The sequence below is a fragment of the Campylobacter sp. 19-13652 genome (genome assembly GCF_019702925.1).
GTDB lineage: Bacteria > Campylobacterota > Campylobacteria > Campylobacterales > Campylobacteraceae > Campylobacter_A.
Genome location: NZ_AP024713.1, coordinates 802,398 through 917,740 on the forward strand (window position 1 = coordinate 802,398; position 115,343 = coordinate 917,740).

At 41.6% G+C, this 115,343-nt stretch carries 104 protein-coding genes, 1 other RNA gene and 1 pseudogene (2 of these 106 cut by a window edge); 78 read left to right on the top strand and 28 right to left on the bottom strand.

Features of this window, described 5'->3' with window-relative positions:
* Positions 1-5, top strand: partial view of a 3-methyl-2-oxobutanoate hydroxymethyltransferase gene (gene panB / locus LBC_RS03965; protein ID WP_221254808.1) — the final stretch only. 790 nt of this gene lie to the left of the window's left edge; 5 of the gene's 795 nt are visible here — the last part of the coding sequence; its start codon lies off the left edge, out of view; it ends in the stop codon at positions 3-5.
* Between the two features lie 431 nt (positions 6-436).
* Here panB and LBC_RS03970 read toward each other — a convergent pair whose 3' ends face one another.
* A complete protein-coding gene (locus tag LBC_RS03970; protein WP_221254809.1) occupies positions 437-1,177 on the bottom strand; it encodes a sulfite exporter TauE/SafE family protein in 741 nt (246 codons plus the stop codon).
* A 145-nt stretch (positions 1,178-1,322) separates the two neighbouring features.
* Between LBC_RS03970 and LBC_RS03975 the strand changes: the two genes are divergently transcribed.
* From LBC_RS03975 to LBC_RS03985, 3 genes are all read left to right on the top strand, one after another.
* Positions 1,323-1,922 (top strand): LysE family transporter, encoded by a 600-nt coding sequence (locus LBC_RS03975; protein WP_221254810.1) that lies wholly within the window; start codon positions 1,323-1,325, stop codon positions 1,920-1,922.
* Positions 1,923-2,031: 109 nt separating this feature from the next.
* The gene (locus LBC_RS03980) at positions 2,032-2,739 is read left to right on the top strand and encodes a DUF4198 domain-containing protein (RefSeq protein WP_221254811.1); all 708 of its coding nucleotides are present in this window, start codon (positions 2,032-2,034) and stop codon (positions 2,737-2,739) included.
* Positions 2,740-2,745: 6 nt separating this feature from the next.
* Entirely contained in the window at positions 2,746-3,177 is a 432-nt protein-coding gene (locus LBC_RS03985; RefSeq protein ID WP_221254812.1) for a hypothetical protein, read from the top strand.
* A gap of 264 nt (positions 3,178-3,441) precedes the next feature.
* Here LBC_RS03985 and LBC_RS03990 read toward each other — a convergent pair whose 3' ends face one another.
* The 3 genes from LBC_RS03990 to secA are packed head-to-tail and all read right to left on the bottom strand — an operon-like array spanning position 3,442 to position 7,439.
* Positions 3,442-4,638, bottom strand: a complete 1,197-nt coding sequence (locus tag LBC_RS03990) for an ABC transporter permease (RefSeq protein WP_221254813.1) — start codon at positions 4,636-4,638, stop codon at positions 3,442-3,444.
* On the bottom strand, positions 4,595-4,753 hold the full coding sequence (locus LBC_RS03995; protein WP_221254814.1) for a hypothetical protein: 159 nt from the start codon (positions 4,751-4,753) through the stop codon (positions 4,595-4,597). Before LBC_RS03995 ends, LBC_RS03990 begins: the two co-directional genes overlap by 44 nt.
* 46 nt (positions 4,754-4,799) lie before the next feature.
* Positions 4,800-7,439, bottom strand: a complete 2,640-nt coding sequence (gene secA, locus LBC_RS04000; RefSeq protein ID WP_221254815.1) for a preprotein translocase subunit SecA — start codon at positions 7,437-7,439, stop codon at positions 4,800-4,802.
* 82 nt (positions 7,440-7,521) lie between these two features.
* Between secA and lolA the strand changes: the two genes are divergently transcribed.
* A complete protein-coding gene (lolA, locus tag LBC_RS04005) occupies positions 7,522-8,037 on the top strand; it encodes a LolA-like outer membrane lipoprotein chaperone (protein ID WP_221254816.1) in 516 nt (171 codons plus the stop codon).
* A 15-nt stretch (positions 8,038-8,052) separates the two neighbouring features.
* Here the strand turns inward: lolA and metK are convergent, their stop codons facing one another.
* From metK to LBC_RS04020, 3 genes are all read right to left on the bottom strand, one after another.
* The gene (metK, locus tag LBC_RS04010; protein WP_221254817.1) at positions 8,053-9,255 is read right to left on the bottom strand and encodes a methionine adenosyltransferase; all 1,203 of its coding nucleotides are present in this window, start codon (positions 9,253-9,255) and stop codon (positions 8,053-8,055) included.
* Positions 9,256-9,351: 96 nt separating this feature from the next.
* Positions 9,352-9,715, bottom strand: a transfer-messenger RNA (tmRNA) gene (ssrA, locus tag LBC_RS04015).
* Between the two features lie 33 nt (positions 9,716-9,748).
* Entirely contained in the window at positions 9,749-10,153 is a 405-nt protein-coding gene (locus LBC_RS04020; RefSeq protein WP_221254818.1) for an Hpt domain-containing protein, read from the bottom strand.
* 80 nt (positions 10,154-10,233) lie between these two features.
* On the opposite strand from LBC_RS04020, the gene ruvB reads away from it, so the two are divergent.
* Both ruvB and LBC_RS04030 read left to right on the top strand, forming a co-directional pair.
* The gene (gene ruvB, locus LBC_RS04025; RefSeq protein WP_221254819.1) at positions 10,234-11,241 is read left to right on the top strand and encodes a Holliday junction branch migration DNA helicase RuvB; all 1,008 of its coding nucleotides are present in this window, start codon (positions 10,234-10,236) and stop codon (positions 11,239-11,241) included.
* Positions 11,237-12,271, top strand: a complete 1,035-nt coding sequence (locus LBC_RS04030) for an AI-2E family transporter (protein WP_260173458.1) — start codon at positions 11,237-11,239, stop codon at positions 12,269-12,271. Before ruvB ends, LBC_RS04030 begins: the two co-directional genes overlap by 5 nt.
* Here LBC_RS04030 and LBC_RS04035 read toward each other — a convergent pair.
* Positions 12,268-14,208, bottom strand: coding sequence for a DNA polymerase III subunit gamma/tau (locus tag LBC_RS04035; protein WP_221254820.1), 1,941 nt, complete (start codon positions 14,206-14,208; stop codon positions 12,268-12,270). The genes LBC_RS04030 and LBC_RS04035 overlap by 4 nt on opposite strands.
* 199 nt (positions 14,209-14,407) lie before the next feature.
* Here LBC_RS04035 and pyk point away from each other — a divergent pair, with 199 nt between their 5' ends.
* From pyk to LBC_RS04120, 17 genes are all read left to right on the top strand, one after another.
* The gene (gene pyk / locus LBC_RS04040) at positions 14,408-15,865 is read left to right on the top strand and encodes a pyruvate kinase (RefSeq protein WP_221254821.1); all 1,458 of its coding nucleotides are present in this window, start codon (positions 14,408-14,410) and stop codon (positions 15,863-15,865) included.
* Positions 15,866-15,867: 2 nt separating this feature from the next.
* Entirely contained in the window at positions 15,868-16,077 is a 210-nt protein-coding gene (locus LBC_RS04045) for a hypothetical protein (protein WP_221254822.1), read from the top strand.
* A 90-nt stretch (positions 16,078-16,167) separates the two neighbouring features.
* Positions 16,168-17,406 carry a serine/threonine transporter SstT gene (sstT, locus tag LBC_RS04050; protein WP_221254949.1) on the top strand — a complete coding sequence of 413 codons (1,239 nt, stop codon included), beginning with the start codon at positions 16,168-16,170 and terminating at the stop codon, positions 17,404-17,406.
* Positions 17,403-19,124, top strand: a complete 1,722-nt coding sequence (locus LBC_RS04055; RefSeq protein ID WP_221254823.1) for a M3 family oligoendopeptidase — start codon at positions 17,403-17,405, stop codon at positions 19,122-19,124. Before sstT ends, LBC_RS04055 begins: the two co-directional genes overlap by 4 nt.
* Positions 19,124-19,582: a hypothetical protein gene (locus LBC_RS04060; RefSeq protein WP_221254824.1), complete on the top strand. Its 459-nt coding sequence runs from the start codon at positions 19,124-19,126 to the stop codon at positions 19,580-19,582. Before LBC_RS04055 ends, LBC_RS04060 begins: the two co-directional genes overlap by 1 nt.
* Positions 19,583-19,717: 135 nt before the next feature.
* Positions 19,718-21,778: an ATP-dependent helicase gene (locus tag LBC_RS04065; RefSeq protein WP_221254825.1), complete on the top strand. Its 2,061-nt coding sequence runs from the start codon at positions 19,718-19,720 to the stop codon at positions 21,776-21,778.
* Entirely contained in the window at positions 21,775-22,596 is an 822-nt protein-coding gene (gene truB / locus LBC_RS04070) for a tRNA pseudouridine(55) synthase TruB (RefSeq protein ID WP_221254826.1), read from the top strand. The genes LBC_RS04065 and truB overlap by 4 nt, the downstream gene beginning before the upstream one ends.
* Entirely contained in the window at positions 22,590-22,820 is a 231-nt protein-coding gene (gene csrA, locus LBC_RS04075) for a carbon storage regulator CsrA (protein WP_221254827.1), read from the top strand. Before truB ends, csrA begins: the two co-directional genes overlap by 7 nt.
* Complete coding sequence (locus tag LBC_RS04080; RefSeq protein ID WP_221254828.1) at positions 22,817-23,557, top strand: 4-(cytidine 5'-diphospho)-2-C-methyl-D-erythritol kinase; 741 nt, start codon at positions 22,817-22,819, stop codon at positions 23,555-23,557. Before csrA ends, LBC_RS04080 begins: the two co-directional genes overlap by 4 nt.
* 2 nt (positions 23,558-23,559) lie before the next feature.
* On the top strand, positions 23,560-24,012 hold the full coding sequence (gene smpB, locus LBC_RS04085) for an SsrA-binding protein SmpB (RefSeq protein ID WP_221254829.1): 453 nt from the start codon (positions 23,560-23,562) through the stop codon (positions 24,010-24,012).
* A gap of 10 nt (positions 24,013-24,022) precedes the next feature.
* On the top strand, positions 24,023-24,631 hold the full coding sequence (locus LBC_RS04090; RefSeq protein ID WP_221254830.1) for a TlpA disulfide reductase family protein: 609 nt from the start codon (positions 24,023-24,025) through the stop codon (positions 24,629-24,631).
* A 53-nt stretch (positions 24,632-24,684) separates the two neighbouring features.
* A complete protein-coding gene (gene flgB / locus LBC_RS04095; protein ID WP_409240991.1) occupies positions 24,685-25,113 on the top strand; it encodes a flagellar basal body rod protein FlgB in 429 nt (142 codons plus the stop codon).
* A gap of 9 nt (positions 25,114-25,122) precedes the next feature.
* The gene (flgC, locus tag LBC_RS04100; RefSeq protein ID WP_221254832.1) at positions 25,123-25,617 is read left to right on the top strand and encodes a flagellar basal body rod protein FlgC; all 495 of its coding nucleotides are present in this window, start codon (positions 25,123-25,125) and stop codon (positions 25,615-25,617) included.
* Positions 25,618-25,620: 3 nt separating this feature from the next.
* Entirely contained in the window at positions 25,621-25,917 is a 297-nt protein-coding gene (gene fliE, locus LBC_RS04105; RefSeq protein ID WP_221254833.1) for a flagellar hook-basal body complex protein FliE, read from the top strand.
* 6 nt (positions 25,918-25,923) lie between these two features.
* Positions 25,924-27,687, top strand: a complete 1,764-nt coding sequence (locus LBC_RS04110) for a penicillin-binding protein 2 (protein WP_221254834.1) — start codon at positions 25,924-25,926, stop codon at positions 27,685-27,687.
* Between the two features lie 9 nt (positions 27,688-27,696).
* Positions 27,697-28,698, top strand: coding sequence for an SAM-dependent methyltransferase (locus LBC_RS04115; protein WP_260173441.1), 1,002 nt, complete (start codon positions 27,697-27,699; stop codon positions 28,696-28,698).
* 552 nt (positions 28,699-29,250) lie between these two features.
* Positions 29,251-30,093, top strand: coding sequence for a serine protease (locus LBC_RS04120; protein WP_221254835.1), 843 nt, complete (start codon positions 29,251-29,253; stop codon positions 30,091-30,093).
* 620 nt (positions 30,094-30,713) lie between these two features.
* Here LBC_RS04120 and LBC_RS04125 read toward each other — a convergent pair.
* Together LBC_RS04125 and LBC_RS04130 are read right to left on the bottom strand one after the other, a co-directional pair.
* Entirely contained in the window at positions 30,714-31,235 is a 522-nt protein-coding gene (locus tag LBC_RS04125; RefSeq protein ID WP_221254836.1) for a flagellar basal body-associated FliL family protein, read from the bottom strand.
* On the bottom strand, positions 31,235-32,569 hold the full coding sequence (locus tag LBC_RS04130; protein ID WP_221254837.1) for an ATP-dependent RecD-like DNA helicase: 1,335 nt from the start codon (positions 32,567-32,569) through the stop codon (positions 31,235-31,237). Before LBC_RS04130 ends, LBC_RS04125 begins: the two co-directional genes overlap by 1 nt.
* A 98-nt stretch (positions 32,570-32,667) precedes the next feature.
* Here LBC_RS04130 and LBC_RS04135 point away from each other — a divergent pair, with 98 nt between their 5' ends.
* Positions 32,668-33,936, top strand: coding sequence for an SH3 domain-containing C40 family peptidase (locus LBC_RS04135; protein WP_221254838.1), 1,269 nt, complete (start codon positions 32,668-32,670; stop codon positions 33,934-33,936).
* Between the two features lie 854 nt (positions 33,937-34,790).
* On the opposite strand, the gene LBC_RS04140 is transcribed toward LBC_RS04135, so the two are convergent.
* The 6 genes from LBC_RS04140 to abc-f are packed head-to-tail and all read right to left on the bottom strand — an operon-like array spanning position 34,791 to position 39,958.
* Positions 34,791-35,771 carry an asparaginase gene (locus LBC_RS04140; protein ID WP_221254839.1) on the bottom strand — a complete coding sequence of 327 codons (981 nt, stop codon included), beginning with the start codon at positions 35,769-35,771 and terminating at the stop codon, positions 34,791-34,793.
* Positions 35,768-36,370: a nitroreductase family protein gene (locus LBC_RS04145; RefSeq protein WP_221254840.1), complete on the bottom strand. Its 603-nt coding sequence runs from the start codon at positions 36,368-36,370 to the stop codon at positions 35,768-35,770. The genes LBC_RS04140 and LBC_RS04145 overlap by 4 nt, the downstream gene beginning before the upstream one ends.
* Positions 36,367-36,936, bottom strand: coding sequence for an AAA family ATPase (locus tag LBC_RS04150; protein ID WP_221254841.1), 570 nt, complete (start codon positions 36,934-36,936; stop codon positions 36,367-36,369). Before LBC_RS04150 ends, LBC_RS04145 begins: the two co-directional genes overlap by 4 nt.
* Before the next feature lie 9 nt (positions 36,937-36,945).
* Complete coding sequence (locus tag LBC_RS04155) at positions 36,946-37,641, bottom strand: LrgB family protein (protein WP_221254842.1); 696 nt, start codon at positions 37,639-37,641, stop codon at positions 36,946-36,948.
* Complete coding sequence (locus LBC_RS04160; RefSeq protein ID WP_221254843.1) at positions 37,638-38,021, bottom strand: CidA/LrgA family protein; 384 nt, start codon at positions 38,019-38,021, stop codon at positions 37,638-37,640. Before LBC_RS04160 ends, LBC_RS04155 begins: the two co-directional genes overlap by 4 nt.
* An 8-nt stretch (positions 38,022-38,029) precedes the next feature.
* Positions 38,030-39,958 carry a ribosomal protection-like ABC-F family protein gene (gene abc-f, locus LBC_RS04165; RefSeq protein ID WP_221254951.1) on the bottom strand — a complete coding sequence of 643 codons (1,929 nt, stop codon included), beginning with the start codon at positions 39,956-39,958 and terminating at the stop codon, positions 38,030-38,032.
* 64 nt (positions 39,959-40,022) lie between these two features.
* On the opposite strand from abc-f, the gene LBC_RS04170 reads away from it, so the two are divergent.
* The 4 genes from LBC_RS04170 to LBC_RS04185 all read left to right on the top strand — a co-directional run bounded on the left by LBC_RS04170 (position 40,023) and on the right by LBC_RS04185 (position 46,382).
* The gene (locus LBC_RS04170; protein ID WP_221254844.1) at positions 40,023-41,111 is read left to right on the top strand and encodes a DNA adenine methylase; all 1,089 of its coding nucleotides are present in this window, start codon (positions 40,023-40,025) and stop codon (positions 41,109-41,111) included.
* A 59-nt stretch (positions 41,112-41,170) separates the two neighbouring features.
* Positions 41,171-42,508, top strand: coding sequence for an MATE family efflux transporter (locus LBC_RS04175; protein WP_221254845.1), 1,338 nt, complete (start codon positions 41,171-41,173; stop codon positions 42,506-42,508).
* Complete coding sequence (locus tag LBC_RS04180) at positions 42,484-43,227, top strand: M48 family metallopeptidase (RefSeq protein WP_221254846.1); 744 nt, start codon at positions 42,484-42,486, stop codon at positions 43,225-43,227. The genes LBC_RS04175 and LBC_RS04180 overlap by 25 nt, the downstream gene beginning before the upstream one ends.
* Positions 43,228-43,316: 89 nt before the next feature.
* Positions 43,317-46,382: a hypothetical protein gene (locus LBC_RS04185; RefSeq protein ID WP_221254847.1), complete on the top strand. Its 3,066-nt coding sequence runs from the start codon at positions 43,317-43,319 to the stop codon at positions 46,380-46,382.
* A 505-nt stretch (positions 46,383-46,887) separates the two neighbouring features.
* On the opposite strand, the gene glnA is transcribed toward LBC_RS04185, so the two are convergent.
* Together glnA and LBC_RS04195 are read right to left on the bottom strand one after the other, a co-directional pair.
* Positions 46,888-48,318 carry a type I glutamate--ammonia ligase gene (gene glnA, locus LBC_RS04190; RefSeq protein WP_221254848.1) on the bottom strand — a complete coding sequence of 477 codons (1,431 nt, stop codon included), beginning with the start codon at positions 48,316-48,318 and terminating at the stop codon, positions 46,888-46,890.
* 64 nt (positions 48,319-48,382) lie between these two features.
* Positions 48,383-49,162: a histidinol-phosphatase gene (locus tag LBC_RS04195; RefSeq protein ID WP_221254849.1), complete on the bottom strand. Its 780-nt coding sequence runs from the start codon at positions 49,160-49,162 to the stop codon at positions 48,383-48,385.
* A gap of 104 nt (positions 49,163-49,266) precedes the next feature.
* Here LBC_RS04195 and LBC_RS04200 point away from each other — a divergent pair, with 104 nt between their 5' ends.
* The 17 genes from LBC_RS04200 (at position 49,267) to LBC_RS04280 (ending at position 63,882) form a co-directional block, all read left to right on the top strand.
* A complete protein-coding gene (locus tag LBC_RS04200) occupies positions 49,267-49,953 on the top strand; it encodes a chemotaxis protein (RefSeq protein WP_221254850.1) in 687 nt (228 codons plus the stop codon).
* Positions 49,953-51,209 (top strand): peptidase U32 family protein, encoded by a 1,257-nt coding sequence (locus LBC_RS04205; RefSeq protein WP_221254851.1) that lies wholly within the window; start codon positions 49,953-49,955, stop codon positions 51,207-51,209. The genes LBC_RS04200 and LBC_RS04205 overlap by 1 nt, the downstream gene beginning before the upstream one ends.
* Positions 51,210-51,704, top strand: coding sequence for a 5-(carboxyamino)imidazole ribonucleotide mutase (gene purE, locus LBC_RS04210; protein WP_221254852.1), 495 nt, complete (start codon positions 51,210-51,212; stop codon positions 51,702-51,704).
* Between the two features lie 8 nt (positions 51,705-51,712).
* Positions 51,713-52,183: a DUF3972 domain-containing protein gene (locus tag LBC_RS04215; RefSeq protein WP_221254853.1), complete on the top strand. Its 471-nt coding sequence runs from the start codon at positions 51,713-51,715 to the stop codon at positions 52,181-52,183.
* 341 nt (positions 52,184-52,524) lie between these two features.
* Positions 52,525-53,391 carry a glycine--tRNA ligase subunit alpha gene (gene glyQ / locus LBC_RS04220; protein ID WP_221254952.1) on the top strand — a complete coding sequence of 289 codons (867 nt, stop codon included), beginning with the start codon at positions 52,525-52,527 and terminating at the stop codon, positions 53,389-53,391.
* On the top strand, positions 53,388-54,110 hold the full coding sequence (locus tag LBC_RS04225) for a Nif3-like dinuclear metal center hexameric protein (protein ID WP_221254854.1): 723 nt from the start codon (positions 53,388-53,390) through the stop codon (positions 54,108-54,110). Before glyQ ends, LBC_RS04225 begins: the two co-directional genes overlap by 4 nt.
* Before the next feature lie 9 nt (positions 54,111-54,119).
* Positions 54,120-54,830, top strand: a complete 711-nt coding sequence (locus LBC_RS04230) for a zinc ribbon domain-containing protein (protein WP_221254855.1) — start codon at positions 54,120-54,122, stop codon at positions 54,828-54,830.
* A gap of 2 nt (positions 54,831-54,832) precedes the next feature.
* Positions 54,833-55,990, top strand: a complete 1,158-nt coding sequence (gene waaA / locus LBC_RS04235; protein WP_221254953.1) for a lipid IV(A) 3-deoxy-D-manno-octulosonic acid transferase — start codon at positions 54,833-54,835, stop codon at positions 55,988-55,990.
* The gene (locus tag LBC_RS04240) at positions 55,974-56,726 is read left to right on the top strand and encodes an RluA family pseudouridine synthase (RefSeq protein WP_221254856.1); all 753 of its coding nucleotides are present in this window, start codon (positions 55,974-55,976) and stop codon (positions 56,724-56,726) included. Before waaA ends, LBC_RS04240 begins: the two co-directional genes overlap by 17 nt.
* A gap of 64 nt (positions 56,727-56,790) precedes the next feature.
* Complete coding sequence (gene ffh / locus LBC_RS04245) at positions 56,791-58,131, top strand: signal recognition particle protein (protein WP_221254857.1); 1,341 nt, start codon at positions 56,791-56,793, stop codon at positions 58,129-58,131.
* A 72-nt stretch (positions 58,132-58,203) separates the two neighbouring features.
* Positions 58,204-58,434, top strand: coding sequence for a 30S ribosomal protein S16 (gene rpsP / locus LBC_RS04250; protein WP_221254858.1), 231 nt, complete (start codon positions 58,204-58,206; stop codon positions 58,432-58,434).
* A gap of 1 nt (position 58,435) precedes the next feature.
* Positions 58,436-58,681 carry a KH domain-containing protein gene (locus LBC_RS04255; RefSeq protein WP_221254859.1) on the top strand — a complete coding sequence of 82 codons (246 nt, stop codon included), beginning with the start codon at positions 58,436-58,438 and terminating at the stop codon, positions 58,679-58,681.
* A 2-nt stretch (positions 58,682-58,683) separates the two neighbouring features.
* Positions 58,684-59,214 (top strand): ribosome maturation factor RimM, encoded by a 531-nt coding sequence (gene rimM / locus LBC_RS04260; protein ID WP_221254860.1) that lies wholly within the window; start codon positions 58,684-58,686, stop codon positions 59,212-59,214.
* Complete coding sequence (gene trmD / locus LBC_RS04265) at positions 59,211-59,918, top strand: tRNA (guanosine(37)-N1)-methyltransferase TrmD (RefSeq protein WP_221254861.1); 708 nt, start codon at positions 59,211-59,213, stop codon at positions 59,916-59,918. Before rimM ends, trmD begins: the two co-directional genes overlap by 4 nt.
* Positions 59,915-60,271: a 50S ribosomal protein L19 gene (gene rplS / locus LBC_RS04270; RefSeq protein ID WP_221254862.1), complete on the top strand. Its 357-nt coding sequence runs from the start codon at positions 59,915-59,917 to the stop codon at positions 60,269-60,271. Before trmD ends, rplS begins: the two co-directional genes overlap by 4 nt.
* A 228-nt stretch (positions 60,272-60,499) precedes the next feature.
* Positions 60,500-60,832: a cupin domain-containing protein gene (locus tag LBC_RS04275; protein ID WP_221254863.1), complete on the top strand. Its 333-nt coding sequence runs from the start codon at positions 60,500-60,502 to the stop codon at positions 60,830-60,832.
* Between the two features lie 1,814 nt (positions 60,833-62,646).
* Positions 62,647-63,882: a Zn-dependent hydrolase gene (locus LBC_RS04280; protein ID WP_260173442.1), complete on the top strand. Its 1,236-nt coding sequence runs from the start codon at positions 62,647-62,649 to the stop codon at positions 63,880-63,882.
* A 34-nt stretch (positions 63,883-63,916) separates the two neighbouring features.
* Here the strand turns inward: LBC_RS04280 and LBC_RS04285 are convergent, their stop codons facing one another.
* The gene (locus LBC_RS04285; RefSeq protein WP_221254865.1) at positions 63,917-64,393 is read right to left on the bottom strand and encodes a methylated-DNA--[protein]-cysteine S-methyltransferase; all 477 of its coding nucleotides are present in this window, start codon (positions 64,391-64,393) and stop codon (positions 63,917-63,919) included.
* Positions 64,394-64,495: 102 nt separating this feature from the next.
* Here LBC_RS04285 and LBC_RS04290 point away from each other — a divergent pair, with 102 nt between their 5' ends.
* The 6 genes from LBC_RS04290 (at position 64,496) to LBC_RS04315 (ending at position 72,677) form a co-directional block, all read left to right on the top strand.
* Entirely contained in the window at positions 64,496-67,054 is a 2,559-nt protein-coding gene (locus LBC_RS04290; RefSeq protein ID WP_221254866.1) for a bifunctional aconitate hydratase 2/2-methylisocitrate dehydratase, read from the top strand.
* Positions 67,055-67,199: 145 nt separating this feature from the next.
* Positions 67,200-67,943, top strand: a complete 744-nt coding sequence (locus tag LBC_RS04295; protein ID WP_221254867.1) for an SDR family NAD(P)-dependent oxidoreductase — start codon at positions 67,200-67,202, stop codon at positions 67,941-67,943.
* The gene (locus tag LBC_RS04300; protein WP_221254868.1) at positions 67,944-69,656 is read left to right on the top strand and encodes a Na+/H+ antiporter NhaC family protein; all 1,713 of its coding nucleotides are present in this window, start codon (positions 67,944-67,946) and stop codon (positions 69,654-69,656) included.
* Positions 69,646-70,761: a tRNA (uridine(54)-C5)-methyltransferase TrmA gene (gene trmA / locus LBC_RS04305; protein WP_221254869.1), complete on the top strand. Its 1,116-nt coding sequence runs from the start codon at positions 69,646-69,648 to the stop codon at positions 70,759-70,761. The genes LBC_RS04300 and trmA overlap by 11 nt, the downstream gene beginning before the upstream one ends.
* Positions 70,758-71,969 (top strand): threonine ammonia-lyase, encoded by a 1,212-nt coding sequence (gene ilvA, locus LBC_RS04310; protein WP_221254870.1) that lies wholly within the window; start codon positions 70,758-70,760, stop codon positions 71,967-71,969. Before trmA ends, ilvA begins: the two co-directional genes overlap by 4 nt.
* A gap of 9 nt (positions 71,970-71,978) precedes the next feature.
* Positions 71,979-72,677: a DUF4230 domain-containing protein gene (locus LBC_RS04315; RefSeq protein WP_221254871.1), complete on the top strand. Its 699-nt coding sequence runs from the start codon at positions 71,979-71,981 to the stop codon at positions 72,675-72,677.
* Positions 72,678-72,983: 306 nt separating this feature from the next.
* On the opposite strand, the gene LBC_RS04320 is transcribed toward LBC_RS04315, so the two are convergent.
* Positions 72,984-74,282: an apolipoprotein N-acyltransferase gene (locus tag LBC_RS04320; protein WP_260173443.1), complete on the bottom strand. Its 1,299-nt coding sequence runs from the start codon at positions 74,280-74,282 to the stop codon at positions 72,984-72,986.
* On the opposite strand from LBC_RS04320, the gene yajC reads away from it, so the two are divergent.
* Genes yajC through LBC_RS04360 form a run of 8 tightly spaced genes read left to right on the top strand, consistent with a single transcriptional unit; the run spans position 74,282 to position 85,823 of the window.
* On the top strand, positions 74,282-74,572 hold the full coding sequence (gene yajC, locus LBC_RS04325; RefSeq protein WP_221254872.1) for a preprotein translocase subunit YajC: 291 nt from the start codon (positions 74,282-74,284) through the stop codon (positions 74,570-74,572). The genes LBC_RS04320 and yajC overlap by 1 nt on opposite strands.
* Positions 74,572-76,149, top strand: a complete 1,578-nt coding sequence (gene secD, locus LBC_RS04330; protein WP_221254873.1) for a protein translocase subunit SecD — start codon at positions 74,572-74,574, stop codon at positions 76,147-76,149. Before yajC ends, secD begins: the two co-directional genes overlap by 1 nt.
* Positions 76,149-77,120 (top strand): protein translocase subunit SecF, encoded by a 972-nt coding sequence (gene secF, locus LBC_RS04335; protein ID WP_221254874.1) that lies wholly within the window; start codon positions 76,149-76,151, stop codon positions 77,118-77,120. Before secD ends, secF begins: the two co-directional genes overlap by 1 nt.
* A gap of 9 nt (positions 77,121-77,129) precedes the next feature.
* Complete coding sequence (leuS, locus tag LBC_RS04340) at positions 77,130-79,589, top strand: leucine--tRNA ligase (protein WP_221254875.1); 2,460 nt, start codon at positions 77,130-77,132, stop codon at positions 79,587-79,589.
* 3 nt (positions 79,590-79,592) lie between these two features.
* Positions 79,593-80,120, top strand: a complete 528-nt coding sequence (lptE, locus tag LBC_RS04345) for an LPS assembly lipoprotein LptE (RefSeq protein WP_260173444.1) — start codon at positions 79,593-79,595, stop codon at positions 80,118-80,120.
* Entirely contained in the window at positions 80,121-81,698 is a 1,578-nt protein-coding gene (locus LBC_RS04350; protein ID WP_221254876.1) for a GGDEF domain-containing protein, read from the top strand.
* A complete protein-coding gene (locus tag LBC_RS04355) occupies positions 81,695-82,900 on the top strand; it encodes a bifunctional folylpolyglutamate synthase/dihydrofolate synthase (RefSeq protein WP_221254877.1) in 1,206 nt (401 codons plus the stop codon). The genes LBC_RS04350 and LBC_RS04355 overlap by 4 nt, the downstream gene beginning before the upstream one ends.
* On the top strand, positions 82,872-85,823 hold the full coding sequence (locus LBC_RS04360; RefSeq protein WP_221254878.1) for a DEAD/DEAH box helicase: 2,952 nt from the start codon (positions 82,872-82,874) through the stop codon (positions 85,821-85,823). The genes LBC_RS04355 and LBC_RS04360 overlap by 29 nt, the downstream gene beginning before the upstream one ends.
* A 586-nt stretch (positions 85,824-86,409) precedes the next feature.
* On the opposite strand, the gene LBC_RS04365 is transcribed toward LBC_RS04360, so the two are convergent.
* Together LBC_RS04365 and msrP are read right to left on the bottom strand one after the other, a co-directional pair.
* Positions 86,410-86,949, bottom strand: a complete 540-nt coding sequence (locus tag LBC_RS04365) for a hypothetical protein (protein WP_221254879.1) — start codon at positions 86,947-86,949, stop codon at positions 86,410-86,412.
* Positions 86,946-87,863, bottom strand: a complete 918-nt coding sequence (msrP, locus tag LBC_RS04370) for a protein-methionine-sulfoxide reductase catalytic subunit MsrP (protein WP_221254880.1) — start codon at positions 87,861-87,863, stop codon at positions 86,946-86,948. The genes LBC_RS04365 and msrP overlap by 4 nt, the downstream gene beginning before the upstream one ends.
* A 713-nt stretch (positions 87,864-88,576) precedes the next feature.
* Between msrP and LBC_RS04375 the strand changes: the two genes are divergently transcribed.
* Both LBC_RS04375 and LBC_RS04380 read left to right on the top strand, forming a co-directional pair.
* Positions 88,577-89,194, top strand: coding sequence for a LysE/ArgO family amino acid transporter (locus tag LBC_RS04375; protein ID WP_221254881.1), 618 nt, complete (start codon positions 88,577-88,579; stop codon positions 89,192-89,194).
* Positions 89,195-89,196: 2 nt separating this feature from the next.
* Positions 89,197-89,367, top strand: coding sequence for a hypothetical protein (locus LBC_RS04380; protein ID WP_221254882.1), 171 nt, complete (start codon positions 89,197-89,199; stop codon positions 89,365-89,367).
* 115 nt (positions 89,368-89,482) lie between these two features.
* Here the strand turns inward: LBC_RS04380 and LBC_RS04385 are convergent, their stop codons facing one another.
* Entirely contained in the window at positions 89,483-89,851 is a 369-nt protein-coding gene (locus tag LBC_RS04385; RefSeq protein ID WP_221254883.1) for a hypothetical protein, read from the bottom strand.
* Between the two features lie 361 nt (positions 89,852-90,212).
* Here LBC_RS04385 and LBC_RS04390 point away from each other — a divergent pair, with 361 nt between their 5' ends.
* Positions 90,213-90,797, top strand: a complete 585-nt coding sequence (locus tag LBC_RS04390) for an NAD(P)H-dependent oxidoreductase (RefSeq protein WP_221254884.1) — start codon at positions 90,213-90,215, stop codon at positions 90,795-90,797.
* A 422-nt stretch (positions 90,798-91,219) separates the two neighbouring features.
* Here the strand turns inward: LBC_RS04390 and LBC_RS04395 are convergent, their stop codons facing one another.
* Complete coding sequence (locus LBC_RS04395; protein WP_221254885.1) at positions 91,220-91,462, bottom strand: hypothetical protein; 243 nt, start codon at positions 91,460-91,462, stop codon at positions 91,220-91,222.
* Positions 91,463-91,882: 420 nt separating this feature from the next.
* Here LBC_RS04395 and LBC_RS04400 point away from each other — a divergent pair.
* Positions 91,883-92,122: pseudogene (locus tag LBC_RS04400) on the top strand (DUF815 domain-containing protein); the annotation flags it as partial.
* Between the two features lie 47 nt (positions 92,123-92,169).
* Positions 92,170-92,328 carry a DUF815 domain-containing protein gene (locus LBC_RS04405; RefSeq protein ID WP_221254886.1) on the top strand — a complete coding sequence of 53 codons (159 nt, stop codon included), beginning with the start codon at positions 92,170-92,172 and terminating at the stop codon, positions 92,326-92,328.
* Between the two features lie 398 nt (positions 92,329-92,726).
* Here the strand turns inward: LBC_RS04405 and LBC_RS04410 are convergent, their stop codons facing one another.
* Both LBC_RS04410 and LBC_RS04415 read right to left on the bottom strand, forming a co-directional pair.
* Entirely contained in the window at positions 92,727-92,894 is a 168-nt protein-coding gene (locus tag LBC_RS04410; RefSeq protein WP_221254887.1) for a hypothetical protein, read from the bottom strand.
* A 389-nt stretch (positions 92,895-93,283) separates the two neighbouring features.
* Positions 93,284-94,012, bottom strand: a complete 729-nt coding sequence (locus LBC_RS04415; RefSeq protein ID WP_221254888.1) for a hypothetical protein — start codon at positions 94,010-94,012, stop codon at positions 93,284-93,286.
* A gap of 100 nt (positions 94,013-94,112) precedes the next feature.
* Here LBC_RS04415 and uvrB point away from each other — a divergent pair, with 100 nt between their 5' ends.
* The 3 genes from uvrB to LBC_RS04430 all read left to right on the top strand — a co-directional run bounded on the left by uvrB (position 94,113) and on the right by LBC_RS04430 (position 102,487).
* Positions 94,113-96,086, top strand: a complete 1,974-nt coding sequence (gene uvrB / locus LBC_RS04420) for an excinuclease ABC subunit UvrB (RefSeq protein WP_221254889.1) — start codon at positions 94,113-94,115, stop codon at positions 96,084-96,086.
* A 314-nt stretch (positions 96,087-96,400) separates the two neighbouring features.
* Positions 96,401-98,479, top strand: a complete 2,079-nt coding sequence (locus LBC_RS04425; RefSeq protein WP_221254890.1) for an RNA degradosome polyphosphate kinase — start codon at positions 96,401-96,403, stop codon at positions 98,477-98,479.
* Between the two features lie 273 nt (positions 98,480-98,752).
* A complete protein-coding gene (locus LBC_RS04430) occupies positions 98,753-102,487 on the top strand; it encodes a retention module-containing protein (RefSeq protein WP_221254891.1) in 3,735 nt (1,244 codons plus the stop codon).
* 521 nt (positions 102,488-103,008) lie between these two features.
* Here the strand turns inward: LBC_RS04430 and leuC are convergent.
* Positions 103,009-104,274, bottom strand: coding sequence for a 3-isopropylmalate dehydratase large subunit (gene leuC / locus LBC_RS04435; RefSeq protein WP_221254892.1), 1,266 nt, complete (start codon positions 104,272-104,274; stop codon positions 103,009-103,011).
* A 76-nt stretch (positions 104,275-104,350) separates the two neighbouring features.
* Between leuC and LBC_RS04440 the strand changes: the two genes are divergently transcribed.
* Genes LBC_RS04440 through tsaD form a run of 6 tightly spaced genes read left to right on the top strand, consistent with a single transcriptional unit; the run spans position 104,351 to position 110,135 of the window.
* A complete protein-coding gene (locus tag LBC_RS04440; RefSeq protein ID WP_221254893.1) occupies positions 104,351-105,670 on the top strand; it encodes an NFACT RNA binding domain-containing protein in 1,320 nt (439 codons plus the stop codon).
* 15 nt (positions 105,671-105,685) lie between these two features.
* Positions 105,686-106,018, top strand: coding sequence for a hypothetical protein (locus tag LBC_RS04445; RefSeq protein ID WP_221254894.1), 333 nt, complete (start codon positions 105,686-105,688; stop codon positions 106,016-106,018).
* 46 nt (positions 106,019-106,064) lie between these two features.
* Complete coding sequence (locus LBC_RS04450; RefSeq protein WP_221254895.1) at positions 106,065-106,799, top strand: phosphatidate cytidylyltransferase; 735 nt, start codon at positions 106,065-106,067, stop codon at positions 106,797-106,799.
* The gene (dxr, locus tag LBC_RS04455; protein WP_221254896.1) at positions 106,793-107,890 is read left to right on the top strand and encodes a 1-deoxy-D-xylulose-5-phosphate reductoisomerase; all 1,098 of its coding nucleotides are present in this window, start codon (positions 106,793-106,795) and stop codon (positions 107,888-107,890) included. The genes LBC_RS04450 and dxr overlap by 7 nt, the downstream gene beginning before the upstream one ends.
* Positions 107,877-109,118, top strand: coding sequence for a uracil-xanthine permease family protein (locus LBC_RS04460; RefSeq protein WP_221254897.1), 1,242 nt, complete (start codon positions 107,877-107,879; stop codon positions 109,116-109,118). The genes dxr and LBC_RS04460 overlap by 14 nt, the downstream gene beginning before the upstream one ends.
* Positions 109,119-110,135, top strand: a complete 1,017-nt coding sequence (gene tsaD, locus LBC_RS04465; protein ID WP_221254898.1) for a tRNA (adenosine(37)-N6)-threonylcarbamoyltransferase complex transferase subunit TsaD — start codon at positions 109,119-109,121, stop codon at positions 110,133-110,135. It begins immediately after the preceding gene.
* 450 nt (positions 110,136-110,585) lie between these two features.
* Here the strand turns inward: tsaD and nth are convergent, their stop codons facing one another.
* The gene (gene nth / locus LBC_RS04470) at positions 110,586-111,218 is read right to left on the bottom strand and encodes an endonuclease III (protein WP_221254899.1); all 633 of its coding nucleotides are present in this window, start codon (positions 111,216-111,218) and stop codon (positions 110,586-110,588) included.
* An 85-nt stretch (positions 111,219-111,303) separates the two neighbouring features.
* Between nth and LBC_RS04475 the strand changes: the two genes are divergently transcribed.
* The 4 genes in view from LBC_RS04475 to hisD are tightly spaced (at most 40 nt apart) and all read left to right on the top strand, a layout consistent with a single transcriptional unit that may run on beyond the window.
* The gene (locus tag LBC_RS04475) at positions 111,304-112,095 is read left to right on the top strand and encodes a peptidylprolyl isomerase (RefSeq protein WP_409240992.1); all 792 of its coding nucleotides are present in this window, start codon (positions 111,304-111,306) and stop codon (positions 112,093-112,095) included.
* Positions 112,096-112,101: 6 nt separating this feature from the next.
* Positions 112,102-113,169 carry a class II fructose-bisphosphate aldolase gene (gene fbaA / locus LBC_RS04480; RefSeq protein ID WP_221254901.1) on the top strand — a complete coding sequence of 356 codons (1,068 nt, stop codon included), beginning with the start codon at positions 112,102-112,104 and terminating at the stop codon, positions 113,167-113,169.
* A gap of 40 nt (positions 113,170-113,209) precedes the next feature.
* Positions 113,210-114,151: a 1-aminocyclopropane-1-carboxylate deaminase gene (locus tag LBC_RS04485; RefSeq protein ID WP_260173445.1), complete on the top strand. Its 942-nt coding sequence runs from the start codon at positions 113,210-113,212 to the stop codon at positions 114,149-114,151.
* Positions 114,123-115,343, top strand: partial view of a histidinol dehydrogenase gene (gene hisD, locus LBC_RS04490; RefSeq protein ID WP_221254902.1) — the 5' portion only. Its footprint extends 72 nt past the window's final position; the window shows 1,221 of its 1,293 coding nt (coding positions 1-1,221); its start codon is at positions 114,123-114,125; its stop codon lies beyond the right edge, outside the window. The genes LBC_RS04485 and hisD overlap by 29 nt, the downstream gene beginning before the upstream one ends.

Consider the following 115,343-nt stretch of genomic DNA (forward strand, 5'->3'; position numbering starts at 1 on the left):
AATAAAGCTTTAGAATAATCTGTTTAGTAATATTTTGGTGATTTGTACTGAGCTATTTTAGGTGAGACTAAAGATTGTCGACGCATTTTGTTAGCGTAAGTTTTTAAGCCATAGATGCATAAAATTTAAAAAGTCTTATTATTAAACCAAATAAAAGTGGTTTTTACTCTTTTTAAACTAACCTTTTTTAGGTTGGTTTAAAAATAATTTTATCTTGTAAAAACTACCACTTAAGTTAAATCCAAATATATTAAAATAAATTGCAGTGTCTTTATGTATGATAGGTGGACTAAAATTAAGTAGCTAATTTAACCATTAAACTAATCAAATCAAGATTTTAGACCAAGATTAGTTAAAGTCTCTAGTCCTAGTCTAAGGCTCATTTGTCAAAGTTAAGATATGGCTTGAAAATGAGCTATAAAGTCTTAGTGATACTCTAGCCCAAGAATATCTTTTTAATTAGCATTGAAAGTATGATAACGTTAAAAGCTATATTTATGCGTTTTTGTAGTTTTCTGTCCACTGAGGCTTGCGCTTTGGTACCAAAAAACACCCCAACAAGCGCTCCAATCCCAAGCAGTACCCCAGCCCCCCAATTAACTCCGACATTAAGAGAAATGCTGATTAGTCCGCTAATAGAGGCAAATACAACAAAAAATAGCCCCATTGAGACGGCTTTTTTGATGTCGTAACCGAAAAAGCCAAAAAATAGTATGCCTATAAGCACGCCGCCGCCTATCCCAGCACTTATGGCGACTAAGCCTATAGCTGCACCAATTACGATGAGTGCGCCCTTTGATAGCTTTATTTCTATATCATTAAATCCCTTTTTAAGTCCAGCTTTTAATATCCCGAGTGCAAGGACTATAGCCAGTAGCACCTCAAGCGCAATAGCTGGCACCGAAGCGATAACAACTCCAGAAAACGCTCCGCCTATTAGTCCGCCTATGCCGACATAAACGCTTTGATTTAGCTTAAATAGCCCTCTTTTGTAGTTTAGATATGAGCCAAAAAGCGAGCTTAGCACCATTTGCACGACGCTAATGCCTATTGCCTCTTTTACGTCATAGCCAAAATAAAGCAGCACGGTTACTACTATGGCGCCCCCTCCGATACCGAAAAATCCGCTTGCAAATCCGACAAATACGCCTAAAATAGATAGTAGCGCTATCTCCATTTTCATCCTTTAAATTTAATAAGATATTATAATAGTTTTTAAACGAAACTTCAAGCCTTTTGCATAAAATGGCTGTTTAAATTTAAAAATTAGTGATATTTGGATACAATGTAGACTATTTTTACTTTTAAATTTTGGAGAAATTATGCTTTTTACTATCGCACTGGTTCATCTTTTATTTGCCGCTATTCCTGGCCCAGATGTGCTTATTATGGTGCGCACAGGGGCTGCTTGTGGATTTAGGGCAGTGGTATTTGCCGCTGCTGGCATAGCTACGGGTCTTATTCTTTGGGTTAGCTTAAGCGTTGGTTTACTAGCTAGCATAGCCCACACTCCTTTGCTTAAAATTTTAATGGCAGTAGGTGGAGCCTATCTTATTTTTATTGCTTTTATGCTTTATAAAAATGGTTCTAGCTCAATTAACGTTTCAAATGAAAATAGTGGTATGAGTGATTTTAAAGCATATATGCTAGGTCTTAGTACAAACCTAGCAAATGCAAAGGCTATTATGTATTTTGCTGGCATTTTTAGCCTAGCCGCGGCGAGATTTGAGGATAGCTTTATGCTATGGATTTTGGGGTTTGTGATAGTTTTTGAAAGTTTTTTATTTTTTGCTTTTCTTGGCTGGGTATTTGCTTTAAAGCGAGTTAGAGAGACTTTTAATCGCTATCGTGTATATATTGATAAATTTTGTGCATTTTTGTTTGTTGTCTTTGGATTGTTGATTTTTTATGAAATAGCTTAAATAAAATATTAATTTATTTTTTTAATTTTTATTTATAAATTTAAATATGTTTTAAGTATTTTGGTAATACAATTTTTATATTAGTATTACAAACTTAAAGGGGGTTTAAATGAAAAAAATTTCATCAATCACGTTTTTAACAGGCGTTTTAGCAGTTTTTATTTCAAGTTCTGCTTTTGCTCATCAAAGTATAGCAGCAAAAATAGGGCAACACTATGAGCTTAAGTTTTGGGCACATAATGGTTTTGAAGACTATAAAAAAGAGCAGTTTTTGGGTGCTGAAGCTTATGACATAAACGGAAAAAATATTAAAACTGGTATTGATTATTCAAAGGATGTACCAGCTATTTTGACTTCCTCTAGTCCAGCCATTGTTGTTACAAATTTTGATGCAGGATATTGGAGTAAGACTGATGCAGGATATGTGTCTAAGCCAGCCTATGATGTAAATGGAGTTGTGTTTGACACTTTGCGTTCACTTAAAATAGGAAAGACATATTTTGCTTATTCTCCTGTTTTAGCTAATCCTTTAGGGCTTGATTTTGAGGTCACTCCGCTTAAGAATCCTTTTAGCTTAAAAGTGGGTGATACTTTACCGGTTTTGGTTACTTTTAATGGCAAGGCATTAGCTGGTGCTAAATTTGAAAATCAAACTGATGATTTAAGTGAGACTACAAATGAATATGGTATAGCCTTTATAAAAATAGTTAGCAAAGGCCTAAATATAATTGCTGCTCGTTACGAAAAACCACTTCTTGATGATCCTCAGGCAAAGAGATTGCTTATACAGTCATCTATTAGCTTTAATTTGGAGTAGGGCTTTATGAGAGCAATTTTTATCTTTGCTTTATTTGGCGTTTTGTGTGGGCTTGGCGCACATGTTCTTCATTATAATTTAAAAAAAGGCGCACTTTATAGTGAAGTATTTTTTGGTGGTGGGGATGTGGCTAGCTATTCACCATTTGAAGTCTATGCACCTGATGCTAGTCTGCCCTTTGTGCGAGGTAATACTGATGAGCGTGGCGTACTTACTTTTTTGCCTGATAGGGTTGGCAAATGGCATGTAGTTGTACATGCTGGTAGTGACCATGGAGAGCATATAATAGAGTACGATGTCGATGTAAAAGAAGGAGATATAGCTACGCTTTCACACACTCCGCTTTATAGTGAGTATGGCGCCATGATAACTGGGGTGGCTATAATTTTTGGAGTGTTTGGTTTAGTTTATGGCCTTAGGGCTAGGCGAGCTAGATAGCCCCGAAGTCTTTAATTCGTTTTTGGGCTGAATTTTTTGTAAGTGGTTTTATCTTTTGTGATATGACTAGATTTCAAAGCCCAAAAACTTTTATTTATCTTAATAAGTTTATCCGCTATAATTAAATTTTGTAAAAATAAAGAGTTTTGGAATTAGAATAATCTATGAACTTAAAAAATACATGGATTATATTTTAAGATTTTATACAAGAGAGCAAACTTATATATCTATAAAGATATTTATAGATATATAAAATTGTGAAATTTACTCATTTCTAAGCGTGGTTAGTACGTCCACTTCTGAGGCCTTTTTGGCTGGATAGTAGCTTGATAGGGCAACCATGAGTATGGAGCCTGTTACTATAAGAGAAAAATCAAGCGTCGATAGTTCAAGCGGAAGCTTTGAGCTACCGTATACGTCAGCTGGTAGGCTTATGATGTCAAAATTACCCAGTAAAAATATCCCAACAAGTCCAAGCGCAACGCCAAATATTATCCCGCTGCCGCCTATTGCCATGCCTTGCAAAAAAAAGCTCTTTTTAATTTCCGCTTTGCTTGCTCCAAGTGATAAAAGCAGGGCGATTTCTGAGCGCCTATTCATCACGGTCATTAAAAGTGAGCTTATAATATTTAGGCTAGCGACTAGGACTATTAACATTAAAACTATAAAAAGCGCCCTTTTTTCAAGTGCTAGTGCGGAGAAAAAGTTACCATTTTGTTGCCACCAGCCTATGGCTTGCACACCTACTGGTAGGGTGGATTTGAGAGCTTTTATATCATCAAAAGGCTTGCTTGAAAACACGTGTATACCGTCATATTTGCCACTTTCATAGCCCAAAATACTGCTTAAAGCCTTAAGGCTTGTGTACACATAAAGTTTATCATACGCCACAAGCCCAGAGCTAAACTCGCCCTTTATGTTAAATCTTTTTATCTTTGGCAGCACCGACAGCCCTCCAGCTTCAGCTGTGGTAAAAATGAGCGTGGCTTTATCTGCGCTTTTTGCCCCTGCAATCTGCGCTAGCCCACTACCTACAAGCAGGCTAAAACCATCAATCTCCTTTTCTTTTAGAGCGTCTTTGACTATCTCGTTTATCTCTTTTTCTAGTGCGCTATTAACCCCAAAAACCATAGCTCCACCCATGCCCTGCTCACCCTTTAGTATAGCCTGAGAACTGATGTAAGGGCTAAATTTTAAGGACTTAAATTTCTCCTGTAAGGTTTTTAAAAGCTCATCATCTATCCTATCTGAAAATGGACTTAAAATGGTGATTGGATAGTTCATAGTAAAGAGCTTTCTCTCAAAATCCTTATCAAAGCCATTCATTAGCGCCATAGCCACAATAAGCACCATAAGCCCAACGCTCACCCCCAAAAATGCAAGCAATGCAGAGAGTGTGATAAATGGCTGAGTTTTATCAAAGCGCAGATATTTTGGCGCTAAAAATCGTACTAGGCTCATCTTTGTCCTTGTTTAAATTTATATTTTGGTTCTTACATATATCCATGGCTACTGTTGCTAAAAGCCTTGCGTAAAAGAGGATAAAATATTTAAATTTATCCTCTTTTTGGTGCATTTTCTGGGCTTACAGACTAGAAAATATCGTAAAAACCCAGAAAATATTAAGCAAAAATTCCTTTTTTTGGACCACTTTTCCCGTGGCAATCTTTGTATTTTTTACCACTTCCACAAGGGCAGGGTGCATTGCGGGCAGGCTTTTTGGCGCTGTTTGCGGCATTAGATGGCACGCTATGATGTATGGCTTTTTTAAATTCCCCATTTTCGTCACTTGCGCTAAAGCTGGTAGCTTCGCTTTCTGATTTTTCACTCATCTCCTCAAGCACTTGCGAAGCACTCTCATCTTGCGGACGAAGCTGAAGTAGATGAAGCATTTTGCTACTTTCTGTTTTTAGTCTACTTGCAAGCTCTAAAAAAAGATTATAGCTCTCTTTTTTGTATTCTGTTAGCGGATCTTTTTGATTATATCCGCGTAGTCCGATACCTGTTTTTAGTATATCCATTTGATATAGGTGCTCTCTCCATGCGCCGTCTAAAACCTGCAAATATAGCACCTTCTCAATGCGTGATTTATCGTCAGGGCTTATGAGTGATAGTTTTTGCTCGTAGTTTTTGATAAGCTCATCACTAAGCGCGTTTAATAGCTCATCATACTCAAGCCCTTTAAATTTATCCGCCTCTATATCCTCGCCTATCTCGCTTTTTATTATATTGGCTAGATTTTCTAGGTCAAACTCATCTTTTAGTCCGCCTGCGATTATCCCAGCTTTTTCTAGGAGTTGGGCTGCGTATTCTTGCTGGTTTGCCCTTACGCGTGCATTCATGTCTGTGTTTGGATCTAGTAGCTCGTTTCTATATTTATAGATTGTTTTTCTCTGCTCATTTGCCACATCATCATACTCTAGCAGGTGTTTTCTAGCTTCAAAGTGCAGGCTTTCGACCTTTTTTTGAGCCCCTTCGACTGCGCGCGTTACCATGCGGCTTTCTATGCTTTCATCTTCAGCTATGCCTAGTCTATCCATTATTACTTTTATTCGCTCAGAGCCAAATATGCGTAGTAAATTATCCTCTAAACTTAGGTAAAATCGGCTCTTGCCAGGATCGCCTTGTCTACCGCTTCGTCCGCGAAGCTGATTATCTATCCTGCGGCTTTCGTGTCTTTCGGTGCCTATTACGTATAGCCCTCCTAGCTTTTTGATCTCATCGTCTATTTTTATATCCACACCACGCCCAGCCATATTTGTGGCTATTGTTACTGCACCTTTTACTCCGGCTTGGCTGATGATTTGAGCCTCTTTTTCGTGATTTTTAGCGTTTAGCACAGAGTGGGCGATGCGTTCTTTTTTAAGCAGTTCGTGCAAAAGTTCGCTCTTTTCGATGCTTGCGGTGCCTACTAGCACTGGTTGTCCTTTTTGATTTGCTGCTTTTATTTCAGCGACAACAGCCTTAAATTTTTCTCTTTCAGTTTTATAGATTAAATCATTTTCGTCAACTCTGGCTACTGGTAGGTTTGTTGGTATAGAGATGACTTCGAGATTATAAATTTGAGAAAATTCTGTCGCTTCAGTTTGAGCTGTGCCTGTCATGCCAGCTAGCTTGCCGTACATTCTAAAGTAGTTTTGATACGTTGTGTCGGCTAGGGTTTGGCTCTCCTCTTGGATTTTTACACCCTCTTTAGCCTCAAGCGCTTGGTGTAGTCCCTCGCTAAAGCGTCTGCCCTCGCTGATACGCCCAGTAAATTCATCAACTATCATCACTTCGCCGTCTCTTACTATATAATGTACGTCTTTTTCAAATAGGTTATGCGCCTTTAGGGCTTGGTTTAGGTGATGGCTTAAAATGGCGTTCTCAAGACTGTATAAATTCTCTACCCCAAAGAGCTTTTCAGCCTTATTTATGCCCTCTTCAGTCATTATTATGCTACGGTTTTTTTCATCTACGACAAAGTCTCCGCTTGGTTTTGAGTTTGGCACGGTTGGGTCTGCTGGCTCGCCGCGCTTTAAATTTTTAGCCACTTCGTCTGCTTTTATATAGCCTTCTAGGGTTTTGTTTGTTGGACCTGAGATGATAAGTGGGGTGCGTGCTTCGTCTATGAGTATGCTATCTACTTCGTCAACGATGACAAAGCTATGAGCTCTTTGGACTTTGTCGTTTATATTAAATTTCATATTATCTCTAAGGTAATCAAAGCCAAATTCAGAGTTTGTGCCGTATGTAATGTCGCATTCATAGGCTGCTTTTCTAAGCTCATCATCATACACTCCACCTAGTATTACCCCTGTGCTAAGCCCTAAAAACTCATAAAGCTTTCCCATTTGCTCAGCGTCGCGCTTAGCTAGATAGTCGTTGACCGTTACTACATGCACCCCGTCTTTTTTTATTGCATTTAGTACTACTGCTAGGGTGGCGACCAGGGTCTTGCCTTCTCCTGTTTTCATCTCTGCTATTCGTCCGTCATTTAGCACCATGCCGCCTATTAGCTGCACGTCAAAGTGTCGCATATTTAGTACACGGCGGCTGGCTTCACGGGTAATAGCAAAGACCTCATTTAGCACCTCATCTGTGGTTTTTTCGCCGTTTCTTACTTCTTGTTTTATGGCTTCAAATTTAGCTTTTAGCTCATCATCGCTAAGGTTTATTAGGGTGCTTTCTAAGGCATTTATTTCTTGTACTCGGCGTTTGTATTTTTTTACTTCTCTGTCGTTTTTTGTACCAAAAATTTTTCTCGCTATGGTTGCTATCATAATCCTACCTTTAAATTTTAAACTAAAGATTTTATCACAACATAACTATTTCTTTGCTAAAATTAACCAAAAAAGGAAAAATATGAAAAAATTTATACTCATTTTTCTCTGCGTTACCTCGCTTTTTGCAGCTTCTGCGCTGGAGTTTGGCTCGCTTAGTGCAGATTTTGTCCAGACTATTAAAAGTGGTGGTAAGGACATAGTTTATAATGGCAGGTTTTATGCCACGACAAAAGAGGCGTTTTGGGAATATGATAGCCCAGCTAGAAAGAGAATTTATTTTAGCGATGATAGGGTGGTTATTATAGAGGATGAGCTAGAGCAGGCTATTATAAGCAGGCTTGAGAATGTGCCAAATTTAACGAGCATTTTACGTAATGCAAAACGTATAAGCGATAAGCTTTATAAGGCAAGCTATGATGATGTTGATTATCTTATAAGCATCGATGAAAGAGGGGTTGTAAGCATGATTGATTACAAAGATAAACTTGACAATAAGGTGAAAATAACCCTGTCAAATGTGATAAAAAATGGCAAGATAAATCCTGAAATTTTTATCCCTCACATACCGCAAGGATATGATATTATAAGCCGCTAGGGTAACTTAGGCGGCTTATTTTATTAAGCTTTTAAAAAGCTCCACGCTATCGAGTTTCTCCCACGGATAATCAGCCTGTCCTACCTGCCCACGAGCGGCGACGTCGGCGTAAAGAAAGCTCTCGCGGCTAGGACTTGCTAGCTTAAATTTATCCGTTATCCACTTTGGCGTGAGTGGGAAGTGCTGCATAACGAAATTTGATAGCTTATCATCATCGACGCTGGCTATGTGAGTACCCATAGTATCGACGCTAACAGATGTCGGACGAGCCACGCCTATAGCGTAGCTTAGCTGGACTATGCACTTTTTGGCTAGCCCTGCGGCGACTATGTTTTTAGCGATGTAGCGAGCGGCGTATAGTCCGCTGCGGTCTACCTTTGTGTAGTCCTTGCTGCTTTGTGCGCCGCCGCCAATAGGAGCGTAGCCGCCAAAGCTATCGACTATCAACTTTCTGCCTGTTAGTCCGCTGTCGTGCAGGCTTGAGTGATTGACGTAGCGGCCAGTTGGGTTTATGTAGATTATCGTTTTGTCTTTGTGATATAAATTTGCTGGTAGTGCTGAATTATCAATTAGCCCCTGGACTAGTTCTCGCAGGCGTTCTATATCCATACTCTCTACGCAAGGGGCGGAGACGACTATGGTGTGAATGCTCTGCGGGCGGCACTCTTCGAAGTTTTCTTTCGTGCCATAATCAATCGTAACTTGCGTCTTTATATCCACGCCAAGCTCGTCTGGGTGGGCTTTGGCGTAGCTATAGACCTTATCGCAAATTCTCCTAGCATAAGTGATAGCGGCTGGCATATACTCATCCGCCTCACAGCTTGCAAAGCCAAACATAATGCCCTGATCCCCAGCGCCTATCTCGCCGCTAGCTTGATCTACGCCTTGGTTTATGTCTGGGCTTTGTTGATTGATATGCACGGCGACCTCGACGTCATCGGGGTGTAGGCACTGCTCGTGGGTAAAAGCGCTCTTGCCGTCATAGCCGATATTTGCTAGGGCTTTTAGGGCTATTTGGCGATAATCAGCGTGGCTTAGGGTGTGAGTGCTATTTATCTCTCCGCCTATTACTATATTTTTACCAGCTACAAAGACCTCGCTAGCCACGCGCCCATTTGCGTCGTGGATTAAAATTTCATCTACTATGCTATCTGCTATTATATCTGCGCATTTATCAGGATGCCCAGGGCTTACCACCTCGGAAGTAAAAAGATACATTATTTGCCTTTTTTTTGGAAAAATTGTCTGCATTATATTTAAAAGGTTTTTAAAAAGAAATTAATAAAGCTAAGTTTAAATAAAAATTTATAAATTTGGTGGAGGTGTGCGGGATCGAACCGCAGTCCAAAAACCGAACAACCGCAGCTTCTACATGCTTAGCAAAAGTGATTATCTTGAGTTTTTACGCTCACTTTCCAAAGGCGCTACAAAAACCCACAGGCTAAGTTTCACTCGCCACTTCGCCACAGTAGCAGGCTACACTATCTTTGATTACTCGCCTTTTAGCTTAGATAGTATGGGCTATTAGCGAGGCTCAACTGAACTTACGCAGCTTTAGCGTAAGCAGGAGCAAAGTTAACGTTGTTTGCGTTTAATTTTAATTTTAGGCTTTTTACGCTTTGCCCAAAGCGACATGCGACCATGACCATCCAGCTCCTGTCGAAGCCAAGTCACCCCCATTTGGGGGCGGATTATACTATAAATTTATTGCCTAGTCAAGCCTGGTGGGAATGTCTATAATATGAGGATTTAGCATACCAAAAAAATCGGCGTCATTTTCTAAGTCTTCTTTGTATTTATTAAACTGATCACTTACAAGAAGTAGCCAGTCTATAAACTGATCGTTTGCAGGACCTTTTATCACTCGTGCCTCCTCACAGACCTCCTCAGCCAGCGTAGTTAGCTTCGTTATAGGCTCTGTATGCATAAAGCCAGCCGCCGATTTAATATTATGAAATATCCTAAAAAGCTCATTTATGTTTTCGTGGTATTTTTCTTGTCGGGATAAATTTATAATAAGAGGCTCGAGTAAATCGCACATCAGTGAATAGTGTGATAAAAACTCCTCTACTATATCGTAAGAGTACTCTACTTCTAAATTTTTCATTAAACCCATATGCGTATCCTTAAAATATTCAGCGCTATTGTAGCAAATTTTTGATAAAATTAAACAAAATTTTATAAGCGAGCTTTGATTTGGATAGGATTGTTGAGATAGAAAAACTTAGTTTTGAGGGCGATTTTGAGACCTCTTTGCGCCCCGCTAGCTTTGATGAGTATGTTGGGCAGGAGAAAATAAAACAGAACTTAAACATTTTTATAAAAGCCGCCAAAAAGCGTGGTGAATGCCTAGATCACGTGCTTTTTTATGGCCCTCCTGGGCTTGGCAAGACCACTTTAGCTCACATAATCGCAAGTGAAATGGGCGCAGGCATAAAAATCACAGCCGCGCCGATGATAGAAAAAAGCGGCGATTTGGCGGCGATTTTAACAAATTTGCAAGAGGGCGATGTACTTTTTATTGATGAAATTCATAGGCTAAGTCCTGCGATAGAGGAGGTGCTTTATCCTGCCATGGAGGATTTTCGCCTAGACATCATAATAGGCTCTGGGCCAGCCGCGCAGACTATTAAAATCGACCTTCAGCGCTTTACATTAATAGGTGCGACGACTAGGGCTGGCATGATTTCTGCGCCGCTTAGGGATAGATTTGGTATGGATTTTCGCCTTCAGTTTTATAGCCCAGATGAGTTGGCTAGGATAATTCAAAAAGCAAGCCTAAAACTAGGCAAAAATTGCGATGATAGTGCGGCTTTGGAAATCGCACTAAGAAGCCGAGCCACGCCTCGTATCGCGCTTAGATTGCTTAAGCGAATCCGCGATTTTGCTGATGTGGCTGATGAAGGCGCCATAAGCTCTGCTAGAGCAAAAGAGGGGCTTGATGCACTTGGTGTGGATGCGCGTGGATTTGATGATATGGACTTGCGATATTTGCAAATTTTGCTTGAGGCAAAGCGCCGTCCCATCGGATTATCAACTATTGCTGCGGCTTTAAGTGAGGATGAGGGTACTATCGAGGACGTCATCGAGCCGTATCTGCTAGCAAACGGCTATATCGAGCGTACTGCAAAAGGGCGCATAGCTAGCCACAAAAGCTATGAGAGCTTTAAATTTGGCATTGAAAAGGGGCTTTTTGATGATTAGGGGAGGGCAGTATTTTTTAGTTGTTTTGGTTTTGCTGGCTCTTGGGCTTTTGGTGTATCTTTTTAAGCCATTTTTGCTTTCTATATTTATAGCGGCTCTTTTAGCGGTTGCTATGGCAAATTTAAATGTATTTTTTCTTAGGTTTTTACATAATAAAACAATAAGCGCTGGCTTTACTACGGCGTTTTTGCTGTTTTTGTTTTTGGCGCCTTTAAGCTATGCTATCGTGTTTTTGGCAAACTATGCGGCAAATTTTAATACCTATAATATCACAAGGACGATTGAGTATTTTAAGGATGCTAGCTTTCATCTGCCTGAGACTTTGGCGTTTCTTGAGCCTAAATTTAAAGAGCTAATCTCAGAGCTTGATTTAAGTGTGATAAGCTCAAAGCTTCTGCCAAATCTCGCAAGCCTTGGCAAGCTTTCGGTAAATTTTATAGTTGATATGGGCTTTATTTTGGTGTTTTTCTTTTTTGCCCTGCTTTATGGGTCGCAGCTTATAGGATATTTAAAGCAGTCTTTGCCTATGCGCCCTGATGAGACGGAGTCTGTGCTAAGCGAGGTTGCAAATGTGATGAGCGTGGTGTTTTATTCGATTATTGCAAATATGATAATCCAGGGGACGCTTTTTGCTGTGATTACAGCTCATTATGGCTATGATGCGCTACTAACTGGCATGTTTTACGCAGTGGCCTCGCTCATTCCTGCTGTTGGTGGGCTACTTGTTTGGGCGCCTATTAGTCTTTATGAATTTGCCAGTGGAAACACCGAAGCCGCTGTGGTTATTGCAGTATATACGGTGATTGTTATATCCCTTGGCGCGGATACTTTTTTAAAGCCTTTGGTGATTAAGTTTATAAACGACAAACTCGTTAAAATTCCAACCAAAATCAACGAGCTTTTGATATTTTTTGCGATGCTGGCTGGGCTTAGCTCGTTTGGCTTTTGGGGGATTATCCTAGGACCTGCTATTATTACTCTTTTTATCTCTACGATTAGGCTTTATACCCTTATGAGGGAGGTTTCTTAAGGCTCATTTGGCAGGGCGTGCGGCTCTCCAAATAGCCGTGCTAGCTCATCTAGTACGAGCATTTCTTTGCGCGCCTTTGCCTCTTCCTCGCTTTTTGGCTTAAGCATAGCACTTAGATTAAATTCCGTTTTTTTCTCATTCTGGCTAGTTTTTGGCTCTATTTTTGCCGTATCAGCGCTATCATTGCTAAGCCTAGCCAAATCAGCGTCAAGCTCATCTAAACCGTCAAATTCATTAAGCTCGTATTCATTTGCTCCGCTATTGCTTGCTTGATGCTGTGGTATTTGCTCTATTTCTGGGTCTGGGTCGTATTTAGTTTGGGGTATGCTTGTGGCTTGCTGCTCTTGGTTTGCGTCTTTGGCTTGTGGCTTGCTTACCTGGGTTAAATTTACTTGCTCTTTTATCTGCTCGTATGAATTTTGATTAGTAGCTTGCCCCATAGGCTCTAATACAGGTTCTATGCTCTGCTTTGGCTCAGCTTTGTTCTGGCTGTCTTGGGGCTTTGGGGAGCTTGTTATTTGACTACTGGGAGGCTTGCTTTGGCTAGTGGCTGGCTTTATGGCTATGCTAGCCTCTGCACCAAAAAGAGATCTAAGAAGCGATAAAATTATCTTTGAGCTTTCTCTTAGCTTTGCTTGTTGCGCGCCAGTAGCATGGGAGGTTAGGTGCATTATTTTTCCGTCAAAGCTTATAAATTTAATACTCGCCTCAAAGCACTCACCAAGCGAGTAATCTCTATCATAAAGCCTCTCTAAAAGCATATCATAAGCATTTGGCTGCCTTGCTGGTGCGGGGGCTGGCGACTGGCTAGCTGGGGTTTGGTTTTGAGGTTTTTGCATTTCTTGCTGGCTAGTTTGCTGGCTTATTAAGGGCACACTTAAACTTTCGCTTTGAGCTATTATAGCCTCATCTATCTCTTTTAGGCTCATTGCCTCTATCATCATAAACATCATCAAACTTAAAATAAAGCCATTATCAGTGCTAACTCCTAGCATTGATTTGCTCTTTGATAGTATGCGGAAAAATCTCTCATAAACAAGTAGCGAAAACTTAGGGTCGTTTGCTAAAAACTTCTCTTTTAAATTTGCTATCATCTCATCTATCATCATCTCCGCGTCTATACCGTCAAGTTCTGCTATTAGGGTTTTTACGCTGTTTTTATCTTTTATGGAGATTGTGTTTAGGATTTGCTCTATTTTTTCAGGGTCAAGTAGCCCCAGCATTTGGGCTACGCCCTGCTGGCTTATGCGCTCATTTCCTGCGTAGATTATGGCTTGATCTAGCAGCGTAAGCGTATCTCGCAGACTACCACTGCCACTGCGAGCTAGTATCTCAAGCGCGCCCAGCTCATACGCCACGCCCTCTTTATTTAGGATAAATTCCAAATGCTTTACTATGGCGTAGCGGCTTATTTGCTTAAACCTAAAATGCTGCGTACGGCTAAGCACCGTAGCTGGCAGCTTAAGTGGATCAGTCGTAGCTAGGATAAATTTCACATAGCTAGGCGGCTCTTCAAGTGTCTTTAAAAGCGCATTAAATGCCTCTTTTGTCAGCATATGCACCTCGTCTATGATAAAAATTTTAAACCTAGCAGCCGAGGGTGTGTAGCGGGTTTGTTCTATTAGCTCTCTTATGTCGTCTATTTTTCGGTGGCTTGCGGCGTCCATTTCTATTATGTCTATGTGTCTGCCTTCGTTTGCCATTATGCAGTGAGGACATGTCTCGCAAGGCATGGGTGTAGGACCATGCTCACAAACGAGCGCTTTTGAGAAAATTCTAGCAGATGAGGTCTTGCCACTTCCGCGAAGTCCAGAAAACAGATATGCGTGGCTTATACGCCCCTCTTTTAGAGCGTGCATAAGGCTTTTGCTTACGGCTTCTTGACCGATTAGGGCTTCGAAATTTTTAGGGCGATATTTAAGTGCTAGTGCTTCCAAGCTTGCGTCCTTTGTTAAATTTTGCAGGATTTTACTAAAAATTTGCTATAATCTCGCTAAAAATTAAAGGCATAAAGTGATGAAAAAATCCATTTTACTATTTCTATGCGCTTTATTTGCGCTTACTCTAACCGCTTGTGAGCGCAATGACTACCAGCATCCGATGTATCGTAGTAGCAAATCAAAATAAGGAGAGGGCATGTCAAATAAAAAGACTAAAATCGTAGCCACGCTAGGGCCTGCAAGCGACAATATAGAGGTAATGGAGGCTATGGTAAAGGCTGGCGTAAATATCTTTCGTCTAAATTTTAGCCATGGCACTCACGAATATCACGCCAGCAATATAGCAAAAGTAAGAGAGCTTGAGGCAAAGCTAGGCGTTAGAATAGGTGTGTTGCAAGATATTTGTGGCCCAAAAATTCGTTGTGGTAAGCTTGCTGAGCCTTTTAATCTAAAGCGCGGAGATAGGCTTGATGTGTATGCAAGCGAACGTATGGGTGAAATGGTAGAAAAATCACACTATGCAATAAGCATAAATCAGCCTCAAATCCTGCCTATGCTACGCGTGGGTGAGTATATTTATCTTTATGATGGTAGCATTAAAGCACGAGTAGTCGTTGAGGGTAGTAGCATGGTGCAAACCGTAATCGAAAATGACGGCGTGCTAAACTCAAATAAGGGCGTAAATTTCCCAAATACTAAAATAGGCATAGATGTCATCACGCCAAAAGACCGTGAGGATATGGCATTTGGCGCAAAGCATGGGGTGGATTTTGTGGCTATTAGCTTTGTTCAGGATGCAAATGACGTTAAAAAGGCTAGGAGCGTGCTTTCTGGCTTTGGCTCAAAGGCGGTTTTAGTAGCTAAGATAGAGAAATTTGACGCTGTGGAAAATATAGACGAGATCATAAAAGAAAGCGACGCTATAATGGTAGCGCGTGGAGATTTGGGTATAGAGGTGCCATACTATAAAGTACCGATGCTTCAAAAATGCATCATAAAAAAGGCAAACGCAGCCAGCAAGCCAGTCATCACAGCTACGCAAATGATGCTAAGCATGGCAGAGCATGAAACAGCCACAAGAGCAGAGATAAGCGATGTGGCAAATGCCGTGCTTGATGGAACTGACGCAGTGATGTTAAGCGAGGAGAGTGCGATAGGCAAAAACCCAGTCGCTGTGGTTGAGGCGATGAGTAATACCATAGTAGAAATTCAAAGCGTCTATCCGTATAATAAATTTGATGAGTTTACACCAAGCGATGAGACTGAAATGGTGGCGGCTTCTGCAGCTAGGCTTGCGGTAAATTTAGGCGTAGATGCGATGATAACCATAACAAGTACTGGAAAATCGGCTCTAAATTTATCCAAAAATCGTGCAAATATTGACATTATAGCCGTTACTCATGATGAGGTTGCTGCTCGTTCTCTCACCCTAGCGTGGGGCGTTACGCCAGCTTATATTTTGCCTAGAGATAGGCTTAGTAGCCTGCTGGCAAATACCGTAAAAATCGGCGTGGAAAAGGGCTTTATAAAGCATGGCAGAAGCTATCTTTTAACAGCAGGACATCCAGCTGGCGTGTCTGGTAGCACGGATTTAATCCGCATACTTCGCCAAGAACAGATTGAGTATTATCTCTCTGAGCCTAGCAAGGCGTAGCTTTGAGCGAGCTTTTACTCCTTCAAATAGCCCAAAATGCTAAAATTTATAGTGATGAGATTTTGGTAAATCCAAACATCATAAAACTGCTGCTAGCAAACGCTAGTAGCAGGGCTAATGAGATAGACGCCATTACCTTAGAAAACTGCAAAGAGTGCATTAAAAGCCTAAATTTAATCATATCAAAATCCCAGCTTAGCTCAAATTTTTAACTCTTAGCGATAATTTTTTATCAAAAGCACTGTTTAAATTCAGTTAAAATTCGATAAAATCATGGGTTAAATTTATACATAGGTAGGAGAATTTTTATGTTTTTAGCTATCGCTAAACGATATTCAGACGGAAATTTAATGATTCAAATAATCATCGCCATGCTTCTTGGTGCTGGGCTTGGTGTATTTGGTAAGATATATGAGCTAAATGAGACCGTGGCTCTTGCGAACAATCTGGGCTTGCTTTTTGTCGGGGCTTTAAAGGCTATCGCACCTGTGCTAATTTTTATATTGATTTTAACCTCAATCGCAACAAAGCAAATAGGCGCTGCGAAGGGGCTTAAAAAAGTCATTATCATGTATTTGCTAGGCACTATGCTTGCGGCTTTTGTGGCTGTTGGGCTTAGCTTTATTTTTCCTATTAAGCTTAGTATAGCTGGCATTAATAGTGCCTCAGGAAGCCCAGTGCAGGCTCTGTCTGAAGTTATTCGCATACTTGCTTTTAAAATGGTGGATAATCCGATTAATGCCCTAGCGAGCTCAAATTTTATCGGCGTGCTTACATGGGCTGTGGCTTTTGGTGTAGCTCTTAGGGGTTGTTCTCATGAGTTAAAGACTGTATTTTCAAACCTCTCAGACGCTGTTACAAAGATTATTAAATTTATCATTCGTCTAGCGCCATTTGGCATTTTTGGACTTGTTAGCTTTAGTGTGTATACTACAGGGCTTAATAGCTTATTAGAGTATGCTAAATTAGTGGTGCTAATTGTCCTTGCGAATGCTGTGGTAGCACTTATAATCTATCCTGCGATGCTTTATGCTTTTATGAGGAAAAATCCATATCCGCTTGTATTTACATGCTTAAAAGATAGTGGAGTTATGGCGTTTTTTACCAGAAGTTCAGCGGCAAATGTGCCTGTAAATTTATCGCTTTGTAAAAAGCTCGGCTTAAATGAAAATCTATACTCCATCTCAATCCCCCTGGGGGCTAGTATAAATATGGGTGGGGCTGCGATTACAATTAGCATTCTTGCTCTTGCTGCGGTTAATAGCATTGATGGCATTAGCGTGAGTTTTGGCGCAGCATTGCTGCTTAGTCTCGTTTCAGCTATAGGTGCATGCGGGGCTAGCGGCGTAGCAAGTGGTTCGCTTATGCTGGTGCCGCTTGCTTGTTCGCTTTTTGGTATAAGTAATGACATAGCACTTAAAGTCGTAACTATCGGCTTTATAATTAGCGTTATACAAGATAGCGTGGAAACTGCTGTAAATAGCGCCTCTGATGTTATGTTTACAGCAGCAGCTTCAATGAGTGAAAAGGAGATGGCATGAGCACAAATAGCTGGGATTTTAGGGCTTTATTTGCCTCAAATGAGGAGTGTGAGCGCGAGGCGGATAGTCTAATAAAAGAGTGCGATGAATTTCAAAACACCTACTCAGGCAAGCTTGATGGCTTAAGTGAGGATAAATTTAACGCCGCGCTTTTAGCCTATGAGGCGCTTAATGAGCGTATAGCTGGCGTGGCGACTTATGCGTTTTTGGTATTTGCTCAGGATACTAAAAACGGCGCATTTTACGCAAAGATAGACGAAAAGACTACGCTAGCGGCTGAGGGGCTTTTGTTTTTTGATTTGGAATTTAACTCCTTAAGCGATGAAAAGGCAGCTATTTTTAGCGCAGCAAACGCAAAATATGCCTACTATCTTAAGCTTTTAAGAGAGCATAAACCACACCAGCTCAAGCTAGAGCAGGAGCAGGTTTTACTTCGTGTTTCAAGTACTGGAGCGCAGGCATTTGCTAGGCTTTTTGATGAGACGTTTTCTAAGATGAGGTTTAAATTTCAAGATAAAAATCTAAGCGAGGAGGAGATACTCTCAAAGCTTTATGACCCAAATCGCGAAGTAAGAAAAGAGGCAGCTCTTAGCCTAAGCGCAACGCTGGAGCAAAATCAGCACCTGCTAGTTTATATTTATAATATGATTCGTGCTGATTTAGCCACGCAGTGCGAACTTCGCGACTATGATAGCCCAGAAGCACCTCGCCATCTTGATAATCAGATTAAAAAGCAAAGCGTTGACTCGCTTATAAATTCAGCCCAAACTAGCTTTGATTTAGTCAGCAGATATTATCATAAAAAGCGCGAATTATTAGGGCTTGAGCAGCTTTATGATTACGATAGATATGCGCCTCTTAAGGATAGTGGCGCAAAGGTGGAATATGAAAAAGCAAAGCAGATTGTGCTTGAGGCTTTTAATGAATTTAGCCCACGTTTTGCAGATATTGCCAAGCGGGCTTTTAGCGAGGGCTGGATAGACGTGTATCCAAAGGAGGGCAAGCGAGGGGGTGCTTTTAGTCATGGTGCGGTATCTAGGGCGCATCCTTATGTTTTGCTTAATTATACAGATGAGATGCGAGATGTCTTTACTCTAGCACATGAGTTAGGGCATGCCATACATCAAAATCTAAGCTACTCAGTGGGATATCTAAACGCCGATACTCCGCTTACGACGGCTGAAACGGCTTCGGTATTTTGCGAGATGCTTGTGTTTGATTATGTAAGAAGTGGACTGAGTAAAGAGGCTCATAGGGCGCTTTTAGCTCGTAAGCTTGAGGATATTTTTGCCACACTTTATCGTCAGATAAATTTCACTACATTCGAACGCGAGGTGCATGCTAAAAAAGGTGAATTAAGCGCTGATGAGTTTAATGAGCTTTGGCTTAAAGAGAGTAAGAAAATGTTTGGTGATAGCGTAACGCTAAATGAGTATTATAAAATTTGGTGGAGCTATATACCGCATTTTATCCATACTCCATTTTACTGCTATGCATATAGCTATGCGCAGTTGCTTGTGCTTGCACTTTTTGGGCTTTATAAAAGCGGAAAATGCGCTGACTTTGTATCAATTTACACAGAATTTTTAAGCTCAGGCGGAAGTAAATCGCCAGCTGAACTAGTGGCTATGTTTGGGTTTGATATTAATGATGATGAGTTTTGGCAGATAGGGCTAGAGCAGGTTAGGACTCTTGTAAAACAGTTTGAGGAGATGTAATGCTTAATGATTTATTAAACGATGATGGTTTTGCTCTTTTGATGAAAATGCACATTTATGAGGTTATAGAGTTTTTACTAAGAGACGGTACGCCGTTTGAGGTAGCGGCTTATCCTAGCTTTATAAGCTACGACCCAGAGCTTCCAGAACATATAAAACTACACCTCTCTTCAGAGAGGCTTACGCTATTTGCTCTGGCTGGGTATACATTTGAGAGTGCGGTTTTAACAGGCGACACACTTAGATTTGAGGCTGGATTTGGTAAGGCAGACTTTCCATCAACTGTAAGTATGCCGCTATCTGCCATAGCTCAAATTTTAGTCGAAAAGCACCCGATTTTGGTAAATTTTTCAGTTTATAAGCAGCCTAAAAATCAAGAAAAAGAGCCAAATGATGATGAAAGCTCTTTTTCTGTGTTTAAAAATAATCCTTTAAATTCAGGATTTTTTAACGATTAAATTTATTACCTTAGCGTTTTTATCTCCTAATGCGCTAAGGCTTGTTCTTGTCTTAGCATATGTGTTTAGGCTTAGCTTTATGAGACTTTTAACTTCGTTTTGATAAAATCTAGTATTATTTTAAGGAAAGTGCAAGTGAATATTTTAGACGGATTAAACGACTCTCAGCGCAATGCAGCGACGCACATAGATGGGGCTATGCTTATCCTAGCAGGCGCTGGAAGTGGCAAGACAAAGACCATTACTACGCGTTTGGCTTATCTTATTAGTGAGGTTGGCATAGACCCAGCTAGCACGCTTACTTTGACCTTTACCAATAAAGCAGCAAATGAGATGCGAATGCGTGCGCTATCTTTGCTAAACTCAAATAACATAAGCACTCAGCCGCTACTTTGTACTTTTCATAAATTTGGTTTACTTTTTTTAAAATTTCACATAAATGTGCTAGGACGAAAAAATAACTTTATAATAATCGACACAGACGATAAAAAGCGCATTATAAAAAGCTTTGAGTCAGACCTGCCCACCTCCGTGCTTTCAAGTGAGATAAGTAGCTACAAAAACTCTCTTTTAAGCGTTGATGACGTGTATAAAAATGCCACCGATTTAGGCAGTAAAGAGTATGGCAAGGAGGCATTTTACCAAAAGGCGGCAAAAATTTATGCTAGATATGAGGAGTATTTAGCGGCAAATAATTTAGTAGATTTTGATGATTTGCTTGTGCTTACTTATAAAATTTTAGACGCTGATGAGGGGCTAGCCAAAGAGATTTCAAACCGCTATAAATACATAATGGTTGATGAGTATCAAGATACAAACGACCTTCAGTACAAGCTTTTAAAAAAGCTTTGTGCTACACACCAAAATCTCTGCGTAGTTGGCGATGACGATCAGAGTATTTACGGTTGGCGTGGGGCTAGGATAGAAAATATTTTAAATTTCAAAGACCAGTTTAAGGATGTGCTTGTAGTAAAATTAGAGCATAACTACCGCTCAAGTGAGGCCATACTAAAAGCCGCTAATGAGCTAATAGAGCATAATAGAGGCAGGCTTGGTAAAAGGCTTATAAGCACTAGAGGTAGCGGCGATGAGGTGGCTGTGGTAGAAAGCGCAGATGAAGCGTCCGAGGCTGGCAAGCTAGCGTCGCTTGTAAAAGAGCTAATAATTAAGGGGGTAAAGCCTAGCGAGATAGCCATACTTTATCGTGTAAATGCCCTCTCTCGCTCGCTTGAGGATGGACTGAGCCGCGAAAAAATCGCTTATAAAATGGTGGGTGGAGTTAAATTTTATGAGCGAGCTGAGATAAAAGACATAATAAGCTATCTGCGTTTAGTGCTAAATAATAGCGATGATTTTTCGCTTAGGCGCATTATAAACCGTCCAAAACGTGGGCTTGGTAAGGTAAGCCTTGAACGGCTTGAGAGGGTTGCTTATGAGGATAAAAGCTCACTTTTTGAGGCGATAAATAGGGCTTCGCTTGAGTTTAGTAAAAAGGTACAAGAAGCGCTTTTTGATTTTGTAAAAAGTGTGGTAGAGCTTTCCAGTGTAAAGGATGTGGGCTTGCTGGTTGATGGGCTTGAGGATAAATTTGGCATTAAAAAATACTACGCAGCCTTGCCTGATGGTAGCGAGCGCGCGGCAAATATCGATGAGTTTTATGCTATGCTTAAAGATCAAGCCAAAAACTCTCCCACATTTAGCATTGATGAGTTTTTAAACGAGCTAACTCTTACTAGTGAGGCTGATGCTATAAGCGATGAGGCGATTTCTATAATGAGTGTGCATGCTAGCAAGGGACTTGAGTTTGAGCATCTTTTTGTTATAGGGCTTGAGGAGGGATTTTTTCCACTGCTTGGCGAGAGTAGCGATATAGAGGAGGAGCGACGGCTTGCCTATGTTGCCCTTACTCGTGCAAAATCAAAACTCACACTGTCTTTTGCTGCGTCTAGATTTTATAAAGGGCAGCGTGCCAGGCTTAATAAGAGCCGATTTTTAAGCGAAAGTGGTGTATGTGCTGGCTCATTGGTGATACAAAAAAGTGATGAGTATAAAAAGGGCGACTTGGTTAAGCATAAAATTTTTGGCATAGGGCGTGTTACTGCCGTATCTAAGCGTGGTAAAGAGCATAAGCTTACTATAAATTTTGGCGGAAGTGTACGCGAAATTATGTCTAGCTTTGTGGAAAAGGCAGTATGAACGCGCTTTTTGTGGCAAATAAGCCCTCAGGTACAAGCTCGAATAAATTCCTATCGCAGATTAAGCGCAAATATGGCGTAAAAAGCGCTGGGTACTCAGGCACTCTTGACCCATTTGCCTCGGGTGCGCTTATAGTTGGTATAGGCTCATACACGCGGCTTTTTCGATATCTTGAGCTATCACCAAAGGTGTATGAGGCTGTAATGTGGCTTGGTGCGATTAGCGAAAGTGGTGATAATGAAAATATAAGCAGTGTTAGTCTAATTTCGCCTTTAAATTTAAATCAGATAAAAGCTGCCGCAAGCGAGCTTTTGGGCGAGATAGAGTATGTGCCACCAAAATATAGCGCAAAGCACGTAAACGGAAAAAGAGCCTATGAGCTAGCTAGAAGTGGCGAGGAATTTGAGCTAGCGCCTGCTAAAATGCGTGTTTTTGAGTTTGATATTACTGGCTACTCTCATCCGTTCCTTAGCTTTCGTGCGAGCGTTAGCGAGGGTGGATACATCAGAAGCTTGGCTCAAATTTTAGCCAAAAAGCTGGACGTAAACGCCACTTTAAGTGCACTTAAAAGGCTTAGCGAGGGGAGGTTTTTTTATGATAATGAAAAGCCCCTTTGTATTCCTGATAGCTTAAATTTAGCACAAAATGAGTATTTGGGTGATAAAAGCGACATAATGCTCGGCAAAAAGCTAGCTTGTGATAAATTTAAAAATACAAATGACGGCGTGTATTTAGTAGAGTTTGAAGAATTTTTTAGTATCATTGAGATAAAAAATGCGGTAGTAGCCTATCGATTAAATAAGGTTGAAAAATGCTAGTATTATCAAGAAAAGAAAATGAATCAATAATAATAAATGGCGATATAAAAATAATCATATCAAGTATAAGCAAAAATGGCGTAAAACTAGGCATAGAAGCACCTAAAAACATGACTATTTTAAGAAGTGAGCTAGTCGATGAGATAAAGAGCAAAAATGCCCTAGCTAATCATGAAATAAGTGCTGAAGAGCTAGCAAAACTATCGGATAAATTTAAAAAATGAAAGCACCAGCAAAGATAAATATTTTCCTTAAAATAACTGGCACTAGAGGCGTTTATCACGAGATTTTAAGCAGATTTGTACGCTTTGAGGATTTAAGTGATGAGCTAACTCTCGTACCTAGAGTCGATGAGCGCCTTGTTATAAGCGATTTTAACGATACAATTATCGCTAAGGCTTATGATATCATGGCAAAGGCTGGCTATGCTGGCGAGCTTGCGGAGATTTTTAGGGATAAAAGCGTAAGGTTAACTAAGCGCATTCCGGTTGGTGCGGGGCTTGGCGGAGGTAGCTCTGATGCGGCTTGCTTTATGCTTTTGGTTAATGAATTTCTTGGACTTAGCGCGGATGAGCTTTTAAGGTTGGGGCTAAAGGTGGGCGCTGATGTGCCGTTTTTTTTAAGCGGACAAAGCTCGGCTAATGTAAGCGGAATAGGGGAGATTATTGAGCCGTTTGATGATGATTTGCCTGCGCTTTTGCTAGTTAGCCCAGATGTTTTTTGCTCCACTCCAGAGGTTTATGCCTATTTTAGGGCAAATTTGTTGAGCAAAATCGAGCCAAAAAAGGCAAAAGATATGGTAAATTTAAAAAGTGACGAGCTTTTAGTTGAGTTTAAAAATAGCGAACTAAACGACCTGCGCGCCGCTTGTCTTGCGCTTTATAGCGAGCTTAATAAGCCACTTTATTTGGATAAATTTTTAAGCGGTAGTGGCAGTAGCTTATTTTGGTTAAAGGAATAAATTTGAAAGAGCTAGCTAAAAATAAAAAGGCGTTTTTTGATTTTAGTATAATCGAAAACTACGAAGCTGGCGTTGTTTTAAAAGGTAGCGAAGTAAAGGCACTGCGTGCAGGACGAGCAAATTTAAAAGATAGCTTTGTGCGCATTATTAAAGGCGAAATGTTTCTTTTAAATGCCCACATTAGCCATCTTGGCACTACGCATAGCCATTTTCGCCCAGACGAACGCGCCCCGAGGAAGCTTTTAATGCACCGCAAGCAGATTGATAAGCTCCTTGGTGCAGTTACGCAGGAGGGGCTTACAATCGTCGTTCTTAGCCTTTACTTAAATGAGAAAAATATTATAAAGGCTCGTATCGCACTTGCAAAGGGTAAGAATTTGCACGATAAGCGTGAGACGATAAAGCGCCGAGAGGGCGAGCGCGAGGCAAGAGCTGCGATAAAAAGATATATTTAAAGGAATAAAGATGAAAATTTTTAAAATTACTGCTTTGGCTTTTTTGGCTCTGTTTTTTATAGCTTGTGGCGAGAGTGAGAATGTAGCGCAAGATGAATTTGTGCCCTTTAAAACAGGTGAAAAGGTGCTTTTAAAAGACGTAAACGGCAGAAGTTTGGAGCTTTTGCGAGTTGAGGGTGGCTTTGAGATAGCTGGAGAAAAAGACAAGGTACTGATGCTTGATGTATTTGGAACATTTTGTCCGCCATGTCAGAAAGAGGCGCCGTCTTTAATGCAGTATCAGCTAGATCATGCTAAAAATTTCACCATCGTTGGGCTTACGCATTTTGAAAACGTGAGCAATGAATATGTAGTTTCAAATTTTGTCCAAAAGTATAATGCGTTTTATTTTATAAGCAACGAAACAGCTCTAAATGACCGCATAGCAGAGCAGATAGTAAGGGATATAAAGTATAATCACGAGATAGCTCTGCCTTTTAAAGTAGTATTAAAAGGCGGCAAATATCAGACACTAACTGACGTAGATAGTGGTGTTTATGGCGTGAAATACTACCTAGGTGGGATAAACTGGGCTGATATGCGCTCGGATTTGGAAAAAATTTATACAAATTCCAAATAAATGGAACATTTTTTGCTTATAAAATCGTAAAAATAAAAGGAAAAGCTGTGTTTATAGCCCAAACTTCAAAATCTCGTCCGCTTGTCGAGGCTGCTATGAGCGCTCGTGAGATGAGGCAAAAGATGATAAGCGGCAATATAGCAAACATAGACACGCCTTTTTATAAGGCGCGCGATATAGCGTTTGAGGCTGTTTTAAGCAAAAAAGCTGATGAAATTTATAATAAAAAAAGTGAGCCTGCCTTAGAGCTTGCAAAGACAGATGCCGCACACATTGATGCTGATAAATTTCCAAATTCAAATGTTCCAAACCTATTTTTAAGGGATGGACACATGGCTAGAAATGATGGCAACACCGTGGATTTAGACGTGGAAACAACCGAGCTTAGTAAAAATTACACTATGTTAAGTGCGCTGGATAACGCGTATAAAAGAGATAGTGCAAATTTTAAAAGTGTCATAGAAGCTAGCTCAAAAATTTAAGGGTAAAATATGTATTTAAGCGATTTTGATATAAGTGGATATGGATTATCGGCTCAGAGATTTAGGCTAAATGTAATAAGCTCAAACATAGCAAACGCAAATACCACGCGCACGGCTGAGGGTGGACCATATCGTCGTCGTGAGGTTGTTTTTAAGGCGGTGGAATTTGATAAGGAGCTTAATAAAAACGCAAAAGAGAGCAATGGGCTATTAGAGTATGAAAATCCACTTGATGATCCAGCCAGTCCGCGCGACGCATTTCCTCCTATGATGAGTGTTGTTGTGGATAAAGTGGTGCGTGATGATAAGGATTTTATCCTAAAATACGACCCATCTCACCCAGACGCAAATGCCGAGGGCTACGTGGCATATCCAAATATAAACCCGGTCGTTGAAATGGCTGATTTAATAGAGGCTACTCGTGCGTATCAGGCAAATGTGGCGGCATTTCAAAGCGCAAAAAGCATAGCGCAAAGTGCTATAAGTCTAATCGGAGGACAGTAATAAATGAATGGTATAAATGAACTAAATGGATTAAATTTAAACCAAACCCAAGCTCAAAAAACAAAAAATCAGAGCGATAAACTAGACTTTGCTAGTGTACTAAATGAGTCCCTAAAAGAGCTAAATGAGGTACAAGAAAGCGCAGATAAAGCAATAGCAGACCTTGCTACAGGCGAGGTAAAAGACCTGCACCAAGCGGCCATTGCCATAGGTAAAGCAGAAACTAGCATGAAGCTTATGCTCGAAATTCGTAACAAGGCTTTAAGCGCATATAAAGAGATCTCAAGAACACAAATTTAATCTCATATGAACGCCAGAAAATCAAAGATTACAGTACTATTTATAATCATATTATTTTTAGTGCTTATCTTTATTGCGGCGTTTGCTTACAGAGCTACCGATATTACAAGAAATACAGACTATGTAGATGAGCATTCAAAGGGCAATACCGCCCTAAGAGGCAGGATAATAAGTGCTGATGGCTTTAGCCTAGCAAGTAGCAGAAAAGTGTACGAAACTAAGATAGATACTAGATTTTTAAATGCTGAAAATAAAGAGCTTTTTATAAAGCTTTATAGCATTTATACTGGCGAAAATCCAGCCAAAATCCGAGCAATTATAAAAAAGGGGCGAGGCACTGTAACGCTCTCTGAGGATTTGGATGCTCGTACTGCCACATATTTACGCCAACTCCAAAGTAAAAATTACATATTTTTTATCTCAAAGCCAAAGCAAAACGGACAGGGGCTGCTTTTAAAAGGGCTTGATGTGCTTGAAAAATCGCAGTTGCGTGAGTATACCATGTCAAACGCTCTGGCTCCAGTTGTTGGCTATATCAACTCTCAAGGCAAGAAAAAGGGTGTGGAGAATTTTTACGATGATTATCTCTCAAACAGAGCTGATGGTAAATTTGAAGGCTCAAGAGACGTACGTAGAAATGTCGTTGTGCATAAAATGGGTGATGTCAAAGACCGCATAGATGGATATGATGTGCGCCTAGGGGTGCCGCTTAGTCTTCAGGTTATGATAGAGGCTATCCTTGATGAACAAAAGGAGTTTTTGCAAGCAAAGGAGATAGTCGCGGCTGTTATGGATAGTGCGACAGGGCAGATTATCTCGCTTGCCTCGTCAAATCGCTTTAACCCAAGCCGCATAAAGCAGTCGCAGATTAGTTACCTAGACGCAACCGTGGCTGAGCGTCCGTATGAGCCAGGGTCTATTATGAAGCCTTTTGTTTTTTCGCTGCTGCTAGAGCATAAGGGCTTTAATCCATTTAAGCTAGTAAATACTCACAATGGGCGATACAAACTAGGCAAAACCACCGTTGTAGACACGCACCCAGAGCCATATATGAGCGCTGAGGACGTGATAGTGTATAGCTCAAATATAGGCATGATAGAGCTTTCTGATATGCTTAGCGGAAAGGAGCTTGATGATGGGCTTAGGAAGTTTGGATTTGGCGCAATTAGCGGTGTTGATTTGCCAAATGAAAAAACTGGCATAATCCCAAGCCCAAACCAGCTAAACTCAAAAATTTATCGCGCCACAGTAAGCTATGGATATGGACTTAGCGTTACTTTCATGCAGCTTTTAAAAGCTTATAACGCCTTTAATAACAAAGGCATCGAAGTACGCCCACATCTAGCCACTTCGCTACTTCGCGCTTCAAATGAGTATGAGTTAGACTTTAGCGGTGGCACGCAAGTCATTAGTCAAGAAGTGGCTAAAATCATGAAAAGAATTTTAATAAAAACCGTAGAAAAAGGCACTGGCGCAAAGGCTAGGACAGCTGGCATAGAAGTAGGTGGCAAGACTGGTACCGCGCACATAGCTGAGGGCGGTGGGTATGCAAACCGCTATAATGGCTCGTTTTTTGGCTTTGCAAATGACGCTAGCGGACACAGGTACACCATAGGCGTATGGTGCAAGGAGCCTAGAAAAAAGGGCTATTATTTTGGGGCTTTGGCGGCTTTGCCAAGCTTTAAAAAAATAGTCGATACGCTTGTAAATGAGGGTTATTTAATCCCTTCTATAAGCGCTGATGAGCAAAGCTCACAGAATAAAAAATAAGGAATTTATTTGATTAAATTTAGTGAATATTTTTCCTGTTGGGTGCATGAGGAGTATTACGCAAAGGGCGTTAAAATAGGGCGAGAGGGCGATTTTTACACAAGTGTGAGCGTGGGGTATTTATTTGGAGCAGCACTTGCAAATTATTTTATCAGACTAATTAGCAAAAGCCACTTAGAAACAGACTGTGCAGTCGTTGAGATAGGGGCAAATGATGGTGCTATGATGGCAGATTTTATTCAGGGTGTTTACACCCTAGCACCTGAGCTTTTAAAAAGCGTGCGTTTTATCATTGTAGAGCCTCACGAAAAGCTTATTAGCATGCAAAAGCAGACATTTAGCGAGCGCTTTGGCGAGGAGGTTTTTGTAGAGTGGGTTAGGGATTTAGATGAGCTTAGGCTAGATGAGGCTTTTGTGATATCAAATGAGCTTTTTGACAGCTTCGCCTGTGAGCTAATAAATGGCGATGAGATGGCGTTTTTTGACGAAAATAGAGGCATAATCTGGGATAAAGCCCTGCCTAAAATCAGCACCGCTGCCTCTAGTGCTGGTGTGCTTAAAGGCGAGTTTAGCCCCATTTATAGGGAGTTTGCTAGAAAGCTATCTCGTGCGGTTGATAGCGGACGATTTATTAGCTTTGATTATGGAGAGTGGGCTCATAGGGGAGATTTTAGCCTTAGGATTTACAAAAACCACGATGTTTTTAACTTTTTTGAAGTTGAGAATTTAGATGAGTTTTTTGGTACCTGTGATATTACTTATGATGTGTGTTTTAGCTATTTGGCGCAGTGCTTTGCTAGCGAGGGTTGGCGCATGTCTAGCTATAAAACCCAAGCTAGCGCGCTTTTGGGCGAGTGTGCGGTAACTGAGCTGGTTGAAATAATCCAAAAGCGTGGCGGCGAAAATGCAGCAAAAAACGCTCTAAAACAGCTAAAGTATCTAACAATGCCTTCGTTTTTGGGCGAGAGATTTAAATTTATCGAGTTTGTTACTGGGGTTGAGAGCTGCTAAAATAGTTTGATATAGGCGTTTTTTGGATTAAAACCAGGGCTTTGTAAGGCATCGGTTTTTTATTTAACACTATCTTAGCATTGCTTTGGCTATAAAACCAAATGGCTTACAATTGCAAGAGATAAAAGAGACTATTAATGAGTGAGACTTTAGAAATTTTAAAGCCCTAAGGGATTTATCAGGCTTTGTGCCTGCTATGTTTTTTGGTTTTAAATTTACTTTAGTAAGAATAGTCTAGCTAGCTTTAAACTTTTTGAAAGGCTTAGGATTAAATTTAGCCTAGAGAAATATTATTAATGCTTAAAAATATTTTAAAAGCTTATCTTTTACCTGTATAAATTTGGCAGTTAAGATAACTAGGCTAGGAGGGAAATCAACGCTATTAAATTTAATCTTTTTGTTTTGCTTTAAAAAGATTCTAATTTTACACCACATATTTGACGCTAGTCATGGTATCGCCTGTAAAATCCAGCCGTGTTTAAAAATGCTTGTCAATAAATTTACTTAAATATTGATAATATTTTATTGTATACCAAATCTAAGGAGGAAAACATGAAAAAAACATTAGCGTTTTTTCTGGGTATTTTAGCTAGTGGCATGCTAGCTGCAGCACCAGCTACTTATGACGGTATGGCTAAAATTCGCAACTGCTCGGCTAGTATAGTTGAGTTTGCGGGGCAAAAAGACAGCGATAAAGTCCTACTTTTAACAAACGGGCACTGCGTTAGTAAGGACTTTGCTACTATAGATGCGATGATTAATCAGCCCTATAGCGACGTCGCCACCGTTTATCGTGGCAATACTCCGCTAATAGTCGGTAGTCTTACAGTCGATAAAATCATATACGCGACCATGACAAACACAGATATTGCCATTTTGCGCACAAATATGAGCTATGGCGATCTAAAGCAGAAGCTTCGCATAAGCCCTAGGGAGATTTCTAGCGCACTGCCAAAAGCTGGGGATAACGTGAGTGCAGCCAGTGGTAATTTAGAGCAAAGATATACCTGCAAGGTGGATGGTATAGCGCAGATGGTTAAGGAGGATAAATGGCAGTGGATCGAGGTTGCTAGACTTGTTAAAAGTGAGGAGTGTAATATTTTACCAGGTGCTAGTGGTACACCAGTTGTTGATAAAGACGGTAAAATTGTGGCCATGATTAATACTGGCAATCAAAATGGCAGGCCTTGTACTCTTAATAATCCTTGCGAAGTTGACGCAAGTGGGCATACTAGCGTAAACAAGGACGCCTTTTACGCTATCGATATTCGCATGCTTAACGCTTGCTTTAAAAATGGCGAGCTGGATATTAGCAGCGCTTGTAGTCTAACGAAGCCTCAGGTTAATTTTGCGCATTCTTTACCTCTTATTGACACGGATAATCATCGTCCGTAAGTAAGGCGTTTTAACTTGTTTTGCCGCCTTGTCTTAGGGACAGGGTGGCTTTTTTATTTGCGCCTTTTTGGTTAAGTTGGTCTATAAGTTTATTTATCAAAGTAGGACTTATTTAAGCAAGCTTTGCTTTGCCAAAGAAGCTTTATTTCTAAGCCACTTTGTAGCGTAAATCAGTTCCAGTATATATGAAGCAAGACTAAACTAAATTCTACATCTTATTTAAATTTAGCTTTATAAAACAAATACCATTGCTTTGTAAATTTAAAAACTAAGCCATAGCCATGTATATAAGAGGCTTATTTGTTGCTCGTAGCGCATGATGATATACTTACTAATATCTAGTTAAAAGATTCGCTTTTTCTTAGGATTCGCAAGCCAAGTGATGCTTTTTGGATTTTTGCACCAAGCTTAAAAGTACTAAATCATGCTGACATTACAGGGTAGTGGCGAATACTAAAAGCCAGTGACTCAAATTAGGAGCGTTAGGCTTGTAGGGTGGCTTAAATTTGTGATTAAAAGACACTATTATTTAAAAGAGCTTAGATAAATTTATCTTTTGCTATTTTTATTTGTATATAAGTTCGGTTGTCAAATTTTAAGGCGCAGTGAACAAATGCGCCTCACTCCTCGCCAAAATCCTTGCCAAATTCTTTGATGGAATTTAAATCAATGGGCTTTTGATTTAGGTTTTTTGGGGAGATTATTATCTCGTTTGCGTTTGGTTTATTGTCTTTGTGGGCGCCGTCATTATTAGAGCAGAGGTTACGCTCTTTAATAGCTGCTAAGACACGTTCTAAGCTTAAATCCTCAACCACCCTAAGCCCTAAAATCAGCACCGTATCTATATCAATGGAGTGCTTTTTTGCGGCGTATTTGATAAACTCGCTCTTAAGCCGCTCTTTGCCACGGCTAGTAAGTAGATCCTCCACATAAAAGCTTCCTATTATCACATTTAGTGCATCAAGCACGTAAGCCTCGTTATCACCCATGTCTCTGCCGATTACCTCAAGGCTTAAAGAGACCTTTTTGGTGGCATTTGCCGCCATTTTTGAGTAGACGTCTGTGCTAAATTCCTTAATCTGTAATATATCAGCCCCAGCCGCCATAAACGCAACCATAGCCAGTAAAATAGTCCGTATCATCACTGCTCCTTTATAAAATTTGTACTATTGTAAAAATCACGCACAGCAGGGTCTATTCTTATTACCTGCTTTAAGTATTCATTAAAATCGCGTGCTCTAGTATACACAAGCCCAAGTCCAGTCGGTGAAGTCGCACGAGATAGTGCGACGTAAAGCTGTCCATTTGCAAAGATATTATCAAGATTGCATGTAAGCCTATCTATGCTCATGCCTTGAGATTTGTGTATGGTGATGGCGTAGGCTAGCTTAAATGGAAACTGCGAGAAGCTAGCCCTAACATCCTCACTCACCTCCTCGCCGTCGCTTACAAACTCACTTAGGTTAAAGGTGTGCCTTTTTATGCTTACTATTTCTTGATTTGTCTTTTTTATGATTATACTCTCTACTTCGTCTTTACTGCGCTCTATGTGCACTACTTCGCCGCGCTCTCCGTTGTAGTATTCGCCCCATTTGTTTGTTACAAACATCACCTTTGCGCCAACTTTTATGATTAAATTTAAAGGCGCATTTAGGTTATTTACCCATCTAGATATAGCTTCGTTTTTTAGGCTCGGATCGTACACGTCGATTTTTGCATTTATAGCTACTTCAGGGGTATCTAACATGGAAAGCATTACATTATTTAGCTCTTCGCTCTCTCGGTTTCTGCCAAATAATACGCTAGTATTTGCGTCTAGGTTTATATGCTTTATTCGTAGGTTATTTAGGTATTTTAGGCTGCTTTCGTCAAGCTCTCCTACTCTTAGTTTGTTTAAAATTTCATAAAAGTGCGCATCGTTTGTGCGCTTTGAATTTACTAACTCCACGCAAACTAGCTCAAGCTCATGCCAAGCCCTAGAATCAAATGCGTATGTAAAATTTAGCAAATCAGCCCCAAAGAGGCTATTTTGCGGATTTTGCACGGTTTGCTTTTTAACAGGCGGAAGCTGGTAAAAATCACCCACGAGCATAACTCTACCTATAAATTTAGACGCCCTCAAGCGATAATAAACCATATCAAGCAGCTGTGCACTTATCATAGAAATCTCATCGATAATAAGCAAATCACAGCTATCAAGCACTGCGCGTACCTTTGAGAGTGCACTTTTTTGCTTTGTGTCAAGCACACGTAGCTCCTCAAAGTTTGAGCTTATGCCAAATTTAAAAAAGCTATGCACGCTCACGCCGCCTACGCTTACTGCGCTTATGCCGGTACTTCCTAGTACGACTACGTTTTTAAGCTCGTTTTTATAATGCGCCACAATAGCTTGCGTGAGGTAGCTTTTGCCGACTCCTCCGCCGCCAGTTAGGAATAGGTTTGAATGGTTTAAAATCTCTAAAATTTTCTCAAGCACGACTTTTCTTTTAAATTTAATATAAATATTTTAGCAAAATCACACCAAAAATGAGCTAAAAACCGCTATAATACGCCAAAAATTTAAAGGAAAATGTTTTGAAAAGGACAATTTTTGCTATTTTAGCAGGATTTTTACTCGTCGCTTGTACGAGCATGCAAGCCCCATTAGAGCCTGAGACTCCGCAAAGCTCAAGTAGTCTACCAAAGATAAATGACGCTATGGGTATAGATAGTGCGCGACTTATTGCTAGGCGATTTGCTCCGTGGAATATAAAGACAATAGACGAAAAGCCAGATAGTCTGCTCTGGGGTGTAAATAGCTATAAATTCCGTGCTAAAAAGCCGTGGTATGGGGCAAATTTAAAGCCATTAAAGCCTGAGTTTTTTGCTAGGCTTGCTAAAAACGTAGCGCGTGATGATATAGGCAAGGTAAGCGCTTATGCTATCACGCTTAGAGATACGGCGCTTAGGGCATTGCCAAGTGCTGCTCCGCTTTTTTCAGACCCTAAAAAAGCAGGCGAGGGCTGGCCTTTTGATTATTTGCAAATCTCAGCATTGCCTGTGGGGGCAGCACTTTTTATCTCGCATTACTCAGCTGATGGTGCGTGGGCTTTGGTACGTGATGATGACGTGTGGGGCTGGGTAAAGGCAAGCGACATACTAGAACTAAGCGAGAGTGAGGCGCATGCGTATGCTAGTAGTGCTAGCTGGCTTGTTGCACTTAAAGACGGTGAAGCTTTGCGTGATAAAGAGGGTAAATTTATCGCACAAAGTCGCATAGGTATGATTTTACCGCTAAGTTACGAGGGCGAAAATGAGTGGACGGGGCGCATGTATACAGAGGGCGGGCTTAGCGAGTTTGTCGTGAGTGCGCAGGCTGTTGCTAGGTATCCTATGGTAATGAATGATGCAAGGCTTGCGCAGCTTACAAATGCGCTTTTAGGGCAGGCGTATGGCTGGGGCGGACTGGGGGGACTTAGAGATTGTTCGCTGTTTACAAAGGACTTTTTAGCAGGCTTTGGACTGTGGCTGCCTAGAAACTCAAGGGCGCAATCAGCCATTGGGGAGCGCATTAGCTTAAAGGGACTTAGTCAAAATCAAAAGCTAGAATTAATCGCAAAAGAGGGTGTGCCGTATCGTACTTTGGTGCATTTGCCAGGGCATATTATGCTTTATGTGGGGCTTAGCGCGCAGGGCGAGCCGCTCGTGCTTCATGATGTTTGGGGGCTTCGCACAAAAGACGGTGGACGGGCAATACTGGGTGGGATAAATTTAACCACTCTGCTAGTTGGCGAGGATAGAAAAGATGTCGCCAAAGAGTCGCTTTTAATAAACCGAGCAGATTATATAAATATTTTAAAATAATTTTAAGCTCTATAATCTAGCTGGCTTTAATCACGCTTTAAATTTATACTTGATTTAAAGCATGATAGTGCAAAAAGCTGATAAATTTATTATAAATAAAGTGGTTTTTTGTTACTTCTTGATAAACGAATCTATTAATTTATTTCAGTGGTTTTTAAAGTTGCCGACATTGCTCTATAGCTTTGGCGTGATGGCTGAGCGAGTTTGCGCTATAAAGTGGCGTAGAGCTTGCCTTAAAATTTTGTAAAGTAATGCTTTAAAAGCCAGAGATTACGTAATAGCCTAGGTGCAAAAGAGATGTTAAAATTTATAAAGCCTACTTTGGCGCTTCAAATTCGCCAAAGTGCGATACGCCACCTTCTTTAAGCTGATGTACTCCCCATTTTTAGGTGGCCACAGTATTCTTTGTAAATAGCGTTTATTTAAGTTGTGAAAATTAAAGTTATAATGCGTGGTTTAAATTTAAAAAGCGGCTAATGTTTACGATTACTATCCACCTAGCCTTTGTTATTTTGAACACTTTTGGCTAGTCGCTCTTATTTTAGCCTTATTCGGAATAAGCGGTAATTTTACAGGCAAATCCGCAAATGAGTGCTAGCTAAATAAGACATAAAAGGCGTATCAGTGCAGCATGGCTAAGAAATGGTGCAAAAAGTGGTGCAGATAAATTTTATCAAAAAGTGTGGATAGCAAGGCATGTATTACCTTTAAAAGCCTTGGGCGCAATGATGTTTTGTGCTGAGGGTAAATAGGAGGATGGGCTTTACAAGGGATTTTGAAGTAGGGGGCTTTTGTCTGCTTTAGAATTTGCGCCCCTTTATTTATTCTAGCGGCGATTAAAATTTAAAATCCGCCTAGTACTGGCTAAAAAGCGCCTTTATCTCATTAAAGTCAAATCCAGCCCCAAGCCCAAGCGCAAGAAGTAGCCTTGATTTTGCTGGATTTAGCCCATAAGAGGCTATAAATTTATCATTTACTATCTCGGCTTGCTCTCTTACTTCGCCTTTTACGCACCTACTGGCTCGCACTATCACTACCCCGCTAAGAGCCGCTTTTTCAAGCTCTTGTAAAAGCTTTGCACTAGCGTTGCCGTTTCCCACGCCTTCTAGCACTATCCCACGCACTCCGCTGCTAAGCATAAAGCGCACCATCTCCTCTCCCAGCCCATCTAAAAGATCCACGCCAGCGGTGATTATACCTACTTTTTCTACCTTGTCTGCGCTTTTAAATTTGCCCCTATTTGGCACGGCTGGCTTTGTGTAAAACTTCGCATCGCCGTAGTTTACCACGCCTATTTGCCCTAGATTTGGCGAGTCAAACGCTGCGACATTTGCACAGTCTAGCTTTGTTACGTAGCTTGCTGCGTGGATTTGGGAATTTAGGACGACGAGTACCCCGCTATTTTTGGCCTGCTCGCTTATGGCCACGCCCACTGCGTCGTAGATATTTAGCGCGCCGTCGCTACTTAGTGATGAGCTATTTCGCATGGCTCCAGTTAGGATTACTGGTGTGCTAATATCTAGGCTTAAGGTTAGATAAAATGCGCTCTCCTCCATGGTATCTGTGCCATGAAGTACGACCACCCCGTCAAATTCTCCACTCTCATGCGCTTTGTAAATTCGTCTTTTTATTTCGCCTAAAGTCGCCACGTCCATATCTTGCGAGCCGATGTTTGAGATCTGCTCAAAGCTTATTTTGGCTAGTTTTTCAAGCCCGCTTACGCTTTTTATTAGCTCGTCCACGCCCATTTTGCCAGCTGTGTACTGGCTTGAGGTAGCGTCTTTAGCGCTTCCTGCTATTGTGCCACCAGTGGCTAGGATTAGCACACGCTTCACTTTATCATCTCCAGTACACTTTTTATATCTCGTCTGTGCTTTGCTTTTGTGCTCTCATTGCTTCGCCCAAGCGTGATGACTAGCACTGATTTTATATCGTCCTTAAGCCCTAAAAACTCATCGCACGCAGCCTTGTCAAAGCCGCCTATGACGCAGCTTTTTACCCCGGCTTCATATGCGATGTTGATTAAATTTGCCATTAGTGCGTAGCACTGATTTGAGCCGTAGGCGTAAATTTGCTCTTCGCTCATAAGATCAAAGCGGTCTTTGATAAAGCCCAGATACCACGCCCTGCTAGCTTCGTCTTTGGCTGCTAGAAAATCTTTAAAAAATTTATCCCCGCTACGCAGATTAATGTGCTTGGCAAGGATTAGGGCGTGCGAGCAGGTGGCGACTTGCTTTTGATTTAGGCAAATCTCAGACAGGCGAGCTAGCTTTTGCTCTCCCGAAACGGCATAAACCTGCCACGGCTCAAGCCCCAGCGAGCTAGGCGTAAGGCAAGCAGTAGCCACTATCTGGCGCACCAGCTCATCATCTAGCACCTCATCAGTGTAATCTCGGCAGGCAAAGCGGTTTTTCATTATCTCACTAATTTTCATACTCTCTCCTTATAAGCGTAATCTAAAATTATCTCGACACTATTTTTTATGCCAGTTTTTGCGGTATTTATACACAGGTCATATCCCGGCGTGCCACCCCACTCTTGCCCTGTATAGTAGCGGTGAAAGCTCGCCCTTTCTCTGTCGGTACGCTCCATATATTCAAGCGCCTCACTTTGGCTAAAGCCCTGCTGGTTCATAAGCCTAGAGAGTTTAAACTCATCTGGGGCGTGCAAAAACACAGAGACAAATTCCTGCGTACCTTTTAAAAAGTAGTTCGCACAGCGTCCGATGATGACAAAATCTCCGCTATTTGCAAGCGCGCTATACATGGCAAAAATTTCATCTTGACGATTTGGGGCGCACTCGTTTATGGCTATTGCTTGCATTAGGGTGCTAACTGGGCTTTCTTTATAAAAGCTATAAAGCTGCTCAAAATAGCCCAAAGTCGCAGCCTTTGCGATTAGCTCCTCCTCTCCTAAAAACTCGACCCCAAGTCTAGTTGCTAGCTTTGAGGCTATTTCAAGCCCACCGCTACCTGCTTGTCTGCCTATGCTTATTATCATTTGCGCCTCCTATATTAAATTTGCAAAAATGCTTACTGCTACGACGCTTATTAGCCCGCTTACTGCAAGGGCTAAAGACGCCATAGCTGCTTGTGCGTCGCCTATCTCAAAAGCACGTGCTACGCCCATAGCGTGTGAGCTAGTGCCTAAAGACAGCCCCTGGGCTACGGCTGAGGTGATTTTAAGTAGCTTAAATATCACTCCGGCGCACATGCTACCCACCATGCCTGTAGCTATAGTCGCTGCTACGCTTAGAGTTACGATGCCACCAGCCTCTTTAGCTAGCCCCATGCCAATAGCCATGGTTACGCTTTTTGGTAGCATGCTAGCATATAGCGCATGATTAAAACCAAAAATCAGACTAAGTAGATATATACTAGCCATACCAGCTATGACGCCTGAGAGTATGCCAGCGGCGATGGCTAGGTAGTTTTGCCGTAACAGGCTAAACTGCTCATATAGCGGTACTGCTAGGCAGACTGTGGCTGGGGTGAGTAGGTAGCTTAGTGAGCTAGCACTTTTTATGTACTCGTCATAGTTTATCTGAAGTATGGTAAGTATGGTTACTACGACTATTATTGAGATGACTAGGGGGTTAAAAATAGCTACACGAAATCGCCTTTTAAGAACCACGCCAAACCAAAACGCCCCAAGCGAGAGCAAAAATCCAAAAAATGAGCTATTTATTAAAATTTGCTTTGTCATTTTTGTCCCTTTTCGTACTTTCGCTTTAAGCGTGAGATTTTATACTCATATAGCTTTTGCGTTACGAGCGCACTTACGGCTAGTACGATGATTGCGACTATGCTTACTACTATGACTATGCCGATTAAATTTGAAAGTATCACATCTTTTGCGGTGATTAGCCCAACAGCAGCTGGGATAAACATCACAGGCATAATCTCAATAAAAAACGCCGCCACATCCCTAACGGCAGAGACTTTTATAGCTCGGCTAAAAAGCAGCACGAGCATAAGCCCCAGCCCATAAATGCTAGCTGGTATGGGGTAGGGTAGAAGCGCTGAGATAAGTTCTGCGACAAAGCAGACTGTGAGTATTATTATAAACTGTCCTAGATATTTCATCTTTGCTCCTAGCTATTTTCTAGCTCTTGTGCGATTTCAAGCACGCTAAAATATTCCTCCTCAAGCACGCTAAGCTCGTTTTGTACCGCCTCTAGTTCACTGCTAAGCTTGCCTAATCCTACCTCTTGATAAATTTTTGGATTAGCTATGTCAGCTTCAATCGAGCGCACCTTTGTCTCTAGCTTTTCTATTAAATCTGGATACTCGGCTAGGATTTTGCTCTGTTTGTAGCTTAGCTTTTGGCTTATTTTTTGCTTTTGATTTTGGGTCTGGGCGGACTTTTCTAGCTCGTTTTCAAATGAAGCGATTTGCGCCATTTCTGCCTCGTTTTCAAGATAGACGCTATACTCCTCATGTCTTACTTCGATTTTGTCATTTTCAAACGCCCAAAGCTTGCTGGCTATCTTATCGACAAAGTATCTATCGTGACTGACAAAGAGTATCGCCCCCTCAAAGCTTAGCAGATACTCCTCAAGTATGTTGATAGTAGCTATATCAAGGTCGTTTGTCGGCTCGTCAAGTATTAGCACGTCATACTCCTGCGTAAAGAGCAAGGCAAGAGCTAGGCGGTTTTTCTCCCCACCGCTTAGCACGCTTACAGGCTTATCTAAAAACTCCTTTGGAAAGAGAAAGTTTTTTAAATAGCCATACACGTGCATATTTTTCCCACGCACCAGCACCCTATCTCCGCCATTTGGGCAGAAAATTTCAATCAGACTCTTGCTCTCATCGATATTTGAGCGGTTTTGGTCAAAATAGCCTATTCGCACTTCGCCACGCTTTATGCTACCTTCACTTGGGCTTAACTGCCCCAAAAGCACCTTTAAAAGCGTGCTTTTGCCGCTGCCGTTACGCCCCACTATGGCGATACGCTCGCCCTGCAGCACCCTAGCTTCAAAGCCACGAAAGAGCCAGCGTGAGCCTAAATTCATGCCAAGCTGCTTAAACTCAAAAAGCATTTTTTTGCGGTTTTGATTTAGTCCGCCGTTTATAAAGCTCTTATTTGCCCGCTCTAGCTCGAGCCGCACTCGGCGGATTACGCCTGGGTTGCGCTTAGCTTCTTCACGCATAGCCATTAGCCTAGCCTTGCGCCCTTCGTTGCGTTTTAGGCGCGCCTTTACCCCACGACGCAGCCACTCCTCTTCGCTTTTTAGCTGCTTTAAAAGCGTTTCGTGGCTTTTTGCAAGGCTAGCTAGAATTTCTTGCTTTTTTTCCAGATAGTAGCCATATCCCCCAGCAAAGCTTCTAAGCTCTCCCTCATCAATTTCTATGGTACGAGTGGCGATAGCGTCGATAAAGTAGCGGTCGTGGCTGATAAAGACAATAGTCTGCTTTGAAGAGAGCAAAATCTGCTCCAAAAACTGCACCATATACACATCAAGGTGGTTTGTCGGCTCATCTAGCAGTAGCACGTCTGGATGGGTGAGTATTAGCCCGCCCAGAGCCACACGCCTAATCTCCCCACCGCTTAGGGACGCCACGAGCCTGTCTTCATACTCTTTTAGCTTAAAATGCTCTAAAATCTGCTCGATTTTTCTCTCCACATCCCAGCCGTCTTTGCTCTCTATAAATTTAAAAAGCTCTTCTATTTTGCTTTCATTTTCGCTGCTAGCTGGCTGGGCGGTAAGGGCAAAGTACTCATTTCTAGCCGCGATAATCTCCCCCACCTGCGCATTTAGCGCCTCTTTTACCCTTAAAGCGTCGTCAAATTTAGGGCTTTGAGCCAGCATATCTATGCTGATATTTGCCTGCCTTATCACTCGCCCCTCATCAGGTTCGTATTCGCCATTTATTATTTTCATCAGAGTGCTTTTGCCGCCGCCATTTTTGCCGACTATGGCTATGCGTTCGCCGTCGTTGATATTTAGGCTCACGCCATTTAGCACCTGCTTGATGCTGAATTTTTTGCTTATGTCTATTAAGTCAATTAGTGCCATCTTTACCTCTTTTAAAAGCGCCATTTTACCCAAAACGCCCTTAAAAATATGATATAATGGCGCGATGGATGAAAATATAGAGTTTTTAAAAGAGCAAATTATCACTTATATCGGCAACAAAAGAGCGCTTTTGGAGTTTTTAGGTAGCGGAGTAAAAATGGCAAAGGACGAGCTTAGAAAATCACGCCTTAGTTTTGCTGATATTTTTAGCGGTAGCGGCATAGTCGCACGTAGCTTTAAATCAAGCGCTAGTTATATTTTGGCAAATGATTTAGAGGCTTACTCAAAGATTATAAACGAGTGTTATTTGTCAAACCAAAGCGAGCTTGACCTAGTCTTACTTGGCTCCTTACACGAACAAATTTCAAATACCAAAATCCTAAAAAAAGGCATTATAAGCGAGCTTTACGCCCCAAAAGATGATGGGTGTATTAAGCAAGGGGAGAGGGTGTTTTACACCACTAAAAATGCGGCATTAATTGACACAATTCGCCAAAATATAGATGAGTTTTCTCCAGCAAATTTAAAGCCATTTTTCATAGCGCCTCTGCTTTTTAAGGCTAGTGTTCATGCAAATACGGCTGGAGTTTTTAAGGGCTTTTATAAAGATGAAAAAGGTATCGGAGCATATGGGGGTAGAGCAGGGCATGCGCTAAATAGAATAAAAGGCGAGATAAGCCTGCCGTTTCCACTCTTTTCAAAGCATGATGTGCCATTTGATGTAACGCAGCTTGATGCCTTAAATCTAGCTAAAGATATGCCTAGTGTTGATGTGGCATATCTTGATCCGCCTTATAATATCCACCCATATGGCTCAAACTATTTTATGTTAAATTTAATCGCCTCCTATAATCGTCCAAATGAGATAAGCAAAGTCTCAGGAATTCCAAAAAACTGGAACAGAAGTGAGTTTAATAAAGCAAATGCGAGTGAGGCGTTTTTTGAGCTAGTGGCGAGGGTAAAGGCAAGGTTTGTGCTAATCTCATACAATAACGAGGGCATAATAAGCGCAGATGAGTTTGATAAAAATTTAAAAAAACTGGGAAAAGTTAGGCTTTTAGAGCGACGTTATAACGCCTTTCGTGCTAGTCGCAATCTATCAAACCGCGAAAAATACGTAAAAGAGTGGCTTTATATTGTTAAAAAATTTTAAATAAATTTAAATATTTGTCGTAAAATTACGCCCTTTTATCACACCCAAAAGAAGCAAAAATGCAAAATTTAAAAGAGAAAAATATAAGCCTAACTCGTCTTAGTGTGCCGATATTTTTTGATATGCTACTACACTTTTTAACCCTGCTTATAAACACCTATATGGTTACGCTTGTTAGCGTGCATTTAGTCGGAGCTATGGGCGCTGGCAATCAGGTGATGGATCTTTTTATGACGATTTTTAGCTTTCTTAGCGTGGGCTGTTCTATCGTGGTGGCTCAGGCTTTGGGGGCTAAAAATGAGCGTCTAGCACGCAGGGTTATACACGCTAGCCTTACTTTTAATGCGATTTTGGGCGTCTTTTGTGCTTTGGTGATATTTTTCTTCGGACACGAGCTGCTTGCGCTTATGCACGTCCCAAGCGAGCTAAGGGCGGATAGCTACGCTTATTTGCATATCCTGGGCTGGGCGCTTTGCTTTGACGGCATAGGGGTGGTGATGGCGGCGATTTTGCGTGTGTATGGCTATGCAAGCCCAGTTATGCTCGTATCTTTTATTATGAATTTAATCACAATCACAGGCAACGCCATAGCACTTTTTGGCTACTTTGGGCTGCCAAATTTTGGACTTGTGGGCGTTGGGTTTAGCACCTTGGCTGGGCGAGTGGTGGCTCTTGTTGTGCTTGGTTTTATGCTTGTGAAAATGGCTAAAATCAGGATAAATTTATCCTATCTGTTTAGCTTTCATTTTGATATGCTGCGCCGTGTGCTAGCTGTGGGTCTGCCCAGTGCTGGGGAGAATCTGCTCTGGATGGGGCAGTATATGGTGGCGTTTGGCTTTGTGGCGAGTATGGGCGCAGATAGCCTTGCGGTGCAGACTATTTACTTTCAGCTTACGCTTTTGCTGCTGCTTTTTGGGGCGGCTATTAGCGTGGCAAATGAAGTAATAGTGGGGCATTTGGTCGGAGCTAGGGAATTTCAAAAGGCTTATAATCAGGCTTTTAGGGCGCTTTGGATAGGTATGGGTGCGACTGCGGCGGTAGTGGTGGCGTTTTATCTGGGGCGGGGCGAAGTGCTTAGCAGGCTTGATATTACGCCAGCTATGCGTGAGATTATGCTGCCGCTTTTTGGGCTTTCGATAGTGCTTGAAATAGGCAGGACTTTTAATATCGTGATGGTAAATGCCCTGCGTGCTAGCGGCGATGCGCGCTTTCCGCTTGCTACTGGGCTTATTTTTATGTGGGGTGTGAGCCTGCCGCTTGGCTACTGGCTTGGCATTAAGCTAGGCTTTGGCATAGTGGGCGTGTGGCTGGGCTTTGTGGCCGATGAGTGGCTTAGGGGGCTAGTAAATACGTGGCGCTGGAAAAGTAGAAAATGGCAAGAGAAAGCCTTAGTATAGATGTGGGCGGCGTGTGTGTAAAGCTAAAAAAGCACCACCTAGCAAAATACATAAAACTTCGCGTAAAAAAAGGCGGTGAGGCTGAGGTTGTGGCGCCTACTCGGACTAGCTTTAGCGCTATGGCTAGCTTTGCTCAAAGCCATGCAGAGTGGATAGTGCGTACTGTAGCTAGGGTGCGTGAGGCTGGGGCGAGTTGTGGTAGTGGTGTCTGGCTGCTTGGAGCTAGATTTGGCGTGGTTTTTGGCGATTTTAGAGGTGTTAAATTTAAAGCAGCCTTACTATGTGTGGCTAAACCGCAAAGCTTTATATTTAAGGATAGTTTTGCGGTTGAAGTTTTGGCAAATGAGAGCGCAAAAAATTTAAATGGCGTCATCATAGCAAGAGATGAAGCTGCGCTAAAAAAGCTAAAGCAAAGCATTGCTAGAGCTATCTTTGGATATTGCTTTGTCAGACTAAAACCACTAATAAACGGAAAAGTAAACGCCATTAGAATAAAGCAGATGAGCACTCGCTGGGGTAGTTGTAACTCGCGCAAGGGGTATATAAATTTATCCCTAGAGCTGATTAGTCGCAGCTTTTTGCAGATAGAGTACGTAATAGTGCATGAACTAACTCACCTAAATCACCCACATCACAAGCCCAGCTTTTACTCTGCTCTGGCTTTAATCGTGCCTGATTATAAGGACAAAGAGCGTCTTTTAAAGAATAAAAATTTATAAATTTATCTGTACTTTGCCCATTAGTACAATGTCTAAATTGTAAAATTTGTTGTATAATACATTTAAATTTGATTAATAAAGGAGAAAATATGGCTAAATCAGCTGTGGTAAAAGAAGTTGAAGGTAAAGTCATAGTAAAAGAAGGCGGCAAGGAAATAGCCCTGGGCGCTGGAAGCATAGTAGATGATGTAAATAATGTAGTGGCGGTTGGAGAGAACTCAAAGGCTATTTTGGTACTACCAAACGGTACTGAAAAAGTCATAGAACCAGTTCAGACCCTAAGCCAAGATACAGCAGATGCTTTAGCTGATGTGTCTGATTTGCAGGCCCAAATCCTAGGTGGCGATGACCTAACAGATCTAGAGTCAACAGCAGCAGGTGGTGCTCCAGCAGGTGGCGGCACTGGCGGAAACGGTGCGAGTCTAGGTGCGGCTGGCTTTGACGCTGCAGGCCGTGAAAGTACAGTCCTAAGCCAAACCAACGGCTCTATCGCAAGCCAAATAAACTCTGTTAATGCCACTAATGTAACAGCAGGTGCTACAAATGTAGCCGCTGGTGCTCCTGCGGTAGCTGGGGAAATTGATAATAATCCTGCTTCTATAAGCACTCCTGGCTCTGATAGCTCAGCAAATGCAGGCACTCCAGTAAGCCCAGTTACCCCACCAACACCAACAAGTCCAGCGACTGATACCGCTTCAGGTAGCGCAGACCAAGGCTCTAGCAGTGTTTCGCCTATTACCCCAGCTACGCCAACCGATACGACTCCACCAGCTCTAAGCGAGGGTGACATAGACATACATACGGCTAATGATAGTGTGGATTACGGTAGGGCTTTTGTAAACTTGCCAAGCGATGATGACGCCACATCGGCCACAGTGAGCTACACTCCAGCTGCTGGCAAAAATGCTGGCAGCGAGCAACAAATAAACTTAAGCAAAGGCGCAGACGGCTGGAGTGCTGATAGTGCTACGCCTGATGGTGTGAGCGTGGTAGATGGCAGGGTAGTCTTTGAAGCTGGCGTGGTAAAAAACGACACCCCTATAAAAGCCACTGCAACCGATCAGTCTGGTAACACGACAGCCCCAGCAGTAGAAAAGACCTACAGCTGGGCAGGGCAGAATGATGAGGGTGGACTTATCGTGCCTGTGCCTCTATCTAGCTTTAAAGGCGAAGTGGACACTAATGCCGTGGTTAGTGGATTTAGCGCTGCGACTGCGCTAAAAGATTACGCGGATAAAATAGAGAATGATAAATTTAGTGCAAAGGCTGGTGAGTTTAAGGTAGTCGATGGCTGGTACATGGCAGCTGATGGCTCTGCGCTAATAGCTGGAGAGCACGCTAAAGCCCTAGTGATAGCTAGAGACGATAAATTTGACAGCTACAAAGATGCCAACACACTAGTGTTAAAGGCTGGATCAAGTGCCGATGTCGCGATATTTGGTGCTAATGGCAATGACAATATCACAATCGACGGCGTAACTGTAAAATACATCTACACTGGCGCTGGTGATGATAGCGTGAATTTAATAAACGGCGCAAAGGTAACTGCGCTAATAAATACTGGAAGCGGCGATGATGAGGTAAATGCTAGCGGTAGTGAGATTAAAAACCTAGCAACAGGCGCTGGAGATGACAGCGTATATCTAAAAGATGGAGCAGTGCTTAAGAGTATTTATGTGGATAAAAGTGGCAGCGGTACTTTTGAAGCAAGTGGTGCTGGTACTAAAGTAAATGGATACGTAATGCTGGATGGTGCAAGTGATAATAGTAGCATTAAAGTCCTAGACGGCGCTAGTGCTGGCTATATCTTAGACGCTAAGACTATGATAGTAAGCGGAAATGGAAGCGTGGTATCTGGCATACTAGATCAAGCTCCTGATAATGTGTACACAGATAGTCACATAGAGGTAAGCAATGGTGCTAAAGTCAATGATATTATTTCTGCTGGTCGTGGAAATGACACCGTGATAGTAGATAATGCTACTATAGCTAATGGCATAGCGACTGGTCCTACTGGTGGAGTAGTATATGAGGGTACACAAGATACTGACACCATAATAGTCAGAAATGGCGCCAAAGTCGGCGGCGATATCAGGGGTGGTATGGGTGATGATACTTTAGAAATATCGGGCGCTACCACAAAGATAAATGGCAAAATAGAAATGGATAGCGGAAATGATAGTGTAACCCTAGACAATGGCTCTGTAGTAAATAGTGTAAAACTAGGTGCTGGCGATGATACGCTAAATATCAAAGGTGGCTCTAAGTTAATAGCTGGCGGTGCTGGTAGTGATGATTTGTTTGTGGATAATGAAGGTATCACAAAAGTATATATAGATGGCGAAGGCTCAAAGGTAGAGAACGGAAATATTTACGTCGCTCAAGGCTCTAGCGTAGAAGTAACAAACGGCGGTCAAACAAATGGTATAGAGGGTGCGTCTAATATAGAAGTGGATAATGCAAGAGTAAATGGGCATATTATAATGAGTGATGGAGATGACACCTTAACAATCAAAAATCAATCTGTGGTAGAGCATAATATAAAAACTGGCGAAGGAGTTGATCATATAGTCATAGACCAAAGCTCTATAGTTAAAGGACAGATTCAGACCAATGAAGGAAATGATAGAGTGGAGATAAAGGATGGCTCTAAGGTAGAAGGTGCAATATTTCTTGATGATGGCGATGATACCTTGGTGCTTGATGGTGTGCATTTGCAAAACCATGCATTTTTGGGCAAAGGTGATGACACTTTGATAGTAGGCAAAAATGTGCTTGCACAAAAAGATGGCTACTGGATGCAGATACAAGGAAATGAAGGTAATGACACTCTTATAAAAACAAAAGAGACTTACTATGATAGTAAAGTGGGAGTTAATAAAGAGTTTGAAACCCATATAATGCATTCACAAAAAGATGCAAGCATGGAAGTAACAAAAGGTGATGCCGTAAGTAAGCTAAATCCAGCTGATATGCTAGATATAAGCCCAAATACAGAATCACTAACCCTAAAAGGCAATAAATTTAATCTAGGTGATGATGCTGACGTAAACGGTGGCTGGACTAAGCAAGATGATGCAGGTAAGACCGAGTATCAGGCTGAAAGCGATGGCAAAACATTTACGCTTACTATAGACGATACAAATACGCTTTAATCTAGTATTATGGCAGAAGTGTTAAGCTTCTGCCATTTTAAAAGCTTTTATAAATTTATTCCCCAAAAAACAAAAAATGTATTTACCAAAAGCCACAAAATTCGGAAAAATCTAAAAGCGAGCTTTGGACTTTTTAAACACTAAAACTTTATTAAAGAATGTTTTTACGAAGTAGAATGAAATTTAATAGGTTCTTTAATATTGCTTTACAAATTTCAATGGCAATCACTATGTGTCAACGTATGTGAGTTTAGTTTATTTATTGCTCATATCAAAAGTAGTGAGTTTGCTAGACTTTCACTCTGGTTCTTTCTATCTTTTTTTATTTTGTGCTAAGCTACGAAGCGCTAAAAAACGTACCGATATTACTCTGTAATATTAATGTCAAAAGCAACTAGTTGGTGTGCTGTAGTTTAAAATTTTTTAATATGCTATTGTTTGATAAAACGGAGACAGATTTAAATTTAAATCGTAGCGGGCCTACATTGCCCGCTACAGACGCTAGCTAGCAAGAGTAGCAGGTCTTAAACTCAAACGCCGTTGGACGTGCTTCATAAGGCCACACCTGCGTTTCAAATTTATAGTGCTGATAGGTGTCGATTAGCTCGTCAGTCATCACTGGCTTTAGGTAGGCATTATCTCGTATCAGGCTCTCTAGGCTGCCACGCAGGGTGTGCGGCATTTGCTCTATGCCACGCTCTCTAATCTCATCTAGGTGCATAATGAATAAATTCTCATCCATAGGCCCAACTGGCTCGATTTTGTTTTTCACTCCGTCAAGTCCAGCCATCAGCATAGCCGTAAATGCAAGATACGGACACGCTGTGCTATCAGGAAAGCGCATTTCAGCTCGCACGCTTTTTTCGCCTGCACCATATGGGATACGCACGCTCGCACTTCTGTTTTGGCAGGAGTAGGTTAGGATTGATGGGGCTTCAAAGCCTGGGATTAGGCGTTTGTAGCTGTTTGTGCTAGGGTTTGTAAAGGCCGCCACACTTCTAGCGTGCTTTAGCACTCCGCCTATGTAGTGGCGCGCAAAGTCGCTTAAATTTCCATACTCTCCTTGCTTGTAAAAGAGATTTTTGCCCTCTTTCCATATGCTTTGATGTACGTGCATACCGCTGCCATTATCGCCGTAAAGCGGCTTTGGCATAAATGTCGCAGTCTTGCCGTTTAGGTGGGCGACCATTTTGACGACGTATTTATAAATTTGCACATTATCAGCGGCTTCAACCAGCGTGCCAAATTTCACGCCGATTTCGCCCTGACCTTGAGCCACTTCGTGATGGACTGCAAATGTTTCTAGTCCCACTTGCTCCAGTACCTGCACCATCTCAGCACGCAGATCTACCATACTATCGACTGGCTGGACTGGGAAATACCCACCCTTTGTGCGTGGGCGGTGTCCTGTGTTGTAGCTGTCTTTAAAGTCTCTAGCGTCGTTCCACTCGCCCTCTTCGCTATCTACTTCATACATAGCGCAGTTGATTTTGTCTACTATTTTGACATTGTCAAATATAAAAAATTCATTCTCAGGCCCAAAATATGCCACATCGCCAATGCCGCTTTCTTCTAGGTGCTTTAGAGCCTTTTTAGCGATTGAGCGAGGGCATTTTTCATATAGTGCGCCTTTATAAATATCATATACGTCGCAAAATACCACTATAGTTGCATCTGCCGTAAATGGATCTAAAAATGCACTCTGAGCTTCTGGCAGGAGTATCATATCTGATTTATGTATGGGCTGCCAGCCGTCAATTGAGCTGCCGTCAAATGGTATGCCGTTTTCAAAGGTCTCTTTGCTGATTGATTTGAAATTGTAGCTTAGGTGGTGCCATGTGCCGTTTAAATCGGTAAAACGAAAATCAACAAAAGCCACCTCATGCTCTTTTGCAAAGCTAAAAAACTCATCGACGCTGTTTACAAATTTACCCATATTTTCTCCTTAGAAGTAATGTGTAGCAAAATTATACCTTTATTATTCTTTATTTACATTTAATTTAAAATTTAATACTATCCATGTCCCTACCTTTAAAGACACTGCACTTTAAATACCCCACTTGTCTAGCGATACGCTCGCACTCAGCGCCCCCTGCGCCTACTTGTTCTACAGCGTGCGCATCAGAGCCAAATGTGATTGGTATATCAAGCGCATAAATTTCTTGTAAAAGCGGTAAGCTAGGGTATTGCTCAGCTACCATTTTACGAAAACCAGCTGCGTTTATTTCTACTACTAAGCCAGCTTTTTTTATCGCCTTGAGTGCATTTTTTGCTAGGATTCTCACGTCTTTTTTTGGCATAAATTTAAAGACCTTTAATAAATCAATGTGCCCCACTATATCAAAAAGTCCGCTTTTTGCCATATCCTCAATCGCCCCAAAATACTCTTGCCAAATCGCGTCTATATTGCGGTTTTGATACTCTCCGATAAATTCAGGATTATCAAATCCCCACTTACCCAAAAAATGCACTGAGCCTATTAAATAATCAACTTCTGCTTTTAAAACTCTCTCATCAATAAGCCCTCGTAAATAATCCACTTCATAGCCCAAAAGCACCTCTATATCGGCTTTAAAGCGCTCTTTTAATATTTTTGCCTCGCTTTCATAATCAGCCATTTGACTAAAACCCATACGCCATTTTTTATCAAATTCCATCGGTGCGTGATCGCTAAATCCAAATATCTTTATCCCATTTTTTATCGCCATTTGCACGTATTCTTGCATGCTTCCAGTGGCATGATTGCACCGTGTGGTGTGGTTGTGTAAGTCAACTATCATTTTGCTCCTTTTAGCTTTAAATTCTAACAAAATGCTTATTAATTTTAAATTTAAATAAGCCGTTTGAGTGTATAATCAAGCGATTTATAATTTTAGGAGATACTATGACGCAAGAAGAACTAGACGCTCTTATGGCTGGCGGATTAGACGATGAGGACGTAGCTTTAGAGGATGATAAAAACGATGACGCAGAAAAAGATGAAGCGCTTATAGTTGATGTGAAAAATTACAGAGTAAGCGCAGATGCAGCGTGGCCTCCGCCGCCCCCAACAGAGGATCATAAAATGGTACATCAGCTTGATGATGTTACTAGGGACAGCGAGGCAAAAGCCACTGAAATGCTAGAAAAGCTCGAGGAGATAAATAACTATTTTATGGATTCAGAAGGCAGCTGTGTGGCTTTAAAAGGTGGACTTGATAAAAATATAGAGATATTTACTACCTTGCGTGATAAATTTCCTGCAGTTGGCGCATTTAGCGAGGCGCTTGAGCGAAATGAAGCACTAAAAAGCAGCATAGATGAAGTCATTTCAAACCTACAAATGGGGCAAGATGAGATAATGATGGCTATGGATATGATGCAATATCAAGACATTCACCGCCAAAAAATCGAGCGTGTAATAAACGTAATGCGCGCATTAAGTAAATATATGAATACGCTTTTTGAGGGTAAAATAGATGATGATAAGCGTGTCGGCTCAGCTGTACATATCGCTGGAGATACCACTACAGACGACCTAGTTAGCAACGACGACATCGAAGCACTAATAGAAAGCCTGGGTAAAAAATAGTGCTAAAGCGTCCAGAACTACTATCTCCTGCTGGGAATTTAACCAAGCTAAAAATTGCTCTTGCTTATGGCGCGGATGCTGTTTATGCAAGCGTAGCTAGCTTTAGTCTGCGTACCCGCTCAGCACGTGAGTTTGACCTTGAAAGCTTTAAAGAGGCCATAGACTACACCCACTCAAAGGGTAAAAAATTCTACGCTACCGTAAACGCTTTTCCATTTAATAGCCAAATTGATGGGCTTAAACGCCACCTTAAAACCCTGGGCGAGCTAAAGCCTGATGGTTTTATCATCTCCACTCCAGGAGTGATGAGCCTAGCGCGTGAGCTAGCGCCTGATGTAGAGGTGCATTTAAGCACGCAGGCAAACGTGATGAACTACCTTGACGCAAAAATTTATCACGATATGGGGGCTAGCCGCATAGTCGTGGCTAGAGAGATGAATTTACGAGATGTCATAAAGATAAAAGAGCAAATTCCAAGCCTTGAGATTGAGATTTTTATCCATGGTTCAATGTGCTTTGCCTACTCTGGCAGATGCCTGGTTTCTAGCGTGCAAAGCGGGCGAATGAGTAACCGCGGAAGCTGCGCAAATGACTGTCGTTTTAAATACGAGCTATATGCGAAAAATCCAGAAAGTGGCACACTGTTTCGCTTAGAGGAGGATCCAGAGGGTGGCACGCACATAATGAACTCAAAGGATCTAAATTTATCCGCCCACATTAAGGATATAATAGAAGCTGGTGTGATTGACAGCCTAAAAATCGAGGGGCGAACTAAGAGTGAATATTACGCTGCTTGTGCCACTAGGGCGTATCGTATGGCGATAGATGATGCTTTGGCTGATAAATTTGACGCCAAGATTTATGCTGATGAGCTAAACACACTTAAAAATCGTGGTTTTACAGATGGGTATTTGGTGCATCGCCCATTTGAGCGCACTGACACGCAAAATCTCATCTCAAGCTTAGAGGAGGGCAGCAAAAATGTCGAGGCTATCAGCTACGACGGCGAGCATATCCTAAGCAGAGGCGTGATAAAAACGGGCGTGGCATATGAGATAGTAGCCCCTGCTGGCGCGCAATTGCAAGAAGCGGATAATGAAATAGGGCAAATATATGAGCAAAGTGGAGTCTGGTATGTTAAATTTAACCGTCTAATAAGCCAGAAAAACAGGGAATTTGATGAAATCCATAGCGGAAATGAGAATGCCATAAAACTGCCTGCTAGGCTTTTTGAATTTACGTTTTTAAGGAAATAGATGAAATTTATAAGTATCATAATGGGGAGCAAGAGCGATTATGAAGTGGTGAGCGAAGCGGCAAAGGTGCTTGAGAGCTTTGGCGTAAAGTATGAGCTAATCATCAGCTCAGCCCACAGAAGCCCAGAGCGCACCATAAGCTACGTCACAGCAGCCGAGAAAAAGGGCGTGGTGGCATTCATCTGCGCGGCTGGTATGGCAGCTCACCTAGCTGGGGTGGTGGCAGCTCACACTACTAAGCCAGTCATTGGCGTGCCTATGGCGGGTGGGGCGCTAAGTGGCGTCGATGCGCTTTACTCCACCGTGCAAATGCCTGCTGGTATGCCAGTGGCGACGCTTGCTGTGGGCAAGGCTGGAGCGATAAATTCAGCCTACCTTGCTATGCAGATTTTAGCACTCTCTGACGCTGAGCTTTCGCAAAAGCTAGCCGACGATAGAGCTAAAAAGGCAGCCGCCGTGGCTAAAGACTCTGCTAGCGTAGAGGTCATACTTTAGGGGGAGTTATGCAGGCGTTTTTAAAAAAGGACGAATTTGCAAAGCTGGTGCATTTAGACATTGATGTCATAAATGATATGATAGAGCGAAAGGCGCTTAAGACACGTATTGACGATGACGGCGAGGTTTATATAGAGGCGCAGCAGGGTACTTTGAGTGTTGTGCCAGAGGCTAGCACACAAGTGGCACAGCTTAATCACTCTTTGCCAGGCGAGAGCTTTGTCGAAAAGACCATTGGGACGATTTTAAATTTACACGAAAAGGTGCTTGACGCAAAGGACGAGACGCTTGAGACGCTTAGAAGTGAGAATAAATTTTTAAAAGAGGCGCTTTACTCTATGCAAGAGCTATATGATGAAGACAGAAAGAGCGTTGAAATACTAACAACGCAGCTAAAGCACGCACAGGACGAAGTGGAGTTTTTAAAGCGAAAGTATAAGTTGATGTGGAATAAGGCAGTAGAAAACTATAAAGCCTAAGCGAAAAATGGCGGCTCGTCTCGCTTCGCCATACTGCGTTGTAGTCCGCAGCCGCTGCGGTCATTACCTATCAGGTAACTCCCTTGCGGCTTGCTCCTACGCCTTGTCAGGACGAGCGATACTTCGCATCTAGTCGGTTAATGCGGAATAATTTCAATCCGTTGCGATTTAAATTTGATTGATATTTCAAGTCTTGCTTTTAACGCAAAAATCAAAAGCCGTAATCCAAACCCAGCCTAAAATTTCAAAAAAGGCGAGAATTTAAACCCTTTAAAATTTTATTTTGCTAAAATTAGCCATTAAATTTAAAAAAGCAAGTCTTACAAAAGGTCAGAAAAATGATAACTTTTTCAGAAATAATCCTAAAACTACAGCAGTATTGGCAGCAGCAAGGCTGCTTAGTCATTCAGCCTTACGATATGCCTGCTGGGGCTGGGACGTATCATCAGGCGACGTTTTTACGTAGCCTGGGTAGCGAGCCGTGGTCGGTGGCATACGTCGCACCCAGCCGCCGTCCGACTGATGGCAGATATGGCGAAAATCCAAACCGCCTAGGGGCGTATTATCAGTTTCAGGTTATTATTAAACCAAGCCCAGATAATATCCAAGAGCTTTATTTAAAAAGCCTTGAAGCTTTGGGGTTAAATTTAAAAAAGCACGACATTCGCTTTGTTGAAGACAATTGGGAAAGCCCGACTCTTGGGGCGTGGGGGCTAGGCTGGGAGGTCTGGCTTGATGGTATGGAGGTAACGCAGTTTACCTATTTTCAGCAAGTCGGGGGCTTGCCGTGCGAGCTAATAAGCGCTGAGATCACCTACGGGCTTGAGCGGCTTGCGATGTATCTGCAAAATAAAGACAGCGTCTATGACATCGTCTGGGACGAGCGTGATGGCAGGGTGGTAACGTATGGCGACGTGCATAAAAGGGGCGAGTATGAGTGGAGCAAATATAACTTTGAAGTCGCGGACGTGGGGCTGCTTTTTAGCCAGTTTGAAAACGCTTCAGCCGAGTGTAAAAACGCCCTAGCCGCGAGCCTTGCGCTGCCTGCGTATGATTATTGTATGCTAGCAGCTCACACCTTTAACGTCCTTGACGCAAGGGGGGCTATTAGCGTAACGCAACGCCAAGAATACATCCTAAAAATTCGCGAACTAGCCAAGGCGTGTGCGATCTGCTATGTAGAAAACGGCAAGGAAAACGCCAAGTGAAAATAGCCGAGCTTTACGCCATTTTAGACGAGATTGCCCCCTTTAGCACGCAAGAGAGCTGGGATAATAGCGGGCTTATTTTAGGTAGCCACACCGCCCAGGCTGGCAGGATTTATGCTAGTCTTGATGTGGATAGCGAGCTTATTGGCTCACTTGAGCCAAATTCCACTCTGCTTACGCACCATCCGCTGATTTTTCGGGGGCTAAAGCAGCTTGATTTAAACGTGTATCCATCAAATTTAATCGCTAAAATGCTAGCAAAAAATATAAACCTAATCAGCCTGCATACAAATTTTGACAAAGCACTTTTAAACCGCTACGTTGCAAGCGAGATTTTGGGCTTTAATGTGGCGAGCAGGAGCGAGTTTTTATTGGGGCTTGAATATGCTGGCGGCTTTAGCGAACTAGTGGCGATAGTAAAGCAAAAGCTGGGGCTAGATTGCGTGCGAGTGGTAAGGGCAAAGGAGAAGGTAAAAGAGGTGCTTTTTTGCACTGGCAGTGGTGCTGAGCTAATGGAAAATGCTAGCACAGATTGCTTTATTACTGGGGATTTAAAATATCACACCGCCTTGCAGGCTTATGAAAATGGCATAAGCCTGATTGACATCGGACACTTTGAGAGTGAGCGGTATTTTGGGGAGTGTATCGCCAAAGCCTTGCAAAAATTTCAAATAGAAGTTATAATCAAACATTCAAAAAACCCATTTTCATATCTTTAAAGGAAATAGATGAATAAATATTTACAGCAGTTAGTGGAGCTTTCGCATATTGATAAGGAGATTGACGGATTTGCGCCACGTATTGAGAGTGTGGAGCGAGTTTTACGTGCGACAAAAGAGGAAAAAGAGGCGGTTTTAAGCTCGATTGCAAATATTTCAGAGGCGATAGATGAGATAGGTTCTCAAAAATCTCAAGTAAATGCACATATTGCTGAGTTTGGTTTAAAGATAAAAGATGTCAGCAAAAAAAGCGGACTAGCAAAAACAGAAAAAGAGATAAAAGCTCTGGGGCTTGAAGAGGAGATAGCCAAAGAACAGCTTGAGGCAGCAAATGAGGAGATAGCTAGGCTTGAAAAGCTAATAGAAACAAAATCTGAGCAAAAAGCTGAGCTTGAGGCAAGCTTGGCTGAAATAGATGAAAGACTAGTTAAAAATGAGGCTGAAATTTCAAACGAGGTCGCAAATATAGAAAAAGAGCGTACTGAGGTCTATGCTAAAAAAGATAAAATAGTAACTCAGATGAATCAAAAAATTCTAAGCTTTTATGAGAAAATTCGAAAATGGGCCGGAAATACAGCAGTCGTACCTGTGAAAAATCAGGCTTGCTACGGCTGTTTTATGAGGATAAATGACAAGACTTTTGCCTCTGTTATTAGAGGAGAGGACATTATTACCTGCCCTCATTGCGGACGTATTTTATATAAAGAAACCGAGGCTTAGTCATAGCAGCAATTTATTATATTTTATGCGCTATTTTGTGGGGCTTTGCTCTGCCTTTTTTATGGATTTTATCCTTTGCTAAAGATAAATATAAAAAGAGCATACCAGCTAGATTTTGGCTGGCTAATAACCCCCCATTTAGTAAGGCAAAAGTGCATTTTCACGCTGCTAGCTATGGCGAGATACAAGCACTTAAGCCTTTGATAAGTTTATTTAAAAATAGCTCTATAAGTGTTATAACACAAACTGGCTTTGAGGCCGCCAAAAAGCAGAGTGAGAATACCAGATTTTTGCCGTTTGAAATATTTTTACCATTTTGGTTAAAGCGCTCAAAAGTACTTGTGGTATTTGAAGCTGAATTATGGCTAATGCTTGTTTTAGTTGCCAAGCTAAAAGGGGCGCGAGTTATACTCATAAATGCACGTATATCAGATAAAAGTGTAAAAAGCTATAAAAGGTTTGCCTTTTTTTACAGATATTTGTTTAGGTATATTGATTGCGTTTATGCTCAAAATATGGTAGATTTTGATAGGTTGAAATTCTTAGGCGCTAAAAATATCCGAGTAAGTGGAAATATAAAATCAGCCTTTTTGCCAAAACCTAGCACAGAGTACGTAAAGCCAAAGGGGCGAGTCGTGGTGTTTGCCAGCACTCATTCTGGCGAAGAGGAGCTTTTGCTTTTAAAGCTTTCTTTAAGCAAAAATGATAAGATTATTTTTGCGCCAAGACACCCTGAGAGATTTGACGAAGTCTCAAAGCTATTGCAAGAATTTGCCCTAAGAAATGGTAGGAGTTTTGCGAGATTTAGCGATACAAGCGATAAATTTAGCGCCGATATCATTCTTGTTGACACATTAGGTGAGCTTGTAAATATTTATGCAATTTCCGATATAGTTGTACTTTGTGGAAGCTTTATAGATGGCATAGGTGGGCATAATCCTATTGAGGCAGCACAATTTAATCCAGTTATAATAAGCGGAGAGTTTTTCTTTAATCAGACAAGTCTTTATTCGCTAGTTGAGGGTATAACTATCGCAAGAGCTGATGAAGTTTCAGAATTACTTAAGCAGAAAAATTTAGCCAAAAGTAAAATATCATCGCATTCAAACGCCAGTGAAATCATAGCCGATATAAGGAGGGCAAGTGGAGAAAGCGTATAAGGTCCTAGCCAAGCAAGAGGGCATATCAAATAACGAGGCAAAGGCTCTAATAGACAGTGGGCTTGTCTTTGCTAGAGGCAAAAAGGTAGTTATAGCGCGAGCTCTAATAAGCCCAGCTACTAAATTCAATATAAAAAATGCTGGAAAACCTGAGATTATATTTGAGGATGAAAATTTAATCGCTATTAATAAACCCTATGGCATGACTAGCGAAAGAGTTAGCGAGATGTTTAAGGCGCCTCTTTTGCACCGTTTGGACAAGGAGACAAGTGGGGTTTTGCTTTTGGTTAAAAATGATGAATTTGCCGTAGCTGCAAAATCCGAGTTTAAAAAGCTTTTTGTGGATAAAAATTACGTTGCTATTGTCAAAGGGCTGGTTAGCGATGAGATATTAATTAATGAGCCAATCGTAACCATAAAAGGCAAAGGTGGTGCTACATCAAAGGTATCAAAGGACGGTAAAACCGCCATTAGTGAGGTTTTTCCCATTATGGTAGTGGGCAAAAAATCTTTAGTAAAAGTAAATATAAAAACAGGTAGAACTCATCAAATAAGAGTGCATCTTAGTAGTGTTGACTTACCTATTGTTGGGGATGAGAAATACGGCAAAAACGCAAGCGAGCGGATGTATTTACACGCTTATTCTATCTCTATTTTGGGTTATAATTTTATAGCACCTATCCCAAATGATTTTAACGCTTTTGGCTTTGAGATTTCTAAAAAGATGAAAATTTAAACCTAGGTAAAGAAAAAATTTAGTAGAATACGCCCTTTAATGATAATTTTAGAAAGGTTCTGATTTGTTTGAAAGCATAAGCGAGTCATTTCGCCTAGCCCTTAGTAAAGTCCGATTTGTGGATGACGAAAAAGCTTTAAAAAATGCTTTAGACGTGCTTAAAAAAGCTCTTTTAAAATCCGACGTCCACCATAAAGTAGTTAAGGAATTTATAGCTACAATAGAATCGGATATTAAGCAAAAAGGCATAGGGCAAAAGCAGCTTTTAGACTCAATAAAATCAAACCTTACAGATATACTTACAGCCTCTGGCAATCAGGGCTTTGTATATTCTTCAGTGCCTCCTACTGTTGTTTTAATGGCTGGACTTCAAGGCTCAGGCAAGACAACAAGCACGGTAAAGCTTGCCACTTATCTAAAACTAAGAAAGAAAAAAGTCTTAGTTGCGGCGTGTGATTTGCAAAGGCTTGCAGCTGTCGAGCAGCTAAAGCAGCTTTGTGAAGTAAATGAAATTGAGCTTTTTTATATAGATGGCGAGACGGATCCGCTAACAGTGGCTAAGGCTGCTTTGGATAAAGCAAAAAGTGGACTTTATGATGTACTTTTGGTTGATACCGCAGGTAGACTTGCTATAGACGAAGTTTTGATGAGTCAGATTAAGGATATTAAGACTTTATTAAATCCAGATGAAATTTTTTACGTCGCAGACGCTATGAGTGGACAAGATGGCGTGCGAAGTGCCGATACCTTTAATGAAGCTCTTGGTATTAGCGGTGTAATTCTTTCTAAATTTGACGCCGATACTAAAGGCGGCGTTGCAATAGGAATAGCAAAACAAATAGGCATACCTCTTAGATTTATAGGCACAGGTGAAAAGCCAGCCGATATAGAGAGCTTTATACCAGATAGGATAGTAAGTCGCATTATGGGCGAGGGCGATTTAGCCACTTTGGTTGAAAAAACTAGTACTATAATAGATGAAAAAGAGGCCAAGAGACTTAATCAAAAGATAAAAAAAGGTCAGTTTAATTTTAATGACTTTTTGGAGCAAATGGAAAGTGTAAAAAAATTAGGCAGTATGAAGTCAATTTTAGGTATGCTGCCTGGTATGGGCGCTATGGCAAATCAGCTAAAAGATATTGACTTAGAAAATTCAAAAGAGATAATTCATATAAAAGCTATGATTAGCTCTATGACTTTAAAAGAAAGGGAAAATCCAGAGCTTTTAAACAATAGTCGCAAGCGTCGTATAGCTGAGGGTGCTGGGCTTAGTCAAATGCAGGTAAATAGATTTTTAAAACAGTTTGAAAATGCCTCAAAAATGGCAAAAAAATTTGCTGGTAAAGGTGGAGCAAGAGGGCTTGCAAATTTACTAGCTCAGGCTGGGCAAAATAGACCTAGATAATAGGATTTAAATTTGCCAGTTTTGGCTGGTATATTTAAGCCTTATTTTAAAATTTTTAAAGGAGAAAAAGATATGGCAACAGTAGTAAGATTAACAAGAATGGGACGTAAGAAAAGACCATTTTATCGTATAGTAGTAACAGATAGTAGAAAAAGACGCGATAGTGGCTGGATAGAGAGTATAGGGTATTATAATCCTATGGTAGAACCTGAAGTTGTTAAATTTGACGCCGAGAGATTAGCTTACTGGAAAGGTGTAGGTGCAAAATTAAGCGATAGGGTTGCAAAAATTACAAGTAAATAATATGGTTGAAGACTTTTTGTGCGAATACGCTAAACTTATCGCAGATTATCCAGAAAAGGTTAAATTTGAGAAAATTGAACTTGGCGAAAATTTCGTAGAAATTATCATATATGCACATAAAAGCGACACTGGTAAACTAATAGGTAAAGATGGCAAAATGATAAATGCCATAAAGACAGTTATTGTTGGTTCAAAGGCAAAAAATCCTACCAGCTATCGCGTTACAGTTAAAGCCTTAGAGGAGTAGTTGTGAATGATGATATGCTAATCGTTGCAACCCTTGGTAAAAGCGTGGGGTTAAAGGGGTATATCAGACTTCATAACAAAAGTGATTTTATCTCGCAGTTTAAAAAAGGTGCTAATTTTATCTGTGATGGAGGATTAAATTTAACCATAAAACACTTTGACTTGGGGCGTTCTTGTATTTTGTTTGAAGGGTTTGATGACTTAGACTTAGCAAAAACCCTGACGAACAAAAATTTATACACAACAAAAGAATTAACTCGCAAAAATTGCAAACTCAAAAAAGATGAATATTTTTATTTTGACGTTATAGGGCTTAAGGTTGTTGAAAATGGAGAAATTCTAGGCATTGTTAGCGATATAATGGATATGAGTGCAAATTATCTTTTTTTGGTTAAGGTTGATGATAGGCTCGTAAATAATGGTTTAGTCAGCGAGTTTTATCTGCCATATGTAGATAGATATATTTTAGATATTAGCCTGCAAAGCGGACAAATAATCGCAAAAGACGCTAAAGAGTTGCTTGAGAGCTTATGAAATTTAGTTTTATTACTCTGTTTCCTGAGCTCATTTTACCTTATTTTCAAGCCTCCATATTAGGGCGTGCTTTAAAAAGTGACTATATAGATGTGGAGTGTATAAATCCCAGAGATTACTCGCAAAATCGTCATAAAAAAGTTGATGAGTATATGGTGGGTGGCGGAGCTGGGCTTTTAATGACGCCAGAACCTCTTAGTGCTAGTTTGGAAAATTTATTTTTAAAAAAACCAAAGCCTAGAGTCATATTTCTTACTCCAGTTGGTAAAAAATTTACCCAAAATGATGCAAAAAGACTTGCCAAGCAAAACAATCATATCTGCTTTGTTTGTGGTAGATATGAGGGGATTGACGAGCGCATTATTGAGCTTTATGCTGATGAAGTTTTTAGTATCGGAGATTTTATTCTTACTGGTGGTGAGCTTGGTTCTTTGTGTATGGCAGACGCTATTTCTCGAAATATTATGGGTGTTTTGGGTAACTCTCAAAGCCTTGATGTAGAGAGTTTCGAGGCAAATTTGCTCGAAGCCCCATCATTTACTAAGCCTGATAATTTTAGAGGTTTATGTATAGTTTCAGAATTTTTAAAGGGAAATCATAGTAAAATCACTGCTTTAAAATCTAAAATGGCTCTTTGTAAAACAAGGTTTTTTCGCCCTGATTTATACCAAAAAATCAAGCCACAAATGAAGGAAATTCAATGAGAAACAAATACATAGAAGCATTTGAAAATGCACAAATCGCAAGCAAAAATGCGCCTGAGTTTCGTGCTGGTGATACGCTAAGAGTCGCCATCCGTATCAAAGAGGGCGATAAGACTAGAGTTCAGAATTTTGAAGGAATATGTATAGCTAGACGTGGTACAGGTACTGGTGAGACTTTCATTATTCGCAAAATTGGCGCAAATAGTGTAGGGGTTGAGAGAATATTCCCTATATATAGCGAAAGCATAGAAGAAATTAAAGTATTACGACGAGGTCGCGTACGTAGAGCCAAGCTATTTTATCTACGTGAGCTACGTGGCAAAGCAGCTAAAATTCGCGAATTACGAAAATAATATAGCTTTAAATTTGGCGGTTGTTTTTCAGCTGCCTCACCTCATTCTTAATCAAAATCAATGCTATCTAAAAATTAATCCGCTAAAATATCTCCTAAATAAATATTTATTTTAAATTTAAAAAGTTTTATCTAAATTTAATCTCTTAAAAAATATTTAATGCGTAAGCAAATGTATTGCATATGATAAATAAAGAGAATGTTAGAAAAAGCTTACAAAGGAAAACTCATGCAAATATTAAAATGGGGCGTCGATGGTTTCGATGGGGTTTTGGTTAACAAAATGCACGAATTAGACGGAGTTAAAGAGATACGTATCTCTATGCAGGCTGGTTCACAAATGAAAGAACATAGTGCACCAGGCAAGATTATGGTTCAGGTATTAAGCGGAGAGATTGATTTTAGTGTAGGCGATGAGATATTTAGGCTTTGTGTGTTTGATATGATAAGCCTTGAGCCAAATGTTTCACACTCTTTACACGCTTTAAAAGACAGCGTTATTAGACTTAGTTTGAGTAAAAACGATAATGTCAATAGAGTGTTTGGCGTATTAAATAGCTAAAAAGTGGGCTTTAAATTTTAAAGCCCTAATAAATTTAGATTTATCTATTTTTCAAAATAAGATTAAGCTCTTTTAAACAATAGTAGTGATTTGTAAATTTTAAAGGTAAGCCCTAATTACACATACAAGTGGGTTGGCGCCGATTTTCGCACCGAGTCTCTGTAAAAGTTCCAAAATTTGCTGACATTGCAAAGTGGGGAGGGGTAATACCAAATTAGTGGTGCCAAACTTGCACTATGGCTTAAATTTTTAAATTAAAACAGCATTATTTTTTATAAATAGCTTAAAACTATACTATCTTTTGTGCTTTTTTGTATTTATTATTTGAGTGCATTTTGACGTTTCTCTATATTTTAAAATTTATCAGCCATTTTAAAGAATAGTATTATTTTTTAATTACAAATTTAAGTCATAGCGGATTTTAACATCACTAATTAGTGTCAGTAGTTTATAGTATAATTAACATTGCAAACTAATGGTGCCATCACAATTTTTAGCGCTTAGGAAAGCTAAGTATAAAAATCAAGTCTGCTGGTTTTTGTGGCTCACATTGTAAGCAATGCAATACTAGCTTACGTCCCAGTTTTGACTTATTTTGTTTGGGTCGAATGGGTTTGCGACACAAAGTGGTATAGAATTTAAAATAAAATTTATTTAAAAACTACGGCTATACCTTAATTTTGATAAATTGTGCTTTTCCTTGCTCTTACAGAAACTGCGGCTTTGCCTTGTTTTAAATAAACTGCGGCTTTGCCTTGTTTTGTAAGATGATTTCATTTTTATTATCTATTCGCCTATACCTCATAGTAAGGCGATATATTTGCTAATATCCAGTTTGGCTTCATGTCTTACCCAGAAAGTTTTGTCTTAATTTTGGCTTTACGCGCTTCAATTAGCCACGTAGCGATAACAAAAGCAGAGCTTCTATGAAAATGAGGTTTCTAAAAACAAACGTAGTGCAGCTTATTTAAAACAAGCGAAGCAAAACTGATATAATTACCCTGCAATACGAGTGAATATTAAGCCATTCATGTATTTATGGAGCAGGATTTGCTTTTGAAATTTGTAAAGCAATGTTATTTGCTAAGAGATAATGGTTAAAAAATCTTTTTTAAATTTGCTTTATTGTGTGCTATATTTTAAAATCAAAAACCCTTCTAACACTACTATCACCTTACCTACAAATTTAATCCACAATAAAAGCCAAACACCACTACCTTATACGTCTAATATCACACCCAACTAGACTACATAGTAAAAACTATATGCTTTATACTTGTTTATAGTACGCCTTACTAGACAGATATCATCATAAGTGCTGTGAATTTACCCACGCTCTTGTAGCAGTAAGTACAAGGTATAATTACTAACAGGCGTAGTATGATTTTTAGTATTTAGTAAGGTTTATAGTAAAATCTAGAAAGCATAGCAAAAAATCTCACTACTTTTATACAGCTTGGATTGCAAGCTATATGTTTGTCTACTCACTTTATGTACAGTTATCCTGCTAAGCCACCTTATGGCCTTTATGCACTCCTATGCCGTAAGTCAAAGCTTAGCTTTTTGTACCACTTCATGGATTAAACCACTAAGTCTAAGTAAAGTAAAGCTAAACTAGATGTTAGTAAGTATATTACAATGCAATGCAAGTAAAATAAATAAGCCACTTATATATGTGACATAGGGATTGCTTTTGGAGTTTTATAAAGCGAGGTTATTGGTTAAAGGAGATTTTTTAATATAAAATTTTAAGTAAATTTTTATTATCTTTTTATATTAAAGATATTGAAATTTTAAATTTATAAAGGATGATAATGAATGCAGATAGGCTAAGCGCACTTTTTAAGCAGATAAATAGCATAAGCGATGATAGTATGGGGGCTGGCATAAATAGGCTAGCTTACAGCGCGCATGATAAAAAAGCTAGAGAGGTCTTTAAGCAAGAGTGTGAGAATGCTGGACTTTTGGTGAGACAAGACGCAGTGGGAAATATATTTGCGCGTCGCAGCGGGGCTTGTGATGGTTTGCCTGCGGTTTTGTTTGGCTCTCACCTTGATACGGTTATAAATGGCGGCGAATTTGACGGTACTCTTGGCGTACTTGCTGGTCTTGAGGTGATACGTTCGTTAAACGATGAGGGCATTATCACACGCCGTCCTTTGGAGCTTGTTGTGTTTGCCTGTGAGGAGTCTAGTAGGTTTAATGTGTCTACGCTTGGTTCAAAAGTGCTAACTAAAAAATTAAACAAAGATAAATTTGTAAAGTTAAGGGATTACAAAGATATGAGTATTTGCGATATTTTTAGTGAGTTTGGCTTAGACGCTTTTAGGGCGTGTGATGCGAGTGAAGATTTTAGTGTGCCGCATTGCTTTTTTGAGCTTCATATAGAGCAGGGTCCTGTACTGGAAAAAGAGGGGCTTGATGTGGGCGTGGTTAGTGCGATTAGTGCGCCTTTTAGGTTTTGTCTTGAGATTACTGGGGCTGGCGCGCATTCTGGCACTACGGCCATGAAATATAGACAGGATGCACTTTGTGCTGGTGCTGAGATGGTGCTTTTAATAGAACACGTGGCAAAAGATATGGCGGATTGTGGCGTTGTGGCTACGGTTGGGGATTGTAGGGTGCATCCAGGTGTGATGAATGTCGTGCCAGGATGTGTAAAATTGCTTGTAGATCTTCGTGGTATAAGCCTAAAAAGCAGGCAAGAAGCATATGAGCGTATTATAAATTTATGCGTTCAAGTAGCGAGCGAGCGCGGCGTAAAATGCGTGAGCAAGGAGCTATCTAGCGATGATCCAGTCAGCCTAGATGATGGTATGATTGACCTAATATGCAAAAACGCCAAAAGTCTAGGGCTAAGCCACAAGGTTATGCCAAGTGGAGCCGGGCATGATAGTATGCATATGGCTGATATTTGCAAAACTGGCATGATATTTGTCCCATCGCGCAGTGGCATAAGCCACAATCCAGCAGAATACACTGACCTGTCTTACATATGTGCTGGCACGCGGCTACTTCGCTCTGTTGTACTTGAAGCAGCGAATGAGTAGACGTTACCTTTGGTAACGCCATGGCATAAAATAGCTAGATTTTAAATTTGCTCACGTCTACGCCCTCATGGGCTAAAAGCCAGAGCTTAGTCTTTAGCCCCTCGCCACCAGAGTATCCACCCAGCCCATTTGCGCCTATAACGCGGTGACATGGGATTATTATAGGGATTTTATTTTTGCCGTTTGCACTTCCTACTGCACGAAACGCCCTGTCTCTGCCCGCTCTTTTTGCAAGCTCTTTATAGCTGATGACTTCGCCAAATTTAATCCCCAAAAGCTGCCTGTAAACCTCGCGCGAAAACTCACTGCTCTCTATCTTTACCCCTACGCTAAAGCTTTTTAGCTCGCCCTTAAAATACCGCTCAAGCTCGCTTAAGCAAAGCTTTAAAGTAGGTTCATCTGGGTTTATATATTCGCCTACCTTTTCTACAAAATTTATACTGCTTACTAAGCTGCCTTGACAGATTACCTCAAGCACGCCTATGGGCGATTTTATGTATCCTGTGCTCATAAATTTAATTTTCCTTAAACGATTTGAAATTTAAATTTTATTTATACCCATTATAGCTTAAATTTGTTAAAATCAGCCAAACCTAAAATCAAGGGGGTAAAGATGAGTTTTTTAAATGAATATCAAATAAAAGTAAATGAAAGAGAGGCGCTTGGCGTGCCACCACTACCACTTAGTGCTGATGAAGTGGCGCAGGTGGTTAAGGCTTTAAAATCTGGTTGCAAAGAGCAATACGAGCTAATAAATTTATTGCAAAATAGGGTAAGCCCTGGTGTCGATGAGGCTGCAAAGGTAAAGGCTGAGTTTTTAAATGAGATAGTAAACCATAACCTAACAGTATCTGGCATAGACGCCATAGTGGCTATAAAAATGCTAAGCACAATGCTGGGTGGATATAATGTCATCGTCCTAATCGCTGCCTTAAGCCACAAAGATGAGAGTATAGCCCAAGCAGCCGCAGACGCTCTAAGTGGGATAATCTTTGTGCATAGCTATTTTAACGACGTAAAAGAGTTATATCAAAATGGCAATAAATTCGCTGCTTCTGTGCTAAAATCATGGGCGCAGGCAGAGTGGTTTCTCTCTCGTCCTAGCCTTTGTGAGCGCATTGATGCGGTAGTTTTTAAAGTGGCTGGCGAGACAAATACTGATGATTTAAGCCCAGCTAGCGAGGCATTTACCCGCTCAGACATACCACTTCATGCAAAGGCTATGTTGCTTCGCCGTCAGCCAGGCAGCCTTGAGCTTATCGATAGCCTTAAAAAAAGTGGCAGAGAAGTTGTCTACGTGGGCGATGTAGTCGGCACTGGATCAAGCCGAAAAAGTGGCATAAACTCCATTCAGTGGCACATCGGCAAGGACATAGAGGGCGTGCCCAATAAGCGTACTGGCGGCATTATTATAGGTAGTAGCATAGCGCCTATATTTTTTAACACAGCAGAGGACAGCGGCGCACTACCTATCGTGGCTGATGTGAGCGCGCTTGAAAGTGGAGATGAGATTGAAATTTATCCGTTTAAAGGCGAGATAGTAAAATCTGGCGAAGTCGTGGCGCGCTTTAACCTAAGTCCAAATACCATAGCCGATGAGTTCCGCGCTGGTGGGCGTATACCGCTTATTATAGGCAGGGATCTGTGCGCTAAGGCTAGGGAGGCGCTAGGGCTTGCTAGTGAGGAGATATTTGCTAAATTTATCCAGCCTAGCGATGATGGTGGCGCTGGCTATACCCTAGCTCAGAAAATGGTCGGTAAAGCGTGTGGAGTAGAGGGTGTGCGAGCTGGTAGCTACTGTGAGCCACGTACCTTGACTGTGGGTTCTCAGGATACGACTGGTCCTATGACACGTGATGAGATAAAGGAGCTTGCAAGCCTAGGTTTTGGCGCAGATTTCGTACTTCAGAGCTTTTGCCATACTGCAGCTTATCCAAAGCCAAGTGATGCGATAATGCATAAAAGTTTGCCTAAATTTATAAGCTCTCGTGGTGGTGTTAGCCTGCGCCCAGGGGATGGCGTCATACATTCATGGCTTAATCGTATGGTACTGCCTGATAGCGTAGGCACTGGTGGAGATAGCCATACGCGCTTTCCTATTGGTATAAGCTTTCCTGCGGGTAGTGGGCTTGTGGCGTTTGCGGCGGTACTTGGGATAATGCCGTTAAATATGCCTGAGTCTGTTTTGGTGCGCTTTAGTGGCGAGCTTCAGCCTGGTATTACGCTTAGGGATTTGGTAAACGCTATACCGTATTACGCCATAAAGCGTGGACTTTTGACGGTTGAGAAAAAGGGCAAGAAGAATGTTTTTGCTGGGCGGATTTTAGAGATTGAGGGGCTGCCTGATCTAAAAGTCGAGCAAGCATTTGAGCTAAGCGATGCAAGCGCAGAAAGAAGTGCTGCAGCCTGCACTGTAGCATTAAATGAGGATAGCGTAAAGGAGTATATTGCCTCAAATATCTCACTAATTGACGCTATGATAACATCTGGCTATGAGGACGCACATACTCTAGCTAGAAGACGAGATAAGATGAAGGAATGGCTAGCAAATCCAGTACTTTTAAAAGCTGATAAAAACGCAAAATATGCCGAGATTATTGAGATAAATTTAAACGAAATCACAGAGCCTATCCTAGCTTGTCCAAATGACCCAGACGACGTGGCAACACTCTCTGAGGTGCTGGCAAATCCAAACAGACCACACCACATAGATGAAGTTTTCGTGGGTAGTTGTATGACAAATATAGGACACTATCGTGCGCTTGCGGAGGTGCTACGTGGCGAGGGACAAACGCCTACTAGATTGTGGGTTGTGCCACCTACAAAAATGGATAAAGACGAGCTTATAAAAGAGGGCTATTACTCTGTATTTGGCGCAGCTGGAGCGCGTACAGAAGTGCCTGGGTGTTCGCTATGCATGGGAAATCAGGCTAGGGTAGCCGATGGTGCGATAGTCTTTTCAACGTCTACTCGTAACTTTGACAATCGCATGGGGCTAGGCGCGCAGGTATATCTAGGAAGTGCTGAGCTAGCGGCGGTTTGCGCTATGCTTGGGCGACTTCCTAGCGCTAAAGAGTATCTAGAAATAATGGCAAAAAAACTACCTCAAGAGAGATATTCGCAAATTTATAAATATCTAAATTTTAATAAAATTAAAGAATTCGAGCTTTAATTCTTGCATAAGCTATTTGGGGTCTGCTATGCCCCGATGGCTTTATTTTTAATCAAAAACTCACTCATTTAATAAAAATTTAAATTTAAACAAGCCAAAAAATGGTAAAATATCCAAATTTTTAGCCTCAAAAAGGAGGGTGCGAATGAAAACAGCTTTTGTAACTGGTGCTAGTTCAGGCTTTGGGCAGGCTAGTGCTAGAGCGCTTTGTAAAAATGGCTACGTCGTCGCTGCAATGGCAAGAAGGGGCGAGCGACTGCGCGCACTAAAAGATGAGCTGGGGGAAAACTTAATCTGCCTAGAGTGTGATGTCAGGGATAAAGATGCGCTAAATAGAGCCATAGGTGGGCTTGATGAGAGGTTTAAAAGCCTAGATGTGCTTGTAAATAACGCTGGGCTGGCTCTTGGGCAGGAGAGATTTAGCGAGGCTAGCATAGATGATTTTGACGTGATGATAGATACGAATATTAAGGGCTTAGTTTACGTTACAAAGGCGCTTTTACCAGCTATAATAAAGGCTAGGGGCTATATTTTCAACTTAGGCTCTGTAGCTGGGGTGCACCCATATCCTGGAGCAAATGTATATGGTGGCACAAAAGCCTTTGTGCGGCAGCTTAGTTTAAATTTAAGAAACGATTTAACAGGCACTGGCGTAAGGGTAACAAATATTGCCCCAGGAATTGCAAAAACAGAGTTTTCTCAGGTGAGATTTAAGGGCGATGAAGCAAAGTCTAGTGCAGTTTACGAGCGGACTAAGTACCTAAGCGCTGAGGATATCGCAAGGATTATTACTGATTGTCTTGCGCTGCCTGAGCATGTAAATATAAATGAGTTAGAAGTTATGGCAACCACGCAGACTTGGGCTGGATTTGCCATAGAAAGGGAGTAGATGAGGATTTTAAATTTATTATTTGTTGTGGCATTTTTGCCGCTTTTTGCTTTTGGGGCTGATGTAAATGAATTGGCTGCCAAAAATGCACAGTTTTTCGGTATTTTGACGCTTGTACCGCCTGTTATTGCTATTGCTCTTGCATTCATTACCAAAGACGTCATTATGTCGCTTTTTATCGGAGTGCTTAGTGGGACGTTTTTGTTAAATTTGCAAGGAAATGATTTTCTTGGTTCTTTGGTTGTTGGCTTTAAAAACCTAGTAGAAAGAGCAGTCTCGTCTATGGCTGATAGCTGGAATGCTGGCATAATACTGCAAGTACTATGTATAGGCGGCGTAATTGGGCTAATCACTAAAATGGGCGGCACAAAGGCAGTTGCGATTTGGCTTAGTAAGCGTGCCAAAACTGGCGTATCAGCGCAGATTAGCACATGGATTATGGGGATATTTGTCTTTTTTGATGATTATGCAAATGCCTTAATCGTGGGTCCTATAATGCGCCCTATTACGGATAAATTTAAAGTTAGTCGCGAAAAGCTAGCCTTTATCATTGATGCTACAGCCGCACCTATAGCTGGCATTGCTATTATCTCGACTTGGATAGGCTTTGAAATATCACGAATTCAAGACGGTTACGGAATAATAGGCATAAATGTTAATTCGTATGAAATTTTTATAGAGACGATACCGTATAGATTTTATAATATCTTTATGCTGTTTTTTGTCGTGTGTACGGCTCTTATGGGGCGTGAGTTTGGACCTATGCTAGCGGCTGAACGTAGAGCTAGAGGTGGCGAGGTGCATGGTTTTGGTTCTGGTATAAACGATGTAGACGAAAACGGACTAGCTCCAAAAGAGGGCATAGAGCTAAAAAGTTCAAACGCCATTGTGCCTTTGCTGGTGCTTATTTTTGGCTCATTTGCTAGCTTTTATTTTGGCGGGCTTAGCTCGCTTGAGGGCGATGCGCTAGCTTCAGCTTTGGCAAATCCATGGGCTTTTAGCACTTTTAGAGATACATTTGGTGCAGCAGACGCTTCAGTTGCGCTTTTTCAAGCGGCTCTTTTAGCCAGTATCGTAGCTATTGCTATGGGTGTAAGCCGTAAAATTTTTACCATTAAAGAGGGCGTGGAGACATGGGTTAAGGGTCTAAAAACTATGGTTATAACCATAGCTATATTAATCCTTGCTTGGTCTTTAAGTTCGGTTATTAAAGAGCTTGGCACCTCAAAATACCTAGTCGAACTTTTAAGCACACAAACCCCTAGGGTACTTCTACCTACATTTATTTTTATTCTTAGTAGCTTTGTTTCTTTTTCTACTGGTACAAGCTACGGTACCATGGGGATTTTGATGCCTTTAGCCATACCATTAGCTGCTGAGATAGGTAAGCTTGTCGGACTTGACGCAGGAGAGCTTCACACCTATATGCTTATGAATATTTCAGCTGTGCTTACTGGTGCTATATTCGGGGATCACTGCTCTCCTATTTCTGATACTACGATACTTAGCTCTATGGGCGCAGGCTGTAATCACATAGATCATGTCAGCACGCAGATAATATACGCTTTAAGCGTATGCGCTATAAGCATAGTGTTTGGCTATCTTAGTGTGGCTCTTGGTGTTGGGGTTTGGACTTCGCTTTTATTTGGTTGTGTGGCGGTTTGGCTACTTGTGAGATTTGTAGGACAAAGGGTCGAAAAAAGTGCTGTGTAAGCATTTTAGCGAGTGTGGTAGCTGCGTGCTATCCACTCCTTATGACGAGCAAGTTTTACTAAAAACAAAAAGCATAGCTGATGAATTTAGCGATTTTTTTACTGGTGAGATTGAGGTTTTTAAAAGCGAGCCAGTAGGGTATCGCACTAGGGCTGAGTTTGGGCTTTGGCATGAAGGTGATAGTCTAAGCTACACTATGCACGGCGTAAATGGCGCTAGGGTGATGATAGATGAATGCCCTAAAGTAGATGCTAAAATATTTAATCTTATGCCTGTTTTGCTAGAAGCGATAAAGAGCGATAACGAGCTAAAGTTTAAAATTTTTGGCGTTGAGTTTATCTCTACTGATAACGAGATTATGGCTATATTGCTCTATCATAAAAAAATTACCCACCTAAGCGATAAATTTAAAAATCTAGCCAAAGCTTTAAACATTAAAATAGTCGCTAGAAGTAGGGGCGAGAGGCTATTTGCTCCAGAATCAGATGATGAAAGACTAACTCAAAGCCTAAATATAGCAGGCAGGCAGTATGTTTATAAATTTAGCGAGGGTGCGTTTATTCAGCCAAACACAAAAGTAAATGAAATGATGGTGTCATGGGCGCTTTCTTGCGTTAAAATGGGGGCAAAAGATATGCTAGAGCTTTACTGTGGACATGGTAATTTTACCCTGCCTTTAAGCACCGCTTTTAAAAACGTGCTAGCTACAGAGATTAGTAAATCCTCTATAAAATCAGCCGCCATAAATACCGAGCTAAATGGTATCGCAAATATTAAATTTATAAGAATGGACGCTGATGAGCTAATAAGCGCACTAAGAGGTGATAGGGAGTTTAGGCGCCTAGAACAGGTAGATTTGTCTGCTTATGAGTTTAGCCACGTTTTACTCGACCCTCCGCGTGCAGGACTAAGCCAGAGTGTGCGTGAGTTTGTAAAAAGCTATGATAATATAATCTATATCTCGTGCAATCCAGCCACGTTAAAGCGCGACTTATCCGTACTTTGTGATACATTTTATGTTGGTAGGTTTGCATTTTTTGATCAGTTTGCGCACACTCATCATGCCGAGTGCGGAGTGTGCCTAAGAAAAAGGAATAAACAGTGATAAATTTAAACAAAATAATCCAAGCCAAGCGCACTATAGGGGGCTTTGTCTCCCGTACCCCATTTGCATTTGCGCCAAAGCTAAGCTCTTTTTTTGATGCAAATGTCTACTTAAAAGAGGAAAATCTCCAGCTTACAGGCTCATATAAAATTCGTGGCTCATACAACAAAATCGCAAACCTAGCCCCAGAGCAAATGTCGCATGGGGTGGTCGCTGCAAGTGCTGGAAACCACGCTCAAGGGGTAGCCATATCAGCCCAGCATTTTGGTGTGCGTGCGGTTATTGTTATGCCAGAGGCTACACCGCTTTTAAAAGTAAGCGGCACAAGAGAGCTGGGAGCTGAAGTGATATTGCATGGCAATAACTTTGACGAGGCTTATGAGTATGCGACTAAATATGCAAAAGAGCATGATATGACATTTGTGCACCCTTTTAGTGACGAGCTTGTTATGGCAGGGCAGGGGACTGTAGGGCTTGAGATGCTTGATGAAATAGCAGATCTTGATATAGTAGTGGTGCCTGTAGGTGGAGGTGGACTGGCTAGTGGTGTGGCAAGCTGTGTAAAGCAGGTAAGCCCTGAGACAAGGGTGGTCTGCGTTGGCGCAAAGGGTGCGCCTGCTATGTTTGAAAGCTTTTGTGCAAAAAAGCCCATAAATTCAAAATGGGTGCGCACGATAGCTGATGGTATCGCTGTTAGAGACGCAAGCGAGATAACTTTGGCAAATATTCTTGAGTGCGTTGATGAGTTTGTACAAGTTGACGATGAGGAGATAGCTACTGCGATACTTTATCTGCTAGAAAATCAAAAAATCGTAGTCGAAGGTGCAGGGGCTAGCGGTGTGGCTGCACTAATGCACGGCAAAATAAAGCACGAAAGTGGCGCAAAGATAGGCATAGTCTTAAGCGGTGGCAACATAGACGTGCAAATGCTAAATATTATCATAGAAAAAGGGCTTATAAAATCATCTAGAAAGATGATAATAAAGGTGACTTTAGTAGATAAGCCAGGCGCGCTTTTATCCCTGACTGACGCCATAAAATCAGCAAATGCAAATATAGTAAAGATAGACTATGATAGATTTTCAACCGAGCTTGAGTATGGTGATGCAAATATCTTTATCACACTTGAAACAAAAGGCAAGGAACATCAAGAGGCGGTGAGTGAGAGCCTAAAATCTCGTGGGTTTGAGTTTGTTCAAATTTTTTAAGGTGTAAATATGGACGGCATTTTAAATTTAATAGTCTTAGCACTTGCTTGTATGGTTGCATTTTTGACTTTTCGACTTTCTAGGCTTAGCAAGGATAGACAAAATAACGCAGTAACGACTGAAGTAGTAAATAGCATAGAGCAGCTTCGTAGCATAGGCGAGCTGTCGGTATTTCAGGTATATAGCAAAGAGATAGTAACTAAAACAGACCATGCGCTAGGTGGCTTTGGGAAAGATTATCTAAGCTGGCTAATTAGTGAAAAAAAGCTCTCTATGATATTTGAATTTGAGATAAATTTCATCTACGACCTGCGTAGCCCTAGGCTAAATATCACAGAACAAAACGAGGGTGAGTATACGGTCGCGATGCCGCCTTGTAAGTATAAATTTTCTATCGTTGATATGAAATTTTACGATGAAAAAGATGGCAAATTTATGCCGCTTTTACTGCCTGATTTGATAAATGGTATACTTGGTTCTAGCTTTGGCGAGGAGGAGAAAAATGCCGTCATTGCCGAGGCTAGAGCAGAGGTTGAAAGGCTTAGTTTAAGGCTAATAAACCAGCTTCAAGGCAAGATTCACAAATCTGCTAAAGATACACTTGAAGCCATCGCAAAAAGCTTTGGAGCAAAGGCTGTGAAGTTTGAGTTTAGCGACACTGATGAAAGCGCGCAAATGCAGCTAGGAAAGGCGCAAGGAGCAGCCTAGGATAAATTTGGCTCTGTTGCCTTTAAAAGCCAGCTTATATCGCTCTTTCTTGATTTTGCTTTATTCTGATTATCTCGTATTGTGAGCGACTTTTGCTTCGTCACTTTGTGGCTCATACCTATAGCCAGTTGATGTGAAGCTATCATCAGCCGCTGTGATGTAAAAATTTGTGTAGGTCGACTTTAAACATCAGCAACCCTTAATGCAAAAATAAATTTAAAGCCGTGGCAAAAACTAGTTTTTCTTTTATGTCAAGACTGTGCTTTGGTTTGAGTTTTTACACAAAAATCAAACCAAGCCAAGCCCTTAAAATAATCCAAGCTCAAAATTTAAAAGTGGCTTTTTAGGCGTGATAATCTCGCTTTTGCTTGCATTTGCACTGTGGTAGATGGTGGTTTTATACTTATTTGCGTAATATTTTAAAAGCATCCTTTGAAGTAGTGGCTCGCTTGAGGCAAGCTCTGGCAGGCTAAACCAAGCATTGTTGCTTATAGCTATCATCGTTTTTGGTGCACCAACGTATAGCTCGTCTTTTGTGGCTTCGTAGCATATGGCTATGCGTATTTTATTGCCGTCTATGTCAAAATCACTCACATTTTTAGCCTTGCCAAGGTCTTTTGCCCCAGCGTAAAATATCTCATTTATGTAATCTTTTGCAAACTCAGGCAGTGGCACTTCCTCGCCAAATGGTACGAGTACGAGCTTATCAGCCACGCTTATTTTGCCATTATTAAATAAAAATGCCGAGTTATAGCTTGTTTTATCCTCGCTTCTTAAAGCGCCCACAATGATAGCAATATCGTGGCTTAGCTGCTTAAGCAAAAAGCTAAGCGAAGGTGAGTTTAAAAGATACAGTGGCAGCGCCGCCTCAGGAAATATCACAAGCCTCGCGCCCTCTTTTTTGGCTAAATTTATCCTTTCTATTACGTCGTTTACTATATAACCTTGATAGCTTTTTTCCCATTTTATATTTTGAGGGATTTGGGTTTGTTCTAACTTTACCTTAAAAGGCAGGTAATTTGGTTCATAAAAGCTAAACTGTAAGCCAAAACCAAGAGCAAAAATGGCTAAAATGGGACGAAATTTTAAAGGCAATTTATCGCTTGCTAGAATAATAGCTGCTATAAAAAGTGCTATTAGCCCCCTAATGCTAGGCTCAAACACTCCAAGCACAAGGGTGGCTTCTAGATTAAACCAGTTAAAGCCAAATGGGTGGATGTAGCTAAAAACAAGCAGAGTAATAGCTCGTAGTGGCATAAAGCTAGCAAAGGCTGAGAACCTAAAAATTGCCCCATAAACAAGTCCAAATGCCGCCCACGCAAATGGCATAGCCCAGCCAAAACCATAATAAAAAAAGCTAAATCCTACCCAGTAAAACCACAAAATTCCAGTGAAAAATCCACTCCAAAAGTAGCCTTGTTTTGGCAGCTTTAGTATACAAACAAGCCCAGTTAGAGTAAGAAATGGCGATATAATCTGGATTAAATTTGAGCTAAAGTATGATAAAAAAATCGAATTTGAAAGCAAAGAGGCACCGACAAAGGCTTTTATTATAAATTTAATGCTAAAATATCGCCTTAAAATTCTATTTTCTAAGGACAACAATGGAAAACAATGCAAATATTCTAACTTCAATTCTCCCCCTAGTGGTGCTTTTTGCTATATTTTATTTTTTGGTTATCAGGCCTCAGCAAAAGCAACAAAAAGCTCATGCAAAAATGCTAAGTGAGCTTACAAAGGGCGATAAAATCGTAACAAATGGTGGACTTTATGCTGAAGTGATAAAAGCTGAGGAGGATTTTATCAAAGCTAAGCTTAATGATGACGTAATAGTGCGAATCGACCGTAATTTTGTCGCTCGCAAGATAGAAAAGGTTGAGAGCGCACAGGGATAATGCAAAAATTAAACTTAAAGCTAGTGATTTTCCTAGCAGCTCTGATTTTAGGAGTGGGGTTTAGTATGCCTAGCTTTTTGCAGACTAAGGCTGGGGCGAAAATATCGCTCGGACTTGATTTACAAGGCGGGCTACACATGCTTTTAGGCGTGCAAACCGATGAGGCTTTGCGCTCTAAGATAAAATCAATTGCCTCTAGCATTAATTACTACTCAAAAAAAGAGGATATTTTAATAGACAAGCTTAGAAGTAGTGATGAGAGCGTGAGCTTTGAGCTGCTTGATGGTGATGACGAGCCAAAAATTGAGTCTATGCTAAAAGAGATAAAAGGGCTAGCAATACATAAAGATGGGCTTAAATATACTATAAATTTAACCGACGAGGAAAAAGTGGCGACTGTGGAGTATGCCATATCTCAAGCGGTGGAGACTATTAGAAATCGCCTCGATCAGTTTGGACTTGCTGAACCAACTGTAGCAAAGCAAGGTGGAGGAAATATCCTAGTCGAGCTTCCTGGTATAAAAAGCCAAGCCGACGAACAGCGTGCACGTGAGCTAATCGCAAAGGCGGCTCATTTGCAGCTTATGGCGCTTGACGAGAAGCGTCAGGATAGGGTTTATGAGCTAAGCGAAGCCGAGGCTAGTAGCTACGGGGATATAATCTATCCAGATGTAAAAAATCCAAACAGAAAGTACCTGCTTCAGGCAATTCCAGTGCTAGATGGCGCCATGCTAACAGACGCTAGAGTGGCGTTTTCTCAGCAAAATAATCAGCCTGTGATAAACTTTACCCTAAACTCAGAGGGCGCTAGGATATTTGGCGATTTTACAGGCTCAAATGTCGGTAAACACCTAGCTATCGTGCTTGATGGCAAGGTTTATAGCGCCCCTGTGATAAATGAGCGTATAGGTGGTGGTAGTGGACAGATAAGCGGCGGCTTTAGTGTAGATGAGGCTCACGATGTGGCTATTGCACTTAGAAGCGGTGCGTTACTAGCCCCTGTAAAAATGCTAGAACGCCGAAGCATAGGGCCAAGCTTAGGGGCTGAGAGCATACAAAAAAGCCTAATTGCACTTTGTGGAGCTATGTTTTTGGTTATGGTTTTTATGGTGCTATATTATGGTGTATCTGGGATTTTTGCAAATATAGCCTTAATCGCAAATATTTTTATAATTATAAGCGTAATGGCGTTTTTTGGGGCGACGCTTACACTGCCAGGCATGGCTGGAGTTGTGCTTACTATAGGTATGGCAGTTGATGCAAACGTGATAATAAATGAACGAATTCGTGAGCTTTTAAGAGAGGGTGCTAGTATAAAGCAGGCCATAGCCAGAGGATATGAACACGCCATGACTGCTATAATAGATGCAAATTTTACGACATTTATTACTGTAGCTGTACTTTATGCTTACGGAACTGGGCCTATTAAGGGCTTTGCGGTAACTATGAGTATAGGCATACTTGCCTCTATGCTTACTGCTATTTTAGGTACTAGGGGGATATTTGATTATTTCTTGCCACGCATTGAAAAAAGCGCAAATACCTCGTTTTGGTTTGGTTATAAAAGGAGCAAGTGATGCAGATTTTCTCAAAGTCAAAAGTTTATGATTTTATGCGTATTCGCTATGCTTCGCTTACGCTTTCTGCTGTATTATTTGTAGGCTCTTTGTTTTTGATTGCTACAAAGGGGCTAAATTATGGTATAGACTTTGCTGGTGGCACTTTAATACAGGTAAAATATAATACTCCTGCACCCCTTGAAAAAATACGCCAAGCTCTTGCAAAAGATGATGTGTTTAAGGGGGCTTTGGTTACTGAGTTTGGCTCAAATGAAGAGGTTGTAATACGTTTTTCTGGTAGTAGCTCAAATTTATCCCAAGACGTGGGCGAGGCTGTAGCTAGCCTTCTTAAGGAGACCGGAGAGCCTGAGATACGCCGTGTGGATATAGTTGGACCAAAGGTGGGAAACGAGCTTAGAGAAAAAGGCGCAATGGCTCTTATTATCTCCTTTATTGCTGTGCTTTTTTATATAGCATGGCGATTTGAGTGGAGATTTGCTCTAGCTACTATAGCGGCTGAGATACATGATATTGTTATAACTATAGGCGCTATTAGCCTTTTTGATATAGATGTCAATCTAGATACACTAGCTGCTGTACTTACTGTGCTAGGATATTCGTTAAATGATACTATTATCATTTTTGACCGCATTAGAAGTGGGATTAAAGATAGTAAAAGCACAGATATCACCACTATAATAAATGAGTCTGTTTCGGCTACTCTTTCTCGTACGCTGTTAACCTCTGGTACAACCATGATGACCGTGCTTGTGCTATTTTTCTTTGGGGGGGATATGATACACGGATTTTCATTTGTGCTAATGGTGGGTATATTAGCTGGCACGATTAGCTCTATTTATATAGCTTCGCCATTTTTGATATGGTTTAAATTTAATGTTGATAAATTTAGAGCCAGCGAAGCTGCTAAGATTAAAGCGAAAAAAGAGCGCGAAAGAGAGCGTGCTATGTATGAAAAAGGTGTGGTTTAAGGAGTAAAAATGGGCTACGAAGCAAAAAAGATAGAGAAAAAATGGCAAGAGATTTGGAAAAATAATAAAGAATTTGAGCCAAAAGAGGACTATACTTTACCTAAAAAATATATTTTAAGCATGTTTCCATATCCTAGTGGACGGCTTCATATGGGGCATGTTAGAAATTATAGTATAGGCGATGCGTGCGCGAGATTTTACCGTCAGCAGGGCTTTAATGTCCTTCATCCAATCGGCTTTGACAGTTTTGGTATGCCAGCTGAAAATGCCGCCATAAAGCATAAAATTCACCCGAGAATTTGGACTTATGAAAATATAGATTATATGCTAGGAGAGATGGATTTATTAGGGCTTAGCTTTAGTAAAGAGCGTGTATTAGCCACTTCTGATCCGCTTTATACAAAGTGGGAACAGGAGTTTTTTATTAAAATGTATGAGCGCGGATTAGTCTATCAAAAAAGCGCAATAGTAAACTGGTGCGAGCATGACCAGACCGTCCTAGCCAACGAGCAAGTAGAGGACGGCTGTTGCTGGAGGTGCGGCAATACTGTAATCCAACGCGAAATGCCAGGATATTATCTAAAGATTACAGATTATGCAGATGAGCTTTTAGAGGGGCTAAAGGAGCTAAGCGGACACTGGCCGCAGCAGGTGCTAACCATGCAAGAAAATTGGATAGGCAAGAGCAATGGACTTGAGTTTAAATTTAATTTAAGCGAGCAAAGCTGTAGTGCACTTAAGCTTGAAGAAAATAGCGAGCTTTGCTCTTTTAGCGTATTTACTACACGTCCAGATACGATTTATGGCGTTAGTTATATAGCTTTGTCGCCAGAACACAGCATTTTAAGGCGTGCTTTAGAGGTTGGATTAATAGACGAAGCTACGGCAGAAAAGATAAAGAAAATCCAAAACCAAAGCCCAAAAGAACGCCAAGCAAGCGCTAAAGATGGAGCGTTTTTAAATTTATACGCCACCCATCCGCTAACTGGCGAAAATGTGCCGATCTGGTTTGCAAATTTCGTCCTAGCTGATTACGGCAGTGGGGCTATTATGGCAGTACCTGCCCATGATGAGAGGGATTATGAGTTTGCCAAGGCTTTTGGGCTAGAGATTAAGCCAGTTGTAGCCCCAGAAGTCGGCGAAGCTAGCGAATTTTACGGCGAATACGGCGTGGCTATAAACTCACCGCTTATTAACGGGCTAAAAACCGAAGCCGCAAAAGAGAAAATTATAAGCGAGTTTGAGCGGCTAAAAATCGGCAAAAGAGTGACAAACTATAAGCTAAGAGACTGGGGCATCAGCCGTCAGCGATACTGGGGTGCGCCTATACCTATGGTGCATTGTCCGCATTGTGGGCTAGTGCCTGAGAGCGTGGAAAATCTGCCAGTAGCTCTGCCTGATGATGTAGAAATCACAGGGGAGGGCAATCCGCTAGATAAGCACCCAAGCTGGAAAGAGTGCAAATGCCCAAAATGCGGTAGCGACGCCGTGCGCGAGACAGATACTATGGATACCTTTTTTCAAAGCAACTGGTATTACGCCCGCTATGCAAGCGATCCAAAGACATGGGAAAGTGTTGCGCTTGATAAAAAGAGTATGCAGTACTGGTTGGGCGTAGACCGCTATATCGGTGGCATAGAACATGCTATACTTCACCTGCTTTATTCACGCTTTTTCCATAAGGTCGCTAGAGATATGGGCTATGTGCCTGGAAATGAGCCGTTTTTAAATTTGCTTACTCAAGGCATGGTGCTAAAAGATGGTGCAAAAATGAGCAAAAGCAAGGGCAATACCGTAGACCCAGATGAGATAATAAATAAATACGGTGCCGATACCGCACGGCTTTTTATCCTTTTTGCTGCGCCGCCACAAAAGGAGCTTGAGTGGAATGATAGTGCGGTTGAGGGTGCGTTTAGATTTTTAAACCGCCTTTATGATAGGGCAAGCGTAATTACCCCAACTAAAATTTTGCCACAGATAGAGCACGCAAGCTTAAGTAAAGAGGAAAAATATGCGCGCTTAAAGGTTTATGAAGCACTTAAAAAGGCAAATGAAGTCTATAGTGAGACCTTTGCTTTTAATACCTTAATAGCCGCTTGCATGGAGGCGTTAAACGCTTTAGGCGCTCAGCAAAATGCAGACGTTAGCACGGAGGGCTTTTGGGTGCTTTTAAATTTACTTGAGCCTATCGTGCCTCATATTGCTTGCGAGCTAAGCGAGGAGCTATTTGGTAGAGCAAACTTTGGTAAGCTTGAGCTTAAGAGCGAAGTCTTTGAGAAAGATAGCCTAAATTTAGCCATTACTATTAATGGCAAAAAGCGTGCAGAGTTTGAAGTGGCTTCAAATTTAAGCGAGGATGAGATAATATCTCAGGCAAAAATAGTGGCTAGTAAGTGGCTAGAAGCAAAAGAGATTATAAAACAAATTTATGTTAAAAATAAACTGGTAAACTTCGTTATAAAAGGATAGGACTTGAGAATTTTTTTGGCTATATTTTTTGTTTTTATAATGGCAGGTTGTGGCTATCGTCCGATAGCTTCTATCTCAAATGATGTTTTTAATGATAGCGTTTTTGTAAATGTAAAAATCGACAAAAAAGAGCCAAAAAATAGCGTGTGGATAACCGATGCCGTAAAAGAGGGTATGCTAAGCCGCTTGGGCTTAGCTCTAAGCAATGATGAAAATGCCTCTTCAAGGATAGATGTGGCGATAAATTCGCTTGAATACACCTCTTTATCCTATGATGAGTTGGGTTATATTACAGCTTATAAGGTTACTTTAAACTTAGGCTTTAAAACCACTCTAAAAGACGGTAGTATAGTGGAGAAAAATACAGTCGGAGAGCATGATTTTTCAGTTTCTAGAAAGATTAAAAATACCAGATTTGCCGATAGCGTCATAAGCGATGCAGAGCGTTTTGAGGCTATTAAAGAGGCGTCAAAAGAGGCTTTTGATGAGTACATCTCATATTTGGCAATTATCGGATTAAAAGGAAAATAAATGGCTACAATAGGTGTAAGTCAAATCATAAAAGAGGCTATCGGCGAAATGAAAATAAGGGGGCTTGCCTTTACCCCTGAGAATTATTCAGAAGTCTTTAATGAAGTGGCTTCTAAGCGAGGATTTACTACAGAGGAGAGCGCAAAGCTAGCTAGATATATATCTAGACTTAGTGATGATTATCGCAAACAAGCCCAAGTAGCTCATATAAAAAGCGTAGAGGAGTTTATAGCTTTTGTAATATCTAGGCTAAATATAAGCACAAATAAGGTCGTCCAAAACCTTTGCGAGCGTGAAAATCGCATAATAAAATCCTACGATGCTTATGCAAAAAGGCTGCTTCAAGCACTCAGTATACTACACAATCAAAACGCTGAAAAACTAGCCAAATCAAACATGGCAAATTTAAATAAGAAAGTCGATGAGGGCATGATAGATGCTATGCGTGAGCAGTGGTTTGGCTTTATAAGCGATTATGATGAGAGTTTTTTAAATTTCTTAAAATATTACGGCGTAAAGAGCTTTGGCGACTTAGCTGCTATGATGAAAGAGCTTGAAGGGTTTTTAAGTGTAAATGACGATAGCCTTTACATTAATATAGCAAATTTATTATTTACCATGCTTACTCCTGCGCTTTCAAAGGAGCTTGATGAGGAGCTAAAGCAGATTAAAGAGAGGATTAAAAAAGAACCATCTTGTTTGAACACAGATGAAGTGCAGGAGAGCTTAAGGCGGATTTTTAGTCGCAGGGCTGAGCTTGATAGGGCTGAAATATCCGAAAAAATCACCTCTTTAAATGGGCTTTTAGAAAGCATTAATGAAAAAGTAGTTTCTCTTGCAAACAGCTCCCATCAAAGTAATGCAAAAATGCAGGGCATAAAATCCGATTTAAATCACATTGATGTTACAGCTGAGGCTTTTGAGGAGATACGAATTAAGCTTATTAATATCGCTGATATGCTAGAGAGCGAGACAAAAGAGCTTGGCTCTCACATGGATGATAATCAAGTAAGCATATCAAAGCTTCAGCAGCATATAAAAATGCTTGAAGCAGAGCTGGCAGCTGCCAGGGCTGAGAGCAATGAGGATTTTTTAACTAAAACAGCCACAAAACGTGCGCTCATGCAAGAGCTTTTAAACATCGAGGAGAGTTATAAGCGCTACGGCACTGATTATTCTTTATGCTTTTTAGATATTGACCATTTTAAAAAGATAAATGATACTTACGGACATGACGCAGGCGATGTGATTCTTTCTGCGGTTGCTAAAATTTTTAGGAAATACTCCCGTAAAATGGACTTTGTGGGGCGATATGGCGGAGAGGAGTTTATCATACTTTTGCCAAATACAACCCTAAAAGACGCAGTTAAATTTGCTGATAAACTACGAAGCATTATAGAGAATTTTAAATTTGTCTACAAAGATGAGCGAATTGATGTCAAGCTAAGCTGCGGAGTGGCGACAAGAAGCGCAAATATAAGTGACACCTCTACCTTAGAAAATGCTGACAAAATGCTCTATGCAGCGAAAGAAAATGGTAGAAATCAGGTAATGCCACAGATTATTAGTGGGTTATGAGATTAGCTGATTTTTTAGCGGCTAAGCCACTGTTTTACCAGCGCATAAACTACGAGCGAATGCCCGCTATGTGGGAAATTTTAAAACAAAAGCTCCCAAATTTTGAGGTCATTCAGCTAATAGGTACAAATGGCAAAGGTAGCACTGGGCGATTTTTGGCTCAGCTTTTAAAAGGCACTGGCGCAAAAGTAGGGCATTATACAAGCCCTCATATTTTTAAATTCAACGAACGCTTTTGGCGAGATGGTGCAGTGCTTAGCGATGATGAGCTAGAGCTTGCGCATATAAGGCTTAAGGAGCTAATCGGCGAGGATTTGGCTAAAGAGGCGAGCTATTTTGAGTATGCTACTATGCTTAGCGCAGTGCTTTTTTCTAGTGTGGATTATTTTGTCTGCGAGGCTGGCATGGGTGGAGAGCTTGACGCGACTAGCTGTTTTTCGCGTAGACTTAGCCTTTTTACGCCTATGGGGCTAGATCATATTAGTACGCTGGGCGGTAGTTTGCAAGAGATTGCAATGACTAAATTTAACGCAATTTCAGCCAACGCTTTAGCAAATGACACAATGGATATAGAGGCTTTAAAAATAGGGCATGAGATAGCTGCACACAAAGGCTCATCGCTAAAATTAGCCTCCCAGACGCTTAAAGATAGCGAGCTTGAGGCTATAAATTTATACTCTATAAGGCATGATTTGCCAGACTTTTTAAAAAGCAATCTAACCCTTGCTGTTGCAGGCTTTAAGGCATTAAAGCCAGAGGTGGATATTGTCAAAAGCTTGCATGATTTAGGTGCACTTGAGCTGGGCGGCAGAGCGCAGATGATAAGCCAAAATCTCTGCGTAGATGTGGGGCATAATGAGCTTGGCGCGCAAGCCTTGATTAAAAAATTTAAAGATAAAAAAATCAGGCTTATTTATAATAGTTTTGCCGATAAGGATTATGCTGCTATTTTAAAAATTTTCGCACCATTTTTAAAAGATGTACGCGTGTATGAATATAATAGTAAAGGTCGCGAGCTTGTGGGGTTTTTGCGCATAAAATCAGAATGCGATATGGCAAAAATAGGGTGCGAAAAATTTAGTAAAATTGACATGCAAAGTATAAAAAATGGGCTAAAAAGCGATGATTTTACCCTGGTTTTTGGCTCGTTTCATCTGGTGGAGGCATTTTTAAATGAGTTTTACTCAAGCAAGGATTTATGAGTATTTTTTAGAAAAAAATGACGTTGAAATTTTATTAGTAGAAAATGATAAAGAGTGCGAGCGAGCCCTTAGTGCGAGCGAGTTTGCAGGGCTTAAAAGCTTTATTTTACCTGATTTAAGAGTAAGCTTTGGTGATGATTTGCGCTCTTTTAACGCAGAGCTTTTAGAGCTTTGTAAAAGCTTAAATGAGTATTTTAAATTTAACGGCAAAAAGCTTCTAATAAGCCCATACCGCACGCTTTTAAACCCTCTACCCAGCAAGCGCAATCTAAAAACCATCACGCTTTCATTTGCGCAAAAAATAGGCTTTGGCGAGCTAAAAGACGAGCTTGTGCGGTTGGGATATGAGCCTGTGGGTATGGTCGAAAGCGAGGGCGAGTTTAGCATTAGGGGCGATATAGTCGATATTTTTGCGTTAAATTTGCAAAAGCCAGTTAGGGTTTTATTTTTTGATGATGAAATAGAGAGTATTAGACATTATGACGCAAGCACGCAGCTTAGTTTAAAAGAGGAGCTTGAAAGCGTTGAAATCGTGCCATTTTTGGCAAATCAGAGCAAGAGTGAGTTTGACTTAAGTAGTCAAAAAATAGCCTCATTAAAAAGTGACGCTCTAATTAGCGACATGGCTAGTCTTGGATTTTGGGCGATCGATGGATTTGAGGATTATCTGGCTACTTATCGCTGTGCTTTTGCTTATGAAATAGAGCTTGATGAGGAGAGTGCGGATAAATTTAATGGCGTAGGTACTCTGCCAGAAGCAGCGAAGTTTAGGGACTTTGCTGGCAGTATCACGCCTGAGTTTTTTGAGTTTCATCAAGGTAAAGAGATAAGGGTGTTAAGCCAAAACGAAAGCCAGCTTTTAGCTTTTGGTGTGCCAAAGTCGCCAAATATCACAAGCATCATAACTCCGCTTTGTCTAAATTTAACAAGCTCTGATGAGATTATTGTATCATTAAATAAGCCAAAAAAGAGAAAAAGACCAAGCCGCAAAGCAACAATCGTAATTGATGAGCTAAACACTGGGGATTACGTGGTGCATGAAAGCTACGGAATAGGGCGCTTTCTCGGGCTAGAAAGCGTTAGCGTGCTGGGGGCTAGGCGGGAGTTTGTCGCGCTTTCATATCTAGGTGGCGATAAGCTCTTGTTGCCTGTAGAAAATTTAAACCTAATAGACCGCTATATCGCTAGTGGTGGGGGTGTGCCTAGCCTTGATAAACTGGGAAAAGCTAGCTTTGTCAAGCTTAAAGAGCGAGTGAAAGAGAAGCTTTTTATAATCGCTAGTAAAATAATCGCAATGGCTGCAAAGCGTGAACTAATACAGGGCGAGCTAATAGCCCTAAGCGAGCAAGAAAGGGCTGATTTTATCGCTAGGGCTGGCTTTATTTATACCGTAGATCAAGAAAAGGCGACTAATGATATTTTAAGTGAGCTAGGAAGCGGTAAAGCCATGGATAGGCTGCTTAGCGGAGATGTTGGCTTTGGCAAGACTGAAGTTGCGATGAATGCAATATTTGCCTGCTTGCGCTCAGGATTTCAGGCTCTGTTTTTTGTGCCTACGACCTTGCTTTCAGCTCAGCATTACGCTAGCTTAAAATCAAGGTTAGGCGAATATGGGCTAAAAATTTATAGGCTTGATAGATTTAGTAGCACAAAGGAAAAATCGGCTGTAAAATCCGCCCTAGCCAGCAAAGAACCCTGTGTCGTCGTCGGCACTCACTCACTTTTATCGTTAGGGGCTAGTAATTTAGGACTAATAGTCATAGACGAGGAGCATAAATTTGGCGTTAAGCAAAAAGAGAGGCTAAAAGAGCTGGGTGCTCGTGCGCATTTACTTAGCATGTCGGCCACGCCTATACCACGAAGCCTGAGTATGGCGCTTAGTCATCTAAAGACTTATAGCACTTTGCTAACCCCACCAGAGGATAGGCTTGATGTGCGTACCTTTGTAAGGGAGTACGAGGGCGCGCTTATTAAGGAAGCGATAAATAGGGAGCTTAGGCGAAAGGGACAGGTGTTTTATATCCATAATCACATAGCCTCCATGCCAGCGGCTAAAAGCGAGCTTACACGCCTTATTCCGCACCTTAGGATTTTAAGCTTGCACTCTAAAATCGACGCTAAAACCACCGAAGATGAGATGATGAAATTTATGGCTGGCGAGTATGATTTACTGCTTTGTACCAGCATCGTTGAAAGTGGCATACACCTGCCAAACGCAAATACCATAATAGTAGAAAATGCGAATAAATTTGGCATAGCCGACTTGCACCAGCTTCGTGGGCGTGTAGGCAGGAGCGATAAGCAGGCGTATTGCTATTTTTTAGTAGGAGATGAAAATATCAGCGATGAGGCGAAAAAGCGCCTTGTTGCGCTTGAGAGTAATTCGTTTTTAGGGGCTGGTAGTCTGCTTGCTCGCCATGATTTAGAGATTAGAGGTGGGGGTAATCTAATAGGCGAGGCTCAGAGCGGACATATCGAAGCCATAGGCTATAGCCTGTATCTAAAAATGTTAGAGGATGAGATAAATAAACTATTAAATCAAAGCAAAGAACAAATAAACGATATAGACATGCGCCTAGCTGTGAGTGCGTTTATAAACCCTGAGCTAGTCGGCGATGATAGGCAGCGACTCGAGCTTTATCGTAGGCTTAGCAAAGCTAAAAATACAGCGGAAGTGTATGCGATTTCTGGCGAAATTGAGGATAGGTTTGGCAAGCTTGACCGCTACACTAAGCAGTTTATTGAGCTTATGGTTATTAAAATTTTAGCTATTGACGCAGGTGTTAGCTCCATTAGCTCAAGCGAGCAAAATGTATTTATTAAATTTATATCCAAAGAACCAGCCAGGCTTAAATCAAGAAGCCGTGACGACGATGACGTACTTGCGTGTGTTAGCGAGTATTTGCGTGGGCTTAGCGTGTGATTTTGTGTAGGTAATGCTTTAGCCGCGAATACTTTGGATTAAATTTATTTTTTATTTTATGATTTTTGTTTTTATGCTTACTAGCGTCCAGTTTTGCTTCGCTTCACCTAAAAACTTCGATTAGCTCGTATTCGCTTACGACACAGACAACTAGCAGTCGTCATCCTAGGCTTCACCTGCAACACGCCATAACTAACGTTTTTATCTGTCTGTGTCAAATTTTAAACCGCAGATACTTTGATTTTGTTTGGATTTAAATTCATTTTTACGTTAAGATCTAAGTTTGCTTGTGGAAAGGGGCTTGAATTACGAAGTCGCTCCCTTTCCATTTATCCATCGCTCACATCGCAGAGCGATATGCTCGTTCACTCGCTTACGGTACGGACGACGACTGCTTTTTATGCGGCTCGTATCGCCATGCGATACGAGTGATGGAATTTAAATTTTTACGACCGAGCATACATATGGTATGTGGGAGGGTAAAAATCTAAATCTAGCGAAGCATTTCCAGTTTCGCTTCGCTTCACCTAGACCCAGCGGGTTCAAGCCACGAAGTGGCGTAGAAAAACTGTGGCGACGCCTTGTTTTAAATAAACTTCGCTTCGCTTGTTTTGCGAAGCGAGACGAGCTGGCTTTTAAAGAGCAAAGTAAAGCCAACTAAAAGGCAGAAGTATTCCACCACCCCAGCCACCTTAACACCCAAAAATATATGCACGCTAGCCAGAGTCATAGCGGTATACACAAAAGCCCTGCGAGCCTTTGTGTATCGCTGTGTCCGCTTAAGGCTTAGCACACCAGCCCCAGATAAAAGCACAAATGAAATAAGCCCAGTGATGATAAATTTGCTCCTAAAAAGCTCGCTAAAAATCTCAATTGTCTCAAAGCCCTTATCCAAAGCGATGAAATTTAAAAAGTGGCAAAAACCGAAAAATAGCCCAGCTAGTCCCACTCGCCTAGCCCACACCCTACGCCTAGCCCACGCAAAAAGCACGCTAGCCGCACAAAAGCCCCACGCCAAAAAGCCGCTGTAAAGGTAAATTGTCGCAACTGGGTCTGGGCTGGATAGTGCCAAAAACGCACTCACTCCCAAAACGCCAGCCACACAGAAATAAAACGCAAATCTCAATAAAAAGCCCTTAAATCCATACCAGCATAAAGCGGCGCGACCTCATCGTAGCCGTTAAAAAGCAGCGTATTTACGCGCGAAAAGCTACCTAGCATGCGTTCCTTTGCCTGCGACCATCTAGGATGAGCCACGTCTGGATTTACATTCGCGTAAAAGCCGTATTCATCAGGGGCTAAAGTCTGCCAAGTCGTTGGCGGCTGCTTGTCTATTAGCTCGATTTTGGAGATTGATTTTATGCTTTTAAAGCCGTATTTCCACGGTACGACAAGCCGCACAGGAGCGCCGTTTGCCCCAAGTAGGGGCTTGTCATACATCCCCACAGCTAGCAGCGTAAGGGGGTGCATTGCCTCATCAAGCCTAAGCCCCTCGACGTAAGGATAGGGTATCGCACCAAAGCTGGATGCTTGATCTGGAAATTTTTGCGGATCGTAAAGAGTAGTAAATTTGACATATTTTGCCTCGCTTGCAGGGCGGACAAGCTCAAGCAATCTTGCCAGCTCAAATCCCACCCATGGCACGACCATACTCCACGCCTCCACGCAGCGGAAGCGATAGATGCGTTTTTGTAGTTTAAACTTAAGCAAATCATCATAGTTAAGTCTCATCGGACGTTCGCAAAGCCCGCCCACTTCCACGCTCCAGCCGCTTATGTCAAGAGCGTTTGCCTTCTTTGCGGCTATTGCTTTATTTGTAGAAAACTCGTAAAAATTCACGTAACTCGTCGCATCATCAAAGTCCGTTATCGCCCTGCCAGTCTCGTTTTCTGCCTTGCTTTTAAGTACCGTAAAAAAGGCGTCATCTCCGCTTAGCCCAAGCTCGCTAGCTTTTGCGTTTATCGCAGCTAGGCTCGCCATCGCACCAAGCTTAATAAACTCCCTGCGAGCTTTAAAAAACTCCTCACTCGTTATTTGCATATTCGCTCCTTTGGTTAGCATTTTTTGATTATACCTATCAAATTTAAATAAAGCCCAAACAACGTTACTTTTTTGCGACGATACAAAGTGGGGCGTAGGCTAGGGTGTTATCAAACTTACGCTCGCAGCGGCAAAAGCCACTCCGCTTAGCTTAAGATGACAAAAGGGCTTATTTAGGGATTTAAATTTAATCGCTAAAATTTGCACCTCGCGTAGGCTGGAAATCGCCTGTCCAGCTCGCTTGGGACAGGGTAGGTTAGCCAAAGCCCAAGCCAGATGGGCATACTTACCTTTTATGCCCCAAAGGTGCTAGCCCATGTAGATTGTGATTAGCTTTTGTAAAAATATGGTGTTATTTTGTTGGCTTTTTGGCAAGCTACGCAGCAGTATCGTAAGGTATTACCGCCACAAGTGGCGGCACGATTTAGCGTCTTACAAACCTGACGTAAAATATGGAGGGGGGGGGTGCCATTAGGACGCAGTCCTGGCAAGCCTACTGCTAAGCTTGTACGTCGTAAGCAACCCTGTGGTACGAGTGGTTAATAAGCTGTCCATATACATAGTGTAGGCTTGTGTCCAAAAAAAGTCCAAGCCATATAAGCCAAAAGAAGCACCGTGCTTTTTAAGGTAAATTTAATTTTTGCCTATTTCCCATTAAATTTACCAAAAGATGCTAAAATTGACCCTTTATTTCACAAGCAAAAAGGCAAAAAATGGCATTTTTAAACGGGCTTTTTCTCTCACTTTCGCTAATCGTCGCAATCAGCGCGCAAAACGCCTTTATCCTGCGTCAGGGCGTGCTTAAAAACCACGTCTTTGCCATCTGCTTGCTCTGCTTTGCCTCAGACGCACTGCTGCTATTTTTGGGCATTTACGGCGTGGGCGAGTGGCTGGCAGCTTCAAAAACTGCAAGCCTAGCCATCGCAAGCCTTGGCATAGCTTTTGTGCTTTATTATGCCTTTTTAAGCCTAAAATCAGCCCTGCGTGGGGCAAGCGGCGAGATTTTAAAAGCCCAAAAAGCCCTAAGCTTAAAGCAAGCTTTGCTCTTTTGCCTGGGCGTTACATACCTTAATCCGCAGGTCTATCTTGATACGATTTTTGTTGTGGGGGCTGCGGCACTGCCGTATGCTGGGGGCGAGAGAGCGATGTTCGCCCTGGGAGCGGTGAGCGCTAGCTTTGGGTGGTTTTTTACTCTTGGGTATTGTGCGAAGGCTCTTTCAAGCAGGCTTAATAGCCCTCGTGCGATGATGCTTCTTGATATTTTTATCGCGCTTGTGATGTGCTTTATCGCTTATGTTTTGTTTAAATTTATCCTTTCAAACTGGAGCTAGGAATGAGTGAGATTTTAGACTTTGTCGATACGCATTATGCTGAGCCTGGGTGGGTTTATACAAGCGTTAATGGGATTCACATTTTTAGAGCCGACGCTGTGAGCAAGGATAGTGTGGATATTTACGAGCCTTGCCTTTACGTTAGCCTGCGTGGGCTAAAAGCATGCAAGTAGGCGATGAGCTAGCCACTAGTGGCGGCGGACGTTTAGCTGGTTTTTGCTTTTTATGTGTATCCAGCGTATCAAAATAAACGATAAATTTATCTCTTTTGCTAGGTTAGCATAAAATCTAGCCTAGCATAAATTTATCTTTGCAGCACCTACTACTAGCGCAAAGCCCCACTTTATTATGCCATGAGAGCGTCCTATTCTCGGTGTCGTTGCAGAGGCTAGGCGCTATTGCTCTACTTAGCAGATTTTCATCTATCATATCAATTCTTATAAATATCAAAAGACTTATTTGTGCCTGTTTGTCCATGGTGTAGCCGTTTAGATAGTGCTTCAGGATGCGTCCTAGGTTCGCTTTATTTGGTGTAGTACGGTACATAAAAGCTATCCAAATGCTTCCTACAGGTGCGTTAAAAAGCTCATTGGTTGGTGCCATTACCCTATCTGCTCGTACCATTTGGGTGTGGTAGATTGAGTGATTTGGTGGCAATATGGCTCGTTTGAGAGTATAGTCGCTACAAAGTGTGCAATAAAGCCATCATCTATCACCCGCTGCTGGTTTTTTATCGTTTATTCACGTAGGGGGCGCAGGTGCAGATACTCTCAGCTTTGGTTTGCTATCCTCCTTTTTTACCTATTACGACTTTTATAGCGCTTTCTTTTGGCTAAGCTGACACAAAGCAGGGTTATATAAATACTTTTGGAATTTTCGTCATTATTTAATATCATCTTTATTATAGTGATAAAAAAGATATTGAATTTTTATAAATTTAATCTTAAAGGCTAATTAAAATAGCGTTTAAAGAGTTAATGTAAAATCTACGTTACAGAATAAATTTAAAAGGACAAAAATGAAAGTTTTTCTCATTAACGGCGGAGCGAAATTTGGCCACAGCGGCGGCGAACTAAATAAAAGTCTGCACGAGCTAGCGGAGAAAACCCTGCGTGGAATGGGGCATGAGACACTAAGTACCACGATAGAGGCGGGCTATGAGCTAGGCGAGGAAGTGGAGAAGTTTATGGCGATGGATGCGGTTATTTGGCAGATGCCAGGCTGGTGGATGGGTGAGCCGTGGAGCGTGAAAAAATACATCGATGAAGTCTTTATGGCTGGGCATAATAAAATGTGGAAAGATGACGGCAGGAGTAGAGCTATCGATCCGAGTATTGGATACGGTACTGGCGGGCTTTTGGGCGGTAAAAAACGAATGCTAAGCCTAACTTGGAATGCGCCACTTAGAGCATTTGATGATCCGACGCAGTTTTTTGGCGGAGTGGGTGTGGATGGCGTTTATCTGCATTTTCACAAGCTAAATGAATTTGTTGGCATTAGCGAGCAGTTGCCGACTTTTATCCTAAATGACGTGATAAAAGCACCAGATGTGCCTCGGTATTTTAGCGAATACGAAGCGCACCTAAGGCGAGTTTTTGCATAAATTTTAACCACTTTAGGGGTGCATAGAGGCAAAGAGCTAGCTGGTACTTGACTATTTGGGCTAGAGTGGTGCTACTAGCGGCTCATGCATCATCACTCTAGCCTCCCCTAAAACACAGGCTCAATCAAGCCAAATACCACATATAAGCTTAAAAATCGTGTTGCAGAGCGTGATAAAATGCTAGCTTGCGTGAAGTCTTATTCTTATTTGCTAGGTTGGTTTAAATTTAATTAAGCTTTTAAAGTAAGTAATTTGCAAGCTTTTACTTATTGTTTTTGGCGTTTTTTGCCACAGTTTTAAATTTGTCAAATTAACAAAACTAGCACGCAGTAGGGATTAAGTCACGTTAGTTTTAGGGCTAGTTTCTGCTGGCTTTATTTAATATTAAAGATTACTAAGTTAAAAACATCAAAATCTCCATCTTAAAATTCAAATTTACAGGATTGGGTAAGAAATTTGCAGGTTTTTTCTACCATTAAAGCGTGCTTTGATACTAAAATTTCAAAAAACCAAAGAGTAAAAACGATAACACTAATTAAAAAAGGCACCATCCCAACGACGCAGCCACCAAAGGCACTTTTTAGCGGCGATGCCACGCTAGATATGCACGTCTCGTAGCCACTTCCGCCACTCTCTCGCAACACTTTTGGTATCGCTATATTCACGTCAAAAGCCAGAACCAACTGGTACTCCCAAATGCTAATCTTAACTCAAGGTAGCGGCTACGTGTAAGAATGGGGCAAGCAGGCGGTAAAATGGGGGGCTGGAGTGTAGGTGGCTTTAGCTTTTCTTTAAATAATGGCGAGATTAATTTAGCACAAATTTGATAAAATCACGGCTTTAAAAGGGCGAAAAGCCGCCGTAAAAGCGGCTGGAAAAATCTAGGATTAAATTTAAAAAGGCTAGAAAATGGTTGATTTTGCTAAGTTTTATACTGCGGTTTTAGTGGTTGCGTGAAGTAAGCGAAATAGATATTCCGTCACTGCAAAGCCTGCTAATACACGAGAGCTTTTAGCGACAAATATGGCAGGCTTTTTAAGCGGCAAAAAGGCTCAAAATGTCCTACTCTTAGGAGCAAAGGATGTGGTAAAAGCAGTCTTTTAAAAGCGATTTTTGCCCACTTTTACGCACAGGGCTTACATGTGGTTCAGGTAGCAAAGGAGCGTCTTAGCGAGCTTGATGAACTTTTGGCGCTCCTGCGTAAAAGGAACGGTAAATTTATCATTTTTTGTGATGATTTGTCGTTTGACTTTGTCGATGAAAGCTATAAAATGCTAAAGCCACTTTTAGAAGGCGGTATCGGGCTAGTGCCAAAAACGTCCTAATCTACGCCACTTCAAACTACCTCCACCTAGTCGTCTAGCGTGCCAGGGTGGGGCTTGATGATATTTACTACGAGGTGCAGCTTAGCGAGCGGCTGAGCCTTTGCGAGAGATTTGATATGTCGCATGGCTTTTACGTGCTAAGCGTGGGCGAGTATCTGGCTATCGTGCGAGCGTGGCTGAGCGAGCCTATGGCGGAGATGACTTAACCTGCGGTCGTGGCAAGAGAGCTCATAAAATGGAGCAAAAAGCTTGAGCTAGAAGCCATCATATGCCACTTAAAGGGGTGGCAGAAGAGGCATAGTGGTAATGTGTTTTTCCTAGCTTGTGCTAGCTGGGGTGATTAAGCTCTAACCCCCACATCGCCGCAGCCTGGCAAACGCAGCGATGATAACCCCAAAGCCAGCCATAAATTTAAAAACCGCAAAAAAAACGGCAAAACAGCCTTGATTTACAAAATGCAGCAAGGCGGACAAGCCACAACGCAAACCAAACGCCAAAGCCTTATGCAGCTTGTATTACACCCAGCTTGACTGCGTAGCAAAAGCGATAAGTTACGGTACAGGAGCGTATGTAAGCTCACAAGGTGGCTTAGCAGGGCAACTGCTCACCCTTCGTGCATAAAGTGAAAACAAGGCGTAGCCGCAGTTTCTATGTGAAGCGAAACTGGACGTTGGCGAAGTATATTGCTCTGCGATATGAGCTGCATAAAAGTAGTTGTCGTTCTAAGTCCTGTAGACCTGCCGCTGCTTCCCAGATTTTTGCGCTGAGCCACTGCGAAGTGCTAAAAAATCGTGCCAACCTTGTGTAACAAGGGCTGTAATGCCAAAAGCCACTGGCACGAATTAGGGGTGCTGTGCTTGCTTTGGTACCGCTAAGGAGCAATATTTTGTTAAAACAGAGCAAAATAATTTAAAAAAGTAATGCAGGGTGATAAATTTATGCTGCATTTTGCCATTATTAAGCACGCATAAATTTGACGGCTAGAGCGTGGGCTAGTTTTTAAGCCGTCCTGCATCCAGCCAGGCAAGGATAAATAGCGCCCAAAAAAGCGTAAAACTAAAGCCATTTGGCACATCGACACCGTCTAAAAAATTTTAAAGGCAAAATCACGCAAGCAAGGACGACGATGACATGCTTGCGTGGGAGAGTTTTTGTGGCTTTTTAAATTTTTACATTTTTTAAATCTAGCCACGCAAAGATGTGTAAGATCTCGCCTAAAATGAATAAAAGCCATGCTGCTAGTATTGCTATTTCCATATTTGGATTGTCGGTTAAAGTCCCCATTGTGGCTAACTCCATAATATTTATGAGCACTATGCTTGCTATAAGCACTATTAAGGCTATCATAGCATAGGCGTAGTAGCGAAAATTCGCCACACCAGTAACATCAGATATAAGCACAAATAGGCAGTAGTAGAAAATTATAGCTAAGCCCCCAGCCACAAAAGCCAGCACAAGGCATGTAATGCAAATCGCACTAAAACCATACTTATCATAAGACACCACCGCAGCAAAAGCAAACGCAACACACAAAACCGAAGTGGATAAGAATTTTATCAAATGCCCCTTTATAGTTGGGGAATTTTTTAGGCTAGAGAGCCCTGTAAAAGCAGACAAAAGCTTGGGTGGTATGTTTGCTAAAAGTGCAAGAATGGACGAAGCTATGCCTAGGTTTGCGATGCTTTTTATCTCATTTTGCCCTGCCTTGTTTTGAGTGAAATTTAAATTTGGCTCATTTTCGCTTAGCTTTTTAGCTGGGCTAATCTGCGTCGCTTCGGTGTCATTTGGCACAAACTCGACGCCTTCATTTAAGCTCTCGCTTGCCACGCCGTCCTTTCTTTTGCCGTCTTCGCCCAAGATAGTGTCGTTATTTAGGATTTGTTCTTTCATTTTTATCTCCTTAAAAAAGTAAGCATTTATTGCATTTTTGCTTAATTTTAAAATTTAAACGACATTGGCTATAATTTAGCCAAAAAATAAAGGACGAGTTTTGTTTGATCTTGAGAGTAAATTTAAGCCAAGCGGCGATCAGGAGCGGGTGATTAGCGGGATTGTGAGCTCCATAAAGCAGGGTAATCGCTACAACACGCTCCTTGGCGTTACAGGCAGCGGAAAGACCTTTTCTATGGCAAATATCATCGCGCGGCTAAATATGCCAACTTTGATAATGACGCACAACAAATCCCTAGCCGCCCAGCTTTATAGCGAATTTAAGGGCTTTTTCCCGCACAATCACGTGGAGTATTTTATCAGCTACTATGACTATTATCAGCCTGAAGCCTACATCCCACGCAGCGACCTTTACATCGAAAAAGACAGCTCCATAAACGACGAGCTAGAGCGTATGCGACTTTCTGCTACGGCTAGTTTGCTTAGCTTTGATGACGTTATCGTGATAGCTAGCGTCTCGGCCAACTATGGCCTAGGCGACCCCAGCGAGTATCAGGGTATGGTGCAGTATCTAAGCGTGGGCGATGAGATAAGCCAAAAAGCACTGCTAAACCGCCTAGTCGATATGGGCTATAAGCGAAATGACGCCTATTTTGATCGTGGGGATTTTCGTGTAAATGGCGATGTCATTGACATTTACCCAGCCTACTGGGGCGATGAAGCACTGCGAGTTGAGTTTTTTGGAGATGAGATAGAGCGGATGTATCATTTTGAGGTGCTGGATAATAAAAAGCTAAAAGATGTGAGTAAATTTACCCTTTATGCAACAAGCCAGTTTATAGTGCGTGAGGAGCGGCTAAAGCAGGCGATAAAGGGCATTGAGGCTGAGCTTGAAAGTCGTCTGGCTGAATTTGAAGCACAGGGTAAGCTCGTCGAAGCCCAGCGGCTAAGGCAGAGAGTGGAGTTTGACCTTGAGATGCTTGGAGCAACTGGGGTGTGTAAGGGGGTGGAGAATTACGCACGCCACCTAACTGGGCAAAAAGAGGGCGAGACGCCTTTTTCTATGTTTGATTATTTTAAGCTTATGTGCGGTGGGGATTTTCTCGTTATCGTTGATGAGAGCCACGTGAGCCTGCCGCAGTTTCGTGGGATGTTTGCTGGTGATAGGAGCCGCAAGCAGACGCTAGTTGATTACGGCTTTCGCCTGCCCTCAGCGCTTGATAACAGGCCGCTTAAATTTGATGAGTTTATAAACAAAAAGGCAAACTTTGTCTTTGTCTCCGCTACGCCAAATGAGCTAGAGCTTGAGCTCTCAAAGGGGCATATTTACGAGCAGATACTGCGTCCGACTGGGCTACTTGACCCTGAGATAATCCTAAAAGATAGCGACAATCAGATAGAGACGCTTTATGATATGGCGCGCGAAACAATAGGGCGTGGCGAGCGAGTGCTGGTAACGACGCTAACTAAAAAAATGGCAGTCGAGCTAAGCCGCTACTACACCGAACTAGGGCTAAACGTGCGATATATGCACTCAGACATCGACGCCATCGAGCGAAACGAGCTAATCCGTGGGCTAAGAAGCGGCGAGTATGATATGCTAATAGGCATAAATTTGCTCCGAGAGGGGCTTGACCTGCCTGAAGTGAGCCTTGTAGCGATACTCGATGCGGATAAGGAGGGCTTTTTACGCAGCCGCACGAGCCTTATTCAGACTATGGGGCGAGCGGCACGGCACGTAAATGGGCGGGTGGTGATGTTTGCTAAGCGCATAACTGGCTCAATGCGTGAAGCTATTGAGATTACGACTGCGCGCCGAGCTATGCAAGATGAGTATAACAAAGCCCACGGCATCACGCCACGCTCCGCAAGCCGCGCGATAGAAGCGAGCCTGCACCAAGACGACGACGCACCTAGCCTAAGCAAGGCAAAAAAGCTTGAGAAAATGCCAGCTAGCGAGCGAGCTAAAATGGTAAAAGAGCTAAGAGCGCAGATGTTTGAAGCGGCTAGCAAGCTTGAGTTTGAAAAAGCGGCTGCGCTAAGAGATGAGATAGCGAAATTAAGGAAGCTTTAGGATTGCTTAAAAATCAAATTTAAAATCGCTATGATAGCTAACTGGCTTTAATTGTAGCGATTTTTGAGTTTAAAACTAGATGTATTTACTATAAATTTAATAAAAATTTATTCAAATGACTACAGTGAAACTCGCCTTAAAACGGCAAACACCACAACACAAACTATAAAAACTCCAGCTAAAATAACGTAGTCATTCATAAATTTTCCTTGATTAAGTTATCTGCCATTGTAACAAAAAATGGATTTTTTTTCAATACTTTTTAAATTTAAGCTTTTTTTAGTTAAAATTTAAACAAAAACTAGGGGGAGAACGTGGCAAATTCGATATTTATAAACCGTGAATTAAGCTGGCTTCGCTTTAACTCAAGAGTCTTAGCGCAATGCGAAAAAGAGATACCGCTTTTAGAAAAGCTTAAATTTATCGCTATTTACTCCACGAACCTAGATGAGTTTTACATGATTAGGGTGGCTGGGCTTAAGCAGCTGTTTTCAGCTGGGATAATGGCAAGCGGCGATGACGGCATGAGTCCGTTAGAGCAGCTTAAGCACATTAGAAAATATTTGCAAAATGAGCAAATTTACCTCGAGCGCCACTACCTAAATACAGTCTCAGAGCTTGCTAAAAATGGGCTTTTTATCAAAAGCTATGATGAGCTAGATGAGGCGCTAAAGGCGCGCTGTGATGAGTATTTTTTCTCAAATATTATGCCAGTTATTGTGCCTATCGCAGTCGATGCGACGCACCCATTTCCACACCTAAATAACCTTAGTTTTAGCCTTGCGGTAAAGCTACGAGACCAAGACGCCCCAGACGTGCTAAAATATGGCATGGTACGCATAAGTCGCGTGTTGCCTAGATTCTGCCAGCCTTCAGAGAATGTCTACGTGCCTATTGAAAGCGTGGTAAAGCGCCACGCAGCCGAGATTTTCCCAGGATATAATCTAATAAGCTCAGCTGCATTTCGTGTAACGCGCAACGCAGACATCGTCATTGAAGAAGAGGAGGCAGATGATTTTATGATGATGTTAGAGCAGGGGCTAAAGCTACGCCGTAAGGGGGCTTTTGTACGCATGCAGATAGAAAAAGACGCGGACGAGGATATATTAAATTTCCTAATCAGCCAGACTAAAATTTTCCATAAAGACATCTATCACTCAAATATTCCCCTTACATTAAATTCACTCTGGCAGATAGTGGGAAATAAAGAATTTAGTCATCTCTGTCTGCCACCGTATGTGCCAAAGACCCTACCGCCATTTAGCGACGAGGGTTCGATATTTGAAGCCATCGAGAAAGAGGACGTGCTAATCGTGCATCCATTTGAGAGTTTTGATCCAGTTGTAAAGCTCATAAAAGAAGCTAGCAAAGACCCAAAAACCATATCCATACGCATGACGCTTTATCGTGTAGATAAAAACTCACCCATCATTCAAAGCCTAATTGAAGCCGCAAGCGACGGCAAGCAAGTAACCGTGATGGTAGAGCTAAAGGCGCGATTTGACGAGGAGAATAACTTGCACTGGGCAAAGGCGTTAGAAAATGCTGGAGCGCACGTTATCTACGGTATCACGGGATTTAAGGTGCATGCAAAGGCAAGCCAGATAATTCGCCAAGTAGACGGTAAGCTTAAGTTTTACATGCACTTTGGCACTGGTAATTATAACGGCGGCTCGGCAAAAATTTATACCGATGTGAGCTATTTTACAAGCCGTACGGAATTTGCTGCTGATAGTACGACATTTTTCCATATTCTAACAGGCTATAATAAAAACCGCCGCCTAGACGTGCTTTCGATGTCGCCTATGCAGATAAAAGAGCGCATAATAGAAAAAATTCGCCATGAAGCCTTGCAAGGAAGCAAGGGCAGAATAATCGCTAAAATGAACGCCCTAGTCGATAGCGACGTCATACGCGAGCTGTGCGCAGCTAGCAGGGCAGGGGTACAAATTGACCTTATAGTCCGTGGTATATGCTGTCTGCGCCCAGGTATAAAAGGTAGCGAAAATATAAGGGTGCGAAGCATTATCGGTAAGTACCTAGAGCATGCGCGTATTTTGTATTTTAAACATGCAAGTCCTCAAATTTATATCAGCAGTGCCGACTGGATGCCACGAAATCTCGAGCGTCGTTTAGAGCTTATGACGCCTATTTATGACGAACGGCTTTCAAGAAAACTCTATGAAATTTTGGAGCTACAACTAAGCGATAATGAACTAGCCTACGAGCTAAAGCCAAACGCAGAGTATGCTAAAATCGTGCCAAAAGAGGGCGAAAAGAGCATAAACAGCCATGATGTTTTAGAGGAGTATATCGCTAAAATTTATCGCTCTGTTAAGAAAAATATCGACGACAAGGCACTTTTAGTAGCAAAGCTGCTAAAAGAGAGCTAACTCTCGTGCCTGTTAGCGACTAGAGGCTTGCGCTACTGGGCTGGCTTCTAGGCTTATAAATTTATTTTGCTTTTACCTTTTGCCGTTGCGGTGATTTTCTGTTGCCGATTTTTTATCCTCATATGCTCTACACTTTAAATTTATAGCGCAAAATCGTGCTATTTTTTATAAATTTTCCTAAAAAAGTATGGATTTGCCCTATGGTACAATAGCCAGCGTTTTTTTTTTTTTTTGTATTATTTGGGCTGAAAATATTTCATAAAAAGGAAAAATATGTCAGTAGGAATAGTAAAATCAATATCAGGAGTAGCGACGCTAACTCGTGCAAACGGTGCTAAAGCCGCTTTGCGTGCGGGAGAGACGCTGGAGCTTGGCGATATTATAAAAACCGACGAAAATAGCAGCGTGCAAATCACGCTAGAAAGCGGCAAAGAGATCACTCTAGCTAGCAACGACACCCTAAAAATCGACGATGCAGTCGCGGTGACTGAGAGCTTTGGTGATGAAGCGGTGGCCGATGTTACGGCGTTACAGCAGGGGCTACTAAATGGCGAAGACCTAAGCGACCTAGAAGCCACAGCAGCGGGCGGTGGCGCAGGCGCAGGTGGTGGCGATGGCGTGAGCCTAGCTGCTGCTAGCTTCGCTCAGGGCGGACACGAGAGCAATGTGCTAAGTGCTATTTCATCGCTTGGCGCGACTAGCCAAAATGGCTTTGCAGGGGCGACAAATGTCGCAGCTGGAGACGGTGCTTTTACAGCTGCAGCTACTGATAATACGACGCCAGTTAGTCCAGTAACCCCTGTAACACCAGTAAATCCACCGGTACCACCTGTTACGCCAGTCGATCCAAATAACAACAATAACAACTCAAATAATAACAATAATAACGGAAACAACGACAATGATAATGGCGGCAATAATAACAATGGTGGAAATATCACGCCACCAGTTCCACCAGTCCCATCAGTTAACCACGACCACACAGCAACTGTAACAGTACCTGAGATTACAGCTACAACTCCAAATACAGAAACTAAACGTATAACAGCTAGCATAGATGGCGGATTAAAAGATGGCGAAAGCATAACTAATCCAAAATTCGTAATAGACGGAGTAGCAAAAGACGCAAGCTACAACGAAACTACAAAAGAATACTACGTTGATGTACCTGCTGGCGATTTAAGAAAGGACGTTGATAAAAAGATTGAATTTACAGCTGATGTAAATGTAGATGGTAAAAAAGCTGGAGACACAAATGGAGAAAGCCCTGTTTATAATGCTCCTGATTATGTCCCACCAGTTAACCACGACCACACAGCAACTGTAACAGTACCTGAGATTACAGCTACAACTCCAAATACAGAAACTAAACGTATAACAGCTAGCATAGATGGCGGATTAAAAGATGGCGAAAGCATAACTAATCCAAAATTCGTAATAGACGGAGTAGCAAAAGACGCAAGCTACAACGAAACTACAAAAGAATACTACGTTGATGTACCTGCTGGCGATTTAAGAAAGGACGTTGATAAAAAGATTGAATTTACAGCTGATGTAAATGTAGATGGTAAAAAAGCTGGAGACACAAATGGAGAAAGCCCTGTTTATAATGCTCCTGATTATGAGCATACTGGCAAGCTAAAGAGCGTGAGTGTGGATACGAGCAGCGATTACGACGATAAAGCTATAAATGCTAAAGAAGCAGATAGCGGTGTACAGGTAACTATCACTGCTAATCCGTCAACAAATGGTAGCAGCAGTCTGATTAATTTTGCGCTTTATGCTAAAGGCAAAGATGGGCAGCTAGAGTTGTTAGAAGCTGGAAGTAAATTTCAAGGTAGTGGCTTGCAACAGGTAAAATCTGGTGGGAAAATAACAGTTACTCTTAGCGCGGACGATATTCAAAGACTAGGAGAAGGCGAGCATAAGAGTATTATCGCTGTTCCAGTAACAGTTAAGCATGTAAGCGGAAAGTTTGAAGTAACTCCTGTATCAGACAAAAATGAAGAAGTACCGTCTAAAGAATTCACAGTCGACACCCAAAAACCTACGCTAGAGCTAAGCGACGTAAAACAGCTAGACTACGACACAGCGAATAAAACCGTGACTCTAACTGGTAAAATCATCGGTGTTGACGGTGCAAACGGCAAGAGCGTGGACGCAGGCTCAGACATAGATGTAACTAATCCAAAAATTACAATCGGAGGCAAAGAGTACACAGTCGATGCGTATGATAAGATAACGGGCGCATTCATAGTCGACGTGCCAGCTAGCGCAGTAAGCAAGGGCAATAATAATATAGGCGCAAAAGCCGACGTAACCGACGCAGCGCATAACTTTGATACACCAAAAGCCACAGGCAGCGTAGAAATTACAGATAAGCCTATCAGCGTGCCTGAGTATTCTGTCGTCGTGGAGCAGTCTCATCAGACTGAGATAGTAAAAAATCTTGGTAAGTATACTTCGGATAACGCTCAAACTTCAAATTCAGTTACTAAGCCGGGCGCAAGCGCATATCTTGACGGCACTATCACTCAAGGCGGTAAAGACACTGCTATATATGTAACCCAGCCTGGCAAGATAGGCAGCAATCTGGCTAAGGATTTTTCATCTGACAAGGCTATATTTAACGCAAAGGGGTATGTGTACCTAGAAAAAGGCGAATATACCTTTGACGGTAGCAATGTAGGCGGTACTTATGTCTTTGCTCTTGAGACTAGTTCTGTGGACAATAAGGCTCATATAACCGGTGGTATTCCAATGCTTAGCTCTGCTGGCAACCACAACAATGCTACATTTACCGTAGGTAGGGACGGCATATTTAAGATTAAGAGTATGTTTAAAGAAGCTAATTCGGTTAGCGGTTTAGATATGGATATAATGTTTACAAAAGCCGCAAGCAATGGCGAGACTTTTCAAAATGCTCCTATCGCAAATGGTGTAAATAACACTAATTATAGTGGTGGTAGTATTAGAGATGGTGGTAATGTATTGCGTTTTATCCCAGATAGTGCTATAAGCGACAAAGAAGAATTATTGCTAAAAGAAAAAAATATATATTTAAATACCACAAATGAAGACATAACGAATTTAAAAGCTGGTAATTCTAAAATTTCATTTAAAAAAAGTGGCACACTAGAGATTATCTCTGATGAGCCTTATGCGCTTAAAGTTACTGACACAGACGGTCATACTTTAGCAAAAGATACTGTCGTAATGGTTGATAGTGTTGAGTATAAAGTTGACGAAAATGGTAAAATTTATGTTCCTACAAAATATGCCGATGATGGTAAATTTGAAAACATAACTTTCCACAAGAATGTTGATGGAGAGAACATTACCTACACCATAGACGAACTCAATCCAGAGTCAACACAAAGAGTTGACTTCAGCAACAACTTCACTCAAGAAAGCCATACTTCAAGCAAGGCACTTGAGCTTGGCGGTGAGAATAATGAGATTGAAATTTATAGCGACAATGCGAGAGTAAATGCTGGCAGTGGCGATGATACCGTGATATTAAAGTTGGACGCCACAAGCTCAAGCGATGATAGCGGTACAAAAAGCGATGACAGCATAGACTTAGCTAAGATAGCCGATAGTGTGCATAACGTAGAAAATATCGAAGTCTCAGGCGGTCAGCACCTAAGTGGTGTGAATATAGAAAGCGTTAAGGATATTTTAGACGGTAGCGACTCAGATACACTAAAAATCTCAGCTCCTAGCTCTGAAAATAGCAGCGTGCAAAACGCAGAGCAGGGCAACGCACAAAGCGGATCTGCTAGTAGCGAAAATCAAGCAATCAGCACCACTGGCAGCGAAAGCGCAGCTTCTAGCCCTGAAGCTAAGCCAGCAGGGGATAGCGGCAGCGTGAGTGTGGCTAGTGATAGCGGACTAACAAAAGCCCCAGTCCAAAGCGACAGTAAGACGACTGAATATAGCGGCGATGCGATAGTGGATAACACGACTAAGACATTTACCGTCGAAATCGACAATAGCCTGCTTTAACACACCTTACCCACTGGCGTTTTACGCTGGTGGGGTTTAAGCTTAAATCTACTTTTTTAAAATCCTAATATCTCAAAAATCACGAACGTAAAAGTTCTAATATTATTTTTAGGCTCCTTTTAAATCACAGCATAAAATTAACACCACTAATTCGTGTTGGCAACTTTTGGCATTACTGCTATTACTCCACAAATGTCTGAGTTATTTTGACACTTCATAGGGGTTTGCCACAAAGACCTAGGTAATACCAGCACGCAAGCCTAGGATGATAGCTGTTTGTAGTTTGTTTTTTAAACGAAGTTTATAAGCGAAGTAAAGCTTTGATTATATCACTTTGTTTTATAAGTGATATAATGGTGCTTTATAATATGTGATTAAGCTTGCCTTTTTAAATTTACAGAGCAATAGTACTGTTTAAAGGAGCTAAAATTTAATGATTGTTTAAAATTTAAAAGCTTTTTACTAGACGTAGGCTCCCAGCAAGCCCAGAGCCTGCTAGGGCTAGCTAAAATATCAAAGCCCTAGAGCTTTCTAGGGTCTGCTATCTTTCCAGCTATCGCACTTGCGGCCGCTACGGCTGAGCTAGCTAGATATATCTCACTGCTTCTATCGCCCATTCTGCCGACAAAGTTACGATTTGTCGTTGCAACGCAGCGCTCACCAGCGGCTAGTATACCCATGTATCCTCCTAGGCAGGCTCCGCAAGTTGGATTGCTTACGACTGCACCCGCCTGGGCAAAAATATCCATAAGCCCCTCTTTTTGTGCTTGTAGAGCGATTTTTTGCGTGGCTGGAGTGATGATTAATCTTGTGCGACGTGCGACTTTTTTCCCTTTTAAAATTTCAGCCGCTATTCTTAAATCGCTTAGTCTACCGTTTGTGCAAGAGCCGATTAAGACCTGATCTATGGCTATATCGTCAGCCACAGCCTGGCTCATACTACGTCCGTTGCTAGGCAGAAATGGATATGCGATGACTGGCTCTAGGCGACTTGTGTCTATTTCGATTACATGCTCGTAGTTTGCGCCTTCATCTGAGTGATAAATTTTTGGCTCTCTGGCTAGTTTAAGGGCACTTAAAAACTCCTTAGTTATATTATCAACTGCGATTATGCCGCTTTTTCCGCCAGCTTCAATAGCCATATTACAAAGACTAAAACGATCATCCATGCTTAGATACCTAAGCGCATCTCCGCTAAACTCAATAGCCCTATAAAGTGCTCCATCAACGCCTATTTGGCGGATTAGCTCTAGGATTAAATCCTTGCCATATATATGCTCGGCTGGCTTATTTTTTAGTACGACTTTTATACTTGCAGGGACTTTAAACCAGTTTTTGCCAGTTATCATCGCATAGGCTAAGTCCGTGCTTCCCATACCAGTAGCAAACGCCCCAAGTGCGCCATGCGTACAGGTGTGGCTGTCTGCTCCTATGATGACATCACCTGGTACGATTAGCCCTTTTTCAGGCAGCAGCGCATGCTCTATACCCATATCTTTTTCGTCAAAAAAGTGCTTTAAATCATGCTCATAGGCAAAATCTCGGCTGATTTTGGCCTGATTTGCGCTTGCTATATCTTTAGCTGGTATATAATGATCCATTACTATAGCAAAGCCATCAGGGTTAGCAAGCCTGCTCGCCCCACTTTTTTTAAAAGCTCTGATTGAAATAGGTGTGGTTATGTCATTGCCTATTATCATATCTATGGGGCTTTGTACTATATCACCAGCCTTTACCTCATATCCAGCGTGGGCTGAAAAAATCTTTTCAGTTATAGTCTGTTTCATTGCACTTGCCTTTAAAATTTCAGTAAAATCGTGCTGATTTTATCTAAAATAAGATTAAATTTAATATAATTAAGCCATGAAATATCAACATCTAAGACAAATTGCCGATTTTTTAAACCACTCGGTACGCCGCATAAGCCGTATACGCCGAAGTGCAGATATGGTTATAATGGTTGAATTTGATAAATTTGCGCCACTGTTTTTTGATTTAAGCAAGCAAGAAAGTGCAATCTATCAAGGTTTAGCAAAAGCCGCGATAAAGGAGTATAAAGCGCCATTTGACGCTATGCTTTTTAAGCGATTTAGCGGTGCAAATGTGGTGCAAATATACTGCGAGGAGAATAATAGAATTTTAAGAATAAGCGCAGAGCTAGCAAGCTCATATAAGGCGCTAAAAAGCGAGCTTGTGCTTGAGTTTACGGGGCGATTTACAAATGCGATAATAATAGATGAAAAGGGCATTATTCTAGCCGCACTACGCCACATTGATAATTCGCAGCGGAAAATTTCCTCTGGAGTTAAGTTCGTACCGCTTTTGCCAGCCGTGATAAAAGAAAAAGCTACTGATAGGATAGAAGATTTTTGGGCGTTTTTTAAGAGCGAGTTTGAGCGGTTAAATGAAAAAAATCTAAGATCGCTTAGGCAGATAAAAATGGCTAGTGTCGAGAAAAAAATAGAGCTTTTAAAGCACTCTTTAGAGGCTTTGCCAAAGCAAAGGGAGCTAGAAAACGAAAGCGAAAATGCTGCAAAAATTGCTAGCCTTATTTTGGCAAATTTATCAAATTTGCCGCCATACGCAAGCGAAGTAAGCCTTGCGGATTTTGAAGGGCATGAGCTAAAAATAACTCTCACAAAGCCACCAAAACAGGAGGCAAATACGCTATTTGAAGCCTCAAAACGCTTGCGAGCTAAGGCAAATGGCGTAAAAAAAGAGATTGAAAATTTAAACGAAAAAATTAACTTTTATCAAAATCTTTTAAATTTGATAAAAAACGCCACAAGTGTAGGCGAGCTTGAGGTGCTTTTACCTCGTAAATCAGCTGCTAAAAAAGCTCCAAAAGAGCCAAATGAAAATATAAAAAACTTCTACATCGCAGATGTTAAAATAAGTGTAGGACGCAATCAAAACGCAAACTCTGAGCTTTTAAAGATAGCAAAGAAAAACGACATCTGGCTACATGTAAAAGACCATCCTAGCGCGCATGTCATCATCAAAACTCAAAAGGCTAGCGTTAGCGAGGAGATACTAGGGTTTGCGGCTAAAATTTGTGTGAGTTTTAGCTCTTTGGGTGCTGGACGGTATGAAGTGGATTACACAAAACGTGAAAATGTCAAAATCCAAAACGGCTCAAATGTAAAGTATATAAATTTTAAGACGATAATAGTAAAAATATAATTTAAGGAGCGCATTATGTCTGTTAGCCCTCTTGGAAATATAAACTTCATAAACCAAAACTCCCCAGTCGTCTCTCACTCAGCTAGCACCCAGCAGGCTAGATTTGACATGCAAGCAGCTATGGCGTCTGAGATAAGCGCGCAAAAAGAGCGTGAAGTGGAGGAGGTGCGTCCTGCCGAGGAGGCTTATAAAATAGACCCAGAACACGAGCATGAAAGGGGTGGAAGTGGCGCTGAGTATGATGAGCAGCATGAGGGCTTTGAGGCTAAAGATGGCGCACAAGAGCAAGATGATGATAAGTTAGGGGCTGATGGCGAGGGGTTTTATCATTTAGATATAAAAATCTAAGCAAACTTTGGCTAGAATTGCGAAATTTATTTTAAGGGGCGAGATTATGAAAGAGAGGATTAAAACGGGCTTAGGGCTTGCTGCTTTTGTGGCGGTTGTCTTTTTGCTTGATAGCTTTTTTTTAAATTTTATAATAATTTCAGCTATTTTGGTGTTAGCGTTTAAGGAAGCTAGCGAAATTTGGGGGGTGCAGGGTGGCTGTGCTTTGGCGTTTGTTAGCTGGGCGTTTTTGGTTCTAGGGATATTTACAAACCCTCTGCTTTGCGCTATTTTAGCTATTTTGGTAGTATCAAGCGTGATAGCTTACTTTAAGACAGACGAGCCAAAAATCCTCCTACCTTTTATCTATCCAGCGCTTCCTATTTTTATGCTTTGGCAGCTTTATTCAGAGTACGGCATAGGCTATCTTGCGTGGGTTATTATGGCTATTGTAGCAAGTGATAGTGCGGCGTATTTTGTAGGCAAGGCATTTGGTAAAAGAGCATTTAGTCAAAGCTCGCCAAATAAAACTCTAGAGGGTGTCATTGGCGGAGTAGTGGCTGGCTCGCTTGTTGGCTGGATTATGGGGACTTTAATGGTAGATGATGCGCTATTTGCCCTGCTTGCTAGCTTTTTTATCTGCGCGTTTGGCGTGTTTGGAGATTTGTTTGAAAGCTATTTAAAGCGCCGCGCAGGGGTAAAGGATAGCGGAAATATCCTGCCAGGGCATGGCGGAGTGCTTGATAGGATAGATGGGTATTTATTTGGTGTAGTTGCGCTTATGTGGGCCATGTCGTGGTAGTTCTTGGCTCAACTGGCTCAATCGGCACAAACGCCCTAAAAATCGCATCTGAGCATAATCTAGAGATAGAAGCTTTAGCTTGTGGTAAAAATATCGAACTTTTAAATTCTCAGATAGCTAAATTTAATCCTAGATTTGTCTGTATAGGTGATGAGAACGCACTTTGTGGGGTTAAGGGAATTTCAAAGGATAGAATTTTTATCGGTCAAGATGGCATAAAGGATATGCTAAATGAGTGCAAAAGTGATCTTGTACTAAACTCGCTTGTCGGATTTGCTGGGCTTGCCCCTAGTCTACACACTCAAAAACTCGGCAAAAAGTTAGCCCTTGCAAATAAAGAAAGCCTAGTGGTGGGTGGAAAATTTATAGACACATCGCGCATTGAGGCTATTGATAGCGAACATTTTGGGCTTAAGTTTTTATTGCGTGCAAATGTCGATGTCTCAAGACTTATTATAACTGCAAGTGGAGGCGCATTTTATACTAAAAGCATAGACGAGCTAGCCCACGCCACGCCCCAAATGGCGCTAAAGCACCCAAATTGGAGCATGGGTGCAAAAATTACCATAGATAGCGCAAGCATGGCAAATAAGCTTTTTGAGATTATTGAGGCTTTTTGGCTTTTTGGTATTAAAGATATTGATGCGATTATTGAGCCAAGTTCGATAGTGCATGCGCTAGTTGAGTTTACAGACGGTAGCACGACCGCTCATTTAAGCTGCCCGGACATGCGCCTAGCAATCGCTTCTGCGGTGCTTGAAAAATTTGGCACACCTAGCGTGAAACCGCTTGATTTAACAGCGCTTTTGGGAATTAAATTTATGCCTATAGACACTGCAAAATATCCCATATTTTCACTCAAAGACCAGCTTTTAGACACGCCAGATATAGGGGTGGTTATAAATGCGGCAAATGAAGTCTGCGTGTATGAATTTTTAAAGGGTGGGTGCGGATTTTTAGACATTTCGCGAGTGGTGCTAAGCGCAGCGGATAAATTTAAAGACACCAAAATAAGCGCACCTAGTGAGATTTTTGAGATAGATAAAATAGTAAGAGAGTTTGCTTTAAAGGAGCTGTATGCAAAAATATGAAGGGTATAAATTTGATATAAGGCAGAGCCTAATAGGGGTGCAGTTTTTATTTGTCGCTTTTGGTGCGCTGGTGCTTGTACCGATACTTACGGGGCTTGATACGAGTGTAGCGCTTTTTACAGCTGGGCTTGGCACGCTTGCGTTTCAGCTTATTACTAGGAAAAATGTCCCGCCTATTTTTCTAGCTAGCTCGTTTGCGTTTATTGCGCCTATATCTTATGGTGTTGGTAAGTGGGGTATACCTGCTACTATGGGCGGGATAGTCTTTGCTGGGCTTTTGTATGTAGTGCTTAGCTTTATTATACGCGTTAGAGGTGATAAATTTTTACACAAACTTTTGCCACCTGTTGTGGTTGGGCCTGTTATTATGACCATCGGACTTTTGCTTTCGCCAGCTGCTGTAAATATGGCTATGGGAAAGATTGAGGGGGCAAGCTACTCTGGGGGTGATGCGATGATAGTCTCTGGCGCGTCGCTTTTAGTTACTATGGTTGTTATGATGTTTGGGCGTGGCATGCTGCGTCTTGTGCCGATATTTTGTGGAATTTTTGTGGGGTATGTATTTGCTGTGGCTCTTGGTATGGTTGATTTTACGCCTGTGCTGGAGGCTAGCTGGTTTAAAGTGCCAAACTTTAGCGCACCTGTTTTTGAGCTTGATCCCATCCTTTATATGATACCTATAGCCATAGCCCCAGCCATTGAGCATATTGGCGATATGCTGGCTATCTCACACGTAAGTGGCGAGAATTTCTTAAAAAAGCCAGGGCTTAAAAACACCCTTTTGGGTGATGGCGTGGCGACTATTATTGCTGCCTTTTTTGCAGGGCCGCCGAACACCACCTACTCAGAAGTTACAGGTGCGGTTAGTATTACAAAAGCTTACAATCCAGCCATCATGACTTTTGCTGCGATTGCAAGTATTATGCTAGCTTTTGTGGGTAAGCTAGGCGCTATTTTAGCCACTATTCCAGCCCCTGTTGTGGGTGGGATTATGCTTTTACTTTTTGGTATAATTGCAAGTGTTGGGCTTAGCACATTGCTTAAGCATAATGTCGATATGAATGATCCTAGAAATATGATAATAGTCGCACTAATTTTAGTCTCAGCTATAGGCGGTATGGAGCTAAATTTTGGTATCTTTAGTCTCTCTGGTATAGGGCTTGGCGCAGTTGTTGGGATAGTTTTAAATTTAATCCTGCCTCGTACAAAGCATTACGAGGGATTTTAGGTGATTTTTGCCATTGAAAGTAGCTGCGATGATAGCTCAGTCGCACTTATGGATATAGATACCTTAGAGCTTAAATATCATCGTAAAATTTCTCAAGAGGCTGAGCATTCAATTTATGGCGGCGTCGTGCCAGAGCTTGCCAGTAGGCTTCATACCGAGGCTTTGCCTGCATTATTAGAGGGTGTAAAGCCATATTTTAACCAGATTAAGGCAGTTGCAGTTACAAATACCCCAGGGCTTAGCGTAAGCCTTTTGCCAGGGATTAGTATGGCAAAGGCTGTCGCACTTGCGCTAAATGTCCCATTAATCGGCGTTAATCACCTAATAGGGCATATTTATTCGCTATTTTTGCAAAGCCAGATGAGCTTTGGATTTGGCGTGCTTTTAGTAAGTGGCGGACACACTATGGTGCTTGATATTAGCGATAGTGGCGTTATAAGCGTGCTAGCGGCCACCAGTGATGATAGCTTTGGCGAGAGCTTCGACAAGGCAGCAAAAATGCTAGGCTTTGGCTATCCTGGTGGAGTTTTTATCCAAAATTCAGCTCTTAAATGCGAGGATAAGGATAAATTTAAATTTACCGTCCCGCTTTTGCATGATAAGAGGCTTGAGTATAGCTTTTCTGGGCTTAAAAACCAAGTCCGCCTAGCCTGCGAAAGCACGAAAGCCAAAAATGGCACAATCAGCGACCAAGATGCCTCTTGCATTAGCTACGCCTTTGAGCAGGCGGCCTGCGCGCATATAATTGATAAACTAAGCCGAGTTTTTAAGCAAAGGGGTTGGCGGCGATTTGGGGTTGTTGGCGGAGCGAGTGCAAATTTAAATCTAAGAAGCCAAATAAAAACCCTATGCAAAAGCCACGATTGCGAGCTTTTGCTGACTCCGCTTGAGTTTTGTTCTGATAATGCAGCTATGATAGCGCGCGCTGGGATAGATAGCTTTAAAAATGGCAAATTTAGCGATATTTTCTCACTAGATGTAAAGCCGCGAAGCAGCATAGATGGGCTTTATATTTAGCCCCTGTTTTGTATAAATTTATAAATTCTTTTGCCTATTTTTTGCGTTTTTTGCAACCCTGTGGCTTTAATTAAAGATGCGTAAAAAGTCTAATGTAACTAATTCGCACCAGCACATAAGGCATTACTGGCGTTATAGATTATTTTGGAATTTACATGGGCTTAACGTAAAAATTTAAAGCGAAGTCTAGCATTTTTTTGGCTCGCATTGTGCCGCAATGCGCTCTTTATCGTCCAGTTTTGATTCCCCGTCCCTAGACCTAGCGTGTTTGTGCTACTTGTGGACTGCCTAGATGCAAAGTATCGCACCCAATGGGTTGCAAGCGTAGCGAAATAAAAAGCTATGCTAGGCTTGCTTTTTAAATTTACAAATTTACAAAGCAACGGCAACGCTTAAAATAGCCTTAAATTTTTCTAGTAACGCACTTATCAGATTAAATTTATAAAATGCTTAGACGATTTTATCTTTGCTCTTACAAAGCCCAGCTAAAACGCACTCCTTACAAAGCGGCTTAGTCGCTTTGCAGGTGTAGCGTCCAAAAAGCACCATCGCTTGATGAAGCTTTCCAAGCTCTGTTTTAAAAGCAGCTACTAAGTCGACCTCAGTCGCTTCTGGCGTCTTTGCACGGCTTAGCCCTAGGCGGTGTGAGACGCGAAAGACATGCGTATCTACCGCCATCACATTTGCGCCCACAGCCTCAAGCATAACGACGTGAGCGGTCTTTTGCCCCACGCCTGCTAGGCTTTTTAGGCTGGCTTCATCTAGCGGCACGACACCATTAAAATCAGCCACCACAGCCTTTGCCATTTTGATTAAATTTTCTGCCTTATTGTTAAAAAAGCTACACGAGTTTATTAGCATTTTTACGCTGGCAAGATTTGCATTTGCCATAGCAAAGACATCTGGATACTCGCTAAAAAGCGCAGGAGTAATCAAATTTACCCGCTTATCGGTGCATTGAGCGCTTAGCATTACAGCCACAATTAGCTCGTAGTGGTTTTTAAATTTAAGCTCGCTTTTGGCGTCTTTAAATGTATCGATTAAGGTTTGTTTAATGTTTAAAATATCTTTTTTGCTTCTCATGGTGCGGCATTTTACCAAAAATTGTTGAAATTTTGTGTATAATGCCAAGGTTAATTTAAACACAAGGATACATAGTATGAAAAAAATGCTACTAATCTCACTAATAGCAGCCGCTAGCCTAAGCGCTGCAACACTTGCTACAGTAAATGGCAAAAATATCACGGATACTGATTTAAACGAAGTAATCTCAACCCAAGCAGACCCAGCTAGCGTGCCAGCTGATGCTAAAAAACGCGTACTTGAGGATATGGTAAATAAAGAGCTTTTTGTGCTTGACGCAAAGGCGAAGGGAATAGAAAAAGACGTAGATTTTAAAAAACAGCTTGAGAATCTAAAAGAGGGTGTTTTGGTAAATACTTATATGAAAAAGCTATTTGACAGCATAAAAGTAAGCGATTCCGACATAAAAAAAGCCTACGACGAGCACAAAAAAGAATTTATCCAGCCGGCGCAGGTAAAAGCACGCCATATTTTAGTAAAAACTGAAAAAGAAGCAAGCGAGGTAATTTCAAAGCTAAAAGGGCTAAAGGGCGATGCGCTTGTGAATAAATTTAGCGAATTAGCCAAGGAAAAATCAATAGACCCAGGTAGTGGCAAACAGGGTGGCGAGCTAGGATATTTCCCTAAAGATGCCATGGTGCCTGAGTTTGGCAATGCTGCATTTGCTCTAAAAGATGGCGAAATCACGACTAAGCCAGTAAAGACGCAGTTTGGCTATCACGTGATATTAAAAGAGGCTAGCAAAGCGAGCAAAACAGCAAGCCTTGATGAAGTAAAGCCTATGATAGAGCGCAATCTAAAGCTGGAAAAATTCCAAACCCAAGTAAGAGCAAAAGCTGACGAGCTAAAGAAAAAATATAAAGTAGAGTTTAAGTAGGCAAAAATGGGCGTTTTAGACATCGTAAAAGCGGGCGTGCTAAGTGGTGATGAGCTTAGCAAGCTTTATTCGCACGCAAAGGCACAGGGCTTTGCCATACCTGCGGTAAATGTCGTCGGCACTGACTCCATAAACGCCGTGCTAGAAGCGGCAAAGGTGGCAAACTCTCCAGTAATCATTCAATTTAGCAACGGCGGGGCTGGCTTTTACGCTGGCAAGGGTGCTGGCGAGCGTGCTGCGGTGCTGGGGGCCATTAGTGGCGCTAGGCACGTGCATACTCTGGCCGAGGCTTACGGCGTGCCTGTGGTGCTGCATACCGATCACGCCGCACGCAAGCTGCTGCCGTGGATAGATGAGCTAATAAAGGCGAGCGAGGAGCATTTTAAAGCGACTGGTGCGCCGCTTTTTAGCTCGCATATGCTTGATTTAAGCGAGGAGCCACTGGAAGAAAATATCGCCACTTGCGAGGCCTATTTAAGGCGGCTTGCTCCGCTTGGCATTAGCCTTGAGATTGAGCTTGGCGTAACGGGCGGGGAAGAGGACGGCGTGGATAATACAGGCGTGGATAATGCTCTGCTCTACACCCAGCCTGAGGACGTCGCACTTGCTTATGAGCGGTTAAGCGCTATAAGCGACCACTTTAGCATAGCGGCTAGCTTTGGCAACGTCCACGGCGTGTATAAGCCAGGCAACGTGGTGCTTCGTCCAGAAATACTAAAAAACTCACAAGCTTACGTGGCGGATAAATTTAAAACCGCAAGCGAAAAGCCCGTAAATTTCGTCTTTCACGGCGGTAGCGGCAGCGAGCTAGCTGACATAAAAGCGGCCGTAAGCTACGGCGTAGTAAAGATGAATATCGACACAGATACGCAGTGGGCGTTTTGGGACGGCGTGCGTGAGTATGAGGCTAAAAATAGGGCGTATCTGCAAGGCCAAATCGGCAACCCAGAAGGCGATGATAAGCCAAATAAAAAATACTACGACCCACGCAAATGGCTGCGAGCTGGCGAGGAGGCTATGATAGCACGCCTGCAAACTGCCTTTAGCGATTTAAACTGCATTGATAGGAATTAAGCAGGATTTAAATTTTACCCATAGCGTCAGTAGTGGCGCTATGAAAACTTCAAAAACCCCATCTTGTGCCAGTAAAAATGGTGATTTTTTTAAGCCCATTTTTAGTGAGTTTAAATTTAAAGGTGTGCACTTTTATCTGCTTAGAGATGATCTTATAAATGGCGAATTTAATGGCAACAAAGCTCGCAAGCTACACTATCTAATAAACTCTGACCTTTCAGGCATAAAAAGACTCGTATCGCATGGCTCTAGCCAGTCAAATGCGATGTATAGCATAAGTGTGTTTGCTAAAAATAGGGGGTTGGCGTTTTATTACTTTATCTCTCATATGGGTGAGCTTTTACGCAAAAACGCAGTGGGAAATTTATCTCATGCGCTTAAAAATGGCATGAGTTTACATGTCTTACAAAGCGGAGAGGATAGAAAAGCTAGCGCGATAGAGTATGCTAATAAATTTAAAGATGCGCTTTTTATCCCAGAGGGTGTGGCGTGCGAGCTAGCTGAAGCTGGCTTTAGGCTACAAGCAGCCCAGATAGAGGAGTTTTGTGCGGTGCGATGGCTAGAGCCAGCGATATTTTTACCAAGCGGCACTGGTACGTCGGCTGCATATTTAGCAAAGCACACTAGACTTAAAGTCTACACTTGCGCTTGTGTAGGAGATGGGGAGTATTTGCGTGCGCAGATAGTTTCTCTTTTGGGATTTTTACCTGCAAATTTATGCGTGCTAAATCCGCCCAAAAAGTATCATTTTGCAAAGCCGCGCCCAGAGCTTTTTGATGTGTGGCGTGAACTTTTATCGGCTGGAGTTGAGTTTGATTTAATCTATGACCCAGTTGGATTTTTGACAATTTTTTCAAATTTGGATAAATTTTGCGGTGATATTTTATACATTCATCAGGGTGGCTTACTAGGAAATGTAAGTCAAAAAGCACGCTACGAAAGAAAGGAAAAGTTTGAGAATTTTAAACACAAGTGGTACTGATTTTAGCAGGCAGTGGGGCGAGATACTAGGACGTGGCGAAATGGATATGGATAATGTCATACCTGTGGTTAGCGAGCTTTTATTAGAGGTAAAAAGGGCTGGCGATGAGGCACTTATAAAACAGGTGGCGAGATTTGACCGCTGGCAGCCAGATAGCGCAGACGCTTTGGCTATTAGCACCGATGAGATGAGGGTGGCGTTTGAGGCTTTAGATGATGAGCTTAGGAGCGCATTAAAGCTAGCTTATGAACGCATTAAAGATTATCATGAGCGCGCAAAACCAAGTGGCTTTAGCTATGAGGATAGCTACGGCGATGTGCTGGGCGCTAGATATACGCCTGTAGATAGGGCTGGGCTTTATATCCCAGGGGGCAAGGCGGCATATCCGAGTTCGCTTTTGATGAACGCTATTCCTGCCATAGTCGCTGGAGTGGGCGAGATAGTCGTGTGTACACCTGCTGTGGGTGGGGAGGTAAATGCGCTACTGCTTGCTGCTATGCACCTATGCGGCGTGAAAAAAGCCTACAAACTAGGCGGTGCAAGTGCAGTGGCCGCTATGGCGTACGGGACACAGAAAGTGCCTAGGGTCGATGTTATCACAGGGCCTGGCAATATCTACGTTGCGACGGCTAAAAAGCTGGTTTATGGGCTAGTAAATATCGATATGATAGCAGGGCCTAGCGAGATAGGCATAATAGCCGATGATAGCGCAAACGCCCGTCATATCGCGGCTGATTTACTTAGTCAAGCAGAGCATGATGAGCTTGCTAGTAGTTTTTTAATTACACCTAGTAAGGATTTGGCTTTGGCTGTGAGTGAACAGGTGGATGCACTTTTAGATACTCTTTCACGCAAAGAGATAGCTAGCAAAAGCATAAATGAACGTGGCGCTATTTTGGTTGCTCGTGATTTAAAAGAGTGTGTTAGGCTTGCAAATGAGCTTGCTGTAGAGCATTTAGAGCTTGCTGTAAGAGAGCCTGAGACGCTAATAGGTGATATACGCCATGCTGGGGCTATTTTTATGGGGCATTTTACGCCAGAGGCTATGGGAGATTATCTAGCTGGGCCAAATCACACCCTGCCAACAGGTGGCACGGCACGCTTTTACTCACCGCTTAGCGTAGAGAATTTCATGAAAAAAAGTTCAATAATAAGCCTTGGTAGGGCTGGATTTGAGGCTTTGGCTCCAGCT

What these genes read in the sequence shown, in the direction of transcription:
- LBC_RS04120 (WP_221254835.1), top strand. Translation starts at nt 29,251, where the DNA reads ATGAAAAAAACATTAGCGTTTTTTCTGGGTATTTTAGCTAGTGGCATG.
- LBC_RS04380 (WP_221254882.1), top strand. Translation starts at nt 89,197, where the DNA reads ATGAGTGAGATTTTAGACTTTGTCGATACGCATTATGCTGAGCCTGGG.
- pyk (WP_221254821.1), top strand. Translation starts at nt 14,408, where the DNA reads ATGTCAAATAAAAAGACTAAAATCGTAGCCACGCTAGGGCCTGCAAGC.
- truB (WP_221254826.1), top strand. Translation starts at nt 21,775, where the DNA reads ATGAACGCGCTTTTTGTGGCAAATAAGCCCTCAGGTACAAGCTCGAAT.
- LBC_RS04275 (WP_221254863.1), top strand. Translation starts at nt 60,500, where the DNA reads ATGCAAATATTAAAATGGGGCGTCGATGGTTTCGATGGGGTTTTGGTT.
- LBC_RS03990 (WP_221254813.1), bottom strand. Translation starts at nt 4,638, where the DNA reads ATGAGCCTAGTACGATTTTTAGCGCCAAAATATCTGCGCTTTGATAAA.
- LBC_RS04175 (WP_221254845.1), top strand. Translation starts at nt 41,171, where the DNA reads ATGCAAAATTTAAAAGAGAAAAATATAAGCCTAACTCGTCTTAGTGTG.
- LBC_RS04255 (WP_221254859.1), top strand. Translation starts at nt 58,436, where the DNA reads ATGGTTGAAGACTTTTTGTGCGAATACGCTAAACTTATCGCAGATTAT.
- LBC_RS04285 (WP_221254865.1), bottom strand. Translation starts at nt 64,393, where the DNA reads ATGAGCACAGGATACATAAAATCGCCCATAGGCGTGCTTGAGGTAATC.
- msrP (WP_221254880.1), bottom strand. Translation starts at nt 87,863, where the DNA reads ATGCAAATAACGAGTGAGGAGTTTTTTAAAGCTCGCAGGGAGTTTATT.
- LBC_RS04185 (WP_221254847.1), top strand. Translation starts at nt 43,317, where the DNA reads ATGGCTAAATCAGCTGTGGTAAAAGAAGTTGAAGGTAAAGTCATAGTA.
- leuC (WP_221254892.1), bottom strand. Translation starts at nt 104,274, where the DNA reads ATGAAACAGACTATAACTGAAAAGATTTTTTCAGCCCACGCTGGATAT.
- trmD (WP_221254861.1), top strand. Translation starts at nt 59,211, where the DNA reads ATGAAATTTAGTTTTATTACTCTGTTTCCTGAGCTCATTTTACCTTAT.
- LBC_RS04145 (WP_221254840.1), bottom strand. Translation starts at nt 36,370, where the DNA reads ATGAAAATTAGTGAGATAATGAAAAACCGCTTTGCCTGCCGAGATTAC.
- LBC_RS04445 (WP_221254894.1), top strand. Translation starts at nt 105,686, where the DNA reads ATGTCTGTTAGCCCTCTTGGAAATATAAACTTCATAAACCAAAACTCC.
- LBC_RS04155 (WP_221254842.1), bottom strand. Translation starts at nt 37,641, where the DNA reads ATGACAAAGCAAATTTTAATAAATAGCTCATTTTTTGGATTTTTGCTC.
- LBC_RS04060 (WP_221254824.1), top strand. Translation starts at nt 19,124, where the DNA reads ATGCTTAATGATTTATTAAACGATGATGGTTTTGCTCTTTTGATGAAA.
- LBC_RS04440 (WP_221254893.1), top strand. Translation starts at nt 104,351, where the DNA reads ATGAAATATCAACATCTAAGACAAATTGCCGATTTTTTAAACCACTCG.
- LBC_RS04290 (WP_221254866.1), top strand. Translation starts at nt 64,496, where the DNA reads ATGAGTTTTTTAAATGAATATCAAATAAAAGTAAATGAAAGAGAGGCG.
- LBC_RS04020 (WP_221254818.1), bottom strand. Translation starts at nt 10,153, where the DNA reads ATGGGTTTAATGAAAAATTTAGAAGTAGAGTACTCTTACGATATAGTA.
- LBC_RS04375 (WP_221254881.1), top strand. Translation starts at nt 88,577, where the DNA reads ATGGCATTTTTAAACGGGCTTTTTCTCTCACTTTCGCTAATCGTCGCA.
- LBC_RS03995 (WP_221254814.1), bottom strand. Translation starts at nt 4,753, where the DNA reads ATGCACCAAAAAGAGGATAAATTTAAATATTTTATCCTCTTTTACGCA.
- LBC_RS04195 (WP_221254849.1), bottom strand. Translation starts at nt 49,162, where the DNA reads ATGATAGTTGACTTACACAACCACACCACACGGTGCAATCATGCCACT.
- LBC_RS04090 (WP_221254830.1), top strand. Translation starts at nt 24,023, where the DNA reads ATGAAAATTTTTAAAATTACTGCTTTGGCTTTTTTGGCTCTGTTTTTT.
- metK (WP_221254817.1), bottom strand. Translation starts at nt 9,255, where the DNA reads ATGTATCTTTTTACTTCCGAGGTGGTAAGCCCTGGGCATCCTGATAAA.
- nth (WP_221254899.1), bottom strand. Translation starts at nt 111,218, where the DNA reads ATGAGAAGCAAAAAAGATATTTTAAACATTAAACAAACCTTAATCGAT.
- LBC_RS04125 (WP_221254836.1), bottom strand. Translation starts at nt 31,235, where the DNA reads ATGATACGGACTATTTTACTGGCTATGGTTGCGTTTATGGCGGCTGGG.
- LBC_RS04080 (WP_221254828.1), top strand. Translation starts at nt 22,817, where the DNA reads ATGAAAGCACCAGCAAAGATAAATATTTTCCTTAAAATAACTGGCACT.
- LBC_RS04170 (WP_221254844.1), top strand. Translation starts at nt 40,023, where the DNA reads ATGGATGAAAATATAGAGTTTTTAAAAGAGCAAATTATCACTTATATC.
- LBC_RS04150 (WP_221254841.1), bottom strand. Translation starts at nt 36,936, where the DNA reads ATGATAATAAGCATAGGCAGACAAGCAGGTAGCGGTGGGCTTGAAATA.
- LBC_RS04200 (WP_221254850.1), top strand. Translation starts at nt 49,267, where the DNA reads ATGACGCAAGAAGAACTAGACGCTCTTATGGCTGGCGGATTAGACGAT.
- LBC_RS03975 (WP_221254810.1), top strand. Translation starts at nt 1,323, where the DNA reads ATGCTTTTTACTATCGCACTGGTTCATCTTTTATTTGCCGCTATTCCT.
- LBC_RS04355 (WP_221254877.1), top strand. Translation starts at nt 81,695, where the DNA reads ATGAGATTAGCTGATTTTTTAGCGGCTAAGCCACTGTTTTACCAGCGC.
- LBC_RS04160 (WP_221254843.1), bottom strand. Translation starts at nt 38,021, where the DNA reads ATGAAATATCTAGGACAGTTTATAATAATACTCACAGTCTGCTTTGTC.
- LBC_RS03985 (WP_221254812.1), top strand. Translation starts at nt 2,746, where the DNA reads ATGAGAGCAATTTTTATCTTTGCTTTATTTGGCGTTTTGTGTGGGCTT.
- LBC_RS04390 (WP_221254884.1), top strand. Translation starts at nt 90,213, where the DNA reads ATGAAAGTTTTTCTCATTAACGGCGGAGCGAAATTTGGCCACAGCGGC.
- LBC_RS04460 (WP_221254897.1), top strand. Translation starts at nt 107,877, where the DNA reads ATGCAAAAATATGAAGGGTATAAATTTGATATAAGGCAGAGCCTAATA.
- LBC_RS04475 (WP_409240992.1), top strand. Translation starts at nt 111,304, where the DNA reads ATGCTACTAATCTCACTAATAGCAGCCGCTAGCCTAAGCGCTGCAACA.
- leuS (WP_221254875.1), top strand. Translation starts at nt 77,130, where the DNA reads ATGGGCTACGAAGCAAAAAAGATAGAGAAAAAATGGCAAGAGATTTGG.
- LBC_RS04180 (WP_221254846.1), top strand. Translation starts at nt 42,484, where the DNA reads ATGGCAAGAGAAAGCCTTAGTATAGATGTGGGCGGCGTGTGTGTAAAG.
- LBC_RS04300 (WP_221254868.1), top strand. Translation starts at nt 67,944, where the DNA reads ATGAGGATTTTAAATTTATTATTTGTTGTGGCATTTTTGCCGCTTTTT.
- secA (WP_221254815.1), bottom strand. Translation starts at nt 7,439, where the DNA reads ATGATAGCAACCATAGCGAGAAAAATTTTTGGTACAAAAAACGACAGA.
- csrA (WP_221254827.1), top strand. Translation starts at nt 22,590, where the DNA reads ATGCTAGTATTATCAAGAAAAGAAAATGAATCAATAATAATAAATGGC.
- secD (WP_221254873.1), top strand. Translation starts at nt 74,572, where the DNA reads ATGCAAAAATTAAACTTAAAGCTAGTGATTTTCCTAGCAGCTCTGATT.
- glnA (WP_221254848.1), bottom strand. Translation starts at nt 48,318, where the DNA reads ATGGGTAAATTTGTAAACAGCGTCGATGAGTTTTTTAGCTTTGCAAAA.
- fliE (WP_221254833.1), top strand. Translation starts at nt 25,621, where the DNA reads ATGAATGGTATAAATGAACTAAATGGATTAAATTTAAACCAAACCCAA.
- LBC_RS04485 (WP_260173445.1), top strand. Translation starts at nt 113,210, where the DNA reads ATGAAAACTTCAAAAACCCCATCTTGTGCCAGTAAAAATGGTGATTTT.
- LBC_RS04215 (WP_221254853.1), top strand. Translation starts at nt 51,713, where the DNA reads ATGCAGGCGTTTTTAAAAAAGGACGAATTTGCAAAGCTGGTGCATTTA.
- abc-f (WP_221254951.1), bottom strand. Translation starts at nt 39,958, where the DNA reads ATGGCACTAATTGACTTAATAGACATAAGCAAAAAATTCAGCATCAAG.
- LBC_RS04315 (WP_221254871.1), top strand. Translation starts at nt 71,979, where the DNA reads ATGGACGGCATTTTAAATTTAATAGTCTTAGCACTTGCTTGTATGGTT.
- LBC_RS04295 (WP_221254867.1), top strand. Translation starts at nt 67,200, where the DNA reads ATGAAAACAGCTTTTGTAACTGGTGCTAGTTCAGGCTTTGGGCAGGCT.
- LBC_RS03980 (WP_221254811.1), top strand. Translation starts at nt 2,032, where the DNA reads ATGAAAAAAATTTCATCAATCACGTTTTTAACAGGCGTTTTAGCAGTT.
- fbaA (WP_221254901.1), top strand. Translation starts at nt 112,102, where the DNA reads ATGGGCGTTTTAGACATCGTAAAAGCGGGCGTGCTAAGTGGTGATGAG.
- LBC_RS04415 (WP_221254888.1), bottom strand. Translation starts at nt 94,012, where the DNA reads ATGAAAGAACAAATCCTAAATAACGACACTATCTTGGGCGAAGACGGC.
- LBC_RS04230 (WP_221254855.1), top strand. Translation starts at nt 54,120, where the DNA reads ATGAATAAATATTTACAGCAGTTAGTGGAGCTTTCGCATATTGATAAG.
- flgC (WP_221254832.1), top strand. Translation starts at nt 25,123, where the DNA reads ATGTATTTAAGCGATTTTGATATAAGTGGATATGGATTATCGGCTCAG.
- lolA (WP_221254816.1), top strand. Translation starts at nt 7,522, where the DNA reads ATGAAAAAATTTATACTCATTTTTCTCTGCGTTACCTCGCTTTTTGCA.
- LBC_RS04055 (WP_221254823.1), top strand. Translation starts at nt 17,403, where the DNA reads ATGAGCACAAATAGCTGGGATTTTAGGGCTTTATTTGCCTCAAATGAG.
- LBC_RS04450 (WP_221254895.1), top strand. Translation starts at nt 106,065, where the DNA reads ATGAAAGAGAGGATTAAAACGGGCTTAGGGCTTGCTGCTTTTGTGGCG.
- LBC_RS04110 (WP_221254834.1), top strand. Translation starts at nt 25,924, where the DNA reads ATGAACGCCAGAAAATCAAAGATTACAGTACTATTTATAATCATATTA.
- LBC_RS03970 (WP_221254809.1), bottom strand. Translation starts at nt 1,177, where the DNA reads ATGGAGATAGCGCTACTATCTATTTTAGGCGTATTTGTCGGATTTGCA.
- LBC_RS04430 (WP_221254891.1), top strand. Translation starts at nt 98,753, where the DNA reads ATGTCAGTAGGAATAGTAAAATCAATATCAGGAGTAGCGACGCTAACT.
- secF (WP_221254874.1), top strand. Translation starts at nt 76,149, where the DNA reads ATGCAGATTTTCTCAAAGTCAAAAGTTTATGATTTTATGCGTATTCGC.
- purE (WP_221254852.1), top strand. Translation starts at nt 51,210, where the DNA reads ATGAAATTTATAAGTATCATAATGGGGAGCAAGAGCGATTATGAAGTG.
- yajC (WP_221254872.1), top strand. Translation starts at nt 74,282, where the DNA reads ATGGAAAACAATGCAAATATTCTAACTTCAATTCTCCCCCTAGTGGTG.
- LBC_RS04350 (WP_221254876.1), top strand. Translation starts at nt 80,121, where the DNA reads ATGGCTACAATAGGTGTAAGTCAAATCATAAAAGAGGCTATCGGCGAA.
- LBC_RS04280 (WP_260173442.1), top strand. Translation starts at nt 62,647, where the DNA reads ATGAATGCAGATAGGCTAAGCGCACTTTTTAAGCAGATAAATAGCATA.
- rplS (WP_221254862.1), top strand. Translation starts at nt 59,915, where the DNA reads ATGAGAAACAAATACATAGAAGCATTTGAAAATGCACAAATCGCAAGC.
- rpsP (WP_221254858.1), top strand. Translation starts at nt 58,204, where the DNA reads ATGGCAACAGTAGTAAGATTAACAAGAATGGGACGTAAGAAAAGACCA.
- LBC_RS04360 (WP_221254878.1), top strand. Translation starts at nt 82,872, where the DNA reads ATGAGTTTTACTCAAGCAAGGATTTATGAGTATTTTTTAGAAAAAAAT.